Consider the following 108,909-nt stretch of genomic DNA (forward strand, 5'->3'; position numbering starts at 1 on the left):
TGAAGATGGTACGCGTGCCAAGCTCGACGCGCGCGCCGCCTGCATGGCGCAGCGCGGAATGGTGGCGGGGGGCAAGCAGGAAGACCATGCCGGCCTCGCGGATCACCTCGGGCAGGCGCTCCAGCGGCACGTCCAGGTTCACGCCGAGCGCGGCCAGCGCATCGGCCGCGCCCGATTTCGAGGAGAGCGCGCGGTTGCCATGCTTGGCGACCGGCACGCCGGCGCCCGCCACCACCATCGCCGCCGTGGTCGAGATGTTCAGGCTGCCCGAGGAATCGCCGCCCGTACCCACGACATCGATCGCATCCGCCGGCACCTCCACCGGGATCATGCGCGCGCGCATGGCGCGGACGGCGCCGGTCATCTCGGCCACCGTCTCGCCGCGCACGCGCATGGCCATGAGCATGCCCGCGATCTGCGCGGGCGTGGCCTCGCCGGCCATGATGATGCCGAAGGCGGCCTCGGCCTCGCTCTCGGCCAGGCGTTCCCCCGCCGCGAGGCGGGCCAATACGGGTTTGAGGTCGTTCATCCGGACTGTTTGACCTTCTGCTTCCTGGCGCGACGCGCCTCCCCTTATAGGGCGCATGGCGGTGCGGCCCAAAATGCGCCATAGGAAGCCATGGCGTCGAATCCGCTCCTTGATGCGACGGGTAGCCCCCGTTCGCGTGGCGGCGTCGCGCGCGCCGGCCCGCGCCGCGCGGCGATTCCCTGCCCCGCCCCTTTGCTGTAGGGTGCCCCGCGTGCGGAAACCTCTTTTGATCGGGCTCGGAATCGTCGTGGCCGCGGGCCTGGGTGGCACCGCCTACCGGATGCGGGAGTCGGCGCCGCAGCCCGTGAGCGTCGCCGCCGCCCCCGCCCTGCCCGACAACCTGCCCCTGCCGCCCGAGATGCCGCGCCTTGCCGATGGGCCGGATTATGACCGCTGCCTCGCCCTGCTGCGCGACGACCCGGATGAGGCGATGCGCTTCGCCCAGGCCTGGGACGCCACGGGCGGGGGCGACGGCGCGCGGCACTGCATCGCCCTGGCCCTGCTCGGCCTCGGCGAGCCCGACCGCGCGGCCGACCGGCTGGAGCGCCTGGGGGCGGCCAGCCGCGCGGGCAGCCTCGCGCGGGCCGCCGTCTTCGGCCAGGCCTCGCAAGCCTGGATGATGGCGGGCGACCCCAACCGCGCCTTCGCGGCCGTCACCATCGCGCTGACGCTGGCGCCGCAGGATGTGGAATTGCTGGTGGATCGCTCGGTGGTGCTGGCCTCGATGCAGCGCTACCGCGAATCCATCGAGGACCTGGACTCGGCCCTGGCGCTGGAGCCCGAGCGCGCCGAGGCCTGGGTGCTGCGCGCCGCCGCGCTGCGCCACCTGGAGCGCGTGGACCAGGCCTTCGTCGCCGTGGAGCGCGCCCTGGCGCTGACGCCCGACAACCCCGAGGCGCTGCTCGAGCGCGGGATCCTGCGGCAGCTGCGCGGCGATGCGACGGGGGCGCGCAATGACTGGCAGCGCGCCATCCAGCTCGCGCCTGACAGCATGGCGGCGGACCTCGCCGCGCAGAACATCCAGCTCAATGAATTGGGGCCGCAGCGGCGCTGAGCCCTGCGCTCAGCGTTCCATCAACCGCGGCATCAGCTCGACCAGGTTGCAGGGCCGGTGCCGCGCATCGAGCTGCCAGACGAGGATGTCGTCCCAGGCATCCTTGCAGGCGCCGGTGCTGCCGGGCAGCGCGAACAGGTAGGTGCCCTGCGCCACGCCGCCGATGGCGCGCGACTGCATCGTGGAGGTGCCGATCTTCTGGTAGCTCAGCATGCGGAAGAGCTCGCCGAAGCCCTCGATCTCCTTCTCCATCACCCGCTTGAACGCCTCGGGCGTCACATCGCGGCCGGTGATGCCGGTGCCGCCCGTGGTGATCACGCAATCCACCTGAGGGTCGGCGATCCAGGCGCGCAGCTGCGCCTCGATCAGGTCGGCCTCGTCGCGCAGGATCTCGCGCGCGATGCAGCGGTGGCCCGCGGCTTCGATGCGCGACTGCAAGGTCTCGCCCGAACGGTCGGTGCTGAGGTCGCGCGTGTCGCTCACCGTCAGCACGGCGATGTTCACGGGCAGGAAGGTGCGGGAAGGGTCGATCGGCATGCCGCTCAATTGGACCGGGCGGAGGTCATGCGCAACATGGCCGTGACCTCCTCGACGCCCGCGAAGCTCGGGAAGCCGCCGCCCGCGATCTGGTCGAGCGAGGGGGTCGGCAGGCCCAGGCGGTGGGCGTAGATCCAACTGAAGGTCAGCACACGCGTGACGAAGCTGCGCGTCTCATGCACCGGGATGCTCTCGATGAAGAGCAGCGGATCCGCCCGGCGCTGGGCGGCCGGGAGCCAGCGGTTGAGGTTGCCGGGGCCGGCATTGTAGGCGGCCAGCAGGCGGATCAGATCGCCCCGCACCGCCTCGTGCCGCGCCAGGTAATGCACATAGCGCTGGCCGAGCTCGAGGCTGAGGCCCGGGTCATGCAGCCGCTCCACGCCCTCGCCGCGCAGCGAGGGGTCGTTCGCCACATAGCTGGCCGTGGCGGGCATGAGCTGCAGCAGGCCGCGCGCCCCGGCACGGCTGACCGCGCTCGGGTCGAAGCGGCTTTCCTGCAGGGCCAGCGCGTAGAGCAGCGAAGGGTCCATGCGGAAGCCGCCATTGGGCAGCAGCACCGGCAGCGGATAGCGTGCGCCATCCCGCGCGCGCCCATCCTCGAGCTGTGCGGCGGTCGCCACCTGGGCGGCGAGGCCCGGCATGTTCGCCTGCTGCGCGACGGCAAGGATGCCCTGCGTCACCAGCGGGTTGTTGCGGGTGCGGCGCTGCAGGAGGCGCAGTTCCGCCTCCGCGCGCTCGCGCTGGCCGATCTGCAGCAGGGCCAGCGCGCGCCAGCCACCGGCCGTCTCGGCCAGGCCCTGGGCGCGGGATTCATTGGCGACGTCGCGCTCCCAGACCAGGCCGGGCGGCAGGCCGAGGCTGCGGCGGGCGATCATGCCATGGAAGGTGCGCGGCTCCTGCGCGGCCTGGAGCATCCAGGGCACGTATTGCGCCGGGCGGCGGGCGCGGACGGCGGCGCGGGCGGTCCAGAAGGCGGCGGCGGCGCGCAGCGTGGGCGGCGCCTGCTCGTTGCGCGCCGCACGCTCGAAAGCGTGGTAGGCGCTCTCGTAATTCTGCATCCCCCAGGCGGACAGCCCGGCCTGATAGGCCAGAAGCGCATTCTGGGGGGCGAGGCGCATGCCCTCCTGCGCGATGGTCCAGGCCTCGGCATCACGGCCCTGGCGGAAGAGCGATTGCGCCATCTCGGCCTTGAGATGGCCGAGATAGGCGTTGCTGAGGCCGCGCCGGGCGCGGATCAACGTCAGCGCCGCATCCAGGTTGCCCTCGTTGATCCGGGCCTGGACGGCGCGTTCGAGGCCGGCGTCACGGGTGAAGCTGGCCTCGGCCGGCGCGCGCTCCTCGGGGAGGAGGTCCGCCATGGTGTCGGGCTGGCTGGGCGGGGGCGGCGCGGCGGCCCCGCGCGGGAGGAGGCGCAGCAGGGCCTCATGCAGCAGGGGCGCGTCAGGCAGGTCGGCGAAATCGGCGAGCCAGGCCTGGAGTTCGTTCAGGCTGGGCTCGCCCCGGTTGTAGCGGTCGGCCAGCAGATGGCCCATCAGGCGGCGGTCATCCAGGCGCTCCGCCTCGCGGATGGCGGCCGGGATGTCGCCGCGGGCCTGCGCCTCGAAGGCGCGGCGCATGCGGGCGGCATCCGCCTGCCCCATGGGCTGGGGCAGCGACGGGACCGCGGCTGGGCCGGGGGGCGTTCGGGTCCGCACCTGGAAAGGGGCGGTCTGGTCTTGGGCCCGCTGGGCGGTGGCCGGGCTGAACCCGGCGCCGAGGCAGAGAAGACCGGCAATAACGCCGGGCAGGGTGCGGGCCATGGGGCGCAGCGCTCGCATGACCAAGCACCCCTAACCCAGGCCCGGCTGGTAAAGCAAGCGTTGATTGTCCGGGTCGCCCTTTATCGGTTTCGCGCCGGACAATCGTGACGTTAAGCTTTTTCCTTCGCCCCAATGTCGCCATCATTCATGGCGCGCTGCAACATCAGCAGATCAGCCCATGCATCACGCTTGGCGATGGGGTTGCGGAGGAGATAGGCGGGATGGAGGGTGGGCAGCGCCATCAATACTTTACCTTCAAGTATTGATACTTGGTGCCAACGCCCGCGCAAGCGGGTGATTCCGTCGCGCGACTGAAGAAAGCCCTTGGCCGCGACACCGCCCGCCAGCACCAGGAAGCGCGGCCGCGCCAAGGCCACATGGCGCAGCACGAAGGGCAGGAAGAGCGCGATCTCGGCATCGGTCGGCGTGCGGTTTCCCGGCGGGCGGAAGGGCAGGATGTTGGTGATGTAGAGGCTCTCGGCCCGGCCGAGCCCGATGCTGGCGAACATCCGGTCCAGCAACTGGCCCGAGGCGCCGACGAAGGGGCGGCCCAGCCGGTCCTCCTCGGCGCCCGGCGCCTCGCCGATCACCATCACGGGCGCGCCGGCCACGCCGTCGCTGAAGACCAGGTTCGTCGCCGTCTCGCGCAGCGGGCTGCCGGTGAAGCCGGCCATGGCCTCGCGCAGTTCCGCCAGCGTCGCGGCGCGGGCCGCGAGCGCGGCCGCCGCCTCGCCATGCGGCGTGGCCTTGCGCGGGGCCGCCGGGGCGCGCTGCGGCGCGGGCCCGCCGGGCGGGTCGGTGCCGCCCGCCTGGCCCTCGGCCTGGCGATCGGCAGAGGGCACGGGGCGGCGCGCGCGCGGGGCCGCCGCCTCCAGGATCGCCTCGTCGGCACCCATGGCGATCTGCCAGCGCAGGCTGGCCAGCAGCGCGATCTGTTCGGCGGGCAGCGTCATGGCGTCTTTCTACCGTGTCATGCGGGTTCCGCGAAACCGGCGGCTCGTCTAGGTTCGCCCCCCACGGAATTTGCCGCGAAGGGTGGTCGGGATGAGCGAAGAACGCGAAGCGATGGAATTCGATGTGCTGGTCATCGGCGCGGGCCCGGCGGGCCTCGCCGCCGCGATCCGCCTGAAGCAGCTCAACCCCGAGATGAGCGTCTGCGTGGTCGAGAAGGGCGGCGAGGTCGGCGCCCATATCCTCTCCGGCGCCGTGCTCGAGCCCCGCGCGCTGGACGAGCTGATCCCCGACTGGCGGGAAGACCCGCCGGCGCTGGCCACACCCGCCGGCGAGGACCGCTTCATGCTGCTGACGGAGACCAAGGCCTTCAAGCTGCCCACGCCGCCGCAGATGCACAATGAGGGCAACTACATCGTCTCCCTCGGAAATGTCGCGCGCTGGCTGGGTGCGAAGGCCGAGGCGCTGGGCGTCGAGATCTATCCGGGCTTCGCGGCCTCGGAGACGATCATCGAGGATGGGGTGGTGAAGGGCGTCGTCGCCGGCGTCATGGGCATCGTGAAGGATGGCTCGAAGGGCCCCGACTACCAGCCGGGGATGGAACTGCGCGCCACCACCACCCTCTTCGCCGAGGGCTGCCGCGGCAGCCTGACCAAGAAGCTCTTCGACACCTTCAACCTCCGCGCCGAATGCCAGCCGCAGACCTACGCGATCGGCATCAAGGAGCTGTGGGAGATCCCGAAGGAGAACCACAAGCCCGGGCTGATCTGGCACAGCGCCGGCTGGCCCCTGCCGAGCGACACCTATGGCGGCTCCTGGCTCTACATGTTCGGCGAGAACCTGGTGAGTGTGGGCTTCGTCGTCGGCCTCGACTATCCCAATCCCTGGCTCTCGCCCTTCGAGGAATTCCAGCGCTTCAAGCACCACCCGGCGGTGGCGCCGATGCTGGCGGGCGGCAAGCGCATCTCCTATGGCGCGCGCGCGCTGAACGAGGGCGGCTTCCAGTCCATCCCGAAGCTCACCTTCCCGGGCGGCGCCCTGATCGGCGACACGGCGGGCTTCCTCAACGTGCCCAAGATCAAGGGCACGCATCTCGCCATGAAGTCCGGCATGGTGGCGGCCGAGGCGATCGCGGGCGAGGGGATCGAGGCCTATCCGGGCCTGCTGCGGCAATCCTGGCTCTGGTCCGAGCTGGAGGGCGTGCGGAACATCCGTCCGGGCTTCGCCAAGTTCGGCTTCTGGGGCGGCATGGTGAACGCGGCGCTCGACACCTACGTCTTCAAAGGCAAGGCGCCCTGGACCATGGGCCACCACCATGACCACACGCAGCTCAAGGCCGCCGCCGACGCGCCGCGCATCACCTATCCCAAGCCCGACGGCGTGCTGAGCTTCGACCGCCTCTCCTCGGTGTTCCTGTCGAACACCAACCACGAGGAGAACCAGCCCGCCCACCTCGTCCTGCGCGACCCGGGCAAGTGGCTTGGCGAGAACTGGGAACGCTATGCGAGCCCCGAGAGCCGCTACTGCCCGGCCGGCGTCTATGAGGCCGTCGGCATCGAGGAGGGCAAGCCGGCTCTTGTCATCAACGCCCAGAATTGCGTCCATTGCAAAACCTGCGACATCAAGGACCCGTCGCAGAACATCGACTGGAAGACGCCCGAGGGGGGTGGCGGCCCCAATTATCCCGGAGGGATGTAGCGCATGGCCGAAGCCAAGACCGACGCACGCAGCGACGCTGAGAAGATCAACGCCTTCCTCCCCAAGCGCGGCGCGCAGGGCCCCTGCCCCGCCTGCGGGCAGGATGCCTGGACGCTGGTGGGCGGCCCTGGCTGGTCCGTGACCCTGCCGATGATCGACGGGGCAGGCACCATCCCGCCTGCGCCGCCGCATGTCCCGGTCTATGCGCTCGTCTGCAACAATTGCGGCAATCTCCGCCTGCACGCGAGCCGCGTGGTGGATGCCGAGGAGGGGCCGTGATGCTCGACCGCTTCGCCCCCTATGGCCTCAGCGTCCTGCGCATCGTGGCGGGGCTGCTGTTCTTCCTGCATGGGCCGCAGAAGCTGATCGGCTTCCCGCCCTCGCCCCGCCCCTCGCCCGAGCTCTTCTCCATGCTGGGCGCGGCCGCGACGCTCGAGGTGATCGGCGGCGCGCTGCTCATCATCGGCCTCTTCACCCGGCCCGTCGCCTTCGTCATGTCGGGGCTGATGGCCTTCGCCTATTTCATCGCCCATGCGCCGCGCAGCTTCTGGCCGACGAGCAATGGCGGAGATGCGGCGATCCTCTTCTGCTTCCTCTTCCTCTACCTCGTCCTCGCGGGCCCCGGCCCCTGGAGCATGGACGCGCGCCGCAAGTCATGACCCCCCCGGCATGACCCTGATCTCCCTCCTGCGGCAGGGCATGGTGCTCTCGCTCGGCTGGGTGGTCTGCGCCGCGATGGCGCTGACCCATTACGGCTTCCTCTGGGCCCTGCTGCTGCTCATCATCTGGGCCGCGCTGCTTGTGCGTTTCCAGCGCAGCACGGTCGAACACGCCAAGTCCATCGCCGCCAAGCTGCAAGGCACCAAATCATGATCCGCCTCTATGGCACGCCGAAATCCCGCGCCTTCCGCTGCATCTGGGCCGCCGAGGAGGCGGGCCTGCCCTATGAGCTGATCCCCCTCGGCTTCGGCCCTGGCATGAAGGCGCCCGCGCATCTCAAGCTGAACCCGAACGGCAAGATCCCCGCCATGGAGGATGGTGCGCTGGCCCTGTTCGAGAGCCTCGCCATCAACCTGCACCTTGCGGCCAAGGCCGGCCCGCCACTCATGCCCCTGGGCGACGATGCGAGCCGCGTCCTGCAATGGACGCTCTGGGCCGCGACCGAGGTCGAGCCGGCCGCGATGCAATGGGCCTACAACACCTACATCCGCCCAGCGGCCGAGCGCGATCCCGGCCAGGCCGCCGCCGGCGCCGCCGGGCTGAACGCGCGGCTCGATGTGCTCGAGGGACAATTGGGCGCGCAATCCTGGCTGCTGGGCGAGACCTACACCATCGCCGACTGCAACCTGGCCGGCGTGCTCTACGGCGCCTGGGCCAACAAGTTCGACCTGGGCGGCCATACGCGGGTGAAGGCCTGGCTCGAGCGCTGCCTCCACCGGCCGGCGGCGCTGGCCGCGCGGGCGCTGCGCGAAGCCCCGTGACGGGCCTGATCGAGACGGCGCGCCGGCTGGACGCGCTGGGCTTCATGCCGAGCAAGTCCGGCAATGTCTCGATCCGCATCGAAGGTGGCTTCCGGATCACCCCATCGGGGCTGCCCTATGCGGCCCTGACCGAGGCGGACCTTGTGGACCTGGGGCTGGATGGCCGCGTTCTGGCGGGCGCACGGCGCCCCTCCTCCGAATGGCGCCTGCATGCCGAGGTCTATGCGGCCCGACCCGAGGCCGCGGCGATCGTCCACACCCACAGCCCGCGCGCCACCGCGCTCTCCTGCGCGCGGCGCGGCCTGCCGCCCTTCCACTACATGATCGCGCTCGCCGGCGGTGACGACATCCGCTGCGCCGCCTATGCCACCTTCGGCACGGCAGAGCTGGCGCTCTCCGCGATTCCCGCGCTGGAGGGGCGCCGCGCCTGCCTGCTCGCCAATCACGGCGTGGTCGCGCTCGGCACCTCCCTGGCCGCGGCCGAGACGCTGGCGCGCGAGGTGGAGAACCTGGCCGGCGAATACCTGGACCTGCTGGCCGCGCGGCTGGAACCCGTCCTGCTCACGCCCGAGGAGATGGTGGCGGTGACGGCGCAGTTCGGCGGCTATGGGCGGCTGCGCTGACGCCGCGTGAATTCGTCGCAACCTTCCAGGAACTGCTTGCTTTTGCGTTTCGCGGATTGAGAATTCCGCTTGTTTTTTGACGCCAGAAGCAACGGAAGAGACATGACCCTGCGCCGGATCCTTTTCGCCGCCCTGCTGTGCATGGGCTTCGCCGGGGCCGCCAACGCCCAGTGCGATACCAGCTTCACCCTGATCAACCGCTCCGGCGCCACGGTGCAGGAATTCTACTTCGGCAGCAGCGCCCAGCGGGAATGGGGCGTGGACCAGCTCGGGACCAATGTGCTGGTCAACGGCCAGAGCATGCGCTTCCGCGCCCGCAATGCCGGCGCCAACGACTTCAAGATCGTCTGGGCCAATGGCGACACGGCGGAGCTGATGCGCATCGACATCTGCGTCACCAGCGAGATCGTGGCGACGCGGCGCGGCATCGAGGCGCGCTGAGCATCAACCAGGCCCTGGCCCGTCCGCGGCCAGGCTCACACTCCCCTTCTGCCACGGTCTGTCCGGCGGGCGTCATCCCGTCTCCGCCGGCGGCCATTCCGAAAGAGACCACATGTCCTTCCGCCGCCTCATCCTCGCCGCCGCCCTCACGGCCGGCCTCAGCTCCGTCGCCCAGGCCCAGTGCGACCGGCGCTTCACCCTGAACAACCAGTCGGGCACCACCATCAGCCAGTTCTATTTCGGCTCCAGCGCCCAGCGTGCCTGGGGCGCCGACCAGCTCGGCTCGAACGTGCTGCCAAACGGCCGCAGCGTCCGCTACGAGACCCGCCACTCCGGCCGGAACGACTTCAAGGTGGTCTGGGCCAATGGCCAGACGGCCGAGCTGATGAACATCGACATCTGCGCGACGAGCGAGATCGTCGCCACGCCGCGCGGAATCGTCGCGCGCTGAGACCAGCGGCGCGCGGCCTTGGGGCCGCGCGCCGCCCGCCTTCAGTAGCCTTCCTTCAGCAGCGGGAAGGCGCTGTGCACGTTTGGGAACACCACCGGCGGCGCGCCGAGATGCACATGGCCGCGCGTGAGCTGGGCGAAATTGTTCACCCCCGTCAGGCCCAGCGCCTTGATCACCTCATCCTCCAGGATCTCCAGCAGGCGCTCGATCCCGTCCGCCCCTTCGGCGGCGAGGCCGTAGAGGTAGAGGCGGCCCAGGCCGACCCAATCGGCCCCCAGCGCCACCGCCTTCACGATGTCGGTGCCGCGGCTGAAGCTGCCATCCACCATGATCTTCGCACGGCCGGCGACGGCCTCCACCACCTCCGGCAACACGTCGAGCGAGCCGCGCCCACCATCGAGCTGCCGCCCGCCATGGTTGGAGACGTAGATCACGTCCACGCCATGCTCGCAGGCGATGGCCGCGTCCTCACCGGTGCCGATGCCCTTCAGGATCAGCGGGATCTTGTGCTTCTCCTTGAAGCGCGCGACCTCGCGCCAGGAAAGCGCGGCCTGGTGGTCCATGCCGGTATTGGCGGCGCGCCAGGTCTTCACGAAGCGCTTGGCGATGTCGCGTTCGCGGCGCGAATAATGCGCCGTGTCCACCGTCATGCAGAAGGCGTCATAGCCGCTATCCACCACGCGGCGGACATAGTCGTCCACGAAGGCGTCATCCCCGCGCACATAGAGCTGGAAGACCTTGGGGCCCTTCGATGCCTCAGCGCAGACCTCGAGGCCGGGCTGGCTCACGCTCGAGAGCATATAGGGCACGCCGAAGGCGCCAGCCCCCTTCGCCACGCTCACGCCGCCGCCCGGCTCGAAGCTCTCGAGCGAGCCGACCGGCGCGCAGAACACCGGCAGGCGGATGCGATGGCCGAAGAAATCCACGCTCGCATCCACCTTGGACACGTCGTTCAGCACGCGCGGGCGGAGCGCTGCGGTGTCGATCGCCATGCGGTTGCGCGCGAGCGTCGTCTCGGTCTCGGTGCCGCCCACCAGGTAGTCCCAGACATTGGCGTTCAGCTTGATCTTCGCGGCCTTCACGAATTCGTGCAGGACCTGGTAGCGTTCCTCGAAATTGCGCATCGCTTCTCTCCGCGTCGGTTGCCGCAAAACTAGCTTGTGCGGATGAATTCGGAACCCCCCCTCTCGCCGTTCCGCGCATCCGGCGCGACAATCGCGGCGACAGAGGGAGAGCCACATGAACGCCACCGAACGCCGTAACCGCGCCCGCGCCATTCTCGCGGGCCATGCCTGCATCCACCCGGCCTCGGTGCATGATCCGCTCTCGGCCCGCATCGCCGAGGAGCTGGGCTTCGAGCTCGGCATGTTCGCGGGCTCCACCGCCTCGCTGGCCATCCTGGGCGCGCCGGACCATATCCTGATCACGCTGACGGAATTCGCGACGCAGGCCCGGCGCATCACCCGCGCCGGTACGCTGCCGCTCGTCGTGGATGCCGACCATGGCTATGGCAATGCGCTGAACGTGCAGCGCACAGTGGAGGAGCTTGAGGTCGCCGGCATCGCCGCCATGTCCATCGAGGACACGGACCTGCCCCGCCCCTTCGGTGCCGCCAAGCCGCGCCTGATCTCGATTGAGGAGGGGGTGGGCAAGATGCGCGCCGCGGTCGCCGCGCGCGTGGATTCCAGCCTTTGCATCTTCGCCCGCACGGGGGCCATGAACGTCACCAGCCGCGACGACTGCCTGGCCCGCATCAAGGCCTATAACGACTGCGGCACGGACGGAATCTTCCTGACGGGCGTCACAACCCGCGCGGAACTCGACGCGGCGGCGGAAGTGGCGAAGCAGCCGCTCATCCTCGGCACGCTCAGCCCCGAGATCACCGACCGCGAATATCTGGCGAGCCGCGGCGTGCGCATCGCACTCCAGGGCCATGCGCCGAGCCAGGCGGCGGCCCAGGCCATCCATGCGACGCTGAAGGCGCTGCGCGAGGGGGTGCAGCCCGCCGAACTGAAGGGCCTGCCGGAGAAGGGCGCCATGGCCCGCTGGACGCGCGAGGCGCCCTATTCCGAGGCGATGAAGCGGTTTCTGGATTGACCGTCATCGATGCCACCGATCGGTGGCATCGGCGCATTTCGGTCGCGCGCGGGTCCTTGCCCCCGCTATCCTCCCGCCCGCAAGCGCGGAGGGTTTGGATGTGCTGAAGGAACGGCGCGGTGGCGCCTTCATCGCCGGTGCGGCGGTGGGGGCCATCCTGGCGGGTGGGGTCGCCCTTGCCCAGGGCCAGCAGGTGCTTCAGGGGCAGAGCTACGCCGTGGCGCGCGGGCAGACCGCGACCCTGTTCTGCGCGACCTCGAACGGCGCGCCCCAGCCCCGTGGCGCACCGCTCGTCCAGCAGGCTCGCATCGCGGTCGGCACCACCGCGAATGTCGCGGTGGTGCACGTCACCTGCTTCGACTGACGGCGTCAGGCCCGCCGAATGTTCCAGAAGAGCGGCGGCTGGCCCTTGAGCAGCCCCGTGAGGTTCCTCCGGATCGCCGTCGGCTGGTAGTACATGCCGGTCGGCACATAGGGCACCTCGTCGAAGGCGATGCGCTGCATCTCCGTCGTCGCCGCCTTCTCCGCCGCCTCGTTCGGCGCGTTGAACCAGGCGTCGCGCTGCGCCTCGATGGCCGGGATGGTGGGCCAGCCGGGCCAGGCATTCTCGCCATTGCCGCGGATCGAGGCATGGTTCGCCGGGTTCCAGTGGTCCACGCCCGACCAGAAGGTGAAGAAGCCCGACCAGCCGCCCTGCTCCAGCGGATTGCGGCTGGCGCGGCGGGCCACCAGCGTGCCCCAGTCCGTGCTCACCAGGTCCACGTTGAAGCCCATCCGGCGGAACAGGTCCGCACCCACCAGCGTCGCCGCATTGATGGAGGAGAGGTCCGTCGCGTTCAGCAGCACGAGGCGCTGGCCGATGGCACCCGCCGCCTGCAACTCGGCGCGCGCCGCGTCCACGCTCTTGCGCATCCGCTCCATGCTGACATTGCTGGCCGACGGGCTCTCGGGGGCGAAGTAGCCGATGCCCTCGCGCCGCAGGTCCGGCCGGCCCTCGATGCCGGAGGTGCCGATCACCGCCGTCATGAAGTCGGTCTGGTTGATCGCCGTCAGCACGGCGCGGCGCACGGCCGGGTTGTTGAAGGGCGCGGTCAGGTGGTTCGGGCGGAAGATGCCGATCAGGCCCGTGCCGTTGATGATGTCCACCCGCACGTTGCGCGCGGCCGCCCCCCGCAGGAAGAGCGGGAAGAGATCCGCCGTCGGCTGCTCCCACCAGTCGATCTCACCCGATTGCAGCGCGGCGGAGGCCGTCGCGGGGTCGGGCATGATGTGCCACTCGACGCGGTCGAAATGCGTGACCTTTCCGCCGGCCGTCATCGAGGCATTGCCCTGGCGCGGCACGTAGTCGGCGTTGCGCGCATAGGCGAGGCGCGAGCCCGGCACCCATTCGTTCTGGATGAAGCGATAGGGCCCGCTGCCCACGGCCTCGGTGATGTTCGTGAACGGGTCCACATTCGCCAGCCGCTCGGGCATGATGAACAGGCAGGACGTGGTCACCTTGCTGATGCATTCCAGCATCTTCGGGAACGGCGTGTTCAGCCGGATGGTGAAGACGCGGTCGCTCACCTCGGTCATGTCCGCCACGCGGCTCATCAGCACCTGGCCGAAGGCATCGCGGCGACCCCAGCGGCGGATGGAGGCGATGCAGTCCCGCCCGCGCACCGGCGAGCCGTCGTGGAACTTCAGGTTCTCGCGCAGGGTGAAGCGCCACAGCAGGCCGTCATTCTCGACCACGTGGCCCTCGGCCATCTGCGGCTGCGGGCGGAAATTCTCATCCATGCCGTAGAGCTGGTCATAGACCAGGAAGGCATGGTCGCGCGCCACGAAGGCGGTGTTGGTGAAGGGGTCGATGTTCGGCAGGTTGGCGTGCGGCACATAGCGCAGCACGCGGTTCTGCGCGGGCTGGGCCATGGCGGGGGCCGCGAGGGATGCGGCGGGCAGCGCGGCCGCGCCGGCCAGGATCTGGCGACGTTGGATCATCGAGTGTCTCCCGAGGGTTTGTGACGGGAGCCTAGCAGGGGTTCCGGCCCTGTCTCTAGCCGGAGGGCCATGATCCCCAGGTATTCCCGGCGGCCCGGGCCGGGCCGCGCGGCGCCGGGGATCACCGCGCCGCGCTTTTCCCGGCCAGGCGGGCTTTCGGACAAATGCCCGACGGCCGGATGCCGCGAGGCGCCAGGCGGGCCGGGGCGAAGGCGGCGACGTTCCGAAATCCAAACGATGCGCCCGGAAGGGCCGCCCGCCCCTTTCGCGGGGTCATGGGCGGCGGAGGGAGCGGGGCGGCTTCGCATCCCTGGAAGATAATCCTAATTTCAGAAAAATGCCAGCGAAACCCTGCGCCACCCCCGGAAAAGCCCGGTGGCTCAGCCGGTAGGCGCCTCAGCCGCTGAAGATCCCGGCCGGCACATGGTTGAACTCCGCCGCATCCTCCACCGCCGAACCCTCCCAGGCCGCCGCCGCCGCGCCGCAGACCGGAAGCCCCGCGCCCACCTGCCCGGCCAGCGCCAGGGCCAGGCGCAGATCCTTGCGCATCAGCCCCGCGGTGAAGCCCGAATCGAAGCTTCCGCTCGCAATCCAGCGCGGCCAGTTCACTTCGGTCGCGGCCGAGCGGCCAGAGGCGGCGTTGATCACAGGCAGGATGGCCTCGGGCGGCACGCCGGCGCGGTCGGCCATGCGCAGCGCCTCGGCCGCGGCGGCGAGATGCGTCGCCACCAGCAGGTTGTTGGCGAGCTTCGCCACCTGCCCTGCCCCGCTCGCGCCCACGTGCGTGATGCGCGCGGCCAGCAGCAGCAGCGAGGGGCGCACGCGCGCCAAGGCCGCGGCCGAGCCGCCCACCATCATCGCAAGCTGGCCCGAGGCGGCCCCGGCCGGCCCACCCGAGACCGGCGCGTCCAGATAGGCGACGCCCGCCGCATCGGCCTGGCCGGCGAAGCCCTGCGCCGCGCCCGGCTCGGTGGTCGAGGTGTCGGCGATCACGGCACCGGGCGGCAGGTGCGGCAGCAGCGCCGCCAGCACCGCCCCCACCGCGCCCGCATGCGGCAGGGAGAGGATCACGAGCGGCGCCGCCACCCCCGCAGGCGTCGCGCAGGCGATGGCCCCGGCCGCGCGCGCCGCCTCGCGCCGCCCGGGGTCGAGGTCGAAGCCCAGCACCCCCTGCCCTTCCGCCCGGAGGCGCCGCAGCATCGCGCCCCCCATCTGCCCAAGGCCCACCAGACCGATCATCGCCACCCCGTGTCCCCGCTGCGGCCTTGCCGCGCCATTTCCGCGCAGAAGCTTAATCCGCCGCCGCAATTGCGCCATGCGGCGGCGCGAGAAGCCCCCTCATGCGCGCGACGATCGAACAATTCCTCCGCTTCGGCGTGGTGGGCACGGTGGGCTTCGTGGTGGATGCCGGCGTGCTGCTCGGCATGATGGCACTGGGCCTCGGCCCCTATGGCGGGCGCGTCGTCTCCTACCTCGTCGCCGCCAGCACCACCTTCGCGCTGAACCGCGCCTGGACCTTCCGCTCCGCCCGGCGCGATGCGCCCGTGGCCGCGCAATGGGGCCGCTTCGTGCTGCTGAACCTCGCCGGCTTCGCCGCCAATTACGGCACCTATGCCGCCCTGGTGGCCGGCGTGCCGCTGGTCGCCGCCCATCCGGTGCTGGGCGTCGCGGCGGGCTCCGTCGCGGGAATGTTCATCAATTTCGGCCTGTCCCGCCGCTTCGTCTTCGGCAACGGATAGCGTTTGGCTTCCGGGGCATCCAGGCGTATCCTCATTCGCGCCTGATGGGCCAATGACCCGGAATCAGAGACGAAAGAACCGCCGTGACACCGCCCACGACCCGCCGGGTCCTCGCCGGCATCGCCCTCGCCGCCGCGCCCGCCGCGCTGGTCCAGGCGCAGCCGGCACCGCTGCAATTCGGCGTCATGCCCAATGTCAGCGCCCGCATCCTGCTCGGCCAGTACCAGCCCTTCCGCGGCTTCCTGGAGCAGGAGCTCGGCCGCCAGGTCGAGGTGGTGACCGCGCCCGGCCTGCAGGCCTTCCATGAGCGCAGCGTGGCCGGCGCCTTCGGCCTGGTCGTCACTGCCGCCAATCTGGGCCGCGTCGCGCAGCTCGATGCCGGGCTGCAGCCCATCGCCATCTATGAGCCGCGGATTCCCGGCCTGATCGTCACCCTGCGCGCCCGCCCCGTCACCAGCGCGACCGAGCTGCGCGGCACGACGGTTGCCATGACCAACCCGCAATCGCTGGTCGCGCTGAAATTCATCCACTGGGCGCGTGCCCAGGGCATCGAGATCGGCCGTGACGCGCAGGCGACGCATGCCCGCAATGAGGATAGCCTGGCCCAGCTGCTCAATACGGCCGAGACGCGGGCCGCCGTGATGAGCCAGGGCGAGTTCAACGCCATCCGCCCCGACATCCGCGAGAACCTGGCCATCTGGCAGGTCTTCATCCGCGTGCCGGGCTTCCTCATGCTGCTCGGCCCCCGCACGCCGGAGGCGGAGGCGGCGCGCGTCACCGCGGCGCTTGCCCGCTTCCCCGGCAGCCTCCAGGGGCGCGAATTCTTCACCGCGACCGGCTTCAACAACATCCGCCCCGTCACCCCGGCCGACCTCGCGGAGCTGGACGACGTGGTGGAGGAGACCCGCGCCTTCCTGCGCGGCGCCTGATTGCGCGCCGGGGGCCGACACATGCGCATGTCGCTCCGGATCAAGCTTTTCGCGCTCGCCGCCTCGGCCCTGCTGCTGCTGGCCGGCGTCCTCACCTTCATGCAGGACCGCCTCGTGCTGCGCGTGCTCGAGGCGGAGCTGCATGCCCGCGCCATCGCCGTCTGCCCCATCCTCGAGGCCGCGCTCGCCACCCCGCTGGCGGAGCGTGACTACGCCACGGCGCAGGCCGTGCTGCGCGAAGGCGTGGCCTCGGGCAGCTTCGCCCACATGGTGCTGCTGGATGCGCGCGGGCAGCTCATCGCCAGCGAGGGCTGGTCCTTCGGCGACGGCATGCCCCAGCCCGGCCGCTTCACCATGGCCAATGGCGAGCAGCGGCAGCTCTACAGCGTGCCCATCGCGCTGGCCGGCCAGCAGCTGGGCATGATGCATTTCGGCCTCTCGCGCGGGCCGCTCCAGGCGGCGCACCAGGCGCTGCTCCTGGGCGCGCTGGTTGTCGGGCTGATCTCCCTCGCGCTGCTCGTCCCCCTCGTCGAGATCGGCCACCGCATGCTCTTCCTGCCGATGCGCCGGCTGGAGGCGGCCGCCGCGCGCATCCGCGACGGCGACTACGACATCACCCTCAAGCCGCAGGGCCAGGACGAGGTGGCGCGGCTGACCCTGGCCTTCACCCAGATGGCCGATGCGATGCGCGCCCGCCTGCGCGCCCTGATGGCAAGTGAGGCGGCCCCGGCGGTGCTGCTCGAGAATGCCCGCATCCGCGAGATCGACCTGCGCGAGGCGCGCGACCGGGCCGAGGTCGCCAACCGCGCGAAGAGCGAATTCCTCGCCAATATGAGCCATGAGCTGCGCACGCCGCTCAACGGCATCCTCGGCATGGCGCAGGTGCTCGACCACCCCGACCGCCCGGCGGAGGACCGCGAGGCGATCGCCGCCATCCTCGATTCGGGCCAGCAATTGCTGCGCCTGATCAATGACGTGCTGGAGCTGTCGCTGTTCGAGACGGGCGGCACGGTGCTGCGCCCGGTGCTGGTCCCGGCGCGCGGCCTCTTCGCGCCGGCGCTGGCGCCCGCCGCCGCCGCCGCCCGCCGCAAGGGCCTGGCCTGGAGCCTCGACATCGCGCCCGACCTGCCGCCGTCGCTCCGCGCCGACCCTGCGCGCATCACGCAGCTTCTGGGCCACCTGGCCGACAATGCGGTGAAGTTCACCGAGGCCGGCGAGATCGCGGTCAAGGTCACCTGGACGCAGCGCGAGGCCACGCGCGGGACGCTGCGCGTCGAGCTGCGCGACACCGGCATCGGCATCCCGCCCGCGCTGCGGCCGCGCCTGTTCCTGCGCTTCAGCCAGGCGGAGAGCAGCAGCACGCGGCGCTATGGCGGGATCGGGCTTGGCCTCGCCATCTGCCGCCACCTGACGGAGCTGATGGATGGCGTCATCGGCTTCGACAGCACGCCGGGCCAGGGCAGCGTCTTCTGGTTCGAAATCCCGCTGCCGACGGCGTGAGGCGGGGTATGGGCGGGGAGAAGAATGGTCGGAGTGAGAGGATTCGAACCTCCGGCCCCCGCGTCCCGAACACGGTGCTCTACCAGGCTGAGCTACACTCCGACGCCTGTGCAGCGCGTCTTAGCCGCATGGCGCGCCCTCGGCAAGCCGGGGTCTTGCAGAAGCCGGGAAACCGGAATCTTATATTTTCTCATTCCTTCGGAGAGATCGCATGAAGCTTTGGATGGCAGGCCTCGGCATGGCCGCATTGATGGGTGCGACCCCCGTGCTGGAGGCGATGGCGCAGCCCAGCCCGGCTGCGATCGTCACGGAGCGCCGCGAGGGCTTCAAGGCCGCGGGCGACAACATGACCGCCATCGCCGCCGTGGCCCGCGCGGGCGGTGACCCGCGCGGCACGGTGGAGCGCATCGCCGCCGTCCAGGCCTGGTTCGCCACCGCCGGCACGCGCTTCCCGGCCGGCACGCAGCAAGGCGCGCCGGGGATCGACACCCGCGCCCTGCCCGCCATCTGGACGGACCGCGCCACCTTCGACACCGCGATGGCCGCCATGGGCCCGCGCCTGACCGCGCTGCGCGAGGCCGCGGCCTCCGGCAATGTCGCCAATTTCCAGGCCGCGGTGCAGGCCACCGGTGCGGCCTGCGGCGATTGCCACCGCCCCTTCCGGGCGCGCTGACTCGGCGGATTCACGCGTCAGGGCGAAGCAGCCCTGAGGCGATCCGACGCGAGGATCTCCCCCGCCGTCTCGTCCGGCAGGAAGAAGAAGCTGAAGATGTAGGGGTCCGACGCCGCGAAGACCGCGGGATCGGGGCTCGCCACCTGCATCCGCGCGGCGTCGAATTCGGCCATCGGCCGCAGCGCCCCCGCATGCCAGAAGAAACCCGCATAGCCGAGCGCCGCGAGCAGCGCCGGCACATCCCGCGTGCTGCCCCGGCGGTGCCGCTCCTCGATCTCGATCGAGAGCACAGGGCGTGAGCGCGTCAGCGTGCGCCGCGCCCCCTCCAGCACCTCCTGCTCGGCCCCTTCCGCATCAAGCTTGATCGCCGTCACCTCGCGGAGGTCGAGGCTGTCGAGCGGAATGACGCGGACGCGATGCGCCTCGGTCGTCACACTGCGATGCTCGGCGTAGTCCTTGCTGATACTGGCCCATTGCTCCTGCGCCACGCCGTCCAGCACGGGCAGGGTCAGCACCGCCTCGCCCTCGGCGGCGCCCAGCGCCTCGGCATGCAGGGTCACATGCGGGGGCACCGCGCCGAATGCCGCCACGAGCGCCGCGCCGAGCCGCGCCATGGCCGCGGGCAGCGGCTCGAAGGCATGCACGTGGCTTCCCGGCAGCTTCGCGAAGGGGATGGTCAGCAGCCCGTCATGCGCGCCGATGTCCAGCAGCACGCCCGGCCGGTGCAGGGCGCGGTGGAAATCGAGTTCCTCCATCAGAGGCTCATCACGCCCCGCGAGACGGGCACGACGCCACCGCCGACGCGCACGCGGATCGTGCCGTCCATCTCGCGCCGCGCCGCGAGCACGAGCAGGCTCGGCCGGCCGACATCGGCGCCCTGCTCCACCTCCAGCGCCAGCGCGGAGCCACCGGCGAGCTGCAGCAGAAGCCCGGCCAGCGCGACATTGGCGCCGCCCGTCGCCGGGTCCTCCACCACGCCGTTCAGCGGCGCGAACATCCGCGCGCGCCTGCGCCCCACGCCGAGCGGCGTGTGCAGCAGCAGGCCGACCGGCGGGCTCGCCAGCGGGCCGAAGCATTGCCGCATGGCCAGGATGTCGGGCGTGGCCGCCGCCAGCAGCTCCAGATCCTCCACCTCGGCGATGGCGAAGGGCGCGCCGCAGCCGGCCATCAGCGGCGGATGCGCGTTCACATGGATCGCCTCCACCGGCAGGGCGGCGCAGGCGGCGATGGCCGCGCGGTCGAAGGAGACGCCAAGCGTCAATGGCCGCGGCGCCTCGATCTCGGCCGCCACGGGCAGCCCGCCCGCGCCGCGCGTGAGCCAGGCCGTCACATGTCCCGCCGGCTGCTCGAGGATGAGCTGGTCCCCCTCATGGCCGATGCGCCGCGCGATCATCACCGCGGCCCCGACATTGGGGTGGCCGGCGAAGGGCAGTTCCATCCCGGGCGTGAAGATGCGCAGCCGCACATCCGCGGGCTCGCGCTCGGGCGGCAGGACGAAGACGGTCTCGCTCAGGTTGAATTCGCGCGCGATGGCCTGCATCGCCTCCGCCTCCAGCCCATCCGCGCCATAGACGAGCGCCAGCGGGTTGCCGCCGAAGCGGCTGGTGGTGAAGACGTCGCAGGTTTCGAATTCAACGTCCATCGAGCGCGTCCCTGATCGCCTGGTTCATGCGCCGCACCCCGGCGGCGGCCCCCTCGGGATGGTTCCACACCGCACCCACCACCGCCAGGAAATCCGCACCCGCCTGCACGAGCGGCGCGCAATTCTCCGCCGTGATGCCGCCGATCGCCACCGAGGGCACTTCCATCAGCTCGCTCCACCAGGCGAGCAGCTCGGGATCGGCAACATGCTGCGTCTCCTTCGTGTTGGTCGGGAAGAAGGCGCCGAAGGCGACGTAGTCGGCCCCCATCTCGCCCGCCGTCATCGCGAGGTGGCGCGAGGCGTGGCAGGTGATGCCAAGGATCTTGCCCGAGAGCAGCATGCGCGCGCCCGCATGGTCGCCATCGGACTGGCCGAGATGCGCGCCGTCGCAGCCCATCTCGGCGGCGAGCGGCGCGTCGTCATTCAGCAGGAAGGCGACGTCGCGCTTCTGCGCGATGGGCATCAGGCGCGCGATGGCGCGCTTCACCTCGTCGCGCGGCGCATCCTTCAGGCGCAGCTGCAGGCAGGCGACATCGCCCGCATCGAGTGCGGCGGCGAGGTGATCCTCGAAGCCGGCCGGCAGGACGGGGGGCGTGATGAGGTAGAGGCGGCAGCGTTCATCCATGCCCCTGTGTCGCGCGGCCCGGCGCATTTGGGAAGCAGGCGCCGTCAGCACCGCGCGGCGAGCCACAGCGCCGGCACCACGCCCAGCTCCATCCCGAGCGCCAGCAGATGCGGCCAGGGCGGCACGCCCTCGGCCGCCACGCCCAGCGCCCGGGCGGCCCCGCCCAGCACGAAGATCGCGCAGAGCGCCGAGAAGAGCGCGCCGCGCCGCCGCAGATCTCCCGCGCACCAGAAAGCGCAGAGCCCCAAGCCCAGCAGCAGCCCCGAGAGGTAGCGCAGATGGCTGCCCGTCGCGGCACCGCCCGCCTCACCCAGCGCGGCCACGCCGAACAGCGCCCCCGCCCCTCCGCCGAGGATGGGAACGAGTGAGGCGAGGCGGATGGCAAGGACGAGCATGCCAGCATGACGCGCGACGGGGCCCGATGGATGCAGCCCGCGCCGATATCGCGCGTTCCCCCCGCTCAACGCAGGGAGGCCGCAGCATGGATTGGCAGGGAATCATCCGGGAGCTCCTGGGCCCCGGCGTGGGGCCGGGGCAAGGCGCGCGGCTGCCCGGCAGCCCGGGACAGGGCGGCGGGTTGGCGGAACTGCTGGGCAGCGCCGCGGGCGGCGGCGGCACGCTGGGCCAGTTGCTGCAACGCATCCGCCCGCCCATGGGGGGTGCGGCTGGCGCCGCGGCGGCGGGCGGGCTGCTCGGCTCGCTCATGGGTGGGCGGGGCGGCGGCGGCCTTCTGCGCATGGGCGGCATGGCCGCCATCGGCCTGCTGGCGCACCGCGCCTATGTGCAGTGGACGGCGCAGCAGGGCGGCGCCGCGCCGCAGACCGGTGAATTCGCCCGGCCCGAAGCGGAAGCGGCAAGCGGCCGGCCCTTCGGCCTCGTCCTCGTCCAGGCGATGATGGCCGCCGCCCGGGCCGATGGCACGATGGACCGCGACGAGCGCGAGCGCATCTTCGCCGAGGCCGAGCGCCTCGATCTCGACGCCGAGGGCAAGGCCGAGATGTTCCGCATCCTCGACACCGCGGCCGATCCCGAGGCCATCGCGCGCCTGGCCGACACGGAGGCGCAGAGGGCGGAAATCTACACCGCCTCGGCGCTGATCATCGGTGAGGCGGGGGCGGCCGAGCGCGCCTATCTGCAGGCGCTCTCCGGCGCGCTGGACCTGCCGCCCGGCCTCACCCAGCGGCTGGATGCCCAGCTGCGCGAGGCGGCGGCGCTGCCCGGGGCGGGCTGACGCGCTACTCCGCGAGCCAGGGCCCGAAATCCTGCCGCAGCGCCTCCATCACGCGCGGCGACAGGGGCGGGCCACCCTGCCTGGCCGCCGCCAGCGCCCGCAGCGCCTGCGCGCGGGGATCCCCCGGCGCGCGGCGCAGCGCCTCCGCCAGATCGGCCGAAGCGTCCCGCCCGGCCAGCAGGGCGAGGCCCGCCCGCGCCGTATAGGGCGCGGCGTCGCGCGGCCCGGCGGCGGCGATCGCGCGGGCCAGTTCCGCCCGCGCGCGGTCCAGCTCGCCCAGGCGGTGCAGCACCAGCGCGCGCTCGGCCATCAGGTCGGCGCGGCCCGGTGCCTCGCGCAGCCCGGCCTCATAGGCGGCGAGTGCCGCGCCGAACTCGTCCAGCGCGCGCCAGGCATTGCCGGCGGCAAGCTGCGCGGCGGGGTCCGCCAGCGCGGGGCCGGTGCAAAACAGCATGGCGCAGAGAATGCGGCGCATGGTGAACCTCCCTGCCCTCCATCCTGCCGAACCGCCCCTCACCCGCGCAAGGCGATGCCGGCGCCGAGCAGCAGCAGCCCGGCGAAGAAGACCCGCTTGAACGCCGCCTCGGAAAGCCGCCCGCGCAGCGCCGTGCCCAACGCCTGGCCCGCCAGCGCCGGCAGCAGCGCGAGGCTGGAGGCGAGAAGCTGTGCCCCCTCCAGCGCGCCGCTGCCGCCCAGCAGCAGGCCCAGCGCCAGCGTCGCGACGAGGAAGGCGAGGCCCAGCGCCCGCACCAGCTCATCACGCGCAAGGCCGATTCCCTGAAGCCAGGGCACGGCGGGCAGCACGAAGACGCCGGTCGCCGCCGTCAGCGCGCCGGTCAGCGTGCCGACCAGCGCGCCCGCCCGCTCCGGCCAGCGCGGCCGGATGGCGAGGAGGCCGAGCGCGCCATAGGCGGCCAGCGCCACGCCCAGCACCACCGCGCCGTAGCGCCCGCCGAAGCCACCCCAGGCGAGGCCGCCCAGCGCCGTGCCCAGCACCACGCCGGCCAGCATCGGCCAGAGCCGGCGCGTGAGCCGCCAGGCCTCCCGCGCGGGGGCGATCTGCACGAGGTTGGTGACGAAGCTCGGCAGCAGCAGCAGCGCCGCCGCCTGGGCGGGGCTGCCCAGCAGGCTGAGGAGCGCCATGGCGATGGTGGGCAGGCCGAGGCCGATCAGCCCCTTGCTGAAGCCGGCCAGCAGGAAGACGAGCGCGATGGCGGCGAGATGGAGTGCGGAATCGAACATGGCCCGAGGCTAGCGCCCCGGGCCATGCGAAGCTTCGGAAAGGCCCGAAAGGATCAGGCCTTGCCCTTGTAGATGTCGATGATGTCGGACAGCAGCTTCAGCGCCTCGTCCTTCGGGCGCTGGAAGGCGTTGCGGCCGACGATCGAGCCGTTGCCGCCACCGGCATGGATGGCGCGGACCTCGTTCAGCAGCGCGTCGGCGCCCTTGGCCTCGCCGCCCGAGAACACCACCAGGCGACGGCCGGCGAAGCAGGCCTGCACGATGTGCGCGATGCGCGCGGCCGCGTCCTTCACATCCACCGGATGCGACTGGTAGGTCTTCTTGGCCGCATCCAGGAAGACCGCGTCGGTCGGCGGCTTCACCTTGATGATGTGGGCGCCGGTCAGTGCGGCGATGTGCGCGGCATAGGCGGCGATGTCGAGCGCCGTCTCGCCCACCTTGTCCAGCATGGGACCACGCGGATAGGACCAGGTCACGACGGCGAGGCCGACCGCCTTCGCCTCGGCGGAGAGCTCGCGCAGCTCCTCCATCATCTCGAACTGGTATTCCGAGCCCGGATAGATGGTGAAGCCGATGGCCGAGCAGCCCAGGCGCAGCGCGTCCTGCACCGTCGCCGTCACCGCCTGGTCCTTGGTGGTGGAGAGGCTGTTGCTGCTGTTGACCTTCAGGATGGTCGGGATGCAGCCGGCATAGCTGCCGGCGGCCGCCTCGAGCGCGCCGAGCGGCGCGGCATAGGCGTTCAGCCCGGCCTCGATCGCCAGTTCGAAATGGTAGCGCGGGTCGTAGGCGGGCGGGTTCGGAGCGAAGCTGCGGGCCGGGCCGTGCTCGAAGCCCTGGTCCACGGGCAGGATGACCATGCGGCCGGTGCCGCCCAGCTTGCCGGTCATCAGGATGCGGGCGAGGTTGCCCTTGGTGCCGGGGTTGTCGCTCTCATACCACGAGAGGATGTCCTTGACCTTGCGCGTGAGCCGCATCGGGCGCTTCCTTTCCAACGAGTCGAAATTTCGGCGCTGGTCTAGGGCAGATCGAGCCAGCGTGCCAGATGCATCCGGCCCTGGGGCTTGCCGAAATCCACGCGCGCGAGGTCGAGAGCAGGCGGCGCCACTGGCAGCAGGGCGGCCCCCAGCCCCAGGGCCAGTTCCGCGAGCGGCGCGAAGGCGGGCAGGCCGGGCGCCAGCACCACGCGCGGAAACCCCGCCCGCAGCGCCGCCAGCGCATGGCCCGGCGCCGCCGCCGCATCGAGGATGGCCAGCGGCAGCGCGCCATGCGGCGTGAGCAGGGCCGCGAAGCCCGCGACACCCAGATAGCCCGCCGCCCCCGGTGCCGAGAGCAGGGCGATGGGCCGCCCCGCCGCCACCTCGAGCGCGAAGGCCACATCCCGCGCGCCATGCACGATCACGGCGCGCGCTCCCCGCGCGATGACAGCGCGCCCTTCCCGCGGTTGACCCTGAACCGGCTGCATGCGAACGCTTTCCCATGCAGAGCGCTGGCAGGTCCAGCACCCCGGAGCAGGCCTTGGACGCGAACGACATCACCCTTCTCGCCGCGGATCGGCTGGAAGCGGCCCTCGAGCGGTTGGCGGAAGCCCTGGAAGCCCGGGAGAGGTATCTGCACGAAGCGCGTGAGGCGGCCGTGCAGGCCGCGCGCGAGGCCGCCTTCGCCGAGGCCCGTGCCTCCGCCACGCCGCCATCGGCCGACATGGTCTCCCGCGCCGACATCGAACGGCTTTCCGCCCGGCTGGATGAGGCGCTGGGCAAGCTGCGCGCCCTGGTGGGCGACGAATCCGGCGCCGAGATCTGAGGAGGACGCCCATGGGCCAGGTCAACATCCGCGTGAACGGCTACAGCCACACCATCGGCTGCAAGGATGGCGAGGAGCAGCACGTCCAGGACCTCGTGGCGCAGATCGAGGAAAAGGTCCGCGTCATCCGCTCCATGGGCGGACAGTTCAGCGAATCGCGCATGCTGCTGCACGTGGCCCTGCTCTTCGCCGACGAGGCGAATGACCTGCGGATCGACCTCGCCCGCCTGCGCAGCCAGGGAACGTCCGGCGCGGCCCCCGCCGCGGCCGCCCCGGCCGCCACCGACCCCCGCCTGGCCGAGCGCCTCTCGCGCATCGCCGAGCGGATCGAGGGCATCGCCAGCGCCATCGAGAAGCCTTGAGGCAGCGGGCCGCGCGGCCAACCCGCGCGCCCCATGCCGCCCCGCCTCAGGCAAGGCGCAGCCTGAACCGGAGCGCCGCCATCAATTCGCGCAGCGCGGCGCCTCCCTCCAGCGGCGCCATGGCCCGGCGCATCAGCGCCTCGGGCGCCTGGCCCGCATGCACCATGGACCAGCGTGCGAAGACCCGCCGCGCCGCCGGATGCAGCGCGAGGCGGGTCACGTCGTGGTGGCGCGGATCGCGGGCGATGCGGGCGTAGAGCGCCTCCAGCGCGGCGCGCTCGCCCTCCAGCACCTGGGCGAACCAGCGGCGGCTGTGCAGCAGCGCGCCGGTGATCCCGGCTTCGGCATTATGGCGCTGCGCGACCTCGAGGATGGCCGCGAGGTCACGCGCGGCCTCCGCGCCGCTCGCGGCGGTGGCGCGGCTGACATAGGCCAGCCGGTGCAGCCCGCCCGGAACCGGCGGCAGGATCCGCTCCTCGGCGATCAGCGCCTCGCCCGCGGCGCGCAACAGCAGGGCGGCCCGCGCCCGCCCCGATGCGGAGGCGACCGCCGCCATCCCGAGGAAGGAGGCCCCCAGCGGCTGTGCGGCAGGGCGCTCCGCCTCGGGCGACGCGGGATCGGGGGTCGGCAGGGGCTCCGGGCAGCGCATCCGTTCCGGCTCGTTTTGATAGCGTATCATGCCGCGGAAGGGTGGGGCTGCGCCAGCCCCCTGACGGTCTTCCTTGCGTTTCGCACCCCCAGGGCCTACCTCTGCTGGGCGAGGCTGCCCGGTGCGTCAGGCTAGACATCCCCAGGGCCAATACGCATCTCCCGGGAACTGGCGCTGGTCGGGCCGTGGTCCGACTACCTGGTGCCCACCTGCTTATGGCAGGCCTTGGGAGGATGCAAACGCCAACGGCCAGGGCGGCTTCGCACCCATGACCAGGACGGGGGCTCGCTGTGCGGGCCCCCATCCTGGTCTTGGGTTGTTTTTGCCGCCCTCAGACGCCGGGCGGCCGCATCCGCGGCCTTGGCTCCGGATCGCTGAAGCGATCCGCCGGGCCTGTTCGGCCCGGATACCCCATGGTCATGCCCTCAGACGCCGGGCGGCCGCATCCGCGGCCCTGGCTCCGGATCGCTGAAGCGATCCGCCGGGCCTGTTCGGCCCGGATCCGCGGAGGGCGGCTCTGTCCTGTCTTTGATGGCTCCGGTGGCTGCCCGGGCGGGCGGGACTTCCGATCATTCCGGCTTGCGCTACATCTCCCCCATGACCGAAGCCCCTCTCCTCGCTGCCAAGGCCGAAGCGCGGCGCCTGGCGCTGGCGGCGCGGCGCGCGGAGCCGGAAGCCGGCCGGATGCTGCGCGATGTGATCCTGGCCGAAGCCCCGCCGCCATCCGGCGCGATCATCGGCGGCTTCTGGCCGATGGGCAGCGAGATCGACACCCGCCCCCTGCTCGAAGCCCTGCACGCGCGCGGCCATGTCATCGCGCTGCCGGTCACGCCGCCCCGCGGCAACCCGCTTCTCTTCCGCGCCTGGGCGCCCGGCATCACCATGGCGGAAGGGCCCATGGGCACCCGGCACCCGGCCGCGGGCGAGCCCATCACACCCGCCTGGCTCATCGTCCCGCTGCTCGCCTTCGACCGGACCGGCGCGCGCCTGGGCTATGGCGGGGGGTATTACGACCGGACGCTCACCCTGCTACGCGGCGCCAACCCCAGCCTCACCGCCATCGGCGTCGCCCATGCCGCGCAGGAGATCCCCCAGGTGCCGACCGGCCCGCATGACGCCCGCCTCACCGCCATCGCCACCGAGCGTGGGCTGATCCGCCCGTGAGGATCCTCTTCCTCGGCGACATCGTCGGCCGTTCGGGCCGTGATGCCCTGACCCAGCGCCTGCCGGCCCTGCGCGCCGGTCTCGACCTCGACCTGGTGGTGGTGAATGGCGAGAATGCGAGCCACGGCTTCGGCCTCGCCCCCGACATGGCGCGCGCCTTCCTCGCCGCCGGGGCAGACGCCATCACGCTCGGCAACCACGCCTGGGACCGGCGCGAGATCATCCCCTTCCTGGAGGAGGAGAAGCGCGTCATCCGCCCCGCGAATTTCCCGCCCGGCACGCCGGGCGCGGGCGCCGTGGTGGTGGAGGTGCGCGGCGGCCGGCGCGCGCTGGTGATGAATGTGATGGGCCGCCTCTTCATGGACCCGCTGGACGATCCGTTCCGCGCCGTCCAGGCCGAACTGCAGCGGCACGCGCTCGGCCGCACCATCCAGGCCGCCATCCTCGACGTGCATGCCGAGGCGAGCAGCGAAAAGCAGGCCTTCGGCCACAGCTTCGACGGCATGCTCAGCCTGGTCATCGGCACCCACACCCACGTGCCGACCGCCGACCACCAGATCCTGCCCGGCGGCACCGCCTACCAGACCGATGCCGGCATGTGCGGCGACTATGACAGCGTGATCGGCATGCAGAAGGGCGGCGCCGCGCTGCGCTTCTGGAAGAAGATGCCGGGCGAGAAGCTGGCGCCCGCCGAGGGCGAGGCCACCCTCTGCGGCCTCTACGTCGAGACGGATGACGCGACCGGCCTCGCCACCCGCGTGGCGCCGCTGCGCCAGGGCGGGCGCCTCAGCCAGCTCATGCCCTGACCGCCACGAGGTTGACGCCACCACGGCCACCTCCCTATACAGCCGCACGCCCGGGTTGGAGCTTCCTTCGCCGGCTCATGCCTTTTGACCCAAGCCTTCCTTTTGTTGAGATTCTCAGGAGCCTGCCGTGAAGCGCACCTATCAGCCCTCCAAGCTCGTCCGGAAGCGCCGGCACGGTTTCCGCGCCCGCACCGCCACCGTGGGTGGCCGCAAGGTGCTGGCCAACCGCCGCTCCAAGGGCCGCGCCAAGCTCTCCGCCTGATCCGTTGAGCCCCGCGGCGCGACAGGGAGGGCCAGCCATGCTCGGTCGCCTCAAGCGCCGCGCGGAATTCGTTCGGGCCGCCAAGGCCGGACGCAAGGCGGCGCGGGATTCCCTGGTGCTCCAGGCCCTGCCCCGCCCGGATGACGAAACGCGGCTGGGCTTCACCGCCACCAAGAAGATCGGCAATGCCGTGGCGCGGAACCGCGCCAAGCGCCGGCTGCGCGCGGCCGCCCGCCTGCATTTCGGCGCGCACCCTGCCCCGGGCTACGACCTTGTCCTGATCGCGCGCGACAGCACCGGCTCCTGCCCCTTCCCGGCCCTGCTCAACGACCTGCAATCCGCGCTGCGCAAGGCCGGCGTGCCATCCCGCCCATGAACCCCGGGACCGCCGTTCTGAAGGGCGCCGTCATCGCCTACCAGTGGACCCTGCGGCCCATCCTGGGCTGCAATTGCCGCTTCTACCCCTCCTGCTCCAGCTTCGCCGTCGAAGCGCTGACCGAGCATGGCGCGATCCGCGGCAGCTGGCTCTCCGCCCGGCGCGTCCTGCGCTGCAATCCCTGGCATCCGGGTGGCTACGACCCGGTCCCGCCCTCCCTGAATCGGCTGGCCGCGCGCGGCCCCGAAACCTGATCGAGACCCATGGACCAGAAGCGCCTCCTCGCCGCGATCGCCCTTTCGATCGGCATCCTGCTGACCTTCGAGGTCTATAACCGCTCGCAGAACCCGGTCCCCGTGGCGCCGCCGCCGGCCGCCAGCACGGCTGCCGTCCCGCTGCCCAGCACGCCGGCCACCCCGGGCGGCGCGGCCACCGCGCCGGGCGCCGCCAGCGTGACCGCCGCCCCCGCCGTGGCGCCGGCCCGCATGATCCCGGTCGAGAATCCGCGCGTGCAGGGCCGCATCTCCGCCCGCGGCCTGATGCTCGAATCCCTGATCCTCAAGGATTACCGCGAGACGATCGAGCGCAACTCGCCCCTCGTCACCCTGCTCGCCCCGCGCAACACGCCTGAGGGCTATTTCGGCCAATGGGGCTGGACCTCGGCGGATGGCCGCACCCGCGTGCCCGACAACGACACCGACTGGAACGTGACCGGCGGCCCGCTCACCGCCACCTCGCCCGTCACCTTCACCTGGGACAACGGCCAGGGCCAGGTCTTCGAGGCGGTGCTGAGCCTCGATGCCAACTACATGTTCCACATGCAGCAGCGGGTGCGGAACAACAGCGCCGAGCCCGTGCAGCTCCTCCCCTGGGCCCGCATCCGGCGCGAGCGCACGCCGCAGGTGGCCGGCTTCTTCATCCTGCATGAGGGCTTCATCGCCGTGCAGGATGGCCGCCTGACCGAGATCACCTACAGCGACGGCAAGAAGGAACAGACCGGCCCCCGCCGCGCCCAGGGCTCCGCCTGGGACAATGAGGCGGCCGAGGGCTGGGCCGGCCTCTCCGACAAGTACTGGCTGACGGCGCTGACCCGCGCCGATGACGGCACGCGCCTGCGCTCCGCCTTCCGCCACATCCAGGATGGCCCGATCGATCGCTGGCAGGTGGATGTGGCGCCGCCCGCCCCCGTCACCATTGCGCCGGGCGCCACGGACACGCTCGCCACGCGTCTCTTCGCCGGCGCCAAGGAAGTGCGCCTGCTCGATGACTACGCGACGCGCCTGCGCATCCAGGACTTCGACAAGGCGATCGATTTCGGCTGGTTCTACTTCATCACCAAGCCCTTCTTCTACGGGCTCGACTGGCTCTTCGTGCTCACCGGCAACATGGGCATCGCCATCCTGCTGTTCACGCTCGGCCTGAAGATCGCCTTCTTCCCGCTGGCGAACAAAGCCTACAAGAGCATGAGCCGCATGCGCCTGCTCGCGCCGAAAATGACCGAGATCCGCGAGCGGTATAAGGAAGAGCCGCAGAAGATGCAGGCCGAGATGATGAGCCTGTACAAGACCGAGAAGATCAACCCGGCCTCGGGCTGCCTCCCGATCCTGATCCAGATCCCGGTCTTCTTCGCGCTCTACAAGGTGCTCTTCGTCACCATCGAGATGCGGCATGCGCCCTTCTTCGGCTGGATCCAGGACCTCTCGGCGCCGGATCCGACCAACTTCTTCAACCTCTTCGGCCTGATCCCCTTCGATCCGCCGACCTTCCTGCACCTGCCGGCCTGGGCCATCGCCATGGGCCTGACGATGTACTTCCAGCAGAAGCTGAACCCGCAGCCGCCCGATCCGATCCAGCAGAAGATCTTCCAGTGGATGCCGGTGATCTTCACCTTCATGCTGGCCAGCTTCCCGGCAGGCCTCGTCATCTACTGGACCTGGAACAACCTGCTCTCCATCGGCCAGCAGTGGTACATCATGCGCCTGGACGCGAAGGCCCAGGCGGCCAAGCCACCCAGCCAGGGCGGGACCGGAGGCGGCGCGATCGCCGCGAAGAAATGAGCGGGCCGGCCCAGCCCGCCCTTCCGGCCGGTGGGCTGATCGAGGCACGGGACGAGGAAGAGCGCGCGGCCCTGATCGAGGCGGGCCGCCTGCTCTTCGCCCGCCCCTGCACCTTCTTCACCGCCGCCCAGGGCCTCGACCATCTGCCGCCGCCCGAGGGCATCGAGGTGGCGCTGGCCGGGCGCTCCAATGTCGGCAAATCCTCGCTGATGAACGCGCTCACCGGCCAGAAGGCGCTGGCGCGCGTCTCGGTCACGCCCGGCCGCACCAAGCAGCTCAATTTCTTCCGGCTCGACGAAGGGCCGCTCATGCTGGTGGACATGCCGGGCTATGGCTACGCCAAGGCCTCCAAGTCGGTGAAGGAGGATTGGCAGGGGCTGATGTTCGACTACCTGCGCGGCCGCCCCAATCTTCGCCGCATCCTGCTGCTGATGGACAGCCGCATCGAGACGAAGGCCTCCGACACCGCCGTGATGGACTTGCTGGATCGCGCCGCCGTGCCCTTCCAGCTCGTGCTCACCAAGGCCGACAGCGTGAAGCCCGCCCAGCTCAAGGCCCGCCAGGCCGAGATCGAGGCGCTGGCCCGCAAGCACCCGGCGGGCCACCCGCTCGTCATCACCACCAGCAGCGAGACCGGCCTCGGCATGCCCGAATTGCGGGCCGAGCTTGCGGCGCTGGCGGCTTGACGCTCCCCTGAACGCGGCCGATTAGCGCAGGCAAATCTTCGAGGACCAGCCCCATGGATGACGCCATCGCGCAGATGCAGACGCTGATCGGCGCGCTGCCCTACCTCAAGCGCTATGACGACCAGATCGTCGTGGTGAAATACGGCGGGCACGCCATGGGCGAGGAGGAGACCGCGCTGCGCTTCGGCCGCGACATCGCGCTGCTGGAGCAGGTCGGCGTGAACCCCGTGGTGGTGCATGGCGGCGGCCCGCAGATCAACGCGATGCTCGGCCGCCTCGGCGTGAAATCCACCTTCGTGCAGGGCCTGCGCGTGACCGACCAGCAGATGGTCGAGGTGGTCGAGATGGTCCTCTGCGGCACGGTGAACAAGCAGGTGGCGGAATCCATCACCCGCGCCGGTGCGCTCGCCGTCGGCATCTCGGGCAAGGATGGCGGCCTCGTCACCGCGCGCCGCGCGTCGCGCGTGGTGAAGAATCCCGAGACCAACCAGGAGGAGGTGCTGGACCTCGGCCTGGTGGGCGAGCCCGAGAGCGTCGACACCCGCGTGCTGAAGCTGCTGATGGGGGCCGACATCGTCCCCGTCATCGCGCCGCTCGGCGTCGGCCGGGACGGGCAGACCTACAACATCAACGCCGACACGGTCTCGGGCGCCATCGCCGGCGCGCTGCGGGCCGAGCGCATGCTGATGCTCACCGACGTCGCGGGCGTGATGGACGCGAACAAGAAGTTCATCACCGAGATGACGGTGGCCGAGGCGCGCGCCGGCATCGCCGAGGGCTGGATCGCGGGCGGCATGATCCCGAAGGTCGAGACCTGCATCTATGCCGTGGAACAGGGTGTGAAGGGGGCCGTCATCCTGGATGGCCGCGTGCCGCATGCGGTCCTGCGCGAACTCTTCACCGATGGCGGGGCTGGGACGCTCATCAAGCCCTGAGCCTCGCCCAGGGGCTGCAACATCCGCCACGGTGTGTTAAGAAAATTCCCGCATAGGTAGCATGGGCCGCCTTGGCCATGCGCCCCACGGGAAAAGGGAACGCGTGGCAATCGGGCGCGAGGAGAGCACAGGGTCGGGGCGCGCCGCGGTGCCGGCGCGTGGTCGTCGCTGGTGGGTCGTTCCCCCTCGCGCCGTGCCGGCCCTGATCCTCGCCGCCAGCTTCATCATCCTCATGTCGCTCGCCATCAGCACGGCGCGCAACCTCTCGCGCGGCGAGGCGCTGGCCGTGGCGGGCGCCGAGGCCGCCATCTCGCGCGCCGTCGCCGTCGCGCAATCCGTGCTGGACCGCCACTTCCTGCAGGTGGACGGCCAGGTCTCTGGCCTCGCCGAATGGCTGGAGCATGGCTTCATCTCGGCCGAGGACCCGCAGCGCGCGAGCCTCGCCCTCGAGCAGTTGACGGCGCACAGCTACACCCACCGCAACCTGATGCTGAGCGATGCGCGGGGCGAGGTCTGGGCCTCGGCCATCGCCACGCGCATCGGCCAGTCCCTGCCGCTGCCGCGCAGCGTGCTGGATGCGGCGACACGTGACGGCCCGGCCGTGCTGCACGGCCCGCTGCGGAACATGGAGACCGGCCTCTCCATGCTGCTGCTGCTGCGCCGCGTCGGCCAGGATGCCGAGGGCCGGCCCATCCTTGCCGTCGCCGAGGTCCCGAGCGCCATGATCACTGGCGTGCTGGCCCCCATGGTCAACCCGCCCGAGATGCGCGTCCGCCTGGAGAACCGGGACGGGCTGGTGCTGGCCGCGGGCCCCGGCCAGACCTTCCTGGTGGGCCAGGTGCTGCGTGCCCCGGAAACCGAGCGCCATGACGGCGACATGCGGCGCCGCGAGAGCCGCCAAGGCTCGGGCCATGTCTATGCCGCGGCGCGACCCATCATGCTGCCCGGCCTCTTCGCCGTGGTGAGCCTGCCCGAGGCGGCGGCGCTGGCCGGCTGGCCCACGCTGCGCCTCAGCATCCTGGTGGGCGCGGGCATCGCGGCGCTGCTCGTGGTCGCGCTGGCCGCTGCCCTCTTCTTCGCGAGCTGGAACAGCCAGCGCGCGGCGCGCGAGCGCGAGATGGCCGATGCGCGGCTGCGCGCGGCGATCGACAGCCTGCCCGACGGCTTCGTCCTCTGGGATGCCGAGGACCGGCTGGTGGTCTGCAACTCCCGCTATCGCGACATCCACGGCCCGGTCGCCCACATGCTGCTGCCCGGCCTGCCCTTCCAGGAGCTGGCCCGCGCCTGGGTGAACCAGGGCCTGCTCGCCCCGCATGGCCGCTCGCCCGAGGCCTTCATGGACGAGCTGCTCACCCGCCACCGCACCGCGACCGGCCAGCCCGAGCGCGAATTGCGGGATGGCCGCTGGATGCGGATCGCGCCCCGCCGCATGGCCGATGGCGGCCTCGTTGTCGTCGTCACCGAGATCACCGAGCTGAAGCAGGCGATGGGCGCGCTCGCCGCCGCGCGCGACGCGGCCGACCAGGCGACGACGGCCAAGTCCAACCTGCTGGCCCATGTCAGCCACGAACTTCGCACGCCGCTCGCGAGCCTGCTGCGCCTCGCGGATGCGCTGCAGCGCCAGGCCGGGCTGTCGGCCACCAACCGCCACCAGGCGGGCATGGTGGGCGCCACCGCGCGGCACCTGCTGGCGCTGGCCAATGAGGTGCTGGACCTGGCCGCGATGGAGGCGCAGAGCCTGACGCTGCACCCCGAGGTCGCGGCCACGCAGGAGATCTTCCTCGACGCCGTCGCCATGGTCCGCCCGCTGGCGGAGGCCAAGGGCGTGGCGCTGCGCTTCACCTCGGACGGCCTGCCCTCGCATCTGCGCGTGGATGCGACGCGGCTGCGCCAGATGGTGCTGAACCTGCTCTCCAACGCCGTGAAGTTCACGCCCGAGGGCAGCGAGGTGCGCCTCGCGGCCCGCGCCGAAGCGGGGCGCCCCTTGGGGAGCCTCGTCTTCGAGGTCTCGGACCAGGGCGCGGGCGTGCCCGAGTCCGAGCGTGCGCGCCTGTTCCGCGACTTCACGCGCCTCGCCTCCAGCCTGCCGGAAGGCACGGGCCTCGGCCTCTCCATCACCGCGCGGCTCGCGACGCTCATGGGCGGGCGGATCGGCTGCGCCGATGCCGAGCCCGGCCCCGGCGCGCGATTCTGGATCGAGCTGCCGCTGCAGCCCGCCGCCGCGCCGGAGCCCGAGGCCGCATCCGAGCCCGCGCCGCCGCGCCGCCTGCATGTGCTGGCGGTGGATGACGCGCCCTCCAACCTCTCGGTCCTGCGCGCGCTGCTGGCGCAGAGCGACATCGAGCTGGAAACCGTGACCGAGGGCCGCGCGGCGCTGGAGGCGGTGGAGATCGCCGCGCGCGAGGGGCGGCCCTTCGACGCGGTGCTGATGGACGTGATGATGCCCGGGATGGACGGCAAGGAGACGACGCGCCGCCTGCGCGCCCTGCCCGGCACCATGGGCCGCATGCCCGTCATCGCCGTCACCGCCAGCGCCTTCCCCGAGGACATCGCCGAGACGCGGGCGGCCGGCATGGACAGCCATGTGATCAAGCCGGTGGACCGCGCGCTGCTGCTCAAGGCCCTGGCCGCCGCGACGACGCCCCCCGCCCCGGCCGAGCCCGCGCCCGAGGCGCTGGAGGCGTTGCGCCCCATGCTGCTGGCCGAGCTGAACCTGCGCCTCACCCAGCTCGACATCGCGCTGCGCGAGGGTGCGCCCGCCATCCCCATCGTGCATGCGCTGGCCGGCACCATCGGCCATCTCGGCGCGCCGCAGCAGGTGACGCGTACGCGCCGCGTGCTGCAGGCCCTGCGCGAGGAGGACCCGGCGGCGCTGAAGCTGGCCCGCGCCCTGCTGGACGAGCTGCGCTTCAGCTTCCCCGACGCCACGGCCGCCGCCTGACGCGAAAAGGGCGGCCCGCAGGCCGCCCCCTTTCGCCACCCGGAGAGAGAAAGGGCCGGTTCAGCCCTGGCCGCGGCACTGCACGGCGGCGATCCGGCAGGTGGCGTGCCCGTCGCGCGACCGGCATTCGGCCAGCGCGTCCCGCTCCGCCGCCTCGCGCGTGTCGCCGCTGCCGGCGCTGGTGGCAAGCACGTGGAAGGTGGAGGCGTCCGAGGTCATGAAGAGGGCCGATTGATGCCGGCGCACCGCCTGGGCCACCGCGCCGCAGGCGGCGGTGAACTCGGCAACGATGCGGCAGCCGGGGCCCGCCTGGGTGCAGCGCGCCTCGGCATGGCGGTAGGCGGCGAGCCGGTCGCGCTCACCCACCACCAGGCCGAAGGCGGCGGAGGGGCTGCGCGCGGCGAAGACCACGCCATGGTTGGCGGGCGGCACGGGGTGCGCCACCAGCTGGCCCAGGCCCGCCGCCGGGCGGCGCGTCTGCTGCTGCACGAAGGCCGTGCCCGCGCCGCAGCGGAGCTGGCAGGCCTGGGCGGCGGAGGGGTGCGCGCCCGGCCGGGCGGCCTGCTGCAGGCAATCGGCCCGGCAGGCATTGGCGAGATCGGCCTGCATCCGGCTCATCCGGTCCTGCTGGGCGCGGCTCGCCGCCCCCGGCGCGGCGCTGGCGGAACCGATGGCGCCCGCCAGGGTGGTGGCGGCGATCAGGGCGGAGAGGAGCAGGTGGCGCATCGGGTGGTCTCCAGAAGGCGGTGCGTTTCGATGACCCCAAATTGCCCTGCCCCTGTCGCAACAGGATCGCGCCGCGCGCGCCGCTTCGTCGCGTCTGTCGCGTGCTGCCCCGGCCCGGCGCGACAGACGTGACAGAAGCCGCGACGAAAGCATGACATAACCCGGCCATGCCCAATGACGCCGTCCCGATGGGCGGGGCCGATCATGACGCCGCCCTGCTCGATGCCCTCTTCGCCCTGCCCGATGCCGCCTATCTCGACCTGGATGGCGCGGGCCGCATCCGCCGCCTGGCGGACGGCTTCGCGCGGCTGCTGCGCGCACCGCCCGCCACACCCGGCGAACCCCTGGCCGACTGGCTGGAATCGCTGCTGGCGGATGGCGTCTTCGCCATGCCCTCGGCCTTGCCGCATCTGCTCGCCCCCTTCCAGGCCCCGGCCGGCGGCACGGCGCGTTGGGCGCGGGCCGATGGCCGCGCGCTGCATCTCACGGTCCAGGCGCTGCCGGGCGGCGGGCGCCTCGCCCGGCTCGCGCAGATCCGCGCCGACGAGGAATCGGCGCATGAGCTGCTGCGCAGCGCCTACCTGCTGGAGAACGTGACCGACGCGGTCGTGCTGATGGACCCGGAGGGCACCATCCTCGACAACTCCACCGGCCGCGGTGACCTGCTGGGCCTGCCGGATGAGCTGGTGAAGCCCGGCCGCACCCACCAGGACATCCTGCGCTTCATGCATCGTCGCGGCGATTACGGCTTCGACCAGGATGAGGACGAGTTCGTGGCGCAGCGCCGCGCCATGATCCTTGCCGCCGGCCGCTTCACCCTGCCGAGCCGCATGCCGGACGGCCGCTGGGCCGAATACAATTTCCGCCCCCTGCCGAATGGCGACCTGCTGATCCTGGTGCGCGACGTGACGGAGCTGCGCAACGCGCTCGCCGCACTCGAGGCCGAGCGCGCCGAGCGCGAGGAGGAGCGCCGCCGCGCCACGCTGCTGCTGGAAAGCACCGAGGACGCGATCCTGCTCTTCGACGCGAAGGGCGTGCTGCTCGAGACATCGCGCAACGTGGATGACCTCTACGACCTGCCGCCCGAGCTCTTCGCCCGCGGCGCAACGCATGAGGGCCTGCTGCGCGCGGTGCATCGCCGGGGCGACCATGGCTTCGAGGAGACGGAGGAGCAGTTCGTCGGCCGCATCCGCCATGTCGTCTCCAAGCCGGGCCGGCGCCAGGTGGTGCGCGTGCTGCCCAATGGCCGCTGGGTCGAGGTCACGATGGACACGCGGCCGGACCTCTCGCTGCTCATCAATGTGCGCGACATCACCGGCCTCAAGAAGGTGCAGCTCGCCCTCGAATCCGAGCAGCAGAAGCTGCGCCGCGTCATGGACAACATGCGCGACGGCGTGATGCTCTTCGACACCGAGCTGCGCTGGACCATCGTCAGCGAGCCGATCAAGCGCTTCTTCGACCTGCCTGAGCATTTCGGCGTGGGCACCAGCCTGCGCGAGGTGACGCGCTTCCAGACGCTGCGCGGCGATTTCGGCCCCGTGCCCGAGACGGAGGAGGCGCTGAGCGAGGCGATCGAGGGCCGCATCCAGGCCCTGCTCGACCCCGGCGGCCGGCGCTATGTCCGCAAGACGGCCAATGGCTACTGGCTCGACATCCGCATGCAGCCGCTGCCCGATGGCGGGCTGCTCGCCTTCTACCGCGACGTGACCCTGCTCAAGCAGCAGGAGGAGCAGGTGGAGGCCGAGCGGCATTTGCTGCTCGAGCTGCTGAACGGCCTGGACGAGGCGGTGGTGCTGCTGGGGCCGGACCAGTCGATCCTCGCCAGCAATGCGCGCGGCACGGATTTCCTGCCCGAGCGGCCGGAGCTGCTGGCCCCGGGCGGCAGCATGCGCGAGGTGCTGCGCCACCTCTACCGCCGCGGCGAATACGGCACGGACCTGGATGAGGAGGCGCGCATCACCGAGCGCCTCGCCTTCATCACCGACCCCGCCGGCCAGCGCTACACCCGCCCCGCGCAGGATGGCCGCTGGGTGGAGTTCCAGTACACGCCGCTCTCGGGCGGGCGCACGCTGATGCAGGCGCGCGACGTGACGCCGCTCAAGCGCGGCGAGGCGGAGGTGGAGGAGCAGCGGGCCCTGCTGGCCGAGGTGCTGAACTCCATGGACGCGATGGTGGTGCTGCTCGATTCCGAATCCCGCGTCGTCATGTCGAATGGGCGCGGCCGCAACCTGCTCAACATCCCGGCCGAGCTGGTGGATGAGGGCGGGTCGCTGCGCGAATCCATGCGCTACATGTATCGCCGGGGCGATTTCGGCTTCGACGAGCCGGAGGAGCATTGGGTGGATGGCCGGGTGAACGCGGTCCTCGCCGGCAAGCCCGTGCGCTTCACCCGCCCCGCGCCCGGCGGCCGCTGGCTGGAGTTCAGCTACAGCCCCATCGCCAAGGGCCGCATCATCGCCCAGGGGCGCGACGTGACGGCGCTCAAGGCGAGCGAGCAGGCGGCGATCGCGGCGAAGGAGGCGGCGGAGGCCGCGGCACTCGCCAAATCGAGCTTCCTCGCCGCCATGAGCCATGAGATCCGCACGCCGATGAACGGCGTGCTCGGCATGCTCGAAGTGCTCGGCCGCTCGGAGCTGAGGCCCGAACAGGCGCGCAGCGTGGCCGTGATGCGCGAGAGCGCGCATTCGCTGCTGCGGATCATCGATGACGTGCTCGATTTCTCGAAGATCGAGGCAGGGCGCCTCGATGTGGAGAGCATGCCCTTCAGCCTGCGCGCCATGGTGGAAGGCACGATCGAGACGTTGACGCCGGAGGCCAAGCGTCGCGGCCTCGCGCTCTTCGCCGATGCCGCGGGCCCGGGGCCCGATTGGCTGGAGGGCGACCCGACGCGCGTGCGGCAGATTCTCTTCAACCTGGTCGGCAATGCGCTGAAGTTCACCGAGCGCGGCTTCGTGCGCATCTCGGCCCAGGCCCAGGCGGAGGATAGCCGCGCGCTGCTGACGCTGACGGTGGAGGATAGCGGCCTCGGGATGGACGAGGCGACGCTGGCGCGCCTCTTCCAGCCCTTCACCCAGGCCGACAGTTCCACCACGCGGCGCTTCGGCGGCACGGGCCTCGGCCTCTCCATCGTGCGGCGCCTGGCCGAGCTGATGGGCGGGGAGGTGCGGGCCGAAAGCCAGCCCGGCCGCGGCAGCCGCTTCACCGTGACGCTCCGCCTGGGCGTCGCCGCGGCGCCCGAGGTGCTGACCGCCATCGCGCGCGGCGCCGCGCCGGCCGCCGCGCCCGCGCCGGAAGCCGCGGGCGGCGTGCTGGTGGTGGATGACCATCCGGTGAACCGCGAGGTGATGCTGCGCCAGCTCGAACTGCTCGGCCTCACCGCGCAGACGGCGGTGGATGGCGCCGATGCGCTGGCCCGCTGGCGGGAGGAGCGGCAATCCATCCTGCTGCTCGACATCCACATGCCGGTGATGGACGGCTTCGAGCTGGCCCGCGCCATCCGCGCGGAGGAGCAGCGGGCTGGCCTGCCGCGCACCACGCTCATCGCCGTCACCGCCAATGCGCTGAAGGGCGAGGCGGAGCGCTGCTACGCGGCCGGCATGGACGGCTTCCTTGCCAAGCCGCTGCACCTCGATGGCCTCTCCCGCGCGCTGTCGCGCTTCCTGCCCGCGCTCGCGACCGAGGGTGCCGCGCAGGGCGGCGCGCTCTTCGACCCCGAGGCGCTGCGCGGCCTCTTCGGCCAGGACCGCGCGCGGCTCTCCAGCATCCTGGAGAGCTTCGCCGAGCAGGCACGGCATGACATCGCGGCGATGCAGGCGGCGGACACCGCCGCCCTCGGCCAGGCGGCGCACCGCCTGAAGGGTGCCGCGCGCATGGTGGGTGCCAGGCTGCTGGCCGAGCAGGCCCAGGCGGTGGAGACGGCGGTGAAGGAAGCCCAGGAAGAGACGGCCCGCGCCGCCGCCGCGACGCTGGACCGCCTGCTGGGTGAGACGCTGGAGGTGGCCCGGCCGCTGCTCGACAGCGCCTGAGCCGCCAGGATCAGAGCGCGGCCGCGGCTTCCATCACCTGCGCCGCATGCGCCTCGGGCTTCACCTTGCGCCAGATCGCCTTGATCTTGCCGTCGGCGCCGACCAGGAAGCTCGTGCGCTCCATGCCCATGTACTTCTTGCCGTACATGCTCTTCTCGACCCAGGTGCCATAGGCCGTCGCCACCTTCTGGTCGGCGTCGCTGGCGAGCGGGAAGGTCAGGTTGTACTTGGCCGCGAACTTCTCGATGGGCGGCATGGCGTCGGGGCTGATGCCGATCACCTCGAGCCCGATCTTGCCGAGCTGCGGCAGCGCCTCCTGGATGCCGCAGGCCTGCTTGGTGCAGCCGGGCGTGTCGGCCTTGGGGTAGAAATAGAGCAGGTAGGGCTTGCCCTTCAGCGCCTTGGCGCTGACCGTGCGGCCGCCGGTGGCGGGCATGGAGAAATCGGGCGCCTTGGCGCCGACGGCGAGCTCGCTCATGCGATCATTCCCTTGCTGGTGATGCGGTGGAAGATGCGTGCGCTCCGCGCCGGTTCAACCACCGAGCATGCGCTTCAGCTTGCGGACCGCGCTTCCCGGCGTGGAAAACACCGGCCGGCCCGTCGCCTGCTCCACCATCGGCGCCACATGCGCGAGGCTGAACTGGCCAAGCGCGATGGCATCGCAATCGGCCAACCGGCGCGCGGCCTCCACCGCCAGGCGGTCATGCTCGGCGATGTTGCCGGCATCGAGGGCGGCGAGCGCCCCCTCGGCCAGGCATGGCACCACCTCGATGCCGGCCGGGAATTCCGGCGGCATGGAGGTCAGCGTGCCGGGGAAGGTCGCGAGCAGCCCCACGCGCTTCGCGCCGGAGGCGATGATCTCCTCGATCATCGCCTCATTGGGCTTGAGCACGGGCATGGCGGCATGGTCCGCCGCCACCGCCTCGATGCAGGGGCCGAAGGCCGAGCAGGTGAAGAGGATCGCCTCGGAGCCCGTGCCGGCGGCATAGCGGCCGAGCGTGCGGAAGCGCTCGGTCATGGCCGGCGTCAGCTTCCCCTCGCGCGCGAGGTCGGCCGAGAGGCTGTCATCCATCAGGTTCATCAGCGTCTGGCCGGGCCAGAGGGCCGCGAAGGCGGCCTCGATCGGCGGCGGCGAGTGACGCAGCGCATGGATCAGGGTGATGCGGGCCATGGCTCAGACCGTCTTGCAGCGGCGCAGCGCGCCCGGGAATTCGACGCAGCCGGGCAGCAGCACCTCATCCGGGCCGCGGCGGGAGACGCGCAGCAGGTTGGGATTGCCGTCGCAGCCAAAGCCGATCTCGGGCACCGGCCGCCCACCGACCGGGATGAGGCGGAATTCGAGGCCATCCGGCGTCACCGCCACCGATTCGATGGCGCGCTGGCGATAGGCGTAGTCGAGGCTGGAGACGCGCATGATGAGGTCCCGCATCACGATCAGCGCGACATTGCCGAAGCAGCCCGGGCCTTCCGTATCCACCGCCGGGAAGATGCCGCCGGTCCAGCTGCCGAACATCCATTCATGCGGCGGGCCCTGGCGCGGCTGGGCCAGCGCGGGCGCGGCGAGGATGGCGGGCGTGGCCAGAAGGCCGGACAGGGCCGGCAGGAAGGAACGGCGGCGCAGCATGGGGGCTCCCGGGGAAATGCCTCAACCCGTTGTAGCGGCTCGCGGCGGCGGCGTCATTCCCGGTGCTTTCGGACCCGGATCAACGGCCTTGGGGCCATCCTGCACGGGAATATGCATGAGCGCCGCGAAGGCCGCCGCCGCGATGCAGAGGCTCCACATCAGGTCATAGCTGCCGGTGCGGTCGAAGATGTAGCCGCCGAGGAAAGCGCCGGCGAAGCCGCCCAGCTGATGGCCCACGAAGACCAGGCCGAACATGGTGGCGAGCCAGCGCGTGCCGAAATTCCGTGCCATCAGCGCCACGGTGGGCGGGATGGTGGAGAGCCAGAGCAGGCCCATCACCGCCGAGAAGATCAGCACATTGGTCGTCGTCTTGTCGGCCAGGAGGAAGATCGTCATCAGCACGCCGCGGCTGGCATAGATGATGATCAGCAATTCGCGCCGCTTCCAGCGCTGCGACAACTCGCCCGAGATGAGCGAACCCGCGACGTTGAACAGCCCGATCAGCGCGATGGCCGCGGCCCCCACGCTCGCCGGCAGGTGGCAGCTCGCCACGAAGCCCGGCAGGTGGACGGCGAGGAAGCTCACATGCAGGCCGCAGACCGAGAAGCCGAAGAAGATGTACCAGAAGGTCGGCGTGGTGAGGCCGAGCTTGAGCGCCTGCATCGCCGTCTGGTCATCCTGCCCGGCCTTGGGCGGCGCCGGCCGGCCATCCAGCGGGAGCGCCAGCGGGATCATCAGCAGCGCGGCCCCGGCCAGCAGGAAGAGGGCGCCCTGCCACCCCGCGACATTGATGCCGAGCTGCGCCAGCGGCACCACGGCGAACTGCCCGAAGCTCGATCCCGCGGTGCCGAGGCCGACGGCGCGCCCACGCAGGTGCTCGGGCAGCAGGCGCGTCAGGCTGGCGTTGATCACGGGCATGCCGGCGGCCGAGACGGCGATGCCCATGACGATGCCGGCGAAGAAGGTGAACATCGGCAGGCCCTGGCTGAGCGCCATGCCGAGAATGCCGATGGCGTAGAGCGCCGCGCCGCCGATCACCACCGTCCGCCCGCCGATCCGGTCCGCCACCTGGCCCACCAGGGGTTGGGCGAAGCCGTTCAGCAGCACCTGCAGCGCGATGGCGAAGGCGAAGCCCGAGCTGGACCAGCCGAGCGTGGTCGTCATCGGCGCGAGGAAGAGGCCGAAGCTCTGGCGCAGCCCGGTGGCGAGCGCGGCGCAGATCACGGCGCCGGCGATCAGCAGGGTGGCACCGCCCATGGGGGCACCGCGGAGCGTGGCGAGCATGGGCGTGACCTCCTGGACAGAGTGTCAGTGTTTCACGCCCCGGCACGCCGCCACAAACGCGCCCAGCGCATGGCCGGACGCCAAGTCATGCATCCTAAGCCGCGCGGCGGCTATAGGCCGCGTCCATCATCACATCGGCCAGCACGGCGAAGGCCTCGGCCCAGGCATCCTCCACCTCGGGGGTGAAGCCCTCGCCCAGACCCTGGCGCAGCGTCCAGAGCAGGGCGGCGCCCACGCTGGCATAATGGTGGCGCTCCACGCCGTAATTCACGTGGCGGCGCGCCATGTCGCGCAGCTTGGGCACCAGCACGTCCGGCCGCTCCAGCGAGGCGACGGCCATGGCCAGCGCCTGCATGAGCTTGGTGCCCTGCGCCGCCATGTCGGTCTGGGCAAAGAGCGGCCGCGTGCTGGGGTCAATCTCCATCAGGCGTTGGTAGAAGAGGGCGGCGGCGGGCCCGGCGATGGGGAGCACACGGTCGAAGCTGGTGCGCAGCAAGGCGATGCGGTGCGTGTCCATTTTTCGTTCTCCAATGCGAACGATAACAGGCTAGGCCCGCTTCGTGTCAGGAAGATCGTGCAAAGCGGGCGAAATTGTCGCGTCTGTCGCGCGCCCGGCGTTGCGTGGGCCGGGCGCCCGCGCTACCGCCCCGGGCCATGTCCCTCTCCACCGCCGATTTCGACTACGCCCTGCCCGAGGCGCTGGTGGCGCAATGCCCGATCCGCCCGCGCGATGCGGCGCGGCTGCTCGTCGTCCGCCCCGATGCGCTGGAGGATCGCGGCGTGCGCGACCTGCCGGGGCTGCTGCAGCCCGGCGACGTGATGGTGGTGAACGACACCCAGGTCATTCCCGCCCGCCTCCATGCCCGGCGCGGGGAGGCGCGGATCGAGGTGATGCTGAACCGCGCCGAGGGCGATGGAACCTGGCACGCGCTGATCCGCAATGCCCGCCGCATCCGCCCTGGCGACACGCTGGCGATCGAGGGCAGCGACCTCACGGCGCGGGTGGTGGAGAAGTTCGAGGGCGGCAGCGCGCGGCTCGATTTCGGCAGCGACCCCGAAAAGCTCGCCGCCGCGCTGGACCAGGCGGGCGAGATGCCCCTGCCCCCCTATATCCATCGCGAGGCGCCACGCGGCGAGGATCGCGCCGACTACCAGACCATCTTCGCTGCCCGCCCCGGGGCCGTCGCGGCACCCACCGCCAGCCTGCACTTCACGCCGGCCATCCTCGACGCCCTCGCGGCGCGCGGCGTGCAGCGCGCGACCGTCACGCTGCATGTGGGCGCCGGCACCTTCCTGCCGGTGCGCGATGGCGACCCACGCGCGCACAAGCTGCACCATGAATGGTGCGAACTGACGCCCGAGGCGGCCGCCATCATCAACGCGGCGCGCGCCGAGGGGCGGCGCATCCTCTGCTGCGGCACCACCGCGCTGCGCCTGCTGGAGACGGCCGCCATGGGCATCACGGACCGCCGTGCGCCCATCCCGCCCTTTCGCGGCCTCACCGACCTCTACATCCTGCCTGGCTTCGAATTCCGGGCGGCGGACCTGCTGATGACGAACTTCCACCTGCCCAAATCCACGCTGCTCATGCTCGTCGCGGCCTTTGCGGGCCAGGCGCGCATGCGCGCCGCCTATGAGCATGCGGTGCGCGAGCGCTACCGCTTCTTCTCCTATGGCGATGCCTCGCTGCTGTTCCGGGAGCCCACGCCATGACGCTGCACTGGACGCATGCGGCCACCGATGGGCGTGCCCGCGCGGGCATGCTGCACACCGCGCATGGCGAGGTGCCGACGCCCGTCTTCATGCCCGTCGGCACCGCCGGCACGGTAAAGGCGATGACGGCGGATGCGGTGCGCTCCACCGGTGCCCGCATGGTGCTGGGCAACACCTACCACCTGATGCTGCGCCCCACGGCCGAGCGCGTGGCGCGCCTGGGCGGCCTGCACCGCTTCATGGACTGGCACGGCCCGATCCTGACCGATTCCGGCGGCTTCCAGGTGATGAGCCTCTCGGGCCTCCGGAAGATGGACGAGGATGGCGTCACCTTCCAATCCCATGTGGACGGCTCCAAGCATCGCCTGACGCCCGAGCGCAGCATCGAGATCCAGCATCTGCTGGGCGCCGATGTCACCATGAGCTTCGACGAATGCACCCCCTTCCCCGCCACGCATGAGGAGGCGGCGAAATCCATGCGCCTCTCCATGCGCTGGGCGGCGCGCGGGCGCAAAGCCTTCGTGGAACGCCCGGGCCATGGCCTCTTCGGCATCGTGCAGGGCAGCACCTTCGAGGACCTGCGCGCGGAGAGCGTGGCCGCGCTGACCGAGATCGGCTTCGAGGGCTACGCCATCGGCGGCCTCGCGGTCGGCGAGGGCCAGGAGGCGATGTTCGCGACCCTCGACTTCACCACGCCGATGCTGCCCGCCACGCATGCACGCTACCTGATGGGCGTGGGCAAGCCCGCCGACCTGCTGGGCGCCGTGCGCCGCGGCGTGGACATGTTCGACTGCGTGATCCCCACGCGCTCGGGCCGCATGGGCCGCGCCTATACCTCGCGCGGGCAGCTCAACCTCAGGAACGCGAAATACGCCGAGGATGACCGCCCGCTCGACCCGGACTGCTCTTGCCCGGCTTGCCGCAACCACAGCCGCGCCTACATCCACCATCTGCTCAAATGCGAGGAGATGCTGGGGCCGATGCTCCTCTCCTGGCACAACATCCACTACTATCAGGCGCTGATGGCCCGCATGCGCGAAGCCATCCTGGCGGGCCGCTTCGAGGCGGAGGCAGCGCTCATCGAACATGATTGGACGAAGGACGGCGAAGCATGACCGCCAAGACCGAAACCGCCGGCCTGACCATGCTGGGCGCGCATACGGCGATGCCCGCGAACCCCGATGAGGCGGTGCTGGAGCGCGTGCCCAACCCGCACCGCGACTTGGCCTATTGCATCCGCTTCACCGCGCCTGAATTCACCTCGCTCTGCCCGCTCACGGGCCAGCCGGATTTCGCCCATCTCGTGCTGGACTATGTCCCGCGCGACTGGATCGTGGAAAGCAAGTCGCTGAAGCTCTTCCTCGGCAGCTTCCGCAACCACGGCGCCTTCCACGAGGCCTGCACGCTCGACATCGCGCGGCGGCTGATCACCCTGCTCGATCCGGTGTGGCTGCGCATCGGCGGCTATTGGTATCCGCGCGGCGGCATCCCGATCGACGTCTTCCACCAGACCGGCACGCCGCCCGAGGGCGTGTGGATCCCCGCGCAGGACGTCCCGGGCTATCGCGGCCGGGGGTAATTCCGAGCCGCTCGGATGAGAGCCCATCTCACAGGAAGTGCAGACCTGAGGAGCCCCTGGCGAGCTGGCCAGGATGGGTCGAAAAGGCCGGGGCCGCCGCGCCACCGACCCACCATGAAGAGCACCGCCTCAGAACAGATAACGCAGCCTCGCCGTACCCGCGACCTGTTTCATATTGCCCGACCACTCGCCATCCAGCCGCGCGCCGAGCGTGACGCCGCCCATGATGTCCGTCTCCAGGCCCAGCGAGACCAGCGCGGCGTTGGCCTCCGGCCGCGCGCCCCGCAGCGTGAAACCCGCGCCCGGCAGCGAGGTGAAGGCCATGTTCATGGTGGCGTCGCGTTGCAGATAATGCGCCCAGGAGGCGCGGGCGAAGCCCTGCACGCGCCGGCCGGCCCATTGTGTTTCGCCCTGGATCTGCCCGCCCAACTCGCTCCGCAGGGTGGTGTTCGTCCGGGCGGCCACGGTCAGGCCAAAGGCGTTCCCCGTCATCGCGCTCTGCTCCGCATAGCTTGAATTGTCGACGCGCTGGAGCTGCAAGGCGGCAACCGGCAGCGCACGCAACCCAAATGCCGCGATACCATCCTGCCGGGCCTCCATCCGCAGCGAATAGACCTGCACGCCGGAACCACCGCTTTGGCGGTCATTGCCCAGAGCGTAGATCGTCCGCCGTGTATCCACATCGAGGAAGGTGAAAGCCCCGGCCGCCGCCAGCGTGAGGCTGCCCAGCCTTGTACTGCCATAGGCGCCGATCTGGCCGTAATTGCCGCGCGACTGGCCCAGCCCGTTGCTGAGGCCCGCATTGCTCTCACCCACCGCGACGGCGATGCCCGCGAGGCTCTGCGCGCCCTGCAACAGATCGAGCCCCAGCACGAAGCCGGAGCTGCGCGTCGTCCGCGCCGCCGTGCCATCCGCCGCATCGCCGGAGGTGCGGTTGTAGACCCCCGTGGCGGTGCCCCAGACGGCATGGCGCTTGCCGGCCCGCGCATCCTCTTCCAGCCGAAGCCGCCCGCCCAGCATCGCCTCGCGCCCCCAGCCCAGCGGGTCGAGCACGGTGGCAAGGAATTGCGCGCCCGCCAGTTGGCCCATGGCAATGGAGGCCGTCGCCACCTCGCCCGAGAGTTGGTTGATCGCGGCGCCGATGCTGCTGGCCGGCTGGTTGTAAACATCGAAAAAGGGCGAGAGGTTGCCGCCCGCACGGGCCGCGGAATCAAGGGCCGCAGCGGTGGCGACGACGTTCTGGCCGAACAGCCGGACGGTGCCTTCCGCCCCGCTGGCCGTCCCGCCGGCCGCGGCGAGCGCCAACAGGCTCGGGGTCAAGGTGAGGCGCAGCTCCGTCGGAGTCGCGCTCACTTGCGGCACCACGCCCGCGCCGAAGCTGCCGGTGGTGTTGATGGCCGTGAATTGCCCCGTGACGCTGGCGGCCTGGATGATGATGTAGGACGTGCCGAAGCTGTAGCGGCCACCGAGCGGGACGAGTTGCAACACGCCCCCCAGCCTCGCGGAGCCGCTCACCTGGATGCGATCGGCCGTGTCGCCCTGCACCTCGATCGAGGTGGTGGAGCCGGCGGCGAGCGTCAGATCGCCGCCGATGCGGATGGTCCCGATGGAATTGCCCGGGGCCAGCGTGCTTCCGCTTGGCACAACCAGGCCGGGAAGCGTTCCCGTCCCGCCCAGCGTGCCTCCATCCAGCACCACGACCGAGCGCGCATCGAGGGAGCCGTTCACCGACAGCGTGCCGCCATTGATCCGCGTGACACCGGTATAGGTGTTGTCGCCGGTCAGGATGAGGTTGCCGGGGCCATTCTGCACCAGGCCACCAGAGCCGGAGATCGCATTGGCGACCGTCAGCGTGCCGGCGCGGTTGAAGACAAGCATCCCGTTATTGATGACGGGGCCCGGCGTCGCGATTCCCAGGCTGCCGGTCGTCCCCCCGTTGCCGACCTGCAAGGTGGCACCTGGGGCAATGCGGGTGGCGCCGGAATAGGTGTTGTCGCCGGTCAGGATGAGGGTGCCGGGACCAGCCTGCACCAGGCTGCCAGAGCCCGAGATCGCATGGCCGACGGTGAGGCTGCCGGCCCGGTTGAAGATGAGTGTCCCCTCGTTGATGACGGGGCCGGGGCCAGGCGATCTCAAGCCGGGGATGGGCGGACCAGGCATGATTCCGGTCCCCAAGGTGCCGGTTGTCCCTCCATCGCCGATTTGCAGCGTCGCACCGGCATGGATGCGTGTGGCGCCCGAATAGGTGTTGTCGCCGGTCAGGACCGTACGCCCGCCCGCGATGGTCAGGCCCCCGCCGGAGAATTGGGGAAATGAAGCGGGCATATCCGTGATTTGCCCGGCGAAGTTGCTGTTCCCGCCCGCCGCGCCGAGGGTGAGGGTGGCCGAGCCCAGCCGCACGACGCCCTGTCCCTCCAGGCTGTTGACGCGGCGCCCGGCTTCGCTGCGCGCCTGGGAGATGTCGAGCACCCCGGCGGAGCCGATGATCACCCGCCCCGTGCCGTCGCCCATTGTTCCGGCCCCTTGCAGGGACAGGTTGCCGCGCCGGATCGTCGTATTGCCGGAATAGGTGTTGGCGCCGGCCAGGATCAGGCGATCGGCCGTGTTGGCCTCGACCGAGCCGGTCCCGGAGATGACGGCTTCGATGACATGCACGTAGCCCGCGAAGACCAACGTCCCATTGTTCACCACATCCCCAGGGAGGTTTGCCGTATTATACGGGCCGAAGGGCACCGCGAGGCGGCCAACGAATGGACCCGCGCCCAAGATGAGCGTGCCCGCGCTGTCGATCGTGGTGCCGCCCGTGTAGCTGCTGCCCCCCGCATAGATGACGGTCCCCTGCCGGATGCGGACCGAACCGGGGCCGGAAATCACGCCATCGCCCACGCCACCCAGGCTCAGCGTTCCCTCCGATACGCTCAGTTCCAGCGCCCCGCTATTCGAGATGACGCCGGTCACCGACGCTTGCGGTCCAAAGGTCAGGTGGCTTGTGCCCTCGCCGAGCACGATGGAGGGTGCCGCGAAGATCTGGTTGTCAATGAGCCCACCGGAGACACGCCCATTGATCGTGAGCGTCAACCCACTGCCGATGATCGCGACGCCGGTGCTGCCACCACCAGAGACATTCCCATCCAGCCGTGCCGTCACACCGGGCTGGGTGAAGACAAGGCCCGCGCCGCCCGCCCCCTCACCGCCCCCGGGTGACGCAAACCCGCCAGCGCCACCAGCGCCGCCCGTGACCGACGCCGTGAGCGTGCCCAGATTGCCGGTGCCGGTGATGACCGCGCCAATACCCCCAGCCCCGCCGCCACCGCCGCCCCCCTGCGGAACACCGATGATCTGGAAGGGGACCGAGCCACCAGCGCCGCCCGCACCGCCCGTGACCGCCGTGCTGGGCAGGCCCGGACCGACCCAGCCATGGGCCCCGCCACCGCCACCGCCGCCGCTGGCAAAATTATTCACCGCATCCGCCCCCGGCTGGCCAGCGGCGCCCGGCGTGGCACCACCCAGGCCGCCGGCGGCGCCCGGTCCGCCATTGGCCGAGCCCGCGCCTCCCGGCCCGCCCGTGACACCGGCACCGCCGCCACCACCGCCTTGCAGCCCGCCATCCGGCCCGGCAACACCGGCCCCGCCCGGCGTGACCAGGTTGGTGACCCCGCCCGCGCCGCCCGAGCCAGAGTAGTCTGCGCCATTTGCACCCTGCCCGCCTTGGGCGGCCACCAGGCCCGGCGCCAGCAAGCTCGCACAAAACAGCCAAAGGCCTGCGCGGCCGGGCGATCGACCATGGCGAAGCCGGTTGCGCTGCGAAGAGCGTGTTTTGGTTGTCAGGCCATCGCCCATGACCGGATCCTAAAAGAATTCATGAATCGCTGTCTGCGGCTTTTTGCATGCGGAGGGAAGTTATGCTACCGAACCACAGGGTGTGGCCGGGGCTGAGCGCGAAGCTTGCCGAGAGGATGATCCACCGCTGCGGTGACGCCACTCAGCGGAACACGCTCTACCCCCCCGTCGCCGTCCGGAAGCTCGTCTCCACCTCCGCGATCAGGGTCGCCGGATCGGGCAGCACGAGGCCACCGCGCCCGGGGGAGGCCAGCCCCTCCCGCGTCAGCGCGCCCAGGATGCGCGTCACCACCTCCCGCCGCGTCCCGATCCGCGCCGCCAGCTCGTGATGCGGCCGTGGCGGCGAGACGACGACGCCCTCGCCCTCCCCCACGACGCGCGGGCGGGACATCCGCAGCAGCAGGGCGATCAGGCGCGGCCGCACCGGCAGGATCGTCAGCTCCAGCAGGCGCGCATCCTTCTCCCGCACCAGCGCCGCCAGCATGCGCATCACCTGGTGCGACGCCTCGGGCGTGGAGAGCGCGAAGGACATGAAGGGCGCGGCGGCGATCACGCAGACCCGTGCGCGCGTCAGCGCCACCACGCCGACCGAGCGCGGCCCGCCATCGATCGCCGCGATCTCGCCGAAGAACTGCCCGGGGCCCAGCTCGTTCAGGATGATCTCGTGCCCGCCCGCGCTGCGCATGACGATCCGCACCTCGCCCTCGGCGATGAAGAAGACGTCCCGCGCGGGGTCGCCCGCCTCCAGCACGGTCTGCCCCGGCTCGAAGCCGTGCCAGCGTGCGGCGCCCGCCAGCGCCTCCAGCGCCTCGGCCGCGAAGGGCCGGAAGAAGGGGAAGCGGGCGAGGTCGTCCATCGTGCAGGGCTCATCAGGCGGATTCGGAGCCGGCAGTCTGGCATGGCGGTGGCGGCGCGTCTCATGCCGCGTCAGGGTTCGGGATGTCATGCGGGCCGGGTGCCTCCTGGAGCTGGACCCGCGCATGCTCCACGGCGGCATGGCGCGCGGCTGTGACCCAGCGCACCCACGAAGCGGACGGTCTCCGCCCAGTCTCCGTGTGGATGATTTGCGAGGCACGGAGCTTCTGGGCGAAGCTTGTGCCCTCGCGTCACATGACCGGCCGATGGAGGGTCAGGTTTGGTATCCGCGCCGGCCCAGGCGGCGCCCTCTTCCTTGCTGGCCTTCGATGGCTTCGTCCTGGACCTCAACCGCGGCGTGCTGACGGCCGAGGCGCGGGAGGTGGTGCTGCGGCCCAAGACCACCGCGGTGCTGGCGCCTCTGCTGGCCCATGCCGGGCAGGTCGTCCCCCGTGAGGCGCTCGTGACCGCCGTCTGGGGGGACCTCGCCGTCACCGATGACAGCCTGACGCAATGCGTCTCGGAGATCCGCCGCGCGCTGGGCGCCGATGCGGCGCGCATGCTGGAGACCCATGCCCGGCGCGGCTACAGGATGGCGACGCGGCCGCGCCCGTCGCGGCAGCGCCGTCCTCCTCCTCCTGGGGGCAGGGCTGGGCGCCGGTGGAGCAGGGACACGCCATGCGGGACGGCACAGGGCCCTGAGAGGACCGGTTGCGGGCAAGCCTGCCCCCCTACCTCCGCGCGCTCGAGGTCGAGCCCCGCCTGGGCAACGCCGCCGCCCAAGCCGCCTTCACCCATCTGAACCTGCGGATTAACGGGTTCAGCCAGGATCCGGAGCCGGACCTGCGAGAGGGGGCGCGTCTCGCGGCGCTGGCCATGGAACTGGCGCCGGAGGCCTCCACATCGCTTTCGGCCCAGGCGACGGTGCTGCGGCACCAGGACCGCTTCGCCGAGGCGCTGCCCCTGCATGAGCGCGCCGCGGCCGACCCCGCCCGGGTGAATGACCAGGCCAATGCGGGCCTGATGCATCTGCTGCTGGGCGACCCCGAGGCCGCCCAGCCGCCGCTGCGCGCGGCGCTGGAGAGAGCACCCTGGCACACCTTCTCGCCGAACTGGCGGGGCCACCTGGCCCTGCTGCTGGCCGGCGAGGCGGACCAGGCGGCCGAGGCCTTCCTCACCGCGGACCGGCTCCATTACCTGCCCGCCGAGCGGCCCTTCCTTCGCCTGGCCGCGCTGCTGGGCGCCAGGCGTTCGGCCGGGGCGGAAGCGCTGAATGCCAAGCTGCGCCAGCAATTCCCGGCGCGGACGGAGCCTCGGCGGGCGGCCCTTGCCTCGAACGAGCCACGCTATCGCGCCCTGTTCGAAACGGCGGTGCTGACGCCGCTGCGCCAGATGGGCTGGTTCCAGGCGGCGCAATAGGCGCGGCGGCCCAGCCCGAAGGCGGCATGGCCGCCCCAGCCCCGGGCCCGGACGCCGAAATCGGCTTTCGGAGAAACTCGGGTCCGGGGCCACCCCACTGATTTAGTGTAATTTTTCGGGAAAACTCGGCTCTTCGGGATTTCGTGGCGCCAATTTCGGCATGGCTTCGGGATTCCCGTGGCCGGGCCGGCCTCTGGTCGCCGCATGGATCCCAGCCGAACCACCGCCATGCCCTGTCCCTGCCCGATCCCGCCGCGCGGCGATCGGGCTGTGACTCCGCGCACAGCATGGCGCGCCGGAGATTGGGCAAGAGGATCCTCACCGCCGAGCCGCCAGGAGGGCTGACATGTTCCCAAGCCGTGAAAACCATGTCGCGCACAGCAACCCAGGGTTGATTTCAGGCCTGCTCGCGGCGGGCCTGTTCCTGATGGGCGCGCAACCCCTGGCTGCACGCGAAGCCCCGGCGGAACCACTCGAGGAGGTGGAGGCCTTCGTCGCGGGCGAGGCCCATGGAACCCTCGTCCTGCCCCTCGGTGCGACGGACCGCCAGACGCCCGCCATCGTCATCCTCGCCGATGGCGAGACGCCCGATGGCCGCGCGGCGCCCTATCTCGACCAGCTGCTCGGCGCCGGTCTCGCCGTCCTGGAAATGGCCACGCTGCCGGGGGACTCGCTGGAGGCGGTGCTGGTGGCGCTGGCCCGCCACCCGCGCGTGCTGGGCGAGCGGATCGGCCTGCTCGGCTTCGGCCTGGGCGCGCGCCAGGTGGCCGCCCTGCCCGATCCCATGGCCGCTCGCGCCCTGCTCTATCCGGGCTGCGCTGGCATGGCGCCCGCCGCCATGCCGGGCCAGGCCGTGCTGCTGATGCATGGCGATGCCGATGCGGCCAATCCGGCGCCCGATTGCGCGCGGCTGGGCGAGGCGCTGACCACGGCCGGCGCGCGGCTGCGGCTGCGCCTCCTGCCCGGCGCCTCCTATGCCTGGGACCGGCCGGCCTTCGCGGGCGAGGGCCATGCCCGGCTGCCCCGCCCCGATGGCGCGGGCCGCGTCGAGGCGCATGCCTGGCCGGAGATGACGGCCCTCTCGGCCGCCGAGGTCGCGGGCTTCTTCGCGGCCAGCCTGCTGGGGGCGCGGCCGTGAGGGTGGCGCTGCTGCCCGCGCTCTCGCGCCTGGGCGATGTCGGACTCTTCGCGCCGCCCGTGCTGTTCCTGGTGGGCCTCGCCCTGCCGCCCCTCGCGCTGCTGGGCCAGGCGGTGCTGGTGCCCTGCGTCATCGTGCTGCTGGCGATGAGCGTGGGCCTGGCCGAGCCGGGGCGCATCGCCCCCGGGGAATGGCCGCCCGTCCTGCTGCTCGGCCTGTGCAACCTCGTCCTCGCGCCCGTGCTGGTGCATGGCCTCGCGTTCGCCGCCGGCGTGGACGAGGCGGGCGGCTGGCTCGTGCTGGTGGCGGCCTGCCCGGCAGCCGGCGGGGCGGCACTCGTCGCCTCGCTGCTGCGCCTGCCGGTGCGGCCGCTGCTGCTGACGCAGCTGCTCTGCTTCTTCGCCCTGCCGCTGACCGCGCCGCTGATCGCCGGCCTGGTGCTGGAGGGCAGCGTGGTGAGCGCGGCGGCGCTGTTCCCCCGCGTGCTGCTGATGGTCGCCCTGCCCGCCCTGCTCGGCTACGCGCTGCGCCATTGGCTGGGCGAGCGGCGGCGGGCCGTCCTGGCGCGGCCCATGCGCGGCCTCGGCGTGCTGGCGCTCTCCGGCATCGCGCTCTCCGTCGCGGCTGGCCTGCCGCGCCTGGGCGTCAGTCCCGCCTTCTGGGCCGAAGCGCTGCTGGGCCTCGCCCTCGCCTCGGTGGTGGGCGCCGCTCTCGGCCTGACGGCGGCGGCGATGCTGGACCGCGCCATGGCGCCGGGCTTCGCCCTGGGCGGTGCCGTGCGCAATGTCAGCCTGCTCTGGAGCGCCACGCTCGGCCTCGCCCCGCCCGAGGGCGAGCTGGTGATGATGCTGGGCACGCTCTGGACGCTGCTGCTGCCGGCGCTGCTCGGGGCCGGCGCGCTGCGCCACTCCCGCGTCGGCCGCGCGCTGGCACTGGCCGTGGTGGCGCTGGCGCTGATCTGAGGGCCGTGCCCGCGCCCAAGGTTGCGCGGGACTCCGCCGCCCCTGTATGGTCCGGCTTCAGGGACAGCGAACACATCATGAACGATCTCTTCGCGGGGCGCGGCGGCAAGGCCGTCGCCTCCAGCTACAACGCCGCCGACATCGAGGTCCTGGAGGGGCTGGAGCCCGTCCGGCGCCGCCCGGGCATGTATATCGGCGGCACGGATGAGAACGCGCTGCACCATCTGGCGGCCGAGATCATCGACAACGCGATGGACGAGGCGGTGGCGGGCCATGCCGACCGCATCGAGGTGGTGCTGGAGGCCGGCAACTGGATCTCGGTGCGCGACAATGGCCGCGGCATCCCGGTGGACCCGCATCCGAAATTCCCCAAGCTCTCCGCGCTCGAGGTCATCCTCACCACGCTGCATTCGGGCGGCAAGTTCTCGGGCAAGTCCTACGAGACCTCGGGCGGCCTGCACGGCGTGGGCAGCTCCGTCGTGAACGCGCTGGCCGAGGCGCTGGAGGTCGAGGTCGCGCGCGGCGGCGAGTTGTTCCGCCAGACCTATGCGCGCGGCAAGCCCACCAGCAAGCTCAAGCGCGAGGGCGAGACGCGCAACCGCCGCGGCACCATGATCCGCTTCAAGCCAGACCCCGAGATCTTCGGCCCGCTGGCCTTCAAGGCGGAGCGGCTGTTCCGCCTCTGCCGCTCCAAGGCCTATCTCTATCGCGGCGTCGAGATCCGCTGGAAATGCGACCCGGCCCTGATCACGGGCGACACGCCCGCGGAATCGGTGCTGCATTTCCCGGGCGGCCTCTCGGACTTCCTGGCGACCGCCATCGAGGGCCGCAGCGCCGTCGTCCCCACCCCCTTTGCCGACACGGCGGAATTCCCGGACGGCGCGGGGCGCTGCGAATACGCCATCACCTGGCTCGAGCAGGGCGACGGCTTCCTCTCCACCTACGCCAACACCATCCCGACGCCCCAGGGCGGCACGCATGAGGCGGGGCTGCGCGCGGCCCTGCTGAAGGGACTGCGCGCCTATGGCGAGATGAAGAAGGAGAAGCGTGCGGCCAGCATCACGGCGGAGGACCTGCTGACCGGCCTCGCCGGCATGCTCAGCGTCTTCATCCGCGACCCGCATTTCCAGGGCCAGACCAAGGACAAGCTGACCAACGCCGACGCCCAGCGCCTGACCGAGAACGCGCTGCGCGACCGCTTCGACCATTGGCTGGCGGCCGACCCCGCAAGCGCCGACAACCTGCTGGCCTTCGCCATCGAGCGCGCGGAGGAGCGGCTGCGCCGCCGCGCCGAGAAGGAGACGCCGCGCAAGACCGCCACCCGCAAGCTGCGCCTGCCCGGCAAGCTCACCGATTGCTCGCGCGAGAGCAGCGAGGGCACGGAGATCTTCCTCGTCGAGGGCGACAGCGCCGGCGGCTCGGCCAAGCAGGCGCGCGACCGCGAGACCCAGGCCGTGCTGCCGCTGCGCGGGAAAATCCTGAACGTGGCCAGCGCGTCAGCGGAAAAGCTGCGCGGCAACCAGGAGCTGAAGGACCTGATCGAGGCGCTGGGCTGCGGCGTGGGCGAGAAATTCGACATCGCCCGCCTGCGCTACGGCCGCGTCATCATCATGACGGACGCCGATGTGGACGGCGCGCATATCGCCGCCCTGCTGATGACCTTCTTCTACAAGGAGACGCCGGAGCTGGTGCGCCAGGGCCGCCTCTACCTGGCGCAACCGCCGCTGTTCCGCCTGCAGGCCGGCGGCAAGAGCGTCTACGCGATGGACGACCGCGACCGCGAGCGCCAGATGAAGCGCCACTTCAAGGCCAATCAGAAGGTCGAGGTCAGCCGCTTCAAGGGCCTGGGCGAGATGCCCGCCCAGGTGCTGAAGGAGACCACCATGGGGGCGAAGAACCGCGTCCTGCTCAAGGTGGTGCTGCCGCCCGAGGAGCGTGCCAGGACGGCCGAGCTGATGGAGGCCCTGATGGGCCGCCGGCCCGAGCTGCGCTTCAAGTTCATCCAGGACAATGCGGCCAGCCTGGATGCGGAGGCGGTGGACGCCTGAGGCTCAGAGCGGCTTCACAGCGGCTTCTGGGCGCGCTCCAGCAGGCGGGTGAAGAAGCCGGGCTTCTTCGGCGGCTCGGGGGCGGCGACCTTCGCGGCCTCGGCCTCGGCCTTGGCGCGCTTCTCCTTGTCGCGCAGCCAGGCTTCCAGCGTCATGCCGGCCTTGGCGGCCCGCTTCGCCTCATAGGCGCGCTGACCTTCGGTGAGCTGCTTCGCGTCCATCTTCCGCTCCGGGGGAAACTCTCACTCCTATGTGCCCAGGCGCGGGGCTTGCGGCAAGGGACCGGCAGCGCGTAACGCAACCTCCATGGATGCAAAGGTGAAGGCGCATATCTGGGTCGCCATGGCGATCCGGATGTCGGACATGGCGGGCCGCCCGGCGGCGGTGCTGCGGCGGGGCGATCCGGATTCGGGGGGCCTGCTCTGCGTGCTCAACGGGCGCGACGGACAGGTGGTGCTCGCACAGGCGCGCGATGGCGAGAGCCGCCCGGCCTGGGTGCGCGGCACGGGCCCCGCGCCCGTCACCCCGGACGTGGCCGATGCCTATGTGGAGCGCCAGGTGAAGCGCGACCCCGACCTCTGGGTGATCGAGTTCGAGGCGCCCGACTACCTGCCGCCCTTCGAAGCGAGGACGATCTAGCCGCCCGGGGTCATTTTTCGCCCTCAGGCGCCGGGCGCGGCCTCCGGCCGCTTGGCTTCGCCGCGCCGCGCGCGCGCTGGGCCATGCGCCCGGTTGGGCGGCGCCGGCCGCATTGCGGCCGGAAGGGCTTGGAAGCGCCCTCGGACGCCGGGCGCGGCCTCCGGCCGCTTGGCTTCGCCGCGCCGCGCGCGCTGCGCCATGCGCCCGGTTGGGCGGCGCCGGCCGCATTGCGGCCGGAAGGCCTTGGGAGCGCCCTCAGGCGCCGGCCGCATTGCGGCCGGATGATTTGTCGAGGTCGAGGCCTCAATCCGGGCGGATGTCGTTCTCGCGGATTACCCGGCCCCAGACATCGATCTGGCGGTCAAGGAAGGCGCCGAATGCCGCGCCCCCCTCGTTGCGCAGCTCGATTCCCATGATGGTGGTCAGCCGCTCGCGCACCTCCGGCACTTCGGTCGCGCGGCGGGCGGCGGCCTCCATGCGGGCCAGCACGGCGGGCGGCGTGCCGGCGGGCGCCAGGATGCCCCAGAAGGCCTCAGCCTCCACGCCGGGCAGCCCCGCCTCGGCCATGGTCGGCACATCGGGCAGGCTCGCGCGGCGGCGCGGGCCCAGCACGGCCAGCGGCCGCAGCACGCCCTGGCGCAGATGCTCGACGAAGATCGTGCCCGTGGCCGCCACCAGATCCGTCTCGCCCGCCATGGCCGAGGTGGCGAGCGGCCCGCCGCCGCGATAGGGCACATGCGTCAGCTGGATGCCGGCCGCGCGCTGCGCCAGCACCATGCCGAGATGCGCGAGCGAACCATTGCCGATGGTGCCGTAGGTGATGGCATCCGGCCGCGCGCGCGCGGCCGCGACCACCTCGGCCATGTTCTGCCAGGGGCGGGTGCGGTGCGTCAGCAGCATGTTGGGCGCGGTGCCGAGCAGCAGCACCGGCGCCAAATCCCGCCGCGTGTCGAAGCCCATATTGGGAAGCAGCGCCGGGTTGGTCGCATGCGTGTCGAAGACCAGCACGAAGGTCTGCCCGTCGGGCGCGGCGCGCGCCACTTGCGCCGTGCCGAGCGAGCCCGAGGCGCCGCCGCGATTCTCGACGATCACGGGCACGCCCAGCTCGGCCGAGATCGGCTGCTGCAGCAGGCGCGAGACGGTGTCCACGCTGCCGCCCGGCGGGAAGGGTGCCACGATGCGGACCGGGCCATTGGGCCAGGCCGGCTGGGCGATGGCGGGGGTGGCGAGCAGCGGCAGGGCGCCAAGGGCGCGGCGGGTCAGCATGGGTTTTCCTCCGGAGTTTTCGCGCGTTTAGCGCGAAGCCATGTCGCATGGCCAGCATTCGCGCGCAGCGCAGCAGCTTGTCTCAGCTGGCCAACGGATGGCCGCTCATGAGGGCCGGGCCATCGTCAGGCTTGAGACGACGCCCGATCTTGCACAGGACGCTCCGGCTTCCCGGCACCGCCTCCAGCGGCTCCTGCCGCGCGTCCACCGCGCTGGCTACCGCAATGAGGAAGGGCTCGCCGCGTTGTTGCAGGGCAAGGGGCTCGGCACCGTCATGCTCCATGAAATGGACGGGGATTCTCCGCACACCGTCAGCCGCACGCCGGATCTGATCCCCCCAGGTGACCGGTACGGTGGTGACTTCGCGCCCGGCAGAGCTGAGGGCCGCCTTCCACGAGCGCCGTCCGGTAAATCTGAGGCCGAAGCCATCCACATCATGCGCCATGGGCAACTCCAAATTGGGGGCCTCGGCGTGTCGTGGCCATGGCGAAGCTGGAGCCCCAGCGGAGGCTTGCCTACCGCGCCGGCGCCGCCGCCCGCGCCATCACGCCCCGCCAGCGCTCGGTCTCGGCCTGGATATGGGCGCGGAATTCCAGCGGCGAGGAGCCGATGGGCGGCGCGCCCATCTCCGAGATGCGGCGCGCCACATTGAGCTCGGCCAGCGCCGCTGTCGCGGCCAGGTGATAGGCGCGGATCGCCTCCTCCGGCACGCCCGAGGGCGTCAGCAGCCCGTACCAGCCGCCGGCCGAGAAGCCGCGGAAGCCCTGTTCGGCGAGCGTCGGTACATCGGGCATCAGCGGCGCACGGGTGAGGCTCGTCACACCCAGCGCCCGCAGCGTCCCCGCCTGCACATGGGGCGCGACGAGGACGAGGTTCTCGATGGTGAAGGGGAATTCGCCCGCGATCACCGCCAGCACGGCCGGTGCGCTGCCCTGGTAATGCACGGGCGCCGCGGGGAAGCCCGCCGCCTGGCGGAACGCCTCCTGCGCCAGCAATTGGGGCGATCCGACGCCGGGCGTGGGGTACAGCACCTCCCGGCCCTCACGCTTCAGGGCGGCGACCAGGCCGGGCACGTCCCGATGGGGCGAGGCCTGGCGCACCACCAGAACCAGCGGCGTCGCGTTCAGCAGGGTGATGGGGATGAGGTCCGTCAGCGGGTCATAACCGAGATTGGGCTCGGTGATGGGCGAGACGGCAAGCGGCCCCGTGCTGCCCACCAGGATCACATGCGCATCGCCGCGCGCGCGGGCCGCCATGGCGGTGCCGACATTGCCGCCGGCGCCCGGCCGGTTCTCCACGATGATCGGCTGCCCCAGGCGTTGGCCCATGGGCTCGGCCAGCAGCCGCGCCAGCTGGTCCAGGATGCCGGCGGGCGCGAAGGGCACGATCATCCGGATCGGCCGCTGCGGCGCCCAGCTTTGGGCGCGCGCCAGCGAGGGCGCGGCCAGACCACCGGCCAGCAAGGCGCGGCGGCGCATCATGCGGGTTCCAGCGTGAAGCGCAGCACCGTGTCCTTCACCACGATGCCGCCACGGTTCCCCACGCTGATGTCGCCATAGCGCTGCGCATAAACGGGTGGCAGCACCCGCGCCTCGCGCGGCGCAAGCCAGAGGCGCAGCAGATGGCGGCGCTTCTCGGGCTCGGGCCAATCCTCGAAATCGGTGCGGCTGTGCAGGATCTGGTGGTTGTGGATGAACTGCATGTCGCCCGGGCGGAATTCCATCTCGACCGACATCTCCGCAGCCAGCTCGTCCAGCCGGTCGATCGCGGCACTTTCATCGGCCGTGAGGCGCCGCGCCTCGGGGAAATTCGCCTGGGCGGAGCGGATATACTGACCCGAATAGATGGTGCTCAGCTCGCCCTGGAACCAGTTGAAGACCGGGATTTCGAACCAGGGCAGCATGCCCGGCGGGATCTCGCCGCGCCGGTCCGTCGGCATCGGGTTGAACAGCGCGCGCCAGAGATCGGGCGTCTCGCGCATCATCCGGTCATGGATGGCGACGGAGGAGACGATGCGCGAACCGCCGCCGGATTTCGAGGTCTTCAGGCAGATCAGCCCCACGATGTCACAGGAATCCGTATGGAACTCCAATTCCTTGTTGGTCTGGTAGTAGCGGACCTTGGGGTTCTGGATGTCGAGGCCGAGATCCTTCACATGGCCCAGCAGATGCCCCTTGGCGTTCTGCGACCGGAAGCCGCCGAGATGCGCGCCGATGCCCAGATAGGCGATGGCGCTTTCCTCGATGTCACGGCCCGCCACATCGAAGCCGCGCAGCAGCACGAAGCCGCGGCCGTGCTGGATGTCGTGCAGGATGCGCGTCAGGCGCGGCGCCAGCGTGGGAAGGCGGAAGGTCTCGGGCGTGATCTCGCCCATGGCGCGCCCGGAATTCAGGTGTTCCGCGACGGCGGCCTCGATCTCGGCCAGTTCGGCCGGGGTGAAGGTCTCCACCCAATCGGTGCGCCTTGCCATGTCCGCGCCCAGCCAGGCGGCCGGGCCGCCGATGGGCGCCGTCGGATACTCCATCATGTCCTCCCCAGTGTTCGTTGGGGCGGAGCTTTCGCCAATTGTCCGGACCTGTCCAGCCAAATCCCACGGCGCCGGGCCTTACCCCGAGGCCAGCGCGAGCACCGCCCCATCGGCGCCGTGCACCAGGACGGCCACGCGCTCGCCCGTGCCGCGCGCCATCTGCTGGCGCAGCCCCCCGCCCGGCGGCAGCGGGACCCGCGCGATGCTCCGCACCACATTCCCATAGGCGAGCCGACGCCCGCCATTCTCGCCGCTGCGGACATCCGTCTGATGCAGCGGGTCGAAGCCCAGCAGCCAGGCGGTGGCAGCGCCGGCGCCGATCTCCACGCGCACCTCGCTTCCGCTCGGCTCCAGCGCCAGCTCCACCCCCGAAGCGGCCGGCGCCGCGCGCAGTTCCGCCAGCACCGCGCTCCGGTCCGAGCCGACCGCGTCCCGCCGCCCCTGGATGACGAGTTGCGGCGTATAGACCTGCCCGTGATACCGCCCGTCGCGCAGCAGCGCGGCGTAGCGCCGCTGCCGCTCGGTCGCGGCCGGCAGCGAGAAGCGATCCTTCCAGCCGAGGCGGTCCCAGGTGGTGACGTGGAAGGAGAGCGCCAGCACATCCGGCCGCTCCCGGATCAGCTCGATCAGCAGCGCATCCGCGGGCGGGCATGAACTGCAGGATTGCGAGGTGAAGAGCTCGGCCAGCACGGCATGCGTGCGCGCTTCGGCGGCGCGGCCGCGCAGGATGGCGGCGGCCGGCAGGGCAGAGAGGATCAGGCGGCGCTGCATCGGGGCATTCTCCGGGAAGGGCGCTGCTTCCCCTTCGCCGAAGCGAGGCCCGCGGTTAGCTCACGCCTCCAGCGCCGGGACGGCACGCGCGAGGCCGCCATAGAGGTCGAGCAGCCGATCCCGCCACGCGAATACTGCGTCATCGGCCGCGAGCAGCGGGAGCGGGCTGACGATGCGCGCCCACATGAAGCTGCCAAAGACGATGTAGTCGGCATAATCGGGCGTGGCGCCGCCCAGGAAGGGCTGCTGCGTCAGCGTCCGCCGCAGCGGGCCGAGCGTCGCGCGGAACTCGGGCAGCCGCGCCTCCCGCCCCGCCGTCACCTGCGCGAGCGGCATGCCGAAGCGCTTCTCTCGGCTCTCGGTGAAATAGGCGGCCTCCTTCGGGCCCAGCAGCGGCACGATGTCGGAGACGATGAGCCGCGCCACCCCCGCCGTCAGCACCGTGTCGGTCCAGGCGGTGATGAAGCGATAGGTCTCGGGCGGCCCCTGGAAGAGCGCGGGCGCGTCCGGATAGCTCTGCTCCAGGTGCAGCGCGATGTCCCAGCTGTCGGTCAGCGTGGCGGCGCCATCCAGCAGGATGGGCACGCTCTTGCCGCCATGCGCGGCCAGGCGCTCATTCTCGGTGAAGCGCCAGGGGATGATCTCGGCCTCCAGCCCCTTATGCGCGAGGGCCATGCGGCTGCGCCAGCAGAAGGGGCTGAAGCGGCGGGCGGGATCGGTGCCGGTCAGTTCGAAGAGCTGGCGGGTCATGCGGCGGTGCCTCCTGCGTTTGCCGCAGCCTGGGCGTATTCGGCCGCCCTGCAAACCCCATCAGGCCCGGCGGGGCGGCTCGCGGCTCAAGCCCTTGAGCGCCAGGGCACGCTCGTATTCCGCCCAGCGCTCGGCATATTCGCGCCCCAGGCGGTGCAGCACCTCCCAGGAGTAGATGCCGCTGTCATGCAGGTCGTCGAAGGCGATGCGCACGGCATAGTGGCCCACGGGCTCGATCCGCATGATGCCCACATGCCGCCGCCCGGCGACGATCACCTTCTGCCCCGGCCCATGCCCCTGCACCTCGGCGGAAGGCGATTCGACGCGCAGATATTCGGCCGGCAGCGCGAAGCGGCTGCCATCGTCGAAGGCGATGTCGAGGATCTTTTCGGCCGAGCGGTAGCGCAGCTCGGTCACCTGGATCGCCACGTGGCCTAATCCAGCTTGCGGGCCTGGTCGGGCAGCATGATGGGAATGCCGTCGCGCACCGGATAGGCGAGGCCCGCGGCATCGCTGACCAGCTCGCCCCGCTCGCGGTCATAACGCAGCGGCTGCTTGGTCACCGGGCAGACCAGGATTTCCAGCAATTGCGGGTCCAGGGCGGCGGGCGTGTTCGGTGCTTCGGTCATGCGGAATGTCTAGCTCGGGCGCCCACCGGGCGGAAGCTCCCCACCGCCATGCGCGGCCATGCGCAGCAGCGCGACGAGGCTCTCGGCGCGGTCCGTCAGCGTCGGCGCCTCCAGGAGCGCCTGCTTCTCGGGCACGGCGAAGGGGCAGACCATGGCGAGCGTGGTGACCAGGGCGGGGCCGGCCATCTCGGTGATCGCATCCCAGTTCGCCTCGATGCCCTTGGCCGCGAAATAGGGGCGCAGCGCCTCCAGGATCGCCTCGCGCGGGACATTGGCCGCGGCGGGCGGCTCGAAGTCATCGGCGAAGGGCGCGTAGTCCGCCCGCACGCGGCGGTAGCCGCGCCGCATGGCGATCTCCTCCGCCACGCGGAAGCGCGTCACGCCGGTCAGCGTGATGAGCAGGCGCCCATCCTCGGTCTCCGCGAAGGAGGAAAGGCGGCCCAGGCAGCCCACCTGGTAGATGCTGGTGCCGCGCTCGCCGCGCGGCTGCGAGGGATCGCCCTGGATCATGCCGAACATCCGCCCCTCGGCCAGGCTGTCCAGCGTCATCGCCAGGTACCGCGGCTCGAAGATGTTGAGCGGCAGCTTCCCACCCGGCAGCAGCAGCGCACCGGAGAGCGGGAAGATGGCGATCTCGGCCGGCAATTGCTCCGGGCCGGGCTGGAAGGGATCGTGCATGCTCAGCGGAACAGCAGGGCGGAGAGCCCGCGGCGCGCCTTGAGGGTGACGGGATCGGTCAGGCCCCAGGCCTCGAAGAACTTCAGCAGCTGCTTCTGCGCGGCCTTGTCGTTCCATTCGCGGTCGCGCTTGATGGCCTCCAGCAGGGTTTCGGCGGCCTCCTGCCGCTTCTCCATGCTGTTGAGCGCGATGGCGAGCTCGATGCGCGCCTCGTGGTCATCCGGGTTGGCGGCGAGACGCTGCTCGAAGGCGCCGAGCTGCGACTGCGCGGCGCGGCCCGCCTCGGCCAGCTCGATCTGCGCGCGGACGGAGCTGATCTCGGGGTGCTCCTTCAGCTTGTCGCTCAGGCTGTCGAGCATCTCCTTCGCCTGGTCCTCCTCCTCGAGGGCGATCAGGCAGCGGGCCAGGCCGGCCAGCGCTTCGGCATTCTCGGGCTCCTGCTGGCCGAGCGCGGCGTAGATCTCGAGGGCGGCGGCGGCGTCGCCCGCCTCCAGCAACTGCTTCGCCTCGGCCAGGAGCTCGGCGGAGGGCATCTGCCCGCCGGCCATCTTCAGCAGGTTCTCGATGAACTTCTTCAGCTCGCCCTCGGGCAGCGCGCCCTGGAAGAGGTCGGCGATCTGGCCCTGCCAGAAGGCGGCGACGGTCGGCACCGACTGCAGCGGCAGGCCCATCTGCGTCAGCTGCTGGACGAGCTGGCGGTTCTTGTCGATGTCGATCTTCACCAGCCGCACCCGGCCGCCAGCCGCGCGCACCACCTTTTCCAGCGCGGGCGTCAGCGCCTTGCAGGGGCCGCACCACGTCGCCCAGAAATCCACGAGGACGGGAACCTCGCGCGAGGCCTCCACGACATCCTTCATGAAGGTCCGCTGGTCCCCGTCCATCACGGGGTCCGGGCCGTTCGCTTTGCTGGGGTCGAGAATCACTTCCATGGGGATCGGTCCTGGCGAGGGCTACAGATGTTGCGGAGAGGGCATAAGACAAGCCAAGGAAAATGTCTCCCGGCACGGGACGGGGCGGTGGGCGCGGTCAGTCAGGCAGCCGCAGAACCTTCACCTCATGGCCAAGGCTGGAGAGGAAGGCCAGGAGATCCGCGGGTCGGATGCCGGTGGAAGCGGTGTTCGCCAGCGGATGGAACCAGGCGAGCCCCTCGCTTTCCGCCAGGGCAGCATCGAGCGCCACGCGCACCTCTCCCGGCCGGGCATTCACCAGGCCGAAGGGCGTGACGCTGCCGGGCTCCACGCCCAGCGTGGCGCGCAGCGCCGCGGCATCGGCCATGCTGACCTTGCCCCAGCCCGCCTCCCGCGCCAGCGCGTTGACCGAGACCCGCCGCGCCTCCTCCAGCACGGCGAGGCAGAATTGGCCGGTCTTCACCTCGCGCAGGAACAGGTTCTTGGAATGCGCGCCCGGCAATTCGCCGCGCAGCGCCTGGGATTCGGCAACGGTGAAGACTGCCGCGTGCTGCACCGTGCGCGTGGCGATCCCCGCCGCCGCGAGGCGGGCCAGCAGCCCTTCCGGCGTCTCCATCAATCCAGCTTGATGTTGTTCGCGCGCACCACGCGGCCCCACGCCTCGGTCTCGCCCACCAGCCATTGCCGGAAGGGAGCGGCGCCCATGGCCCGGACCTCGGCGCCAAGTTCGGCCATGCGGCGCGCCACGTCGGGCACGGCAAGCGCCTGGCGGAAGGCATCGTCGAGCCGCGCGACGATGGGGGCAGGCGTCGCTCCCTGCACCAGCACGCCCTGCCAGGTGCCCGATTCCTGCGCCGGCCAGCCGAGTTCGGCGAAGGTCGGCAGATTGGGGAAATCGGGCAGGCGGCGGGGGCCGGAGACGGCGATGCCGCGCAGCCGCCCATCCTTCACGAAGGGGGCGGTGGCCGTCGCGCCATTGATGATCATCTGCGCCTCGCCGCCCGTGACGGCCGCGAGCGCCGCCGCCCCCCCGCGATAGGGCACCTGCGTCAGCTCCGCCCCCCATGCCTGGGTCAGCATCAGCGCCGTCAGGTGGTTGGCCGCGCCCACGCCGGAATGCGCGACATTGATGCTGTTCGGCGCCCGCCGGGCGAGGGCCACGAATTCCGCGGCATTGGCCGCCGGCACCGAGGGGTGAACGGCCAGGATATAGGGCGCGTAGATCAGCAGGTTGACCGGCGCGAGGTCCCGCAGCGGCTCGAAGGGCAGGCGCGTGAAGAGGGCGGGTGCGGTCGCCAGCACGCCGGTGTCGATCAGCAGCAGCGTCTGGCCATCCGGCGCGCTGCGCGCCACCAGTTCGGCCCCCAGGTTGCCGGCGGCGCCGCTGCGGTTCTCCACCACCACGTTCTGCCCGAGCAGCCGCGTCAGCTCCGGCGCCAGGATGCGGCCCAGGATGTCGCTGGTGCCGCCGGGCGCGAAGGGGACCACGAGGCGAAAGGGGCGGTCGAAACCCTGGGCGCGGGCGATGGCCGGCGCGGCCAGCGCGAGGCCCGGAAGAGCGAAGAAATGGCGGCGTTGCATGAGGTCCCTCCCCTTGTTTCCGGGGCATCATGGACCCTCGGTCTCAATTTGTGCTACCCCTCCCGTTGGAAGGCATCGCGACGCCGGGTTCGCCGACAACAGGATTGGGTCGGCCCTCACGCGTCGGTCCGAAGGAGTAGGAATGCCGCCGGCGTTCAAGATCGTCAGTGTAGCCGAGACTGCTGAAGAACCATTTGTTGTCAGTCGTTTCACACGGGCCATTGAGGAACCGCACCGTCGCTTCTTCGGCGGGCGGAGCGTCTTCGCCATGCCTGACCTCCGCACCCCGCTCGATCCGCCGATCGGCCCGAGCATCACCGAGCCGGGCATCGCCGAGCGCTGGCGCAGCTATGACCGCAGCTACCGGGCCGAGGCGCGGATCTCGCGCTTCTGGGTCGCCGACATCCACGAGGCGACGGTCTATCCGCCCTATGGGGTGGTGGGCCAGGGCGACCGGCTGGTGCGCGACACCATCCGCAACGGCAACATGCTGGCCAACCTCTTCCCCGACGCAGACCCGGCCGAGCTGCGGCAGGCGATGGCCTCGCCCGAGGTCGAGATCACCGGCCTCGCGGAGGAGCCCCAGCGCTACCTGCCCGGTCACAGCTTCCTGCTCGGCTTCGGCGTCTTCGCCAATTACTTCAACTGGACGCTGCGCTACGCCTCCCGCGTCGCGCTGTTCCAGATGATGCCGCCCTCCTGCCGGCTCGTCGTGCCCGCGCCGATCAAGCAGTACATCCGCGAGACGCTCGAATTCATGGGCGTCCCGGAAGAGCGGGTGGTGTATCTCGACGTGCCGACCGCCTTCGAGCGCCTGACGCTGGCCGCCCCCACAGCGCTCGGCCGCTACGAGATCTCGCCCCTCATCACCGAGACGCTGCGCGAGCACCCGCGGGTGACCGACCTGCCGCGCGCCGGGCGGCGGCGCCTCTACATCCCGCGCCGGAACGTTCGCATGCGGCGCGTGGTGAACGAGGCTGCGGTCGAGGACGCGCTGGCCATGCTGGGCTTCGAGGTCTTCGACAACGCCGAGTACAGCGTGCGGGATCAGGCGCACGCCTTCCGTGACGCCGAGATCGTCATCGCACCGCATGGCGCGGGCCTGTCCAACATCGTCTATTGCGACGCCGGCACGCCGGTCATCGAGATCGTGCCCGAAGGCTATGACCAGGGGGCAACCTCCTATCGCAGCCTCGCCGACCTGTTCGGCCTGAGCTACGTTCAGCTCTTCGCGCGGGAGGCCGCGCCGGACCGCAAGGGGAACCGCTGCAACGCCGACATCGAACTCGACGTGGAGGAACTGGTCCACGCGGCGCGGGCGCAACTGGTCTGATCCAGGCGGGCGCCCACCCGGCCGCGGCCAGGCCCCGCCCCGCCTGACCCGCACGCCGCAAGGCAGGAGACCCGCATGAAGAATATCCATGGATGGTGCGTGCCGGACGCCGACACCTATGTGGCCCGCAAGCACGGGGACAAGTTCGGCCGTTACCAGCGCAAGGACCTCGCCAAGGCGATCTCCTTCGTCCGGAACCGGACATTCGCCCTGGATATCGGCGGGCATATCGGGACCTCGGCGGTGTATTTCGCCGGCATCTTCGGCCGGGTCGTCTCCTTCGAGCCGGCCGCCGACACCTTCGAATGCCTCACCACGAACATCCAGGCTTTCGGCGTGAAGAACGTGGAGTGCCGCAACTTCGCCCTCTCCGACGCGCCCGGCCAGGCGCAGCTGATGAGCTACCCGCGCGATCCCGGCAATGTCGGCGCCCGCTTCCTGGGCGAGGGCGAGGGCGTCGAGGTGCGGCGGCTGGATGATTTCGGCTTCCCCGGGCCCGATTTCGTCAAGATCGACGTCGAGGGGTGGGAATCGCGCGTGCTGCTCGGCGGCAAGGCGACCATCCTGCAATCCCGCCCGGTCATCATGTTCGAGGTGCGCGGACTCAGCGACCGCCTGGGGGCGGACATCCCCACCCCGCAATCCGTGCTGGCCGCCTGGGGGGCCCAGTGCCTGCTGCAGCTCTCGGGCGACGAGGTCTGGGGCTGGGCTGACACGGCCCTTCCCGCCGGCGGGTAACGGCCGCCCGCTCAGGCGCTCCCATCCGGCCGGGGCCGCTTGAACTCGAAGCAGATATGCCCGGCATATTGCAGCTTCAGGGCATTCACCTCCCGCAGCCCGGCACCTGGGCGGGGGACGTAGTCCCGCATCAGCTCCTGGGCGGGAAAGCGGTCGGAGAGGAAGCCCTTGAGGCGCTCCAGCTCGGCCACATCGGCCGCGTCCAGCCCTTCCTTCGCGAGCAGCTGCCCGATCAGCAGGTTCAGCGGTGAATCCCGGTCGAAATAGGCGCGGAAGCTGCGGCTGCGCGTCCGCAGCCCGCGCAGGAAGAGGTTGCGCAGCGTCAGCGTCACACCGTCAACGCCCGGCCGCATCTCGACGAGCGACAGCCCCGCCTCCACCGCGATGGTGGCGAAACCGAACCAGGTGAAGTTCCAGTAGCTGTTCGAATGGAAGGGCTCGAGCTGCGAGACCGAGCCGATGAAGCGCCCGCCCGGCTTCAGCACGCGGCGGATCTCGCGCATCAGCGGCTCGGGGTGGCGCACATGCTCGAAGACCTGGCGCGAGAAGACCACGTCGAAGCGGGCATCCTCGAAGGGGATCTTCACGCCGTCATAGGTGACGAAGCGGCAATCGGTGCGCGTGCGGGCGCGCACCTCCGCGCTGTCGGCGATGTCGAGGCCGATCCAGTCCACCGTCGGGTGGCGGGCCCGGACCAGGTCGAAGGAGCGGCCATCGCCCGCGCCGAGGTCGAGGAACTGGAGCGGCGCCTCGGTCGGCGGGATGCGGGCGAGGTAGTAGTCGGCATCCACCTGGCGTGCGTGGTCGGCAGGAATCGCCTGCTGCACCTCCCGCGGGGTGAGCGGCTTGCGGTGCCGCGCCAGCGCCTCCTCCAGCCGGAACAGCCCGCGCTCCTCCAGATGGGCCATGAGGCGGCTCCAGGCGGCGTCGTTCTGCTTGCGGTTCGCCTGGAACAGCGTCTCGTCCTTGGCCTCGGGCGGGCTGAGGCGGTCGCCGAAGGGGCCGCGCTTGAGGTCGGGATCCACCAGCACCGTGGGCACGCCGGCCGCGATGGTGGCCGCCTTGAAGGCGAGGTCGTCCTGGCGGGGCGCGAGCGCGCGCAGCGTCTCCAGCAGGTCGAGATCGGGGAAGAAGCGCGTGTTGTAGAGCACGCCGCGAAACCCGGTCGCGATGGTGAACAGGCCGGTGAGGGCGGGCGGCAGCGCACCGAAGGCATCGGCGCCGGCCGGCAGCACGGGCCAGCGGGAATAGGGCAGGAAGCGGCCCCCCTCCACCGCGATCGCGCGGCAGCGATGGGCCACCACGCAGCGGTGGCGGCGATAGGTCTCGAGCAGACCCGCCAGCCATTGCTGCGGGTAGATCATGTCGTCATCCACCGTGACGATCAGCCGCTCCTGCCCGGCATAGCGGCGCAGCGCCGGCAGCAGCTTGCGATAAGGCCCGGTGTTGGGCGCATAGACGAGCTCGACCCGCCCCTCGGCCCAGAGCTGACGCAGGCCGGAGGGCAGCGCCTCGGGCTGGATGCCCTCATCCAGCAGGTAGGGCTCCTGCGAGATCACCAGCATGACGTGGTCCGGCGCGGGCGCCTGCGTCAGGAGCGACTGGACCACGCGGTCCACCTGCCCGATGCGGGAGCGGATCGAGGTCAGCGAGATGGTGACCGGCGGAAGATCCACGCTGGGAGGCGCCTCGGTCACCGCGCTCCCGCTCACCCGGCGCCAGCCTGTGCCGGGGCGGCGAAGATGTGGAAATCAGAGAAGGTCGTCTCGGTCTTCCGCGCCGGGTCCCATGGATAGGGGTTGGGGATGTGCAGCACGCGGCGCCATTCGGGGAAGCGCGCCGCGATGAAATCCGTGAAGCGGCGGTGCCGGATGTGCGAGCCCGTATAGGGCTCCTCGTGATTGCTGGAATAGATCACGACGAAGCGCAGCGCGTGCTGGAAGAGATCCTCCATGTAGGTCTCGAAGACCTCATCCTCGACCAGATGGTAGATCACGTCGCCCGAGACGGTGATGTCGCAGCGCAGATTGCCCGGAAGGTCGTCGGGATGGAGGAAGCGGTAGAGCGGCTGGTCCGCGAAGCGCGCGCGCAGCGCCGCCAGCGCGGTGCGGGAGACATCCAGGCCGACATAGGGCAAGGGCGTCATCAGGCTGAGCTGATTGCCGTCGCCGCAGCCGAAATCCATGAGCGAGGCGGCCCTGGTCTCGGCGATCACGCGGTTGATCACATCCGCCTTGAAGCGCGCGAGCCGCCCGTAGCTGCCGCTGCCGGAATTCCTGCCGCGCTTGTATCGCTTCTCCCAGTATTCGGCAGAGTTGATCATCCGCGGTCCCTTTCGACGGAGCAGGCCAGCAGCGCGAGGGTGGTGGGTCGGGAGGGGATCGAACCCTCGGCCGCGAGATTAAAAGTCCCGTGCTCTACCGCTGAGCTACCGACCCCCGGGTCGCGCAAGTGGGGGCACTCCCGTGCGGCGCGAAACACACTGCACGGGAGCCCTTGTCAAGCCGGGCTCAGGTGTCGGCCAGCACGCGCATGCGGATCAGGCGATCGGCCGGCGCCGGCACCGTGCCGCTGCCGCCCACGCCGCGCTTGATGCGGTCCACGAACTCCATGCCGGCGGTGACCTGGCCCCAGATGGTGTACTGGCCATCGAGGCTCGGCGTCGGCGCGAACATGATGAAGAACTGGCTGTTCGCGCTGTTCGGGTCCTGGGCGCGGGCCATGCCGCAGGTGCCGCGCAGGAAGCGCGCGCGCGACGGCGGGCTGAACTCGGCGCGCAGGTCGGCGAAGCCGCGGTCGCGGAAGCCGCCCATGCCGGTGCCGGTCGGGTCGCCGCCCTGGGCCATGAACCCCTCGATCACGCGGTGGAAGGGCGTGTTGTCGTAGAGGCCCTGGCGGGTCAGCGTCTTGATGCGCTCGACATGCAGCGGCGCCAGGTCGGGGCGGAGCTGGATGGTCACGCGGCCATTGTCCTTCAGCTCCATGATGAGGGTGTTCTCGCGGTCCGGGGCGGCCTGCGCCTCGGCTTCATTGTTCTCGGACATCATCGCTCCTGCTGCGATCAGGGTTGTGGTCATAAGCGCGCGGCGGTTCATGGGTGATCCTCCGTTGTTGGAATTACTTGCGGACTTTCGCCAGCGTCCGTTCCAGCGTCAGCGCCGGCACGAAGCTGGAGACGTCTCCCCCAAGCTGCGCGATCTCCTTCACGAAGCGCGAGGAGATGAAGTGGTTCCTCTCGCTCGCCATGAGGAAGACGGTCTCGATCTCGGGATCGAGCCGGGCATTCATCCCGCACATCTGGAACTCATAGTCGAAATCGGAGACGGCGCGCAGCCCGCGCACGATCATCTGCGCCCCCACCTCGCGCGCGAAGGCGACGAGGAGGCCGGTGAAGGGCCGGACCTCGATCACGCAGCCGGTGCGGCTGGCGATGGCAGCGGTCTCGGCCGAGACAAGCTCGGCGCGCTCCTCCAGCGAGAAGAGCGGCCCCTTGCCGATGTTCATGGCGACGCCGATGACCAGGCGGTCCACCAGCCGCGCGGCGCGGCCGATGACGTCGAGATGCCCATTGGTCACCGGGTCGAAGGTGCCCGGGTAAAGGGCGACGCGGTCAGTCATTCCGGGGTGGCTTCCTGTTCATTGTCCTCGGCTTCTTCGTCCAGGACGGGGAAGCAGCTCGTCACGCGCTCCGCCTCGTCCAGCCGTTGCAGCATGACGCCTTGCGACTGCCGCCCGGTCTTGCGCACCTGCTCCGCCTCGAAGCGGATGGCCTGGCCGCCATCGGTCATCAGCATGATGTGGTCGCCCGCCTGCACGGCGAAGCAGGCGACGACGGCGCTGCCGGTGCGGCGGCTCAGGCTGATGCCGTTGATGCCCTGCCCGCCGCGGCCGGTGACGCGATACTCATAGGCGCTGCTGCGCTTGCCGAAGCCGCGGTCGGTCACGGTCAGCAGGAACTGCTCGGCCGCCTCCAGCTCCGCGATGCGCTCGGCCGTCAGCGTGATCTCGGCGGCGCCGGCCTCCTCGGCTTCCTCCGGCGCGGGCGCGGGCTCCGCCGCCTCCTCCGTGCCTTCGGCGCGGCGCTTGTGCTTGAGGTAGGCCGCGCGCTCCTCGACCGTGGCATTCACATGGCCGAGCACCGCCAGCGCGATCACCTCGTCGCCCTTCGCGAGGCGGATGCCGCGCACGCCGGTCGAATCGCGCCCGGCGAAGACGCGCAGCGTGTCCGCATCGGCCACGAAACGGATCGCCTTGCCCTGGCGGGTGGCGAGCAGCACGTCATCGCCCTCGCGGCAGGTGGCGACACCGACCAGCGAATCGCCCTCCTCCAGCTTCATGGCGATGAGGCCGGAGGAGCGGACATTGCGGAAATCGCTCAGGCGGTTGCGCCGTACATCGCCGCTCTGGGTCGCGAAGACCAGGTGGAGGTGCTCCCACAGGCTTTCATCCTGCGGCAGCGGCAGCACGGCGGTGACGCTCTCGCCCTCCTGCAATTGCAGCACCTGGCGCAGCGAGCGGCCCTTGCCGTTCGTGCCGCCCTCCGGCAACTGCCAGACCTTCTCGCGGAAAGCGATGCCGCGGCTCGTGAAGAACAGCACCCATTGATGGGTGTGGCCCACGAAGCTGCGCACCACCACGTCATCGGCGCGCGTCGAGGCCGCGCTGCGCCCCTTGCCCCCGCGATTCTGCGCTCGGAACACATCGAGCGGCGTGCGCTTCACATAGCCATCGCGCGTCAGCGTCACGATCATCGAGGCCGGCGCGATCAGGCTCTCATCGTCAATATCGGCCGCGTGCTCGACGATGCGGGTCAGGCGCGGCTGGTGCAGCGTGCCGCGGATCGCCAGCAGCTCGTCCGTCATGACCTCCATGCGGCGCGGCCGGCTGGAGAGGATCTCCAGCAGCTCGACGATGCGCGCCCCCACTTCCTTCAGCTCGGCATCGATCTTCTCGCGCTCGAGCCCGGTGAGGCGTTGCAGGCGCAGCTCCAGGATGCCGCGGGCCTGCGCCTCGGTCAGGCGCATGGTGCCGGCGGGCGAGAGCTCATTGCCCTCGTCCTGCACGAGCGCCACCAGCGGCGCCACATCGGCCGCCGGCCAGTCGCGCGCCATCAGCGCCACGCGGGCGGCGGCGGCGTCCGGGCTTTCGCGGATCAGGCGGATCACCTCGTCGATGTTCGCCACCGCGATGGCGAGGCCGATCAGGTTGTGCGCCCGCTCCCGCGCCTTCATCAGGCGATGGCGCGAGCGGCGGAGGATGACTTCCTCGCGGAAGGCGATGAAGGCCTGCAGCGCCTCGCGGATGCCCATCTGCTGCGGGCGGCCGCCATTCAGCGCCAGGAAATTCACCGGGAAGCTGATCTGCAGCGAGGTCATCCGGTAGAGCTGGTTCAGCACCACCTCCGCCACCGCCTCGCGCTTCAGCTCGATCACGATGCGCAGGCCCGAGCGATCGCTCTCGTCGCGGAGGTCGCTGATGCCCTCGATGAGCTTGGAGCGCACCAGCTCCGCGATGCGCTCGATCAGCACCGACTTGTTCACCTGGTACGGGATCTCGTTGACGATGATGGCCTGGCGGCCACCCTTCATGTCCTCGATCACGCAATCGGCGCGCAGCGGGATGGAGCCGCGCCCCGTCTCGAAGGCGGAGCGGATGCCCGAGCGGCCGAGGATCAGGCCCCCCGTCGGGAAATCCGGGCCGGGGATGATCTCCATCAGCTCGGCCAGCGTCGTCTCCGGCTCGGCGATCAGCTTGAGCGTCGCGTTGATCACCTCGGTCGGGTTGTGCGGCGGGATGTTCGTCGCCATGCCGACGGCAATGCCGCCCGCGCCATTCACCAGCAGGTTCGGGAAGGCGGCCGGCAGGACGCGCGGCTCCTCGGCGCTTTCATCGTAGTTCGGGATGAAATCGACCGTGTCCTCGTCAATGCCCTCCAGCAGGGCGGCGGCGGACTTCGCCAGGCGCACCTCGGTGTAGCGCATGGCCGCCGGCGGGTCGCCGTCCATCGAGCCGAAATTGCCCTGGCCATCCACCAGCGGCACCCGCATCGAGAAGCCCTGCGCCATGCGGACCATGGCGTCGTAGATCGCAGAGTCGCCATGCGGGTGATACTTGCCCATCACGTCGCCGACGACGCGGGCCGATTTGCGGTGCGGCTTGTCGGCCGTGTAGCCCGCCTCGTGCATGGCGTAGAGGATGCGCCGGTGCACCGGCTTCAGCCCGTCCCGCACATCGGGCAGCGCGCGGCTGACGATGACGGACATCGCGTAGTCGAGATAGGAGCGGCGCATCTCCTCTTCGAGGGCGATGGGGGCCACGTCCATGGGCTTGGGGATTTCGTCGCTCAAATGGCTGGTCCTGGTTGGTTGGACACCCAGGGGCTCTGCCCCTGGACCCCGGCAGGAAACTCAGTTTCCTGCACCTTCGACAGATGGTGGTGCAGGAGGCTCGCCTCCTGCTGGGGGTGCGGGGGGCAAAGCCCCTCGCAACGCTCAGAACGGAATATCGTCATCCATATCCGGCTTCTTCCCCGCATCCCAGCCGCCCGAGCGCGGCGCGCCGCCGCGGGCCGGGGCCGAGCTGCGCTCCCCACCACCCGAATACCCGCCGCCGCCGCTGCGGCCCGAATACCCGCCCTCCTCGGCCATCTCGCCGCCACCACCCGAGGAACGGCCGCCAACCAGCGCCAGCTCGCCGCGATACTGCCGCAGGACGATCTCGGTCGTGTACTTGTCCTGGCCCGAGGCGTCCTGCCACTTCCGGGTCTCCAGCTGGCCCTCGATGTAGACCTCGCTGCCCTTCTTCAGATAGCGCTCGGCGATCTCGCCGAGCTTCTCGTTGAAGATGGCGACGGCATGCCACTCGGTCCGCTCCTGCTGGTTGCCCTCGCGGTCCTTGTAGCGCTCGCTGGTCGCGATCCGCAGATTCACGACCTTGCCGCCATTCTGGAAGTTGCGCACCTCCGGGTCCTTGCCGAGGCGGCCCAGGATGATCACCTTGTTCACACCGGCCATGCGCTGCGACTCCTTGCAATTTGGTTCCGGAACCTAGCTTTTCCGGATTGGCCGGGCCAGCCCCGCGCCAAGGCTTGGCACCCGCCCCTATTCTGGTGCAAAAGCACCGTGAACACAATGCGAACATTCTGCCTGGAGTGCCCCCCATGCCGCGCGACGCGCATCCCCCTGCCCAGGCGCCCCTGTCTGAGAACAAGACCGACCTGATCCGCATCCGCGGCGCCCGGCAGCACAATCTGAAATCGGTGGATCTCGACCTGCCGCGCGGCAAGCTCGTGGTGCTGACCGGCCTTTCCGGCTCCGGCAAGTCATCCCTGGCCTTCGACACCATCTACGCCGAGGGCCAGCGCCGCTACGTCGAATCGCTCAGCGCCTATGCGCGGCAATTCCTCCAGCTCATGCAGAAGCCCGATGTGGACAGCATCGAGGGCCTCTCGCCCGCCATCTCCATCGAGCAGAAGACCACCAGCCACAACCCGCGCTCCACCGTCGGCACGGTGACCGAGATCCATGACTACATGCGCCTGCTCTGGGCGCGCGTCGGCGTGCCCTACAGCCCCGCCACCGGCCTGCCGATCGAGGCTCAGACCGTCTCGCAGATGGTGGACCGCGTGATGGCCATGCCCGAGGGCACGCGGCTGCTGATCCTGGCGCCCGTCATCCGCGGCAAGAAGGGCGAGTACCGGAAGGAGCTCGCCGAATACCAGCGTCGCGGCTTCGAGCGCGTAAAGATCAACGGCACCCTCACCTTGATCAGCGAGGCCCCCAAGCTCGACAAGAAGCTGAAGCACGACATCGAGGTGGTGGTGGACCGCGTTGTGGTGCGTGACGGCCTGGCCCAGCGCCTGGCCGACAGCTTCGAGACCGCCTTGGCCCTGGCCGACGGCATCGCCTATGCCGAGAATGCCGATGGCGGCGAGCGCACCGTGTTCAGCCAGAAATTCGCCTGCCCCGTCTCCGGCTTCTCCATCGAGGAGATCGAGCCCCGCCTCTTCAGCTTCAACTCCCCCCAGGGCGCCTGCCCCACCTGCGACGGCCTGGGCACCGAAAGCTTCTTCGACCCCGCTCTGGTCATCCCCAACCCGGCGCTGAGCCTGAAGGAGGGCGCCATCGTCCCCTGGGCCGGCAATGCCAGCAGCCCCTATTACGACCAGACGCTGGTGAGCCTCGCCAAGCATCTCAAGATCGGCATGGAGACCGCCTGGGAAGACCTCCCCGAGGCCGCGCAGCACGCCATCCTGCATGGCACGGGCGGCGAGGCGGTGACGCTGCGCTACAAGGACGGGCTGCGCGCCTATGAGGTGCAGAAGCCCTTCGAGGGCGTGATCCGGAATCTCGAGCGCCGCTTCCGCGAGAGCGACAACCCATGGGTGCGCGAGGACATGGCGCGCTATCAGGCGGACAAGCCCTGCCACGCCTGCGGTGGCCATCGCCTGAAGCCGCAATCCCTGGCCGTGAAGGTCGCGGGCTGCCACATCGGCGAGGCCTCGGCCCTCTCCATCCGCCGCGCGAAGGATTGGTTCGCGGGGGTGATGGAAACGCTCACGCCGCAGCGCCAGGACATCGCGCGGCGCATCCTGCGCGAGATCGAGGACCGGCTGCAGTTCCTGAACGATGTCGGCCTCGACTACCTCTCGCTCTCGCGCTCCTCGGCCACGCTATCCGGCGGCGAGAGCCAGCGCATCCGCCTCGCCTCGCAGATCGGCTCCGGCCTGACCGGCGTGCTCTATGTGCTGGATGAGCCCAGCATCGGCCTGCACCAGCGCGACAATGAGCGCCTGCTCGGCACGCTGCGTCGCCTGCGGGACCTCGGCAATTCCGTCATCGTCGTCGAGCATGACGAGGATGCGATCCGCACCGCCGACTACCTCGTGGATATCGGCCCGGGCGCCGGCAAGGCGGGCGGCACCATCGTCAGCCAGGGCACGCCGGAACAGGTGGCGGCCGACACGAACAGCCTGACCGGCGCCTATCTCGCCGGCCGCCGCGAGATCCCGATGCCGGCGCAGCGCCGCGCGATCGACAGGAAGCGCATGCTCCGCGTCGTCGGCGCCACCGGCAACAACCTGAAGGATGTGACAGCGGAGTTCCCGCTCGGCACCTTCACCGCCATCGCCGGCGTCTCCGGCGGCGGCAAATCGACGCTCGTGATCGAGACGCTGTTCAACGGCCTCAGCCGCAAGCTCATGGGCGCCTCCGTCGTGCCGGCCCCCCACCAGCGTATCGAGGGGATCGAGCTGATCGACAAGGTCATCGACATCGACCAGTCGCCCATCGGCCGCACGCCGCGCTCCAACCCCGCAACCTATACCGGCCTCTTCGCCCCGATCCGCGACTGGTTCGCCGAGCTGCCGGAAAGCCGCGGCCGCGGCTACAAGCCCGGCCGCTTCAGCTTCAACGTGAAGGGCGGCCGCTGCGAGGCGTGCCAGGGCGACGGCGTCATCAAGATCGAGATGCACTTCCTGCCCGACGTCTACGTCACCTGCGACACCTGCAAGGGCAAGCGCTACAACCGCGAGACGCTGGAAGTGAAGTTCCGCGGCAAGTCCATCGCCGATGTGCTGGACATGACGGTGACCGAGGGGCGCGAGTTCTTCGCCGCCGTGCCCAGCATCCACGAGAAGCTGCGCATGCTGGAGGAGGTGGGCCTCGGCTACATCCACCTCGGCCAGCAGGCGACGACGCTTTCGGGCGGCGAGGCGCAGCGCATCAAGCTCGCCAAGGAACTCAGCCGCCGCGCCACCGGCCGCACCCTCTACATCCTGGACGAGCCCACCACCGGCCTGCATTTCGAGGATGTCCGCAAGCTGCTCGATGTGCTGCACGCGCTGGTGAACACGGGCAACACGGTGGTGGTGATCGAGCACAACCTGGAGGTCATCAAGACCGCAGACTGGGTGCTCGACCTCGGGCCTGAGGGCGGCGAGGGCGGCGGGCGGATCGTCGCCTCCGGCACGCCGGAGGAGATCGCCGCCAATCCGGAGAGCCACACGGGCCGCTTCCTGCAGCCCATCCTCGCGCGGCATGCGCCCGTCGTCGTGCCGAAGGCCAGGCGCGGGCGCAAGCCCGGCTGATCAGTGCCAGCGGCGCGGCGGGCCGTAATGGTGCCCGTACCCGCCGCGATAGACCGGCTGCTGATACGCGTAGCCCCGGCCATACCCGCCGCCATGGTAGCGCGGATGCGGCGCGACGCAGGCCGCGAGGCCGATGAGGAGAGAAAGCACGCCCAGGGCGCGGGCGCTGCGCTGGAAGGAAAGCCTGGCCATGATGGCCTCCGGGAGCGACGGGGTTGCATCTGTCGCTGACCGCAGGAAAGCGCCGCCGCATGGCGGCAGCACGCCGAAATCAAGGCGGAATCACAGCGCCATCTTCGCCAGCATGATGTCGAAATCCTCAGGGCTGCGGCTGAGGATGAAGCCGAGCTTCCGGACGAAGGCCAGCATGGGCGCGTTGTCCGCCAGGACATGGCCCACGATCTCGGTCACACCCTCATGCCGCGCCCATTCGATGGCGCGCTCCATCAGATGCCGCGCGAGGCCGGTGCCCTTGGCCGCCGGGCTCACCACCACCGCGAATTCGGCACTGCTGCCCGTGCCTTCGCGGATGATGCGCGCCGTGCCGTAGTTCCGCCCGTCGCGCATCGCGATGAAGGCCATCTCCCGCCCGTAGTCGATCTGCGTGAGGCGGGCGAGCATGGCGGGCGGCAATTCCTTCATGCTGGAGAAGAAGCGGAAGCGCACATCCTCCGGCGGCAACTCCAGGAAGAAGGCGCCCTGCGCCGCCGCATCCTCGGGCCGGATGGGACGCACCTCGAAGACGCTGCCATCGCGGCCGGTGAAGGGCGCCACCCACTCCACCGGATAGGGCGGTATGGCGAAGAGTGCGCTCGCACCCTCGGGCCGCAGGCGCAGCGAGGCATCGGCCGCCACCACGCCCGAGGCATCGGCGAAGATCGGGTTGGCGCCAAGCGCCATGATCTCCGGGAAATCCACCTGGAGCTGGCTGATCCGCACCAGCGCATCCGCAATCGCCGGCTCGTTCACCGCGGGCCGGTCGCGGAAGCCCGGCAGCAGGCGCGAGAGCCGCGTGCGCGCGATCAGCCCATGCGCCAGCGGCAGGTTGAGCGGCGGCAGGTCCAGCGCCTCGTCGGCCGCGATGTCGGCCGTGGTGCCGCCCTGGCCGAAGCCGATCCAGGGGCCGAACATCGCGTCCTCGCCAATCCTCAGGCGCAGTTCCATGCCGCCGCGCCGCGCCATGGGCTGCACCAGGAAGCCGCTGAGCGTGGCCTCGGGCGCGCGGCGGCGCACCTCCTCCTCCATCTGCTCCCCGGCGGCGCGCACGCTGTCGAAGTTGCGCAGGTTCAGCACCACGCCGCCCACCTCGCTCTTGTGGCGCAGCAAGGCGCGGATCTTGAGCGCCACGGGCGGGCCGAGCGCCACCGCCGCCACCGCCGCCTCGGTCGGCGTCGCGGCGCGGCGCGGCGTGAGGGTGGGGATGCCATAGGCCGTGAGCACGGCCAGCGCCTCATCCTCGAAGAGGTCGCGCCGCCCCTCGGTGCGCGCGGTCGCGAAGATGGCGCGCACCGCCGCACGGTCGGGCGTGAACTCCAGCACGTCGGAGGCGGGGAGTTCCGCCGCCGTCGCGCGGTTGCGCCGCTCGGCGGCCAGGTGGGCCGCACCGCGCACCACCGCCTCGGGCGTGTGGAAGGCGGGCAGCCCGGCCCCCGCCAGTGCCGCGCGCTCGGCCCGCGCGCTCGCCTCGCCGGTCCAGCCCAGCAGGATGGGCGCGCCGCGATTGCCGCGCGCGGCAGCCGCGAAGGCCTCGATCGGCGCGGGCTCCTGCTCGGGCGCGTGCAGCGCGATCACCACATCCACCTCGCCCGCATGCGCCAGCAGCCGCGCCGCCTCGGCCAGGGCCGTGCCCGCCCGGCTGCCAAGCGAGAGCGGGTTGCGCGCTTCCCACCCCGCGGGGATCAGCGGCGCCAGCGCGGCCTCGGTCTCCGGGCTGAAGCGGGCGAGCCTGAGGCCCTGCGCCAGCGCCTCATCGGCCGCGAGGCGCGCGACGCCCAGGCCATTGGCGATGATGGCAATGCGGTCCCCCTGCCCGGCGCCGCCGCGCGGCTTGGTGCGGGCCAGCGTCTCCGCCGCCGCCAGCCATTCCTCGAAGCCCTGGGCGCGCAGCACGCCCGCGCGGCGCAGCACGGCCGCCATCACGCCATCGGCGATGCCGCTCGGGTCATCCATCCGCCCGCCCGCGCGCAGCGCCAGCACCGGACGCGTCCGCGCCACCGCGCGCGCCGCCGAGACGAAGAGCCGGCGCTGCTTGATGCGACGGATGTCCAGCATGACGCAGGCCGTTCCCGTGTCCCGCGCCAGCCAGTCGAGCCCCGCCGCGAAGCCCATGCCGTCATTGGAGCCGACGCCGATGATATGGCTGAAGCCCAGCCCCTCGGCCGTCGCCCAATCGATCACCGCGCGCGCGATGGCCGAGGATTGCGCAATGAGCGCGAGCCGCCCGGGCTGGATCGGCAGGTGCGAGAGCGTGGCGTTCAGCCCGATCCCGGGCAGCGCCAGGCCGAAGCTGCGCTCGCCCATCGCGTGCACGCCCGCCGCCGCGGCCCGCGCCGCAAGGCCGGGGGCGGCCGTCGGCACCACCACGGCGAAGCAGCCGCGTGCGGCAAAGCGCGCGAATTCCCTGGCCTGCGCCTCGGGCGGGACGCAGAGGATGGCGAGGTCGGGCGTGCCCTCCACCGCCGCGAAGCCATCGCCCATCAGGGTGCCCTGGAAGCCGCCCGCCGCGAGGTTGCGCGCCAGGATGGCGGTCTCAGGCAGATCGGGATCCGCCCGGAACCAGACCGAGCGCGGCTGGAAGAAGGCGGTCTCGCGCAGGCCCTTGCCGGGCCTGCCGGTGAGAAGGAGCGACATGGCGCGAGCATAGCAGCACGGCCGCGCGCACGGGGAGGTTCCCCCGCAAGCCTTGCCTGCTCTAGGCTCATGGCGGAGCCGCCCCGGAGAGGGCGGCCAAGAAGGGAAGAAATGACCATGCGAAGCCTCTTCGCGCGGCTGGCCGCGCTCGCCATCCTGGCCATGCCCGGCGCGGCATCGGCGCAGGCGCCCATCACCATCGTCGTGAACTTCGTCGCCGGCGGCCCGTCCGACCTGATGGGCCGCCTTCTGGCGCCCGAGCTTTCGGCGGCCCTCGGCACCCAGGTCGTCATCAAGAACAGCGTCGGCGCGGCGGGCGGCATCGGCGCGGCGGAGGTGGCACGCGCGCGGCCCGATGGGACGACGCTGCTGCTCTCGCCCATCGGCGCGATGGCGATCCAGCCGCATTTCCGCGCGGACCTTCCCTATCGCCCCACCGACTTCGCGCCGATCTGCCAGGTGGCCGACACGCCCGTGGTGGTGATGTCCGCCCCCGGCAGCCCGCTGCGCAGCCTGGCCGAAGTGATCTCCCGCGCGCGGGAGGCGAATGGCAGCTTCAATTTCGGCTCCACCGGCCCCGGCTCGCTGCCGCATATCGCGACCGTGGCGCTGGCGCGGGCCGCCGGCGTGCCGATGACGCACATCCCCTATCGCGGCAATGCCGAGGCGGTGACGGCGCTGCTGCGCGGCGATGTCAGCATCTTCGCCGACCAGCCGGGCACGCTGCGCGCTAACAATCTGCAGGCCGTGGCCCTGCTGGCCGAGCGCCGCACGCCGGAATTCCCGGACACGCCGACGGGCCGCGAGCAGGGGGTGGACCTCGTCTATTCCATCTGGTCCGGCCTCTTCGCGCCGGCCGGCACGCCGCCGGAATTCCTCGCCCGCGTCGAGGCCGCCTGCCAGCGCGCGCTGCGGGCGCCGGCCGTGGTGGAGGGCTTCCAGCGCCTCGCCACGCCCATCGTCTTCCGCAACCAGCGCGACTTCGCCGCCTTCTGGGCCGCCGAGCTCGAGAAGTTCCGCGGCATCGTCCAGGCGGCGGGGATTCGCCCCGGGGATTAACCAGGGTTAGGCTCCTTCTCCGTCCAGAGAAGGAGCTTGCCCCCATGTCCGATTGGCCCCGCCCCGTGGATGGCGTCACCGTCCCGCGCTTCGCCGGCCCCAGCACCTTCATGCGACTGCCGGTGCGCGAGGATGCGGCGGGCCTCGACATCGCACTGATCGGCATTCCCTTCGACGGCGGCACCACCAACCGCCCGGGCACGCGCCATGGTCCGCGCCAGCTGCGCGAGGCCTCTGGCCTCATGCGCCGCGTGCACCCCATCAGCCTGACCGAGCCCTACACCCTCTGCCGCGTGGCCGACCTCGGCGACCTGCCGACCAACCCGACCGACCTGATGCAGACGCTCGACCTCGTGACCGGGGCGGTGGCGAAGATCCGCAAGGCGGGCGCCTGGGCCCTGGCGGCGGGCGGCGACCACCTGCTCTCGCTGCCGCTGCTGCGTGGCATCGCCGAGGGCGAGCCCGGCCTCGGCCCACTCGGCCTCGTGCATTTCGACAGCCATTCCGACACCAACGACACCTATTTCGGCGGCACCCGCTACACCCATGGCACGCCCTTCCGCCGCGCCGTGGAAGAGGGCCTGCTCGACCCGAAGCGGATCGTGCAGATCGGCATCCGCGGCTCGCTCTATTCGGCCGGGGACATGGATTGGGCGCGCTCGGTCGGCATCCGCATCATGACCATCGAGGAATGCGTGGATCTCGGCCCCGATGCGGTGGCGGCCGAGGCGCAGCGCGTGGCAGGCGGCGGCCCCGCCTACCTCACCTTCGACATCGACAGCATCGACCCCGCCTTCGCGCCCGGCACCGGCACGCCGGAGGTGGGCGGCTTCAACCCGCGTGAGGCGATGCGGATCCTGCGGGGCCTGCGCGGCCTCGACATCATCGCGGCCGATCTGGTGGAGGTCTCGCCGCCCTATGACCCCTCGGGCAACACGGCGATGGTCGGGGCGACCATGATGTTCGAGATCCTGTGCCTGATGGCTGAAACGCGGGCACGTCTGCGCCCTCTCTGAGGCAGATCGCGTCTGGGCGGGCGAATTTCCCGCGCGGGGGCGCCTGTCGCGCCGCGGCCGGGCGCGGCAGCCTGGGGCCTCCACAGAGGATGAGCCCCGATGCGCCACGCCCTCGGCCTGCTCCTGGCCTGCATGTTCCTGTCCGCCCCGCTCCAGGCGCAGACGCCCATCACCATCGTCGTCAATTTCGGCGCCGGCGGCTCGGCCGACCGGATGGCGCGCCTGCTGGCGCCCGAGATGAGCGAGATGCTGGGCACCCAGGTCATCGTCAAGAACACGACCGGCGCGGGCGGCGCCATCGGCGCGGCCGAGGTGGCGCGCGCGCGGGCGGATGGCAACACGCTGCTGCTCTCCACCACCGGCCCCATGGCGATCCAGCCCTTCTTCCGCAATGACCTGCCCTATCGCGTCACCGACTTCGCGCCGCTCTGCCAGGTGGGCGACGCGCCGGTGATGATGATGGCCGCCCCCACCGGCCCGGTGCGGGACGCCGCCTCGCTCGTCGCGGCCGCGCGGGCGGCGCGCGGCGGCTTCACCTATGGCTCGGCCGGCCAGGGCTCGATTCCGCACATCGTCATGGTGGCGCTGGCCCGCCAGGCGAATGTGGAGATGGTGCACGTCCCCTTCCGCGGCAGCGCCGAGGCCGTCATCGCCCTGCTGCGCGGCGACGTGATGGTCTATGCCGACCTGCCCGGCCCCTTGCAGGCCAACAACCTGACCGCCGTCGGCGTCATGGCGGAGGCGCGCACCGCCGAATTCCCCAACGTGCCCACGCTGCGCGAGCAGGGTTTCGACCTCGTGCATTCCATCTGGGCCGGCCTCTTCGCGCCGGCCGGCACGCCGCCCGCGGTGCTCGATCGCCTGCAATCCGCCTGCGAGCGCGCGTTGCAGCGCCCGGCCGTGGTGGAGGGCTTCCAGCGCCTGGCGACGCCCATCACCTATCGCGGCCGCTCCGACTTCGCCGCCTTCTGGCAGGCGGAGCTTGAGAAATTCCGCGCCATCGTCCAGGCCGCCGGCATCCGCCCCGGAGACTGACGCGTGACGACCGAGACCGAGCGCCCCGAGATCGAACGCATCCTGCCGCGCATCCACGCGCGCTACACCCCGCTGCGCGACGGCCAGCTTGCCGACTACATCCCCGAACTGGCCCGGATGGAGCCGGACAGCTTCGGCATCGCCATCGCCACCGCCGAAGGGCACCAGTTCAGCGTGGGCGATGCCGAGCGTCCCTTCACCATCCAGTCCATCTCCAAGGCCCTGACCTTCTGCATGGCGCTCGAGCTGGCCGGGGCGGCGGCGGTGCGGGCACGCGTCGGCGTGGAGCCGAGCGGTGACGCCTTCAACGCCATCGAGTTCGATCCGGTGACGCGCCGCCCCTACAACCCCATGGTCAATGCCGGCGCCATCGCCATCTCCGGCCTGCTGCACGAGGTGCTGGGCGACGCCGCCTTCGAGACGGTGCTGGACCGCTTCTCGCAGGCCGCGGGGCGGCGGCTCGCGATGGATGAGGCGGTGTATCGCTCCGAGGCGGAGACCGGGCACCGCAACCGCGCCATCGCGCATCTCCTGCTCTCGGCCGGCGCGCTGACGGGGCCCGTGGAGCCGGCGCTCGACCTCTATTTCCGGCAATGCTCCATCCTGGTGACGGCGACCGACCTGGCGCGGATCGGTGCCACGATGGGCCATCTGGGCGAGCAGCCCTGGTCCGGCCGGCAGGTCTTCGAGGTGAGCGCGGTGCGGGACACGCTCTCGGTCATGTTCAGCTGCGGCGTCTACGACTACTCGGGCAATTGGGCGCATGACGTGGGCGTCCCGGCCAAGAGCGGCGTGGGCGGCGGCATCCTCGGCGTGGTCAGCCGGCAATTGGGGCTGGCCACCTTCTCGCCGCGGCTGGATGCGCGGGGCAATTCGGTGCGGGGGCTCGCCGTGTTCAAGAGCCTGGCGGCCGAGCTCGGCCTGCATGTCTTCGACGCCACGAACCGCGGATCGGCGCTGATTCCCACCTATTTCAAGCCGCCGGGCTGACCGCCACGGGTTGCAACGGCGGCCGTGAGACGCAAATATCGAGGCTTGCAAAGCAGAACCCGCCGCCCGCAATTCTTCTATACGACCACCCCCCTCCCCTGCCCCTATCTCCCGGGCCGGACGGAGCGGAAGATCGTGACCGAACTGACCGGCCCGGATGCCGAGGCGCTGCATGACCGCCTCTCCCGCGCCGGGTTCCGCCGCAGCCACAACATCGCCTATTCGCCGGTCTGTCCCGGCTGCCGGGCCTGTGTGCCGATCCGCGTCCGCGCCGCCGATTTCGTGCCCAACCGCACGCAGCGGAAGATCATGGCCCGCAATGCGGATCTCGAGGTGCGGCCCGTGCCCGCCCGTGCGACGGCCGAGCAGTTCGCGCTCTTCCAGCACTACCAGCAAAGCCGGCACGCGGGCGGCGACATGGCCGCGATGGGCTTCTACGACTACCGCGCCATGGTCGAGGACACGCCCATCACCACGGGCCTCGTCGAGTTCCGCGACGGCACGGGCCGGCTGCTGGGCGCCTGCCTGACGGACTGGCTCTCGGACGGGCTTTCGGCGGTCTACAGCTTCTTCGCGCCCGAGGAGGACCGCCGCAGCCTCGGAGCCTACGCCGTGATGTGGCTGCTGGGCGAGGCGGTGCGCGGCGGCCAGCCCTATGTCTATCTGGGCTATTGGGTCGCGGAGAGCCGGAAGATGGCCTACAAGGCCGGTTATCGCCCGGCCGAGGTGCTGGTGCAGGGACAGTGGACCCCGCTCGGCGAGGATGCGCCGGTCTCGGGCGAGAGCGTCGTCGCCGGCTAGACGACGGCAGGACAACGGACTCGACGCGAGTCCGAAAATGACGCAGCGTCATATTGTCCCAAGCCATGAGAAACCGCGATGACCGTGTTTCGCATCAATCCCCCCACCACGCCCCTGGTGCAGTCCGGCACGGTGGGGAGCGACTTCTTCCGGGTCAGTTCGGTCAACGCGCTCCTTGCCCCCGGGCTCTCGCAGGATGCGGGGGGTGGAAATGATGTGCTGCAATTCGTCACATCCGCGGGCGTCACCCTGACCGACGCGCATTTCGCGGGCCTCGCAGGCTTCGAGGAGATGCGGTTCTACGCGGCGGCCCCGCACAGCCTCGAGCTCGGCAGCGCAGCCGAAGCCGCTTTCGGGCCGCGGATCACCATCACCCTGAGGAACCCGGGCGCCTCGCTCTTCGTGGATGGCTCCGCGCTCACCGGGGCGAGTGCGCTGGATGCGATGGGCGGCGCGCTCGCCGACACGGTGCTGGGCGGCGCCGCCGCGGACAAGGTCCAGGGCGGCGGGGGCGATGATTCGCTGAACGGCGGCGACGGCGCGGACAGCCTGTTCGGTGGCGACGACAACGATACCCTGGAGGGCGGCGCCGGCGCCGATCGCCTCGAAGGTGGCAACGGCACGGACAGCCTCTCGGGCGGGGAGGCCGACGACACGCTCCGGGGCGGCGGCGGCGACGACGTCCTCTCAGGCGATGGCGGCAATGACGTGCTGACGGGCCATGCGGGCGATGATTCGCTGAACGGCGGCGAGGGTGCGGACGAGCTTTACGGCGGCAACGACAACGACACCCTGAACGGCGGCGCTGGCCCCGATCGGCTGGAAGGCGAGAACGGCGCGGACAGCCTCTCGGGTGGGGCGGCCAACGACACGCTGCGGGGCGGCGAGGGCGCGGACATCCTCGCGGGCGATGGCGGCAATGACGTGCTGGCAGGCCAGACGGGCGATGATTCCCTGCGCGGCGGCGATGGCGCGGACCGGCTATACGGTGGCGACGACGACGACACGCTGCACGGCGGCAGTGCCGCCGATCGGCTGGAAGGCGGGAATGGCGCGGACAGCCTCTTGGGCGATGGCGGCAATGACACCCTGACCGGCGGCGCGGGCGCGGACATCTTCGCCGTCACGCTCTCCGGCGGCGCCGACCGGATCACCGATTTCGCGATCGGCGAGGACCGGCTGGACCTCAGCGCCCATGGCGTCACCACGCTGGCCCAGGCGCTCGCCTTTGGCAGCCAGGTGGGCAACCGCACCATCTTCACCATGCCCGACGGCACCAGCGTGACGCTGCAGCCAGGCGTGCTCGCCAACATGACGGCCGCGGAGTTCATTCTGACCCCGGATACCGCGCCCACCGACATCGCCTTCGCGACAGGCGGCACCCTGCTGAGCGGCGGGCGTGGGGTTGGAATCGTCCAGGCGACCGACCCCAATCTCGGCGACACCATCACCCTCACGGTGGACGATGATCGCTTCGAGTTCCTCTTTGGCGCAATCCTGACGCTGAAGGCGGACGCGACGCCGCTCGAGGATTCGACCGAGGACACCGTCACCCTCACCATTACCGCGACGGACAGCCTGGGCCTCACCTATTCCGAGGTCTTCGTGGTGGATGTGCTGACGCCGGGCGTGGATCCGGGCAACCTGACGATACCCGAGAATCGCGGGGTCGGCGCCACCGTGGGCGTCTGGACCGAGACGGGCTTCGCCGCGGTGGGCGACCTCGTCTGGGAGGTGCTGACACCCGGCGTGCCCTTCGCCTTCGATGGCAACCGCCTGATCACCACCGAGGTGCTCGACTACGAGACCGCCGCCAGCCACGACATCACCGTGCGGGTCACCGATGCCGGCACGGACCGCGTGGTGGAGCGCAGCGTGACCATCACCGTCGAGGACCAGACGGACACCAACCTCAACCAGACGCTGACGCGCGACGTCACGGGCGCGGATGGCGTGAACCCGGGCGAGGCGGGCGAGGCGCTGAACGAAGCGCCCTTCACGGCGCTGGACAATCCGGTGGGCACCGTCCTGCCCGACTTCGTCACCTGGAGCAGCGTGGTGACGGGCGGCAACGGCGCGGGTGGCGCCACGGGCGGGGCAGGCGGCGACGCGGCGGCGCTGGTCGCTGGCGCCGGGGCCCAGACCGGCGTGCCCGACCAGATCACGCAGGACATCTTCACCCTGAACCTCGCGACCCAGGGCGGCGACGGCGGCAATGGGACGGTGGGGGCCGGTGGCCAGGGTGGCGCCGCGACCAGCACCGTCGAGGTCTGGGACAGCGCCTTCACCGCCGACATGACCCTGACCTTCAACATCCAGGCGGCGGGCGGTGATGGCGGCGACGGAGCCGCGGGCGCCGGCGGCGATGGCGGCGCGGCCCATGCGCGCTTCGATTTCATCAGCACCTTCGCCGCCGGCGGCATGAATGCGGTCTTCGACCTCGTCGCCATCGGCGGCGCGGGCGGGGCAAGCACCGGCGCCGCCGCGGGCGCGGGCGGCCATGCCACCGCGGAAATCACCGCCATCCGCTTCGGCCTCTTCGCACCGGACAATGACGACACGCTCGTGCGGCTGGAGGCGACGGCCACCGGCGGCGCCGGCAGCACGCGCGGCGATGCGACGATCATCTTCGCGAACAATCTCATCAGCCTCAGCAACGGCAACGACTCGCTGGCGCTGGCGACCTATTTCGATGGCGAGACCCACACGCTCGAGTTTTTCACCAACGAATTCTACGGCGATGCCGGGACCGACCAGCTGGACCTCTCGGGCGTCTATGGCGGCTTCGGCGCGACGGTGGATCTGACGACCAACAGCCTCAGGCTCGGCGCCAGCCTGTCCAATTTCATCCATAGCTTCGAACACTTCGTCGGCACCGAAAGTGCTGACGTTTTCATCGATGCCGGAGACCCCCAGGTGTATCGCGGCGGCAGCGGCGACGACGTCTTCGTCTTTGCGCCGGGCGGCGGGCATGACTCGCTCGCCGACTTCACGCAGGGTGATGACCTGGTGGATGTCCAGGCCTATGGCTTCGCCGATTTCGCGGCGCTCACCATTGTCTATGGCGGTGGCGTGGTACCGGGCGATCCGGCCTATGCGGTGGTGGTGCTGGATGGCGGATCGAGCCTCAGCATCACGCTGCCAGACACGTTAGCGAGGCTGACCACCAGCGATTTCCTGATCTGAGCGCAGGGCGGCGGCTATCGCCCTTGCTCACCTGATGCGCGTGGACACCCGCCGCAGGTCATAGACCATCTGGCAGCGGCGGCCCGGATGGCTGCCGGTGAAGCGGCGCGCATTGTTCGCCCCCTCGAAGATCTGCCCGGTGCCCGCGCCGAAGAGGCCGAAGGGCGGCAGCGTCACCGCGCCATTGGGCCCGACCGTCGCTTCCAGCGGCGGGTCGCCCGGCAGAGCGTCGATCTCGAAGCGGTTGCCGCGCAGCCGCGCCGTGACCCGCGTCTGGCCCGAGCGGCCGGTCGCCTGGCACTCCTGCACCCGCGTGCCCTCATAGGTCCCGTCATGCGGGCTGGTGCGTTGCTGCGCCTGGGCGGGCACCGCGAGGGTGAGCAACAGGCCGGCGAGAAGAATGCGTCGCATGATTCAGCTTCCGAAGCGGTTGCCACGGGGGAACCCGTTGGGCGGGGCCTTGCCCGCCCCGGCGCGGTTGCCCCGCCAGGTGGTGAGATCGGTCTCGACCCGCATGCGCTCGCCCAGGCGCCAGCTCAAGCCCTCGGCGCGGGTGAAGACCTTGGCATCGGCCAGGCCGCCATCCTTGTAGGATTGCAGCTGCACGCCGCGGCCGCGCGTCATGACGGGCAATTGCTCCATCGGGAAGATCAGCAGCTTCCGGTTCTCGCCCAGTACGGCGACGTGGTCGCCCTCGGCCGGGACGCAGAGGGCGGCGCGCGTCGCCCCCTCCAGCACCAGCACCTGCTTGCCGGTGCGCTTCTCGGCCAGCAGCTCGGCGCCCTCCACCAGGAAGCCCTTGCCGTCGCCGGCGGCCACCAGGTAGCGGGTGCCCTCCGCCGGCAGGAACATGGCCAGCACGCCGTCCTCGTTCGGCAGGTCGATCATCAGGCGCAGCGGCTGGCCGTCGCCACGGCCGCGCGGCAGGGCATCGGCGCGCAGCGTATAGGCCTTGCCATTGCTGGCAAAGATGACGAGGCGGTCGGTGCTTTGCGCGTGCAGCCGGAAGCCGAGCTGGTCGCCCTCCTTGAAGCGCAGCTCCGCATCCTCGGCCAGGTGCCCCTTCAGCGCGCGGATCCAGCCTTTCTCGGAGAGCACCACGGTCAGCGGCTCGCGCTCGATGAAGGCGCTCTCATCCACCGCCACGACAGGCAGGCCGGAGCCGATGGCGGTGCGGCGTTGGCCCAGCGTGCCATCGCCGAACTTCTTCCGCGTCTCCTCGATCTCCTTGCCGATCGCGGCCCATTGCTTCGCGGGACTCGCGAGCAGCGCCTGCAGCCCCTTCTGCTCCTTCGTGAGCTTCTCGTGCTCGCGCCGGATCTCCATCTCCTCGAGGCGGCGCAGCGCGCGCAGCCGCATGTTGAGGATGGCTTCCGCCTGCACGTCGCTCAGGGTGAAGGCCGCCATGAGCTTGGGCTTGGGCTCATCCTCGGTGCGGATGATACGGATCACCTCATCCAGGTTGAGATAGGCGATGAGGTAGCCGTCCAGCACCTCCAGCCGCCGCGCGATGGCGGCGAGGCGGTGGTTGCTCCGGCGCAGCAGCACCTCGTGCCGGTGGTCGAGCCAGGCGCGCAGCGCCTCGCGCAGCGACATGACGCGCGGCGTGCGCGTCGCATCCAGCACGTTCATGTTCAGGCTGAATCGGCTTTCCAGCTGCGTCGCGCGGAACAGCGTCTCCATCAGCACGGCGGGCTCCACGGTGCGGTTGCGCGGCTCGAGGACGAGGCGCACCTGATCCGTGCTTTCGTCGCGGATATCGGCCAGCAGCGGGAGCTTCTTCTCCTCCAGCAGCAGCGCCACCTGCTCGATCAGCTTGGACTTCTGCACCTGGTAGGGGATCTCGGTGACGACGATGCTCCAGGTGCCGCCCTTCGCACGCTCCACCTCCCATTTGGCGCGCAGGCGGAAGCCGCCGCGGCCGGTCGCATAGGCTTCCGCGATGTTCTCCGCCGTCTCCACCAGCACGCCGCCGGTCGGGAAATCGGGGCCGGGCACATGGGTCAGCAGCTCGGCATGGCTGATCTCAGGGTTGGCGATGAGCGCGAGGGCCGCGCTGCACAGCTCGCCCGCATTGTGCGGCGGGATGCTGGTCGCCATGCCCACCGCAATTCCCGTGGCGCCATTGGCCAGCAGGTTGGGGAAGGCCGCCGGCAGCACCACCGGCTCGCGATCCTCGCCGTCATAGGTGGCGCGGAAATCGACCGTGTCCTCGTCGATGCCCTGCAGCAGGGCCTGCGCCACCGCCGTCAGCCGCGCCTCGGTGTAGCGCATGGCCGCCGCGTTATCGCCGTCGATATTGCCGAAATTCCCCTGGCCCTCGACGAGGGTGTAGCGGGCCGCGAATTCCTGCGCCTGGCGCACCAGCGCGTCATAGATCGAGGCGTCGCCATGCGGGTGATACTTGCCCATCACGTCGCCCACGATGCGCGCGCATTTCTTGAAGCCGGCATCGGGGTCGAGCTTGAGCTGGTGCATGGCCCACAGCAGGCGGCGATGCACCGGCTTCAGCCCATCCCGCACATCCGGCAGGCTGCGCGCCATGATGGTGGACATGGCATAGGCGAGGTAGCGCCCGCTCAGCGCCTCGCCGAGCCGCGTCTCGCGGATCTCCCCGCCTTCCTTCACCGTGTCATCGGCCATCGCTGGGTCCCGTCATCAAGGTCAACCGGTCCTGCAGGGCCTCCCGCGCGGGGGGGAGCGGGCGGTGCTGCAGGCCGAAGGCATCGCGGGTGAGGAAAAAGCCTGTCACGCGGAGTCCCGCAAGCCATTCCTGCACATCGGAGGGCTGCGTCGCGTCGCGCAGGAAGGCCGGCAGCGGAAGCAGGCGGTCGGCATAGGGTGCCCCCGCCTCGGCCGAGACGGCCCGGCCCGATTTGGGCGAGACGTAGATCAGGTTGTCCGTGGCCCCGGTGGCAGCGCAGCGGGTCAGGTCCAGCCCGTAGCCCAATTCGGCCAGCAGCACCGCCTCCCAATGGACGAGGCGCGGCAGGGCATGTTCCGGCCCGCGGGCGAGGGCCGCGATGACGCCGACCAGCCCGTGGAAGCAGCCGGGATGGGCCTCGCGCTCCGGCAGGGCGCCTTCCGCCACGGCGCAGGCGGCGGTGAGCACGGAGAGCGCCAAGGGGTCATCCAGCGCGAGCGAGGCCGCAGCATGCACCATCTCGCCCGAGAGGCTGCCGAGCTGGTCCGCCAGGCGTGCCACCCAGCGCGCCTCGACCAGGTTGCCCGGCTGCCAGAGCGCGGCCTGGGCGCGCGAGGCGCCGCCCTTGGCGAGGCCGGCGTGGCGGCCATGGGCTTCGGTGAGCACGGTCACCACCGCCCCTCCCTCGCCATGCGGTCGGGTGGCGAGGACGATGGCCGGCGCCTCCCACTCATTGGACATTTTCTTGGCCCTCAAGCGCCGGGCGTGGCCTCCGGTAGCTTGGCTTGCGGCCCTCAGGCAGGGTGCGTTGATGGCGAGGGCATCGCGTGGCCACCGGCCGCTTTGCGGCCGGATTCTCGGAGGGTGGGCTTGGTTCCTTGCGGCTTGGCCAGTCAGCCGTCATCTTCCAGGCCCAGCGCGCGGATCCGCCCGCCTTCCTCGTCCCAGCCCGGCCGTTCCTTCACGTTGAGGAACAGATGGATCGGCCGCTCCAGCAGGGCCGTCAGCTCCAGCCGCGCCCGCCGCCCGATCTCTTTGATCCGCGCCCCACCCTCACCGATCAGGATGGCCTTCTGCGTCGCCCGCGCGATGTAGATGGTGCAATCCACCCGCGCGCTGCCATCCGGCCGCTCGGTCCATTGCTCGGTCTCCACGCTCGCATGGTGCGGCACTTCCTCATGCGTCTGGCGGAGGATCTGCTCGCGCACCACCTCGGCCGCCAGCATGCGGTTGGGCAGGTCGCTCAGCTCATCCTCGGGGAACATCCAGGGGCCGGGCTGCATGGCCTCCGCCAGCTTGGCGCGCAAGCGGTCCAGGCCCTTGTTCTTCTCGGCCGAGATCATGAAGGTCTCGGCGAAGGGCAGCATCTCATGCAGCTTCGCCGCCAGGGGCAGCAGCTGCTCGCGCTCGATCAGGTCCACCTTGTTCAGCGCGAGCCAGACGGTCCGCTTCTGCTCGGCAAGGCGCTCGATGATGCCGCGCACCGTCTCGGTGATGCCGGTCTTCGCATCCACCAGCAGCAGCGCGAAATCCGCATCCTTGGCCCCGCCCCAGGCGGCCGAGACCATGGCGCGGTCCAGCCGGCGGCGGGGGGCGAAGATGCCCGGCGTATCCACCAGCACGATCTGCGCGTCGCCCTCGATCAGCACGGCCCGCACCCGGAAGCGCGTGGTCTGCGGCTTGGGTGAGACGATGGTGACCTTGGTCCCCGCCATCGCATTGACCAGGGTGGACTTGCCCGCATTGGGCGCGCCCAGGATGGCCACGAAGCCGCAACGCTGGGCCGCAATATCCGTCATTTTGAAATCCCTGAAAGCCAGGCCTCGGCCGCCGCCTGTTCCGCCGCCCGCTTGCTCTCGCCCATGCCCTCGGCCGAGCGGCCCGCGGCACTCACTTGCACCACGAAGACCGGCGCATGCGAGGGCCCGCTGGTCGAGACCAGCGTGTATTCCGGCAAGCCCAGGCCGCGGCCCAGCGTCCATTCCTGCAACCGGTTCTTGGCGCTCACCGGTGGCTTGGCATCCACCGCCATGGCCTCGGCCCATTCGCGCCGCACCACGGCACGCGCCACGTCCAGCCCGCCATCGAGATAGAGCGCGCCCAGCACCGCCTCCAGCGCATCGGCCAGCACCGTGGCCCGCGCGCGCAGTCCGGTCCGCCCCTCCGAGGGGGGCACGCGCAGCGCGGCGGCCAGGCCCATGCGCTCGGCGATGGGCGCGATCACCTCCTGCGAGCAGAGGGTGGCCAGCCGCTTGCCGAGGTCGCCCTCGCGCTCCTGCGGGAAGCGTTCCGCCAGCCATTCGGCGATGCAGAGGCCGAGCACGCGGTCCCCCAGGAATTCCAGGCGCTCGTTGGAATCCAGCATCCGCCGGCGCGGATCGGCGGCGGAGCGATGCGTCAGCGCATGCTCCAGCAACCCCGGATTCCGGAAGCTGTGGCCCAGGCGCTCCTGCAGACCGCCCGTCATCGGCGCCCTTCTATCGGACCGCACTCAGCAGGCGGGAGTAGCGGATGGCGAAGGGCCAGCCCCAGACCTCCCACCAGCGCGCGCTGCCATCCACCGAGAAGAAGATGAACTCCGCCCGGCCCACCAGGTTCTCGATGGGGATCATGCCCACGGCACTCGGCACGCGGCTGTCCAGGCTGTTGTCCCGGTTGTCGCCCATGGCGAAGACATGCCCGTCCGGCACGCGGAATTCGGGCGTGTTGTCGAGCGGCCCGTCATCCGACTGCTCGATGATGAGGAAGCTGCGCCCGCCGGGCAGGAATTCCCGGTATTGCTGGACCGTCATCCGCGGCCCGTCGCCCTCGGCCACGAAGGGGCCGAGCGATTCGCGGCGCAGCGGCTGGCCGTTCAGGTGCAGAATCCCCCGCCGGACCTGCACGATATCCCCTGGCAGGCCGATGATGCGCTTGATGTAGTCCTGGCTCGTGTCGCGCGGCAGCTTGAACACCGCCACATCGCCGCGCTCGGGCGTCGTGCCCCAGATGCGGCCCGAGAAGAGGTTCGGGCTGAAGGGCATGGAATGGCGCGAATAGCCATAGGAATACTTGGAGACGAAGAGGTAGTCGCCCACCAGCAGCGTCGGGATCATGGAGCCAGACGGGATGTTGAACGGTTCGAAGGCGACCGTGCGGATGCCGATGGCGATCAGCGCGGCATAGACGATCGTCTTGACGCTTTCGAGCCAGCCGCCCGTCTTCTTCTTCGACATCAAGGAGGAGCTTTTCGCCATGGAAAGGGGGGAACGCCGAGGGGGAAGCCCGGATTGAGCCCAGCCCCCACGCGAAGTCAAGGAAGGGCGGGGGAATCCGGCACGGCCGAGATGATCACGATGGCGCTGGCATAGGGGTATTCATCCGTCATCGTCAGCTGGATCTCGGCCCGGTGGCCCGGCGGCGTCATCGCCCTCAGCCGTTCCGCCGCGCCGCCGGTGAGCCGAAGGGTGGGCTTTCCGGAGGGCAGGTTCACCACGCCCAGATCCTGCATGAAGACGCCGGCGCGGAAGCCCGTGCCCAGCGCCTTGCTCGCCGCCTCCTTGGCCGCGAAGCGCTTGGCGTAGGTGCCGGCGCGGATGCGCTCGGTCCGGCGCTCGGCCTTGGCGCGCTCGACGGGGGTGAAGACACGCTCCAGGAAGCGCGCGCCATGCCGCTCCATCACCGCCTCGATGCGGCGGATGTCACACACATCGTTTCCTATCCCGAGGATCATCGAGGCCCCATCAAAAGCTGTCACGCGCCCCGAGAATCCGGCCGCAAAGCGGCCGGCGGCCACGCGGCGCACGCACGGTCAACTCACCATCTCTGAGGGCCGCCAGCCAAGCGACCGGAGGGAGCGCCCGGCGCATGAGGGCACCAGAAAGGGCGTGCGACCAGCTCGCGCGGCGTTAGACGTCATCCGCGCGCCCGGTCCACCCGCACAACCCCTTCGCACGCCCTGAGCGTGCCCATCACCTCGGCCAGGTGCTTGGTGTCGCGCACTTCGACGTCCAGCGCCAATTCGCACTCGTCATCCTCGCGGCGGGAGAGGCGCAGATTGGTCAGCGTGCCCTTCTGCTTGCTGATGGCATTCGCCACCCCCGAGAGCAGCTGCGGCCCGTTCACCGCCGAGACCGCGAGCCGCACGACATGCGCGGCCGGGCCCAGCGCCTCCTGCTCCCAGTCCACATCGAGGAAGCGCTCGGGCGTGGCCACGAAATTCTCCAGCATGTGGCAATCCTGGGTGTGGACCGTGACCCCCTTGCCGGTGGTGACGATGCCCACGATGCGGTCGCCCGGGATGGGGTGGCAGCACTGGGCGAAATGCAGCTGCATGCCCGCCACCACGCCGGTGATGGGTGCGGCAGGCACCGCCGTCTGGCTCTTGCCGTTGCGGCCGCCCAGCCGCCCGCGCGGCGCCACGAGGCCCATCGGCTCCATGCCGCGCGCCGGCGTGCGGAGTTCCGGGAAGGCCGCGTTCACCACATCCCGCGCCGAGAGGCTGCCCGCCGCGACGGCGTGGAACATCTCCTCGATGCCCGATTGCCGCAGCGCCTTCACCGCCGGCTCCAGCAGCTTCTCCTGGAATTCGAGGCCGTTCTGGCGGAAGGCCTTGACGATGGCCGTCCGGCCCTCGTCGCGCTGCTTCTGCTTTTCCTCGGCCTGGGCGAAGCGGCGGATGCGCGCCTGCGCCTTGCCCGACTTCACGAACTTCATCCAGGCCGGATTGGGCTGGCCGCCCTTGGCCGTGATGATCTCCACCTGGTCGCCGTTCAGCAGCTTGTGATCGAGGCGCACGATGCGCCCGTTCACCTTGGCGCCGACGCAGGCATCGCCCACCTGGCTGTGCACGTGATAGGCGAAATCCACCGGGGTCGCGCCCTGGGGCAGCTCGATCAGGTCGCCCTTGGGCGAGAAGCAGAAGACCAGCTCGCGATGGAGCTCGAGCTTCGTCGCCTCCATCGCATCCTGGACCTCGGGCTCGGTTTCCAGGATGTCGATGAGGGCACGAACCCAGGGGTAGCTCTTGGCCGCCGCCGCCTGGCCACCCTGCTTGTAGACCCAATGCGCGGCGAGGCCGTATTCGGCGATGTGGTGCATCTCCCGCGTGCGGATCTGCACCTCGATCTTCGCCTCGTCCCGCCGGCCCGGCAGCAGCACGCCCGTATGGAGCGACTGGTAGCCATTGGTCTTGGGCGTGGAGATGTAGTCCTTGAAGCGGCCAGCGATGACCTTGAAGGCGTCATGGATGGCGCCCAGCGCCATATAGCAATGCGACCGCTCGGGCACGATGATGCGGAAGGCCATCACATCCGAGAGGCCTTCGAAGGCGACGTTCTTCGCCTGCATCTTGCGCCAGATGGAATAGGGCGACTTCTCCCGGCCGGAGACCTCCTCCACCGGGACGCTGTTGATCTCCAGCGCCTCCCGCAGCTCGGCCTCGATCTCGGGGATGATGTCGGCCGAGCGGCCGCGCAGATAGGTCAGGCGCTGGGCGATGGTGGCCCAGGCATCGGGGTTCAGCTCGCGGAAGCCCAGCGTCTCCAGCTCGGTCTTCAGCGCCTCCATGCCGATGCGCTCCGCGAGCGGGGCGTAGATGTCGAGCGTCTCGCGCGCCGTGCGAAGCCGGCTTTCCGGCTTGGTGACGAAGCCGATCGTCCGCATGTTGTGCAGCCGGTCGGCCAGCTTCACGAGCAGGACACGCAGGTCCTCGCTCATCGCCAGCAGCAGCTTGCGGAGATTTTCGGCCTGCTTGGTGCGCTCGCTCTGCACCTCGATGCGGGAGAGCTTGGTGACGCCGTCCACCAGGCGCGCGATTTCGGCGCCGAAGCGCTTCTCGATCTCGGGCAGGCCGTGCGGCGTGTCCTCCACCACGTCATGCAGCAGCGCGGTTGCGATGGTGGCGCTGTCGAGGTGGTAGCCGGCCAGGATCTCGGCCACGGCCACGGGATGGATGATGTAGGGCTCGCCGTTCTGGCGCGCCTGCGTGGCATGGGCCTCCGCCGCGAAGCGGCCGGCGCGCAGGATCAGGTCGGCGTCGAGGCGGTGGTCGGCCGCGGTGATGCGGCCGCAGAATTCGAGGACGGCATCAAGGCCGGGGACGGGGGCCGCCCCACCTGAAACGCCATCCGGCGCGCGCGCCACCACCGGCTCATCCGGGGTGGCGCCGATCTTCACGCGGGCGCGCTCAGTCGCCTCGGCCGCCGAGTTCGGCGGCCAGCTGGGCTTCCAGGTCGTCGGGCGAGAAGTCGTCGGCGCCCATGTCGGCGGGAAGCTCTTCGTTCACGTCCATCACGCCGAAGATGTTCTCGTTCGTGTCGATCAGGTCCATCACCTCGTCCTCGACGGGCTCCGGCTCCGGCGCGCGGCTGAGGGACTTGATGAGGTCCTGCTCCAGGGCGGGCAGCTCGACCGTCTGCTCGGCGATCTCGCGCAGGGCCACGACGGGGTTCTTGTCATTGTCGCGGTCGAGGGTCAGGCTCTCGCCCCGGCTGATGTTGCGGGCGCGCTGCGCCGCGAGCAGCACCAGCTCGAAGCGGTTGGGAACCTGGAGGACGCAATCTTCGACGGTAACGCGCGCCATGGGGCACCTCGGGGCGGTAAGTGACAGGGGCGGGCGCGAGATGTTGCGCCGCGGCGAAACTTCCAGATAAGCGTTGCGGAGCGACTCCGCAAGCGCCCCGTCATGGCCCGAGCGGCGCGATCTCCTGCGGCGGCAGCCGCGCGATCAGGCGATCCAGCCCCTCGCCCGTCCGCGGGTGCCGCCAGCCGGGCGCCACTTCCGCCAGGGGGCGCAGCACGAAGGCGCGCTCATGCAGCCGGGGATGGGGCAGGAGCAGCCCGGGGCCCTCCCGCAGCGCGCCCTCGCAATCCAGCAGGTCGAGGTCGAGCGTGCGGGGCGCGTTGGGGTAGGGCCGGGCGCGGTGGTGCGCGGCCTCGATCGCATGCAGTGCGGCCAGCAGCGCCTCCGGCTCGGCCGCGCCCTCCAGCCGCGCCACCCCGTTCACGAACCAGGGCGCGCCCGGCATGGGCGGGATGGGGGCACTCTCCCACCAGCGGGACAGCGCACGCAGCCGAAGGCCGGGCAGCGCATCCAGCGCCGCCGCCGCCGCCCGGCAGGTCTCGCGCGGGAGGCGGCCATCCGGCGTCGGCAGGCTGGCGCCAATGCCGATCAGGATCACGCCTCAATCCTCATGCAGCTGCTGCGGCTCGGGCGCCGGGCGGCGGCGGCGGACGAAGGCGGTGACGGGGCGCAGCAGGATGTTCACCGCCAGCACCATCGCGGCCAGCAGCAGCGCACCCACCGTCTCCGCCGCACCGGCCAGCAGGCCGATCGCCGCCACGCACCACATGGTGGCGGCGGTGGAGAGGCCGCGCACGGTGGTGCCGTCGCGCATGATCATGCCCGCACCCAGGAAGCCCACGCCGGTCATCACCGCGCCATAGCCCGCGCCGAGATTGGCCGGCGTCACCTGGGCCAACATCAGGTCGGCCACCGCGGCGCTGGCGAGAGCGACCAGCGCGCAGGTGCGAAGCCCCCCCGGCTTGTGCCGCCATTCGCGCTCCGCCCCCACCGCGGCGCCCAGCAGGAAGGCGAGCGGCAGGCCGTAGATGGTCGCATCGGCCGGGAGGGATTCCATCACGCGCCGGGCGGGGCCGCCAGCGCCGCCTCCAGCGCGCGGATCATCGCGGGCGAGTCCGGCGCCGTCTGGGTGGAGAAGCCCTGCACCCGCCGCCCGTCCCGGCTGACCAGGTATTTGTGGAAGTTCCAGCGCACTGGCCCGGCCTCGCGCGCCGCCCAGGCGAAGAAGGGATGCGCGCGCTCGCCGCGCACATGGTTCAGCGCCGTCATCGGGAAGGTGATGCCGAACATGCCCTCGCAGAATTCGCGGATCTTCCGGGCGTCGGTGCTTTCCTGGTTGAAGTCGTTGGAGGGCACGCCGACCACCGTCAGCCCGCGCGCCTCATGCGCGTCATGCAGGCGCTGGAGTGCCGCGTATTGCGGGGTGAAGCCGCAGAAACTCGCCGTGTTCACCACCAGCAGCACGCGGCCGCGATACTGCGCGAGCGGCATCGGCCCGCCCTCCAGCGCCTGGAAGGTGAAGTCGAAGGCGTTGGGGGTGCTGGCCAGGGCCGGGGTGGCGAGCGCAAGCCCGCCCAGGATCAGCGCGCGGCGCTCAACCATAGCGTTCCTCCAGCCAGGGATCGGCGTTGTTGTGATAGCCGCGCACCTCCCAGAAGCCGGGCTGATCCTCGGCGCGCAGCTCGATGCGCGTCACCCATTTGGCGCTCTTCCAGAAGTAGTAGCGCGGGATGACGATGCGGGCGGGGCCGCCATGGATGCGCTCCAGCGGCGCATTGTTCCAGCTGTGCGCCACAAGCGCATCATCGGCGGCGAAGACCTCCAGCGGCACGTTGGTCGTGTAGCCGTCATAGGAATGGAAGACGATGAAGCGCGCCTCGGGCTTGGGGCGTGCCAGCTCCAGCAGGTCGCGCGCGGCCACGCCGTGCCAGATGTTGTCGTAGCGGCTCCAGGCGGTGACGCAGTGGATGTCGTTCTTCCATTCGCGCTGCGGCAGCCCCTGGAAGGCGTCCCAGTCCAGCGCCAGCTTGTTCTCGACCAGGCCCTCCACGCGCAGGCGCCAGCGGTCGAGCTTCACCTCCGGCTGCACGCCAAGGTCGAGCACGGGGAAATCGGTGACCAGGCGTTGCCCGGGCGGCAGGCGGTCCTGGCCGGCGGCGCCGGTCAGCAGCCGCCCCTCGCGCGCCCATTTCTCCTTGCTGGCGATCAGCTTGTCCTTCACCGCGCCGGTGAGGGTGACGTCGTCTTCGGCCATGGGTGCATTCCTTCGCGTGGGGCCTTCGCGTGGGCCATAGGTGCCTCTTCGCGGCCGCGATGCAAGATGAGCCCCGGCGCACCCCCTGGTCCCTGCTGAATGATTGCATTATCTCCACCCCGGGACGAAATGCCGGTGCGCCCCAGCAACCGGAGATGACCATGACCAACCGCCGCCAGATCCTGGCAGCCCTCGCCGCCACGCCGGCGCTGGCCGCGCCCGCGCTTGCCCCCTCGGCCCAGGCCCAGCCGGCGCGCTGGACGCCCAGCCGCTCCGTCCGCCTCATCGTGCCCTTCCCGGCCGGCGGCAGCCCGGATGTGCTGACGCGGCTCATGTCCGCGCATGCCCAGGCCGCGCTCGGCCAGAATGTGGTGGTGGAGAACCGCACCGGGGCCGGCGCCACGGTCGGTTCCAACCTGGTGGCGCGCGAGGCGCCGGACGGCCATACCATCCTGGTCGCGGTGATCTCCTCGCTCACCGCGCCCCTGATGATGAGCCCGCCGCCCTACGACCCGGTGCGCGATTTCCGCGCGCTCTCCATGCTCGCGATCACGCCGACCGTGCTGGTCACGCGGCCCGACTTCCCCGCGCGCACCGTGCAGGAGTGGCATGAGGTCATCCAGCGCAATCCGGGGCGCTTCACCTTCGCCTCGGGCGGCGTCGGCAACCCGGCGCATCTGGCGGGCGAGCTCTACCGTTCGATGACCGGGGCGAACATCACCCATGTGCCCTTCCGCGGCAGCGCCCCGGCACTCGTGGAGCTGCGCGCGGGCCGCGTGGATTTCTCCATCCTCGACCTGCCCTCGGCCGCGGCCATGATCGCCGATCGCAGCGTGCCGGCACTCGCCGTCGGCACCGCCGAGCGGCTGCCCACCCTGCCCGACCTGCCGACCATCGCCGAGAGCGTGGTGCCCGGCTTCGAGGCCTATTCCTGGGTGATGTGGTGGGTGCCCGCCGCGACGCCCGATGCGGTGGCCCAGCGCCTGACCGAGGTTGCGAACGAGGCCCTGCGCCAGCCCGACGTGCAGGCCCGCGCCGCCCAGGCCGGCTTCCTGCTGCGCGGCACGGATCAGGCGGCGGCGCGCGCGCATGTCACCTCGGAACACGCCAAGTGGGGCCGCATCATCCGCGAGCGGAACATCACCTTCGACGGCTGATGCCGCATGAAGTGATGGACAAAGCGTTGCACGCCCGCCATATGCGCCCCGCCCCGGAACGGCGGGGCGCATCCCGGGAGTGACACCCTTGTCCAACGCCATCATCGGCCGCCGCGCCCTCGCCGGCCTGCTCGCGGCCCCTGCCTTCGCCCCCAGCCTGGCCGGCGCGCAGGAACCCTATCCCAGCCGCCCCATGCGCTTCATCGTCCCCGTCGCCGCCGGCGGCTCGGCCGATGCCCAGGCGCGCCGCGTGGCGCAGCGCCTGGCCGAGCGCTGGGGCCAGCCGGTGGTGGTGGAAAACCGGCCTGGGGCGAATGGCATCGTCGCCGTGCAGAACTTCCTGCAGGCGCCGCCCGATGGGCACACCGTCTTCGCGACGCCCTCAGGGCCGATCGCGATCAACCCGAGCCTCTACCGCAACCTGCCCTATGACCCCTTCCGGGATTTCAGCTTCGCCTCGCTGATCAGCGTGATCCCGCTGGTACTGGCGGTGCATTCCTCGGTGCCGGCGAACACCCTGCCTGAGCTGGTGGCGCTGACCCGACGCCAGGGCGCGAGCTTCGCCTTCGCCAATGCCGGCGTGGGCACGCCCTCCCACCTCTCCATCGCCATGTTCCGCACCATGGCGGGCGGCGGCGACGTGACCTCGGTGCCCTTCGGCGGCTCCGCCCCCGGGCTCACCTCCATCGTCGGCGGGCAGACCCAGGCGATGTTCGACGCGGCGGTCTCCATCGCGCCCTTCTTCCGCGACAACCGCCTGAAGCCCATCGGCGTCGCGCATGGCGAGCGCCTCTCGATGCTGCCGGAGGTGCCGACGCTGATCGAGCAGGGCGCGCCCAACTTCCTCTCCGCCACCTGGATGAGCCTCTGCACCCATGCGGCGACGCCGCGCGACCGCACGGCGCGCCTGGCCGCCGAAGTGGATTCCATCCTGGCCGAACCCGCCCTGCGCGAGCTGCTGACCAACCAGGGCGCCTTCGTGCGCGGCGGGACGCCTGAGGATTTCGCCGCCTTCGCCCGTGCCGAGGCGGAAAAATGGGGGCGGCTGGTGCGCGAGACGGGCGCGAGCGTGGACGCGTGACTTTGGTTATACTGTAACGTATTGCATGCAATTCGGCCCTGCGCCAGAAGCGGCGCATGGCCGGCCAATCCACCCGCATCGCCCATGCGCTGCGCGCCCGCATCTTCGCGGGCGAGCACCCGCCGGGCAGTCGCCTCGCCGAGATTCCTTTGGCCGAGGTGCTCGGCGCCTCCCGCACGCCGGTGCGCCTGGCCCTCGCGCAGCTCGAGGCGGAGGGGCTGGTCCAGGCCTCGCCCGGCGGCGGATTCCTGGTGCGCCGCTTCACCCTGCCCGAGATCGAGGACGCCATCGCCGTGCGCGGTCAGCTGGAAGGCATGGCCGCCAGGCTGGTGGCCGAGCAGGGCCTGGCGCCGGCCACGCGCCAGACCCTGGAGGCCAGCCTCGCCGCCGGGGATGCGGCGCTGGAAGCCCCCGCGCTCGATGCCGCGGCACTGGCCGCCTATGGCGACATGAACACGAAATTGCATGCAATTCTTCTGGAGGCGGCGGGCAATGCGGCGCTGAACCGTGCATTGGCCGCCATCACGGCACTTCCCTTCGCCGCCGCCTCGGCCCTCGTCCCGCATGAGGGCAGCGCCACCGCGCGCCATGCCCTGCTGCGCCACGCCCACCATCAGCACCATCTGCTGGTCGAAGCGCTGGTGGCCGGCCAGGGCAGCCGCGCCGAGGGCCTCATGCGCGAGCATGCCGAGAATGCCCGCCGCAACCTCCGCCTGATCCTCGCCGCCGGCGAGCCGGGCGTGACCCCGCTCATCACGCCAGCCTGAGAGGAAACACGATGTCCAAGCCGCCCTTCCGCGCCGACCATGTCGGCAGCCTGCTGCGCCCCATCCCGCTGCGCGAGGCGCGCGCCGCCCGCGCCGCCGGCACGCTGAGCGCCGAGGCGCTGCGCGCCGCCGAGGATGCCGCGATCACCACCGTCATCGCCGAGCAGAAGGCGATCGGCCTCAAGGCCGTCACGGATGGCGAGTTCCGCCGCGCCTTCTGGCATTTCGACTTCCTGGCCGGCCTCGGCGGCGTCGAGATGTATGAGGCGGACCAGGGCATCCAGTTCCAGGGCGGCCAGACCAAGGCCTATGGCCTGAAGGTGACTGCGCCGATCCGTTATGAGGGCCACCCCTTCGTGCGCGACTACAGCTTCGTGGCGGCGAATGCCGGGGGTGCCGCGCCCAAGATCACCATCCCCTCCCCCTCCGTGCTGCATTTCCGCGGTGGCCGCCGCGCGGTGGATGCCCACACCTACCCCGACATGGCGGGCTTCTTCACCGATCTGGGCGAGGCCTATGCCGCCGCCGTGGCCGATTTCGCCACCGCCGGCTGCCGCTACCTCCAGCTCGACGAGGTGAACATCGCCTATCTCTGTGATCCGGAGCAGATCGCGGGCCTCAAGGCGCGCGGCGAGGAGACGGAAGGCCTGCTCGGCCGCTACGCCGACCTGATCAACCGCGCCATCGCGGGCCGGCCCGCCGACATGTTCGTCTCCATGCATCTCTGCCGCGGCAATTTCCGCTCGATGCACATCGCGGCCGGCGGCTACGACCCGGTGGCCGAGGTGCTGTTCAACGGCATCAACGTGGATGCCTATTTCATGGAGTATGACGACGAGCGCTCGGGCAGCTTCGCGCCGCTGCGCTTCCTGCCCAAGGGCAAGACCGTGGTGCTGGGCCTCGTCACCTCCAAGCGCGGCGAACTTGAATCCAAGGACCTGCTGAAGCGCCGCATCGAGGCGGCGGCGAAGCACGCGCCGATCGAGCAGCTCGCCCTCAGCCCGCAATGCGGCTTCGCCTCGACCGAGGAGGGCAATGTCCTCACCGTCGAGGAGCAATGGGCCAAGCTGCGCCTCTGCGTCGAGGTGGCGCAGGAGGTCTGGGGCAGCGTCTGACCGGCCCTCAGCGGCGCGTCTGGCCGGTCAGGCGCCCCTGGGCGTCATAGTGGCGGATTGTATCGCCCCGCGCCTCCGAACGGCCGGTGCTGCGGCCCTGCGCGTCGTAATGGCGCGTGGTGTCGCCCCGCACCTCGCTGCGCCCGACCGAACGGCCCTGCGCGTCGTATTGCCGCAGCGTGTCCCCGCTGCGCTCCACCCGGCCGGCAGAGCGGCCCTGGGCGTCATAGTCGCGCCGCGTGTCGCCGCGGAATTCGCTGCGACCGACCGAACGTCCCTGGGCGTCGTACTGGCGCAGCGTGTCGCCATTGCGCTCGGTGCGGCCGATGCTGCGGCCTTGCGCGTCATAGTCGCGCTTGGTCTGGGCGCCGGCGGGCGGGATGGTGAGCAGCAGGGCTGCGAGGAAGGCGGGCCACATGCAGGGAAATTTCCCCGCCGGTCATGGCGTCAAGAAGGCAGCAATCGGGCGATGGTGACCCGTTTCTCCGTACCGTCCTCCAGTTCCAGCGTGGTCGGCACGGCATGGGTGGAAAGCGCCACCAGCCCCTCGCGCGGGAGGTAGGCGCGGCCCGGATCGGCCACCAGCACCTCGGCGCCCGCCGCCGCCATGGCGCGCAGCCAGGGCAGGATATGCGCCGTCATCGGCGCCTCGTAGCAGACATCGCCGCAGAGGATCACGTCCCAGCGGCAGGGGCTGCCCACCACATCCTCGGCCAGCGTCGTGACGGTGACGCCGTTCAGCGCGGCGTTCATGCGGATGGCGGCGATGGCGAGCGGGTCGATCTCCGCCGCCTCCACCAGCGCGGCCCCCGACTGCGCGGCGATGATGGCCGCGATGCCGCAGCCCGCCGCGAAATCCAGAACGCGCTGTCCCTGCACCATGGCGGGCGCATCGCGGATGGCGCGCGCCAGCGCTTGCCCGCCGGGCCAGGCGAAGGCCCAGAAGGGCGGCTCGATGCCGGCTTCACGCAGGAATTCCTCGCTGGCCTGCCAGATGGGGGTGATCTCGCTCGCCAGATGCAGGCGCAGGCCCGGCAGCAGCGGCGTCTCGGCGATCGCGGTCTGGGCGCGGATGAAGGCCTCGGCGCCCCCGGACGCGCCCGCGCTCACATCCGCCCGATCACGATGGCGAGCCCGGCCAGCAGCCCGACCTCACGGTTCAGCTTGAACAGGGTGAGGCAATGGCCCGGATTGTAGATGTCGAGATCCACCACCTGGTAGATCAGCAGCGCCGCCGGCATGGCCAGCGCGATGTAGAACCAGGAATTCAGACCCGAGATCCAGCCCGTCAGAGCAAGGAGCGCGAGCGTCATCGCGTAGCAGCCGGCCAGGAAGGGACGGGTCCTGGCGCCGAATTTCAGCGCGGTGGAGCGGATGCCCACCATCGCGTCATCCTCGCGGTCCTGGTGGGCGTAGATCGTGTCATAGCCGAGGATCCAGAAGATCGTCGCCACATAGAGCACCAGCATGGCGAGGCTGAAACCGCCGCTCGCCGCGACCGGCCCCATCAGCGCGGCCCAGCCGAAAGTGAAGCCCAGCATGAGCTGCGGATAATCCGTGACGCGCTTGGCCAGCGGATAGAGCAGCACCGGCAGCAGCGAGAGCACGCCGAGCCAGATCGCGGTCCAGTTCAGTTGCAGCAGGACCAGCAGGCCGATCGTGCAGAGCAGCGCGAGGAAGGCCACCGCCTGCCGTGGCGAGACGGCGCCTGAGGCGAGCGGCCGGCCGCGCGTGCGCTCCACCAGCCGGTCGATGTCGCGGTCCCAGAGGTCGTTCACGACGCAGCCCGCGCCGCGCATGACCACGGCACCGACGAAGAAGAGCAGGATGAGCCAGATGCCCTGGAGCCAGCCCGTCGCCTGAAGCGCGATGCCCCAGAGGCCCGGCAGGAACAGCAGCCAGGAACCGATGGGCCGGTCCGCCCGCATCAGCAGCGCATAGGGGCGCCACGCCGGCGGCAGGTTGGAGACCCAGCCACCGGTGCGGATATCGGTATATGCCTGCTTCCCTTGCATGCTTCGTTGCAGCACGTCAGATCAGCGCATGTCCATCCCCCGTCTTCACGCCGAAGGCCCCCTCGCCCCGGGAATCGAGCTGGCGCTCACCCCGGCCCAGGCGCACCACATCGGCCATGTGCTGCGGCGCGCGCCCGGCGCGGCGCTGCTGGCCTTCAATGCGACCGATGGCGAATTCGCCGCCGAATTGACGGCGCTGCGGAAGGATCGCGGCGCGATGCGTCTCGGCGAGCGGCTGCGCGCCCCTGCGCCCGAGCCTGAGCTGCGCGCCCTGGTCGCCGCACTCAAGCGCGAGGCCATGGACTGGGCTGTGGAGAAGGCGACGGAGCTCGGCGCCACGCGCATCCAGCCCGTGCTCACGCGGCGCTGCGTGGCCGCGCACAGCAACACCGAGCGCCTCTCAGCCATCGCCCGGGCCGCGGCCGAGCAATGCGAGCGGCTGTCCCTCCCGGCCGTCGCCGAGGCGCGCCCGCTGCATGCCGTGCTGGATGCCTGGGACGGCGCCCCCCTGCTGGTCGCGGCCGAGCGGCGCGAGGCGCAGCCCATTCATGACATTTTGGAGAGACTCACGGCGCCCTGTGGCTTTCTCGTCGGGCCCGAGGGCGGCTTCGAGCGGGCCGAGCTTGACGATCTGGCCCGGCGCCCCTTTGTATCGCTCGCAACACTGGGGCCGCGCATCCTCCGCGCGGAGACGGCGCTGGTGGCGGGACTGGGTGCCATCTCCCTGGCGCTCGACGCCCGGCGCTGACCGCTCTGACACGAATGAAAGAACCGCATGTCCAATCCCGGCCAGGCTGACCCCACGCCGATCACCTCCGCGCGCCAATTGGCCGAATGGTTCGCTGCCGGCTGCAAGCCGAAATCCGCCTGGCGCATCGGCACGGAGCACGAGAAGTTCGGCTTCCGCCGCACCGACTTCACCCCGCCGGACTACGAGCACCAGGGCATCCGCGCCATGCTCGAAGGCATCATGCAGAAGGGCTGGGCGCCGATCCGCGATGGGGCGAACGTCATCGGCCTGACGCGCGGCTCGGCCTCGGTCAGCCTCGAGCCGGGCGGCCAGTTCGAGCTGTCCGGCGGGCCGATGGAGGACCTCCATGCCGCGCGCCTCGAGCTCGCGGCGCATCTGCGCGACGTGCATGAGGTGGCGGGGCCGCTCGGCCTCGGCTTCGCGGGGATGGGCTTCCATCCGGTGGCGCGGCGCGAGGACATGCCCTGGATGCCCAAGAGCCGCTACGCGATCATGCGGCGCTACATGCCCACGCGCGGCAGCATGGGCCTCGACATGATGCTCCGCACCTCGACCGTGCAGGTGAACCTCGATTTCGGCGACGAGGCGGACATGGTGGAGAAGCTGCGCGTCTCGCTGGCGCTGCAGCCGCTGGCCACCGCACTCTTTGCCTCCTCGCCGCTGCGCGAGGGCAAGCCGTCGGGCTACAAGTCGCTGCGCGGCCATGTCTGGTCGGACACCGACCCGGACCGCACGGGCATCCCCGCCCTGGTCTTCGAGGAGGGGTTCGGCTTCGAGCGCTTCGCCGAATACGTGCTGGACGTGCCCATGTATTTCGTGGCGCGCGACGGCCAGCTGCTGGACGCGACGGGCCAGAGCTTCCGCACCTTCATGGCCGGTGGCCTGCCGAGCCTGCCCGGCATCGAGGCCACGATGGGCGATGTCGCGGACCATGTGACCACCGTCTTCACCGAGGTGCGGCTCAAGAAGTTCCTGGAGATGCGCGGCTCGGATGCCGGCTCGGCCGCGATGATCCAGGCGCAGCCCGCCTTCTGGGTCGGGCTGATCTATGACGACGCGGCGCAGAAGGCGGCGCGCGCCCTCACGCGCGACTGGACCGTCGCGCAGATGCACCAGCTGCGCGCCGATGCTCCCCGCCTCGCGCTCGAGGCCGGGATTGCCGGCCGTTCGCTGCGCGACGTGGCGCGCGACGCGCTTCTCATCAGCGAGGGCGGCCTCAAGGCGCGGGGCCTCGGCGAGGAGATCT

Annotated in this window: 113 protein-coding genes, 2 tRNA genes and 1 other RNA gene (2 of these 116 only partly in view); 53 read left to right on the top strand and 63 right to left on the bottom strand. The window is 70.8% G+C overall.

Going from position 1 to position 108,909, the window contains the following annotated elements:
• Positions 1-529 carry the 5' portion of an anthranilate phosphoribosyltransferase gene (trpD, locus tag R9Z33_RS19025; RefSeq protein ID WP_318648135.1) on the bottom strand. It extends 494 nt beyond the left edge of the window, so the window shows 529 of its 1,023 coding nt (coding positions 1-529); it begins with the start codon at positions 527-529; its stop codon lies off the left edge, out of view.
• Positions 530-755: 226 nt separating this feature from the next.
• Between trpD and R9Z33_RS19030 the strand changes: the two genes are divergently transcribed.
• Complete coding sequence (locus tag R9Z33_RS19030; protein ID WP_318648136.1) at positions 756-1,583, top strand: tetratricopeptide repeat protein; 828 nt, start codon at positions 756-758, stop codon at positions 1,581-1,583.
• 9 nt (positions 1,584-1,592) lie between these two features.
• Here R9Z33_RS19030 and moaB read toward each other — a convergent pair whose 3' ends face one another.
• The 3 genes from moaB to R9Z33_RS19045 all read right to left on the bottom strand — a co-directional run bounded on the left by moaB (position 1,593) and on the right by R9Z33_RS19045 (position 4,872).
• Positions 1,593-2,120, bottom strand: a complete 528-nt coding sequence (gene moaB / locus R9Z33_RS19035; RefSeq protein ID WP_318648137.1) for a molybdenum cofactor biosynthesis protein B — start codon at positions 2,118-2,120, stop codon at positions 1,593-1,595.
• Between the two features lie 5 nt (positions 2,121-2,125).
• Entirely contained in the window at positions 2,126-3,736 is a 1,611-nt protein-coding gene (locus R9Z33_RS19040) for a lytic transglycosylase domain-containing protein (RefSeq protein WP_318648138.1), read from the bottom strand.
• A gap of 293 nt (positions 3,737-4,029) precedes the next feature.
• Entirely contained in the window at positions 4,030-4,872 is an 843-nt protein-coding gene (locus tag R9Z33_RS19045; RefSeq protein ID WP_318648139.1) for a uracil-DNA glycosylase, read from the bottom strand.
• 91 nt (positions 4,873-4,963) lie between these two features.
• Here R9Z33_RS19045 and R9Z33_RS19050 point away from each other — a divergent pair, with 91 nt between their 5' ends.
• The 8 genes from R9Z33_RS19050 to R9Z33_RS19085 all read left to right on the top strand — a co-directional run bounded on the left by R9Z33_RS19050 (position 4,964) and on the right by R9Z33_RS19085 (position 9,564).
• Positions 4,964-6,568 (top strand): electron transfer flavoprotein-ubiquinone oxidoreductase, encoded by a 1,605-nt coding sequence (locus R9Z33_RS19050; RefSeq protein WP_318648140.1) that lies wholly within the window; start codon positions 4,964-4,966, stop codon positions 6,566-6,568.
• 3 nt (positions 6,569-6,571) lie between these two features.
• Positions 6,572-6,847, top strand: a complete 276-nt coding sequence (locus R9Z33_RS19055; protein ID WP_318648141.1) for a hypothetical protein — start codon at positions 6,572-6,574, stop codon at positions 6,845-6,847.
• A complete protein-coding gene (locus R9Z33_RS19060; protein ID WP_318648143.1) occupies positions 6,847-7,227 on the top strand; it encodes a DoxX family protein in 381 nt (126 codons plus the stop codon). The genes R9Z33_RS19055 and R9Z33_RS19060 overlap by 1 nt, the downstream gene beginning before the upstream one ends.
• A gap of 10 nt (positions 7,228-7,237) precedes the next feature.
• Positions 7,238-7,441, top strand: coding sequence for a hypothetical protein (locus R9Z33_RS19065; protein WP_318648144.1), 204 nt, complete (start codon positions 7,238-7,240; stop codon positions 7,439-7,441).
• Entirely contained in the window at positions 7,438-8,049 is a 612-nt protein-coding gene (locus tag R9Z33_RS19070) for a glutathione S-transferase family protein (protein ID WP_318648145.1), read from the top strand. Before R9Z33_RS19065 ends, R9Z33_RS19070 begins: the two co-directional genes overlap by 4 nt.
• Positions 8,046-8,672 carry a class II aldolase/adducin family protein gene (locus tag R9Z33_RS19075; RefSeq protein ID WP_318648146.1) on the top strand — a complete coding sequence of 209 codons (627 nt, stop codon included), beginning with the start codon at positions 8,046-8,048 and terminating at the stop codon, positions 8,670-8,672. The genes R9Z33_RS19070 and R9Z33_RS19075 overlap by 4 nt, the downstream gene beginning before the upstream one ends.
• Before the next feature lie 102 nt (positions 8,673-8,774).
• Positions 8,775-9,113, top strand: coding sequence for a hypothetical protein (locus R9Z33_RS19080; protein ID WP_318648147.1), 339 nt, complete (start codon positions 8,775-8,777; stop codon positions 9,111-9,113).
• 112 nt (positions 9,114-9,225) lie between these two features.
• On the top strand, positions 9,226-9,564 hold the full coding sequence (locus tag R9Z33_RS19085; RefSeq protein WP_318648148.1) for a hypothetical protein: 339 nt from the start codon (positions 9,226-9,228) through the stop codon (positions 9,562-9,564).
• A 41-nt stretch (positions 9,565-9,605) separates the two neighbouring features.
• Here the strand turns inward: R9Z33_RS19085 and R9Z33_RS19090 are convergent, their stop codons facing one another.
• Positions 9,606-10,688 (bottom strand): alpha-hydroxy acid oxidase, encoded by a 1,083-nt coding sequence (locus R9Z33_RS19090; protein ID WP_318648149.1) that lies wholly within the window; start codon positions 10,686-10,688, stop codon positions 9,606-9,608.
• A gap of 115 nt (positions 10,689-10,803) precedes the next feature.
• Between R9Z33_RS19090 and R9Z33_RS19095 the strand changes: the two genes are divergently transcribed.
• Both R9Z33_RS19095 and R9Z33_RS19100 read left to right on the top strand, forming a co-directional pair.
• On the top strand, positions 10,804-11,661 hold the full coding sequence (locus R9Z33_RS19095) for an isocitrate lyase/PEP mutase family protein (protein ID WP_318648150.1): 858 nt from the start codon (positions 10,804-10,806) through the stop codon (positions 11,659-11,661).
• A gap of 100 nt (positions 11,662-11,761) precedes the next feature.
• A complete protein-coding gene (locus R9Z33_RS19100; RefSeq protein ID WP_318648151.1) occupies positions 11,762-12,025 on the top strand; it encodes a hypothetical protein in 264 nt (87 codons plus the stop codon).
• Positions 12,026-12,030: 5 nt separating this feature from the next.
• On the opposite strand, the gene R9Z33_RS19105 is transcribed toward R9Z33_RS19100, so the two are convergent.
• Together R9Z33_RS19105 and R9Z33_RS19110 are read right to left on the bottom strand one after the other, a co-directional pair.
• Positions 12,031-13,638 (bottom strand): ABC transporter substrate-binding protein, encoded by a 1,608-nt coding sequence (locus tag R9Z33_RS19105; protein WP_404830691.1) that lies wholly within the window; start codon positions 13,636-13,638, stop codon positions 12,031-12,033.
• A 399-nt stretch (positions 13,639-14,037) separates the two neighbouring features.
• Complete coding sequence (locus tag R9Z33_RS19110; RefSeq protein ID WP_318651675.1) at positions 14,038-14,880, bottom strand: NAD(P)-dependent oxidoreductase; 843 nt, start codon at positions 14,878-14,880, stop codon at positions 14,038-14,040.
• A 101-nt stretch (positions 14,881-14,981) separates the two neighbouring features.
• Here R9Z33_RS19110 and R9Z33_RS19115 point away from each other — a divergent pair, with 101 nt between their 5' ends.
• From R9Z33_RS19115 to R9Z33_RS19125, 3 genes are all read left to right on the top strand, one after another.
• Positions 14,982-15,380, top strand: coding sequence for a GtrA family protein (locus tag R9Z33_RS19115; RefSeq protein WP_318648153.1), 399 nt, complete (start codon positions 14,982-14,984; stop codon positions 15,378-15,380).
• An 83-nt stretch (positions 15,381-15,463) separates the two neighbouring features.
• Positions 15,464-16,309, top strand: coding sequence for a phosphate/phosphite/phosphonate ABC transporter substrate-binding protein (locus R9Z33_RS19120; RefSeq protein ID WP_318648154.1), 846 nt, complete (start codon positions 15,464-15,466; stop codon positions 16,307-16,309).
• Between the two features lie 21 nt (positions 16,310-16,330).
• Positions 16,331-17,809, top strand: a complete 1,479-nt coding sequence (locus R9Z33_RS19125) for a sensor histidine kinase (protein WP_318648155.1) — start codon at positions 16,331-16,333, stop codon at positions 17,807-17,809.
• A 25-nt stretch (positions 17,810-17,834) separates the two neighbouring features.
• Here the strand turns inward: R9Z33_RS19125 and R9Z33_RS19130 are convergent.
• Positions 17,835-17,911: transfer RNA gene (locus tag R9Z33_RS19130), tRNA-Pro, on the bottom strand.
• A 109-nt stretch (positions 17,912-18,020) separates the two neighbouring features.
• Here R9Z33_RS19130 and R9Z33_RS19135 point away from each other — a divergent pair.
• Complete coding sequence (locus tag R9Z33_RS19135; protein ID WP_318648156.1) at positions 18,021-18,482, top strand: c-type cytochrome; 462 nt, start codon at positions 18,021-18,023, stop codon at positions 18,480-18,482.
• A gap of 17 nt (positions 18,483-18,499) precedes the next feature.
• Here R9Z33_RS19135 and R9Z33_RS19140 read toward each other — a convergent pair whose 3' ends face one another.
• Genes R9Z33_RS19140 through R9Z33_RS19155 form a run of 4 tightly spaced genes read right to left on the bottom strand, consistent with a single transcriptional unit; the run spans position 18,500 to position 21,144 of the window.
• Positions 18,500-19,237, bottom strand: a complete 738-nt coding sequence (locus tag R9Z33_RS19140; protein WP_318648157.1) for an FkbM family methyltransferase — start codon at positions 19,235-19,237, stop codon at positions 18,500-18,502.
• Positions 19,237-20,124 (bottom strand): PhzF family phenazine biosynthesis protein, encoded by an 888-nt coding sequence (locus R9Z33_RS19145; protein WP_318648158.1) that lies wholly within the window; start codon positions 20,122-20,124, stop codon positions 19,237-19,239. The genes R9Z33_RS19140 and R9Z33_RS19145 overlap by 1 nt, the downstream gene beginning before the upstream one ends.
• Positions 20,114-20,749, bottom strand: a complete 636-nt coding sequence (gene thiE / locus R9Z33_RS19150) for a thiamine phosphate synthase (RefSeq protein ID WP_318648159.1) — start codon at positions 20,747-20,749, stop codon at positions 20,114-20,116. The genes R9Z33_RS19145 and thiE overlap by 11 nt, the downstream gene beginning before the upstream one ends.
• A 44-nt stretch (positions 20,750-20,793) precedes the next feature.
• Positions 20,794-21,144 (bottom strand): DUF4345 family protein, encoded by a 351-nt coding sequence (locus tag R9Z33_RS19155; protein ID WP_318648160.1) that lies wholly within the window; start codon positions 21,142-21,144, stop codon positions 20,794-20,796.
• Positions 21,145-21,230: 86 nt separating this feature from the next.
• Between R9Z33_RS19155 and R9Z33_RS19160 the strand changes: the two genes are divergently transcribed.
• Positions 21,231-21,980 (top strand): tellurite resistance TerB family protein, encoded by a 750-nt coding sequence (locus R9Z33_RS19160; RefSeq protein ID WP_318648161.1) that lies wholly within the window; start codon positions 21,231-21,233, stop codon positions 21,978-21,980.
• Positions 21,981-21,984: 4 nt separating this feature from the next.
• On the opposite strand, the gene R9Z33_RS19165 is transcribed toward R9Z33_RS19160, so the two are convergent.
• The 4 genes from R9Z33_RS19165 to R9Z33_RS19180 are packed head-to-tail and all read right to left on the bottom strand — an operon-like array spanning position 21,985 to position 24,621.
• On the bottom strand, positions 21,985-22,455 hold the full coding sequence (locus R9Z33_RS19165; RefSeq protein WP_318648162.1) for a hypothetical protein: 471 nt from the start codon (positions 22,453-22,455) through the stop codon (positions 21,985-21,987).
• A 38-nt stretch (positions 22,456-22,493) separates the two neighbouring features.
• Entirely contained in the window at positions 22,494-23,222 is a 729-nt protein-coding gene (locus R9Z33_RS19170; protein ID WP_318648163.1) for a sulfite exporter TauE/SafE family protein, read from the bottom strand.
• Between the two features lie 53 nt (positions 23,223-23,275).
• Positions 23,276-24,196 carry a class I fructose-bisphosphate aldolase gene (locus R9Z33_RS19175; protein ID WP_318648164.1) on the bottom strand — a complete coding sequence of 307 codons (921 nt, stop codon included), beginning with the start codon at positions 24,194-24,196 and terminating at the stop codon, positions 23,276-23,278.
• A gap of 41 nt (positions 24,197-24,237) precedes the next feature.
• Entirely contained in the window at positions 24,238-24,621 is a 384-nt protein-coding gene (locus tag R9Z33_RS19180; RefSeq protein WP_318648165.1) for a hypothetical protein, read from the bottom strand.
• A gap of 116 nt (positions 24,622-24,737) precedes the next feature.
• Between R9Z33_RS19180 and R9Z33_RS19185 the strand changes: the two genes are divergently transcribed.
• Complete coding sequence (locus R9Z33_RS19185; RefSeq protein WP_318648166.1) at positions 24,738-25,022, top strand: hypothetical protein; 285 nt, start codon at positions 24,738-24,740, stop codon at positions 25,020-25,022.
• Positions 25,023-25,033: 11 nt separating this feature from the next.
• On the top strand, positions 25,034-25,384 hold the full coding sequence (locus R9Z33_RS19190; RefSeq protein WP_318648167.1) for a cell division protein ZapA: 351 nt from the start codon (positions 25,034-25,036) through the stop codon (positions 25,382-25,384).
• A gap of 46 nt (positions 25,385-25,430) precedes the next feature.
• Here R9Z33_RS19190 and R9Z33_RS19195 read toward each other — a convergent pair whose 3' ends face one another.
• Positions 25,431-26,063 carry a BLUF domain-containing protein gene (locus tag R9Z33_RS19195; protein ID WP_318648168.1) on the bottom strand — a complete coding sequence of 211 codons (633 nt, stop codon included), beginning with the start codon at positions 26,061-26,063 and terminating at the stop codon, positions 25,431-25,433.
• Between the two features lie 78 nt (positions 26,064-26,141).
• Here R9Z33_RS19195 and ssrS point away from each other — a divergent pair.
• The 10 genes from ssrS (at position 26,142) to R9Z33_RS19240 (ending at position 35,260) form a co-directional block, all read left to right on the top strand.
• Positions 26,142-26,298: non-coding RNA, 6S RNA (ssrS, locus tag R9Z33_RS24840), on the top strand.
• Positions 26,299-26,630: 332 nt separating this feature from the next.
• A complete protein-coding gene (locus tag R9Z33_RS19200; RefSeq protein ID WP_318648169.1) occupies positions 26,631-27,197 on the top strand; it encodes a 5-formyltetrahydrofolate cyclo-ligase in 567 nt (188 codons plus the stop codon).
• The gene (locus tag R9Z33_RS19205) at positions 27,194-28,003 is read left to right on the top strand and encodes a TIGR00282 family metallophosphoesterase (RefSeq protein ID WP_318648170.1); all 810 of its coding nucleotides are present in this window, start codon (positions 27,194-27,196) and stop codon (positions 28,001-28,003) included. Before R9Z33_RS19200 ends, R9Z33_RS19205 begins: the two co-directional genes overlap by 4 nt.
• Positions 28,004-28,130: 127 nt before the next feature.
• Positions 28,131-28,265, top strand: a complete 135-nt coding sequence (gene rpmH / locus R9Z33_RS19210) for a 50S ribosomal protein L34 (RefSeq protein WP_131547129.1) — start codon at positions 28,131-28,133, stop codon at positions 28,263-28,265.
• A gap of 37 nt (positions 28,266-28,302) precedes the next feature.
• A complete protein-coding gene (gene rnpA, locus R9Z33_RS19215) occupies positions 28,303-28,641 on the top strand; it encodes a ribonuclease P protein component (RefSeq protein ID WP_318648171.1) in 339 nt (112 codons plus the stop codon).
• Positions 28,638-28,895, top strand: coding sequence for a membrane protein insertion efficiency factor YidD (gene yidD, locus R9Z33_RS19220; protein WP_213614933.1), 258 nt, complete (start codon positions 28,638-28,640; stop codon positions 28,893-28,895). Before rnpA ends, yidD begins: the two co-directional genes overlap by 4 nt.
• Positions 28,896-28,904: 9 nt before the next feature.
• Complete coding sequence (yidC, locus tag R9Z33_RS19225) at positions 28,905-30,698, top strand: membrane protein insertase YidC (RefSeq protein ID WP_318648172.1); 1,794 nt, start codon at positions 28,905-28,907, stop codon at positions 30,696-30,698.
• Positions 30,695-31,384 (top strand): ribosome biogenesis GTP-binding protein YihA/YsxC, encoded by a 690-nt coding sequence (gene yihA, locus R9Z33_RS19230; protein ID WP_318648173.1) that lies wholly within the window; start codon positions 30,695-30,697, stop codon positions 31,382-31,384. Before yidC ends, yihA begins: the two co-directional genes overlap by 4 nt.
• Before the next feature lie 53 nt (positions 31,385-31,437).
• The gene (argB, locus tag R9Z33_RS19235; protein WP_318648174.1) at positions 31,438-32,319 is read left to right on the top strand and encodes an acetylglutamate kinase; all 882 of its coding nucleotides are present in this window, start codon (positions 31,438-31,440) and stop codon (positions 32,317-32,319) included.
• A gap of 193 nt (positions 32,320-32,512) precedes the next feature.
• On the top strand, positions 32,513-35,260 hold the full coding sequence (locus tag R9Z33_RS19240) for a hybrid sensor histidine kinase/response regulator (protein ID WP_318648175.1): 2,748 nt from the start codon (positions 32,513-32,515) through the stop codon (positions 35,258-35,260).
• A 60-nt stretch (positions 35,261-35,320) separates the two neighbouring features.
• Here the strand turns inward: R9Z33_RS19240 and R9Z33_RS19245 are convergent, their stop codons facing one another.
• Positions 35,321-35,986, bottom strand: a complete 666-nt coding sequence (locus R9Z33_RS19245) for a DUF4189 domain-containing protein (RefSeq protein WP_318648176.1) — start codon at positions 35,984-35,986, stop codon at positions 35,321-35,323.
• A gap of 167 nt (positions 35,987-36,153) precedes the next feature.
• Here R9Z33_RS19245 and R9Z33_RS19250 point away from each other — a divergent pair, with 167 nt between their 5' ends.
• Positions 36,154-40,011, top strand: a complete 3,858-nt coding sequence (locus R9Z33_RS19250; protein WP_318648177.1) for a PAS-domain containing protein — start codon at positions 36,154-36,156, stop codon at positions 40,009-40,011.
• Positions 40,012-40,021: 10 nt separating this feature from the next.
• On the opposite strand, the gene bcp is transcribed toward R9Z33_RS19250, so the two are convergent.
• The 5 genes from bcp to R9Z33_RS19275 form a co-directional block, all read right to left on the bottom strand.
• On the bottom strand, positions 40,022-40,489 hold the full coding sequence (gene bcp, locus R9Z33_RS19255; protein ID WP_318648178.1) for a thioredoxin-dependent thiol peroxidase: 468 nt from the start codon (positions 40,487-40,489) through the stop codon (positions 40,022-40,024).
• Positions 40,490-40,543: 54 nt separating this feature from the next.
• Positions 40,544-41,182, bottom strand: coding sequence for an aspartate/glutamate racemase family protein (locus R9Z33_RS19260; protein ID WP_318648179.1), 639 nt, complete (start codon positions 41,180-41,182; stop codon positions 40,544-40,546).
• 3 nt (positions 41,183-41,185) lie between these two features.
• Positions 41,186-41,635, bottom strand: coding sequence for a hypothetical protein (locus R9Z33_RS19265; protein WP_318648180.1), 450 nt, complete (start codon positions 41,633-41,635; stop codon positions 41,186-41,188).
• A gap of 21 nt (positions 41,636-41,656) precedes the next feature.
• Positions 41,657-42,919: an MFS transporter gene (locus tag R9Z33_RS19270; protein ID WP_318648181.1), complete on the bottom strand. Its 1,263-nt coding sequence runs from the start codon at positions 42,917-42,919 to the stop codon at positions 41,657-41,659.
• Between the two features lie 94 nt (positions 42,920-43,013).
• The gene (locus R9Z33_RS19275; protein WP_318648182.1) at positions 43,014-43,436 is read right to left on the bottom strand and encodes a globin family protein; all 423 of its coding nucleotides are present in this window, start codon (positions 43,434-43,436) and stop codon (positions 43,014-43,016) included.
• Positions 43,437-43,573: 137 nt separating this feature from the next.
• Here R9Z33_RS19275 and queA point away from each other — a divergent pair, with 137 nt between their 5' ends.
• Genes queA through queF form a run of 3 tightly spaced genes read left to right on the top strand, consistent with a single transcriptional unit; the run spans position 43,574 to position 46,211 of the window.
• Positions 43,574-44,632: a tRNA preQ1(34) S-adenosylmethionine ribosyltransferase-isomerase QueA gene (gene queA / locus R9Z33_RS19280; RefSeq protein WP_318648183.1), complete on the top strand. Its 1,059-nt coding sequence runs from the start codon at positions 43,574-43,576 to the stop codon at positions 44,630-44,632.
• Entirely contained in the window at positions 44,629-45,747 is a 1,119-nt protein-coding gene (gene tgt / locus R9Z33_RS19285; protein WP_318648184.1) for a tRNA guanosine(34) transglycosylase Tgt, read from the top strand. The genes queA and tgt overlap by 4 nt, the downstream gene beginning before the upstream one ends.
• Complete coding sequence (gene queF, locus R9Z33_RS19290) at positions 45,744-46,211, top strand: preQ(1) synthase (RefSeq protein WP_318648185.1); 468 nt, start codon at positions 45,744-45,746, stop codon at positions 46,209-46,211. The genes tgt and queF overlap by 4 nt, the downstream gene beginning before the upstream one ends.
• Before the next feature lie 129 nt (positions 46,212-46,340).
• On the opposite strand, the gene R9Z33_RS19295 is transcribed toward queF, so the two are convergent.
• Both R9Z33_RS19295 and R9Z33_RS19300 read right to left on the bottom strand, forming a co-directional pair.
• Positions 46,341-49,931, bottom strand: coding sequence for an autotransporter domain-containing protein (locus tag R9Z33_RS19295; RefSeq protein WP_318648186.1), 3,591 nt, complete (start codon positions 49,929-49,931; stop codon positions 46,341-46,343).
• Between the two features lie 277 nt (positions 49,932-50,208).
• Positions 50,209-50,907 carry a Crp/Fnr family transcriptional regulator gene (locus tag R9Z33_RS19300; protein ID WP_318648187.1) on the bottom strand — a complete coding sequence of 233 codons (699 nt, stop codon included), beginning with the start codon at positions 50,905-50,907 and terminating at the stop codon, positions 50,209-50,211.
• A gap of 315 nt (positions 50,908-51,222) precedes the next feature.
• Here R9Z33_RS19300 and R9Z33_RS19305 point away from each other — a divergent pair, with 315 nt between their 5' ends.
• From R9Z33_RS19305 to parE, 5 genes are all read left to right on the top strand, one after another.
• A complete protein-coding gene (locus R9Z33_RS19305; RefSeq protein ID WP_318648188.1) occupies positions 51,223-51,708 on the top strand; it encodes a winged helix-turn-helix domain-containing protein in 486 nt (161 codons plus the stop codon).
• Positions 51,618-52,325, top strand: a complete 708-nt coding sequence (locus R9Z33_RS19310) for a tetratricopeptide repeat protein (RefSeq protein WP_318648189.1) — start codon at positions 51,618-51,620, stop codon at positions 52,323-52,325. The genes R9Z33_RS19305 and R9Z33_RS19310 overlap by 91 nt, the downstream gene beginning before the upstream one ends.
• Before the next feature lie 346 nt (positions 52,326-52,671).
• A complete protein-coding gene (locus R9Z33_RS19315; protein WP_318648190.1) occupies positions 52,672-53,463 on the top strand; it encodes a dienelactone hydrolase family protein in 792 nt (263 codons plus the stop codon).
• Complete coding sequence (locus R9Z33_RS19320) at positions 53,460-54,425, top strand: hypothetical protein (protein WP_318648191.1); 966 nt, start codon at positions 53,460-53,462, stop codon at positions 54,423-54,425. Before R9Z33_RS19315 ends, R9Z33_RS19320 begins: the two co-directional genes overlap by 4 nt.
• 77 nt (positions 54,426-54,502) lie before the next feature.
• A complete protein-coding gene (parE, locus tag R9Z33_RS19325; RefSeq protein WP_318648192.1) occupies positions 54,503-56,473 on the top strand; it encodes a DNA topoisomerase IV subunit B in 1,971 nt (656 codons plus the stop codon).
• Between the two features lie 14 nt (positions 56,474-56,487).
• Here the strand turns inward: parE and R9Z33_RS19330 are convergent, their stop codons facing one another.
• Entirely contained in the window at positions 56,488-56,694 is a 207-nt protein-coding gene (locus R9Z33_RS19330) for a hypothetical protein (protein ID WP_318648193.1), read from the bottom strand.
• A gap of 85 nt (positions 56,695-56,779) precedes the next feature.
• Here R9Z33_RS19330 and R9Z33_RS19335 point away from each other — a divergent pair, with 85 nt between their 5' ends.
• Positions 56,780-57,112 (top strand): DUF1491 family protein, encoded by a 333-nt coding sequence (locus tag R9Z33_RS19335; RefSeq protein ID WP_318648194.1) that lies wholly within the window; start codon positions 56,780-56,782, stop codon positions 57,110-57,112.
• A gap of 303 nt (positions 57,113-57,415) precedes the next feature.
• Here the strand turns inward: R9Z33_RS19335 and R9Z33_RS19340 are convergent, their stop codons facing one another.
• From R9Z33_RS19340 to R9Z33_RS19395, 12 genes are all read right to left on the bottom strand, one after another.
• On the bottom strand, positions 57,416-58,378 hold the full coding sequence (locus R9Z33_RS19340; RefSeq protein WP_318648195.1) for a tripartite tricarboxylate transporter substrate-binding protein: 963 nt from the start codon (positions 58,376-58,378) through the stop codon (positions 57,416-57,418).
• Between the two features lie 82 nt (positions 58,379-58,460).
• The gene (locus R9Z33_RS19345; protein ID WP_318648196.1) at positions 58,461-58,823 is read right to left on the bottom strand and encodes a hypothetical protein; all 363 of its coding nucleotides are present in this window, start codon (positions 58,821-58,823) and stop codon (positions 58,461-58,463) included.
• A gap of 70 nt (positions 58,824-58,893) precedes the next feature.
• Positions 58,894-59,859 carry a Bug family tripartite tricarboxylate transporter substrate binding protein gene (locus R9Z33_RS19350; protein WP_318648197.1) on the bottom strand — a complete coding sequence of 322 codons (966 nt, stop codon included), beginning with the start codon at positions 59,857-59,859 and terminating at the stop codon, positions 58,894-58,896.
• Positions 59,856-60,902, bottom strand: a complete 1,047-nt coding sequence (locus R9Z33_RS19355; RefSeq protein ID WP_318648198.1) for a TauD/TfdA family dioxygenase — start codon at positions 60,900-60,902, stop codon at positions 59,856-59,858. The genes R9Z33_RS19350 and R9Z33_RS19355 overlap by 4 nt, the downstream gene beginning before the upstream one ends.
• An 81-nt stretch (positions 60,903-60,983) precedes the next feature.
• A complete protein-coding gene (locus R9Z33_RS19360; RefSeq protein WP_318648199.1) occupies positions 60,984-61,676 on the bottom strand; it encodes a DUF1223 domain-containing protein in 693 nt (230 codons plus the stop codon).
• Positions 61,677-61,736: 60 nt separating this feature from the next.
• A complete protein-coding gene (locus R9Z33_RS19365) occupies positions 61,737-62,426 on the bottom strand; it encodes a glutathione S-transferase family protein (protein WP_318648200.1) in 690 nt (229 codons plus the stop codon).
• A 60-nt stretch (positions 62,427-62,486) separates the two neighbouring features.
• Positions 62,487-62,855 (bottom strand): DUF971 domain-containing protein, encoded by a 369-nt coding sequence (locus R9Z33_RS19370; RefSeq protein ID WP_318648201.1) that lies wholly within the window; start codon positions 62,853-62,855, stop codon positions 62,487-62,489.
• Positions 62,856-62,860: 5 nt separating this feature from the next.
• The gene (locus R9Z33_RS19375; protein ID WP_318648202.1) at positions 62,861-63,055 is read right to left on the bottom strand and encodes a Trm112 family protein; all 195 of its coding nucleotides are present in this window, start codon (positions 63,053-63,055) and stop codon (positions 62,861-62,863) included.
• A gap of 9 nt (positions 63,056-63,064) precedes the next feature.
• Complete coding sequence (locus tag R9Z33_RS19380) at positions 63,065-63,733, bottom strand: LON peptidase substrate-binding domain-containing protein (protein WP_318648203.1); 669 nt, start codon at positions 63,731-63,733, stop codon at positions 63,065-63,067.
• Positions 63,734-63,735: 2 nt separating this feature from the next.
• Positions 63,736-64,662 carry a tetratricopeptide repeat protein gene (locus R9Z33_RS19385; protein ID WP_318648204.1) on the bottom strand — a complete coding sequence of 309 codons (927 nt, stop codon included), beginning with the start codon at positions 64,660-64,662 and terminating at the stop codon, positions 63,736-63,738.
• Between the two features lie 97 nt (positions 64,663-64,759).
• Entirely contained in the window at positions 64,760-65,257 is a 498-nt protein-coding gene (locus tag R9Z33_RS19390) for a prolyl-tRNA synthetase associated domain-containing protein (protein ID WP_318648205.1), read from the bottom strand.
• Entirely contained in the window at positions 65,257-66,222 is a 966-nt protein-coding gene (locus tag R9Z33_RS19395) for a Bug family tripartite tricarboxylate transporter substrate binding protein (RefSeq protein WP_318648206.1), read from the bottom strand. Before R9Z33_RS19395 ends, R9Z33_RS19390 begins: the two co-directional genes overlap by 1 nt.
• Positions 66,223-66,490: 268 nt before the next feature.
• Between R9Z33_RS19395 and R9Z33_RS19400 the strand changes: the two genes are divergently transcribed.
• Together R9Z33_RS19400 and R9Z33_RS19405 are read left to right on the top strand one after the other, a co-directional pair.
• Positions 66,491-67,555 carry a glycosyltransferase family 61 protein gene (locus tag R9Z33_RS19400; protein WP_318648207.1) on the top strand — a complete coding sequence of 355 codons (1,065 nt, stop codon included), beginning with the start codon at positions 66,491-66,493 and terminating at the stop codon, positions 67,553-67,555.
• Between the two features lie 75 nt (positions 67,556-67,630).
• A complete protein-coding gene (locus tag R9Z33_RS19405) occupies positions 67,631-68,293 on the top strand; it encodes an FkbM family methyltransferase (protein WP_318648208.1) in 663 nt (220 codons plus the stop codon).
• Between the two features lie 11 nt (positions 68,294-68,304).
• On the opposite strand, the gene R9Z33_RS19410 is transcribed toward R9Z33_RS19405, so the two are convergent.
• The 7 genes from R9Z33_RS19410 to ssb all read right to left on the bottom strand — a co-directional run bounded on the left by R9Z33_RS19410 (position 68,305) and on the right by ssb (position 75,306).
• Positions 68,305-69,969 carry a class I SAM-dependent methyltransferase gene (locus tag R9Z33_RS19410; RefSeq protein WP_318648209.1) on the bottom strand — a complete coding sequence of 555 codons (1,665 nt, stop codon included), beginning with the start codon at positions 69,967-69,969 and terminating at the stop codon, positions 68,305-68,307.
• Positions 69,970-70,001: 32 nt separating this feature from the next.
• Positions 70,002-70,616: a methyltransferase gene (locus tag R9Z33_RS19415; RefSeq protein WP_318648210.1), complete on the bottom strand. Its 615-nt coding sequence runs from the start codon at positions 70,614-70,616 to the stop codon at positions 70,002-70,004.
• Between the two features lie 40 nt (positions 70,617-70,656).
• A tRNA-Lys gene (locus tag R9Z33_RS19420) sits at positions 70,657-70,731 on the bottom strand.
• A 72-nt stretch (positions 70,732-70,803) separates the two neighbouring features.
• Entirely contained in the window at positions 70,804-71,337 is a 534-nt protein-coding gene (locus R9Z33_RS19425) for a peptidylprolyl isomerase (protein WP_318648211.1), read from the bottom strand.
• 73 nt (positions 71,338-71,410) lie between these two features.
• Positions 71,411-71,911 (bottom strand): pantetheine-phosphate adenylyltransferase, encoded by a 501-nt coding sequence (coaD, locus tag R9Z33_RS19430; protein WP_318648212.1) that lies wholly within the window; start codon positions 71,909-71,911, stop codon positions 71,411-71,413.
• Positions 71,908-74,616, bottom strand: coding sequence for a DNA gyrase subunit A (gyrA, locus tag R9Z33_RS19435; RefSeq protein ID WP_318651676.1), 2,709 nt, complete (start codon positions 74,614-74,616; stop codon positions 71,908-71,910). The genes coaD and gyrA overlap by 4 nt, the downstream gene beginning before the upstream one ends.
• A 168-nt stretch (positions 74,617-74,784) precedes the next feature.
• Complete coding sequence (gene ssb, locus R9Z33_RS19440; protein ID WP_318648213.1) at positions 74,785-75,306, bottom strand: single-stranded DNA-binding protein; 522 nt, start codon at positions 75,304-75,306, stop codon at positions 74,785-74,787.
• Between the two features lie 146 nt (positions 75,307-75,452).
• Between ssb and uvrA the strand changes: the two genes are divergently transcribed.
• Positions 75,453-78,380, top strand: a complete 2,928-nt coding sequence (uvrA, locus tag R9Z33_RS19445; RefSeq protein ID WP_318648214.1) for an excinuclease ABC subunit UvrA — start codon at positions 75,453-75,455, stop codon at positions 78,378-78,380.
• On the opposite strand, the gene R9Z33_RS19450 is transcribed toward uvrA, so the two are convergent.
• Positions 78,381-78,572 (bottom strand): hypothetical protein, encoded by a 192-nt coding sequence (locus R9Z33_RS19450; protein WP_318648215.1) that lies wholly within the window; start codon positions 78,570-78,572, stop codon positions 78,381-78,383.
• Positions 78,573-78,662: 90 nt separating this feature from the next.
• A complete protein-coding gene (locus R9Z33_RS19455; protein WP_318648216.1) occupies positions 78,663-81,230 on the bottom strand; it encodes a bifunctional acetate--CoA ligase family protein/GNAT family N-acetyltransferase in 2,568 nt (855 codons plus the stop codon).
• Between the two features lie 111 nt (positions 81,231-81,341).
• Here R9Z33_RS19455 and R9Z33_RS19460 point away from each other — a divergent pair, with 111 nt between their 5' ends.
• The 6 genes from R9Z33_RS19460 (at position 81,342) to R9Z33_RS19485 (ending at position 89,317) form a co-directional block, all read left to right on the top strand.
• Positions 81,342-82,289, top strand: a complete 948-nt coding sequence (locus tag R9Z33_RS19460; protein ID WP_318648217.1) for a Bug family tripartite tricarboxylate transporter substrate binding protein — start codon at positions 81,342-81,344, stop codon at positions 82,287-82,289.
• A gap of 44 nt (positions 82,290-82,333) precedes the next feature.
• A complete protein-coding gene (gene speB / locus R9Z33_RS19465; RefSeq protein ID WP_318648218.1) occupies positions 82,334-83,305 on the top strand; it encodes an agmatinase in 972 nt (323 codons plus the stop codon).
• Between the two features lie 99 nt (positions 83,306-83,404).
• Positions 83,405-84,340, top strand: a complete 936-nt coding sequence (locus tag R9Z33_RS19470) for a Bug family tripartite tricarboxylate transporter substrate binding protein (protein WP_318648219.1) — start codon at positions 83,405-83,407, stop codon at positions 84,338-84,340.
• 3 nt (positions 84,341-84,343) lie between these two features.
• On the top strand, positions 84,344-85,330 hold the full coding sequence (gene glsA / locus R9Z33_RS19475; protein WP_318648220.1) for a glutaminase A: 987 nt from the start codon (positions 84,344-84,346) through the stop codon (positions 85,328-85,330).
• Between the two features lie 45 nt (positions 85,331-85,375).
• Positions 85,376-86,131, top strand: coding sequence for an arginyltransferase (locus R9Z33_RS19480; protein ID WP_318648221.1), 756 nt, complete (start codon positions 85,376-85,378; stop codon positions 86,129-86,131).
• 78 nt (positions 86,132-86,209) lie between these two features.
• Complete coding sequence (locus tag R9Z33_RS19485) at positions 86,210-89,317, top strand: hypothetical protein (protein ID WP_318648222.1); 3,108 nt, start codon at positions 86,210-86,212, stop codon at positions 89,315-89,317.
• A gap of 27 nt (positions 89,318-89,344) precedes the next feature.
• On the opposite strand, the gene R9Z33_RS19490 is transcribed toward R9Z33_RS19485, so the two are convergent.
• The 13 genes from R9Z33_RS19490 to R9Z33_RS19550 all read right to left on the bottom strand — a co-directional run bounded on the left by R9Z33_RS19490 (position 89,345) and on the right by R9Z33_RS19550 (position 100,777).
• A complete protein-coding gene (locus R9Z33_RS19490; protein ID WP_318648223.1) occupies positions 89,345-89,728 on the bottom strand; it encodes a hypothetical protein in 384 nt (127 codons plus the stop codon).
• Between the two features lie 3 nt (positions 89,729-89,731).
• The gene (parC, locus tag R9Z33_RS19495) at positions 89,732-91,960 is read right to left on the bottom strand and encodes a DNA topoisomerase IV subunit A (protein ID WP_318648224.1); all 2,229 of its coding nucleotides are present in this window, start codon (positions 91,958-91,960) and stop codon (positions 89,732-89,734) included.
• On the bottom strand, positions 91,950-92,702 hold the full coding sequence (gene recO / locus R9Z33_RS19500; RefSeq protein ID WP_318648225.1) for a DNA repair protein RecO: 753 nt from the start codon (positions 92,700-92,702) through the stop codon (positions 91,950-91,952). Before recO ends, parC begins: the two co-directional genes overlap by 11 nt.
• 152 nt (positions 92,703-92,854) lie before the next feature.
• On the bottom strand, positions 92,855-93,760 hold the full coding sequence (gene era / locus R9Z33_RS19505; RefSeq protein ID WP_318648226.1) for a GTPase Era: 906 nt from the start codon (positions 93,758-93,760) through the stop codon (positions 92,855-92,857).
• Positions 93,757-94,428, bottom strand: coding sequence for a ribonuclease III (gene rnc, locus R9Z33_RS19510; RefSeq protein WP_318648227.1), 672 nt, complete (start codon positions 94,426-94,428; stop codon positions 93,757-93,759). The genes era and rnc overlap by 4 nt, the downstream gene beginning before the upstream one ends.
• A gap of 10 nt (positions 94,429-94,438) precedes the next feature.
• Positions 94,439-95,176, bottom strand: a complete 738-nt coding sequence (lepB, locus tag R9Z33_RS19515) for a signal peptidase I (protein ID WP_318648228.1) — start codon at positions 95,174-95,176, stop codon at positions 94,439-94,441.
• 77 nt (positions 95,177-95,253) lie between these two features.
• The gene (gene acpS, locus R9Z33_RS19520; protein ID WP_318648229.1) at positions 95,254-95,673 is read right to left on the bottom strand and encodes a holo-ACP synthase; all 420 of its coding nucleotides are present in this window, start codon (positions 95,671-95,673) and stop codon (positions 95,254-95,256) included.
• A gap of 182 nt (positions 95,674-95,855) precedes the next feature.
• Positions 95,856-98,117: a RelA/SpoT family protein gene (locus R9Z33_RS19525; RefSeq protein WP_318648230.1), complete on the bottom strand. Its 2,262-nt coding sequence runs from the start codon at positions 98,115-98,117 to the stop codon at positions 95,856-95,858.
• A 10-nt stretch (positions 98,118-98,127) separates the two neighbouring features.
• On the bottom strand, positions 98,128-98,523 hold the full coding sequence (gene rpoZ, locus R9Z33_RS19530) for a DNA-directed RNA polymerase subunit omega (protein ID WP_318648231.1): 396 nt from the start codon (positions 98,521-98,523) through the stop codon (positions 98,128-98,130).
• Between the two features lie 100 nt (positions 98,524-98,623).
• The gene (gene folK, locus R9Z33_RS19535) at positions 98,624-99,121 is read right to left on the bottom strand and encodes a 2-amino-4-hydroxy-6-hydroxymethyldihydropteridine diphosphokinase (protein ID WP_318648232.1); all 498 of its coding nucleotides are present in this window, start codon (positions 99,119-99,121) and stop codon (positions 98,624-98,626) included.
• A 3-nt stretch (positions 99,122-99,124) separates the two neighbouring features.
• A complete protein-coding gene (locus tag R9Z33_RS19540; RefSeq protein ID WP_318648233.1) occupies positions 99,125-99,580 on the bottom strand; it encodes an MgtC/SapB family protein in 456 nt (151 codons plus the stop codon).
• Positions 99,580-100,125 (bottom strand): glutathione peroxidase, encoded by a 546-nt coding sequence (locus R9Z33_RS19545; RefSeq protein ID WP_318648234.1) that lies wholly within the window; start codon positions 100,123-100,125, stop codon positions 99,580-99,582. The genes R9Z33_RS19540 and R9Z33_RS19545 overlap by 1 nt, the downstream gene beginning before the upstream one ends.
• Positions 100,118-100,777, bottom strand: a complete 660-nt coding sequence (locus R9Z33_RS19550) for a sulfite oxidase-like oxidoreductase (protein WP_318648235.1) — start codon at positions 100,775-100,777, stop codon at positions 100,118-100,120. The genes R9Z33_RS19545 and R9Z33_RS19550 overlap by 8 nt, the downstream gene beginning before the upstream one ends.
• Before the next feature lie 161 nt (positions 100,778-100,938).
• Here R9Z33_RS19550 and R9Z33_RS19555 point away from each other — a divergent pair, with 161 nt between their 5' ends.
• From R9Z33_RS19555 to R9Z33_RS19570, 4 genes are all read left to right on the top strand, one after another.
• Positions 100,939-101,934, top strand: a complete 996-nt coding sequence (locus R9Z33_RS19555) for a Bug family tripartite tricarboxylate transporter substrate binding protein (protein WP_318648236.1) — start codon at positions 100,939-100,941, stop codon at positions 101,932-101,934.
• Between the two features lie 88 nt (positions 101,935-102,022).
• Positions 102,023-103,015, top strand: a complete 993-nt coding sequence (locus tag R9Z33_RS19560; protein ID WP_318648237.1) for a Bug family tripartite tricarboxylate transporter substrate binding protein — start codon at positions 102,023-102,025, stop codon at positions 103,013-103,015.
• Positions 103,016-103,071: 56 nt separating this feature from the next.
• Positions 103,072-103,782, top strand: coding sequence for a GntR family transcriptional regulator (locus tag R9Z33_RS19565; RefSeq protein WP_318648238.1), 711 nt, complete (start codon positions 103,072-103,074; stop codon positions 103,780-103,782).
• An 11-nt stretch (positions 103,783-103,793) separates the two neighbouring features.
• Positions 103,794-104,897: a 5-methyltetrahydropteroyltriglutamate--homocysteine S-methyltransferase gene (locus R9Z33_RS19570; RefSeq protein WP_318648239.1), complete on the top strand. Its 1,104-nt coding sequence runs from the start codon at positions 103,794-103,796 to the stop codon at positions 104,895-104,897.
• Between the two features lie 7 nt (positions 104,898-104,904).
• Here the strand turns inward: R9Z33_RS19570 and R9Z33_RS19575 are convergent, their stop codons facing one another.
• The 3 genes from R9Z33_RS19575 to ubiA are packed head-to-tail and all read right to left on the bottom strand — an operon-like array spanning position 104,905 to position 106,912.
• Positions 104,905-105,315: a type IV secretion protein Rhs gene (locus R9Z33_RS19575; protein WP_318648240.1), complete on the bottom strand. Its 411-nt coding sequence runs from the start codon at positions 105,313-105,315 to the stop codon at positions 104,905-104,907.
• A gap of 29 nt (positions 105,316-105,344) precedes the next feature.
• Complete coding sequence (locus tag R9Z33_RS19580) at positions 105,345-106,007, bottom strand: class I SAM-dependent methyltransferase (protein WP_318648241.1); 663 nt, start codon at positions 106,005-106,007, stop codon at positions 105,345-105,347.
• On the bottom strand, positions 106,004-106,912 hold the full coding sequence (gene ubiA, locus R9Z33_RS19585) for a 4-hydroxybenzoate octaprenyltransferase (RefSeq protein ID WP_318648243.1): 909 nt from the start codon (positions 106,910-106,912) through the stop codon (positions 106,004-106,006). Before ubiA ends, R9Z33_RS19580 begins: the two co-directional genes overlap by 4 nt.
• 28 nt (positions 106,913-106,940) lie before the next feature.
• Here ubiA and R9Z33_RS19590 point away from each other — a divergent pair, with 28 nt between their 5' ends.
• The gene (locus tag R9Z33_RS19590; RefSeq protein WP_318648244.1) at positions 106,941-107,660 is read left to right on the top strand and encodes a 16S rRNA (uracil(1498)-N(3))-methyltransferase; all 720 of its coding nucleotides are present in this window, start codon (positions 106,941-106,943) and stop codon (positions 107,658-107,660) included.
• A gap of 27 nt (positions 107,661-107,687) precedes the next feature.
• Positions 107,688-108,909, top strand: the 5' portion of a protein-coding gene (locus R9Z33_RS19595) for a glutamate--cysteine ligase (protein WP_318648245.1). Its footprint extends 122 nt past the window's final position; only the first 1,222 of its 1,344 coding nucleotides appear in the window; the start codon lies at positions 107,688-107,690; its stop codon lies off the right edge, out of view.

Source organism: Sediminicoccus rosea, from assembly GCF_033547095.1.
Lineage (GTDB): Bacteria > Pseudomonadota > Alphaproteobacteria > Acetobacterales > Acetobacteraceae > Roseococcus > Roseococcus rosea.

Excerpts from the sequence above, each read along its gene's own strand:
- R9Z33_RS19175 (WP_318648164.1), bottom strand. The coding sequence starts at position 24,196 with ATGCGGCTCACGCGCAAGGTCAAGGACATCCTCTCGTGGTATGAGAGC.
- bcp (WP_318648178.1), bottom strand. The coding sequence starts at position 40,489 with ATGAGCGAGCTCGCCGTCGGCGCCAAGGCGCCCGATTTCTCCATGCCC.
- R9Z33_RS19080 (WP_318648147.1), top strand. The coding sequence starts at position 8,775 with ATGACCCTGCGCCGGATCCTTTTCGCCGCCCTGCTGTGCATGGGCTTC.
- R9Z33_RS19160 (WP_318648161.1), top strand. The coding sequence starts at position 21,231 with ATGGATTGGCAGGGAATCATCCGGGAGCTCCTGGGCCCCGGCGTGGGG.
- R9Z33_RS19490 (WP_318648223.1), bottom strand. The coding sequence starts at position 89,728 with ATGCGACGCATTCTTCTCGCCGGCCTGTTGCTCACCCTCGCGGTGCCC.
- R9Z33_RS19190 (WP_318648167.1), top strand. The coding sequence starts at position 25,034 with ATGGGCCAGGTCAACATCCGCGTGAACGGCTACAGCCACACCATCGGC.
- parC (WP_318648224.1), bottom strand. The coding sequence starts at position 91,960 with ATGGCCGATGACACGGTGAAGGAAGGCGGGGAGATCCGCGAGACGCGG.
- R9Z33_RS19270 (WP_318648181.1), bottom strand. The coding sequence starts at position 42,919 with ATGCTCGCCACGCTCCGCGGTGCCCCCATGGGCGGTGCCACCCTGCTG.
- R9Z33_RS19115 (WP_318648153.1), top strand. The coding sequence starts at position 14,982 with ATGCGCGCGACGATCGAACAATTCCTCCGCTTCGGCGTGGTGGGCACG.
- R9Z33_RS19575 (WP_318648240.1), bottom strand. The coding sequence starts at position 105,315 with ATGTGGCCCGCCTTCCTCGCAGCCCTGCTGCTCACCATCCCGCCCGCC.
- R9Z33_RS19050 (WP_318648140.1), top strand. The coding sequence starts at position 4,964 with ATGAGCGAAGAACGCGAAGCGATGGAATTCGATGTGCTGGTCATCGGC.
- ubiA (WP_318648243.1), bottom strand. The coding sequence starts at position 106,912 with ATGCAAGGGAAGCAGGCATATACCGATATCCGCACCGGTGGCTGGGTC.
- lepB (WP_318648228.1), bottom strand. The coding sequence starts at position 95,176 with ATGTCGAAGAAGAAGACGGGCGGCTGGCTCGAAAGCGTCAAGACGATC.
- R9Z33_RS19040 (WP_318648138.1), bottom strand. The coding sequence starts at position 3,736 with ATGCGCCGCGCCTTCGAGGCGCAGGCCCGCGGCGACATCCCGGCCGCC.
- recO (WP_318648225.1), bottom strand. The coding sequence starts at position 92,702 with ATGTCCAATGAGTGGGAGGCGCCGGCCATCGTCCTCGCCACCCGACCG.
- R9Z33_RS19195 (WP_318648168.1), bottom strand. The coding sequence starts at position 26,063 with ATGATACGCTATCAAAACGAGCCGGAACGGATGCGCTGCCCGGAGCCC.
- R9Z33_RS19250 (WP_318648177.1), top strand. The coding sequence starts at position 36,154 with ATGCCCAATGACGCCGTCCCGATGGGCGGGGCCGATCATGACGCCGCC.
- R9Z33_RS19385 (WP_318648204.1), bottom strand. The coding sequence starts at position 64,662 with ATGGAAGTGATTCTCGACCCCAGCAAAGCGAACGGCCCGGACCCCGTG.
- R9Z33_RS19590 (WP_318648244.1), top strand. The coding sequence starts at position 106,941 with ATGTCCATCCCCCGTCTTCACGCCGAAGGCCCCCTCGCCCCGGGAATC.
- R9Z33_RS19135 (WP_318648156.1), top strand. The coding sequence starts at position 18,021 with ATGAAGCTTTGGATGGCAGGCCTCGGCATGGCCGCATTGATGGGTGCG.
- R9Z33_RS19395 (WP_318648206.1), bottom strand. The coding sequence starts at position 66,222 with ATGCAACGCCGCCATTTCTTCGCTCTTCCGGGCCTCGCGCTGGCCGCG.
- R9Z33_RS19365 (WP_318648200.1), bottom strand. The coding sequence starts at position 62,426 with ATGACCCGCCAGCTCTTCGAACTGACCGGCACCGATCCCGCCCGCCGC.
- R9Z33_RS19545 (WP_318648234.1), bottom strand. The coding sequence starts at position 100,125 with ATGGTTGAGCGCCGCGCGCTGATCCTGGGCGGGCTTGCGCTCGCCACC.
- coaD (WP_318648212.1), bottom strand. The coding sequence starts at position 71,911 with ATGACTGACCGCGTCGCCCTTTACCCGGGCACCTTCGACCCGGTGACC.
- yidC (WP_318648172.1), top strand. The coding sequence starts at position 28,905 with ATGGACCAGAAGCGCCTCCTCGCCGCGATCGCCCTTTCGATCGGCATC.
- R9Z33_RS19355 (WP_318648198.1), bottom strand. The coding sequence starts at position 60,902 with ATGGAGTATCCGACGGCGCCCATCGGCGGCCCGGCCGCCTGGCTGGGC.
- R9Z33_RS19060 (WP_318648143.1), top strand. The coding sequence starts at position 6,847 with ATGCTCGACCGCTTCGCCCCCTATGGCCTCAGCGTCCTGCGCATCGTG.
- R9Z33_RS19145 (WP_318648158.1), bottom strand. The coding sequence starts at position 20,124 with ATGGACGTTGAATTCGAAACCTGCGACGTCTTCACCACCAGCCGCTTC.
- R9Z33_RS19200 (WP_318648169.1), top strand. The coding sequence starts at position 26,631 with ATGACCGAAGCCCCTCTCCTCGCTGCCAAGGCCGAAGCGCGGCGCCTG.
- R9Z33_RS19400 (WP_318648207.1), top strand. The coding sequence starts at position 66,491 with ATGCCTGACCTCCGCACCCCGCTCGATCCGCCGATCGGCCCGAGCATC.
- tgt (WP_318648184.1), top strand. The coding sequence starts at position 44,629 with ATGACGCTGCACTGGACGCATGCGGCCACCGATGGGCGTGCCCGCGCG.
- R9Z33_RS19405 (WP_318648208.1), top strand. The coding sequence starts at position 67,631 with ATGAAGAATATCCATGGATGGTGCGTGCCGGACGCCGACACCTATGTG.
- R9Z33_RS19375 (WP_318648202.1), bottom strand. The coding sequence starts at position 63,055 with ATGACCGAAGCACCGAACACGCCCGCCGCCCTGGACCCGCAATTGCTG.
- R9Z33_RS19350 (WP_318648197.1), bottom strand. The coding sequence starts at position 59,859 with ATGATGCGCCGCCGCGCCTTGCTGGCCGGTGGTCTGGCCGCGCCCTCG.
- R9Z33_RS19455 (WP_318648216.1), bottom strand. The coding sequence starts at position 81,230 with ATGTCGCTCCTTCTCACCGGCAGGCCCGGCAAGGGCCTGCGCGAGACC.
- R9Z33_RS19045 (WP_318648139.1), bottom strand. The coding sequence starts at position 4,872 with ATGACGCTGCCCGCCGAACAGATCGCGCTGCTGGCCAGCCTGCGCTGG.
- argB (WP_318648174.1), top strand. The coding sequence starts at position 31,438 with ATGGATGACGCCATCGCGCAGATGCAGACGCTGATCGGCGCGCTGCCC.
- R9Z33_RS19360 (WP_318648199.1), bottom strand. The coding sequence starts at position 61,676 with ATGCAGCGCCGCCTGATCCTCTCTGCCCTGCCGGCCGCCGCCATCCTG.
- R9Z33_RS19460 (WP_318648217.1), top strand. The coding sequence starts at position 81,342 with ATGACCATGCGAAGCCTCTTCGCGCGGCTGGCCGCGCTCGCCATCCTG.
- R9Z33_RS19330 (WP_318648193.1), bottom strand. The coding sequence starts at position 56,694 with ATGGACGCGAAGCAGCTCACCGAAGGTCAGCGCGCCTATGAGGCGAAG.
- thiE (WP_318648159.1), bottom strand. The coding sequence starts at position 20,749 with ATGGATGAACGCTGCCGCCTCTACCTCATCACGCCCCCCGTCCTGCCG.
- queA (WP_318648183.1), top strand. The coding sequence starts at position 43,574 with ATGTCCCTCTCCACCGCCGATTTCGACTACGCCCTGCCCGAGGCGCTG.
- R9Z33_RS19265 (WP_318648180.1), bottom strand. The coding sequence starts at position 41,635 with ATGCTGCGCCGCCGTTCCTTCCTGCCGGCCCTGTCCGGCCTTCTGGCC.
- R9Z33_RS19390 (WP_318648205.1), bottom strand. The coding sequence starts at position 65,257 with ATGGAGACGCCGGAAGGGCTGCTGGCCCGCCTCGCGGCGGCGGGGATC.
- R9Z33_RS19245 (WP_318648176.1), bottom strand. The coding sequence starts at position 35,986 with ATGCGCCACCTGCTCCTCTCCGCCCTGATCGCCGCCACCACCCTGGCG.
- R9Z33_RS19335 (WP_318648194.1), top strand. The coding sequence starts at position 56,780 with ATGGATGCAAAGGTGAAGGCGCATATCTGGGTCGCCATGGCGATCCGG.
- R9Z33_RS19260 (WP_318648179.1), bottom strand. The coding sequence starts at position 41,182 with ATGGCCCGCATCACCCTGATCCATGCGCTGCGTCACTCGCCGCCGCCG.
- R9Z33_RS19110 (WP_318651675.1), bottom strand. The coding sequence starts at position 14,880 with ATGATCGGTCTGGTGGGCCTTGGGCAGATGGGGGGCGCGATGCTGCGG.
- rnpA (WP_318648171.1), top strand. The coding sequence starts at position 28,303 with ATGCTCGGTCGCCTCAAGCGCCGCGCGGAATTCGTTCGGGCCGCCAAG.
- R9Z33_RS19340 (WP_318648195.1), bottom strand. The coding sequence starts at position 58,378 with ATGCTGACCCGCCGCGCCCTTGGCGCCCTGCCGCTGCTCGCCACCCCC.
- ssb (WP_318648213.1), bottom strand. The coding sequence starts at position 75,306 with ATGGCCGGTGTGAACAAGGTGATCATCCTGGGCCGCCTCGGCAAGGAC.
- R9Z33_RS19415 (WP_318648210.1), bottom strand. The coding sequence starts at position 70,616 with ATGATCAACTCTGCCGAATACTGGGAGAAGCGATACAAGCGCGGCAGG.
- R9Z33_RS19055 (WP_318648141.1), top strand. The coding sequence starts at position 6,572 with ATGGCCGAAGCCAAGACCGACGCACGCAGCGACGCTGAGAAGATCAAC.
- R9Z33_RS19085 (WP_318648148.1), top strand. The coding sequence starts at position 9,226 with ATGTCCTTCCGCCGCCTCATCCTCGCCGCCGCCCTCACGGCCGGCCTC.
- R9Z33_RS19125 (WP_318648155.1), top strand. The coding sequence starts at position 16,331 with ATGCGCATGTCGCTCCGGATCAAGCTTTTCGCGCTCGCCGCCTCGGCC.
- era (WP_318648226.1), bottom strand. The coding sequence starts at position 93,760 with ATGACGGATATTGCGGCCCAGCGTTGCGGCTTCGTGGCCATCCTGGGC.
- parE (WP_318648192.1), top strand. The coding sequence starts at position 54,503 with ATGAACGATCTCTTCGCGGGGCGCGGCGGCAAGGCCGTCGCCTCCAGC.
- acpS (WP_318648229.1), bottom strand. The coding sequence starts at position 95,673 with ATGATCCTCGGGATAGGAAACGATGTGTGTGACATCCGCCGCATCGAG.
- R9Z33_RS19095 (WP_318648150.1), top strand. The coding sequence starts at position 10,804 with ATGAACGCCACCGAACGCCGTAACCGCGCCCGCGCCATTCTCGCGGGC.
- R9Z33_RS19550 (WP_318648235.1), bottom strand. The coding sequence starts at position 100,777 with ATGGCCGAAGACGACGTCACCCTCACCGGCGCGGTGAAGGACAAGCTG.
- speB (WP_318648218.1), top strand. The coding sequence starts at position 82,334 with ATGTCCGATTGGCCCCGCCCCGTGGATGGCGTCACCGTCCCGCGCTTC.
- R9Z33_RS19565 (WP_318648238.1), top strand. The coding sequence starts at position 103,072 with ATGGCCGGCCAATCCACCCGCATCGCCCATGCGCTGCGCGCCCGCATC.
- R9Z33_RS19380 (WP_318648203.1), bottom strand. The coding sequence starts at position 63,733 with ATGCACGATCCCTTCCAGCCCGGCCCGGAGCAATTGCCGGCCGAGATC.
- R9Z33_RS19485 (WP_318648222.1), top strand. The coding sequence starts at position 86,210 with ATGACCGTGTTTCGCATCAATCCCCCCACCACGCCCCTGGTGCAGTCC.
- moaB (WP_318648137.1), bottom strand. The coding sequence starts at position 2,120 with ATGCCGATCGACCCTTCCCGCACCTTCCTGCCCGTGAACATCGCCGTG.
- yidD (WP_213614933.1), top strand. The coding sequence starts at position 28,638 with ATGAACCCCGGGACCGCCGTTCTGAAGGGCGCCGTCATCGCCTACCAG.
- R9Z33_RS19315 (WP_318648190.1), top strand. The coding sequence starts at position 52,672 with ATGTTCCCAAGCCGTGAAAACCATGTCGCGCACAGCAACCCAGGGTTG.
- R9Z33_RS19345 (WP_318648196.1), bottom strand. The coding sequence starts at position 58,823 with ATGGCGCATGATGTGGATGGCTTCGGCCTCAGATTTACCGGACGGCGC.
- R9Z33_RS19090 (WP_318648149.1), bottom strand. The coding sequence starts at position 10,688 with ATGCGCAATTTCGAGGAACGCTACCAGGTCCTGCACGAATTCGTGAAG.
- R9Z33_RS19570 (WP_318648239.1), top strand. The coding sequence starts at position 103,794 with ATGTCCAAGCCGCCCTTCCGCGCCGACCATGTCGGCAGCCTGCTGCGC.
- R9Z33_RS19540 (WP_318648233.1), bottom strand. The coding sequence starts at position 99,580 with ATGGAATCCCTCCCGGCCGATGCGACCATCTACGGCCTGCCGCTCGCC.
- gyrA (WP_318651676.1), bottom strand. The coding sequence starts at position 74,616 with ATGGACGTGGCCCCCATCGCCCTCGAAGAGGAGATGCGCCGCTCCTAT.
- R9Z33_RS19170 (WP_318648163.1), bottom strand. The coding sequence starts at position 23,222 with ATGTTCGATTCCGCACTCCATCTCGCCGCCATCGCGCTCGTCTTCCTG.
- R9Z33_RS19555 (WP_318648236.1), top strand. The coding sequence starts at position 100,939 with ATGACCAACCGCCGCCAGATCCTGGCAGCCCTCGCCGCCACGCCGGCG.
- queF (WP_318648185.1), top strand. The coding sequence starts at position 45,744 with ATGACCGCCAAGACCGAAACCGCCGGCCTGACCATGCTGGGCGCGCAT.
- R9Z33_RS19450 (WP_318648215.1), bottom strand. The coding sequence starts at position 78,572 with ATGGCCAGGCTTTCCTTCCAGCGCAGCGCCCGCGCCCTGGGCGTGCTT.
- R9Z33_RS19425 (WP_318648211.1), bottom strand. The coding sequence starts at position 71,337 with ATGTCCGAGAACAATGAAGCCGAGGCGCAGGCCGCCCCGGACCGCGAG.
- R9Z33_RS19275 (WP_318648182.1), bottom strand. The coding sequence starts at position 43,436 with ATGGACACGCACCGCATCGCCTTGCTGCGCACCAGCTTCGACCGTGTG.
- R9Z33_RS19470 (WP_318648219.1), top strand. The coding sequence starts at position 83,405 with ATGCGCCACGCCCTCGGCCTGCTCCTGGCCTGCATGTTCCTGTCCGCC.
- R9Z33_RS19155 (WP_318648160.1), bottom strand. The coding sequence starts at position 21,144 with ATGCTCGTCCTTGCCATCCGCCTCGCCTCACTCGTTCCCATCCTCGGC.
- R9Z33_RS19140 (WP_318648157.1), bottom strand. The coding sequence starts at position 19,237 with ATGGAGGAACTCGATTTCCACCGCGCCCTGCACCGGCCGGGCGTGCTG.
- R9Z33_RS19300 (WP_318648187.1), bottom strand. The coding sequence starts at position 50,907 with ATGGACGACCTCGCCCGCTTCCCCTTCTTCCGGCCCTTCGCGGCCGAG.
- uvrA (WP_318648214.1), top strand. The coding sequence starts at position 75,453 with ATGCCGCGCGACGCGCATCCCCCTGCCCAGGCGCCCCTGTCTGAGAAC.
- R9Z33_RS19070 (WP_318648145.1), top strand. The coding sequence starts at position 7,438 with ATGATCCGCCTCTATGGCACGCCGAAATCCCGCGCCTTCCGCTGCATC.
- rpoZ (WP_318648231.1), bottom strand. The coding sequence starts at position 98,523 with ATGGCGCGCGTTACCGTCGAAGATTGCGTCCTCCAGGTTCCCAACCGC.
- R9Z33_RS19165 (WP_318648162.1), bottom strand. The coding sequence starts at position 22,455 with ATGCGCCGCATTCTCTGCGCCATGCTGTTTTGCACCGGCCCCGCGCTG.
- yihA (WP_318648173.1), top strand. The coding sequence starts at position 30,695 with ATGAGCGGGCCGGCCCAGCCCGCCCTTCCGGCCGGTGGGCTGATCGAG.
- R9Z33_RS19065 (WP_318648144.1), top strand. The coding sequence starts at position 7,238 with ATGACCCTGATCTCCCTCCTGCGGCAGGGCATGGTGCTCTCGCTCGGC.
- rnc (WP_318648227.1), bottom strand. The coding sequence starts at position 94,428 with ATGACGGGCGGTCTGCAGGAGCGCCTGGGCCACAGCTTCCGGAATCCG.